The 115,343-nt window shown below is 51.5% G+C and carries 100 protein-coding genes and 2 tRNA genes (2 of these 102 cut by a window edge); 59 read left to right on the top strand and 43 right to left on the bottom strand.

Features of this window, described 5'->3' with window-relative positions:
• Positions 1-383: the 5' portion of a four helix bundle protein gene (locus Q0Y46_RS03555; protein WP_297944960.1), read on the bottom strand. It extends 4 nt beyond the left edge of the window; the window shows 383 of its 387 coding nt (coding positions 1-383); it begins with the start codon at positions 381-383; its stop codon lies off the left edge, out of view.
• A gap of 16 nt (positions 384-399) precedes the next feature.
• Positions 400-1,695: an aminotransferase class I/II-fold pyridoxal phosphate-dependent enzyme gene (locus Q0Y46_RS03550; protein WP_297944956.1), complete on the bottom strand. Its 1,296-nt coding sequence runs from the start codon at positions 1,693-1,695 to the stop codon at positions 400-402.
• 161 nt (positions 1,696-1,856) lie between these two features.
• Between Q0Y46_RS03550 and Q0Y46_RS03545 the strand changes: the two genes are divergently transcribed.
• Positions 1,857-5,519, top strand: coding sequence for an InlB B-repeat-containing protein (locus tag Q0Y46_RS03545; protein WP_297944953.1), 3,663 nt, complete (start codon positions 1,857-1,859; stop codon positions 5,517-5,519).
• An 86-nt stretch (positions 5,520-5,605) separates the two neighbouring features.
• A complete protein-coding gene (locus tag Q0Y46_RS03540) occupies positions 5,606-6,247 on the top strand; it encodes a fibrobacter succinogenes major paralogous domain-containing protein (RefSeq protein WP_295678930.1) in 642 nt (213 codons plus the stop codon).
• Between the two features lie 127 nt (positions 6,248-6,374).
• On the opposite strand, the gene Q0Y46_RS03535 is transcribed toward Q0Y46_RS03540, so the two are convergent.
• Complete coding sequence (locus tag Q0Y46_RS03535; protein WP_297944949.1) at positions 6,375-6,752, bottom strand: type II toxin-antitoxin system RelE/ParE family toxin; 378 nt, start codon at positions 6,750-6,752, stop codon at positions 6,375-6,377.
• Positions 6,753-6,807: 55 nt separating this feature from the next.
• Here Q0Y46_RS03535 and Q0Y46_RS03530 point away from each other — a divergent pair, with 55 nt between their 5' ends.
• The 4 genes from Q0Y46_RS03530 (at position 6,808) to Q0Y46_RS03515 (ending at position 9,512) form a co-directional block, all read left to right on the top strand.
• Positions 6,808-7,296, top strand: coding sequence for a hypothetical protein (locus Q0Y46_RS03530; protein WP_297944945.1), 489 nt, complete (start codon positions 6,808-6,810; stop codon positions 7,294-7,296).
• The gene (locus Q0Y46_RS03525; protein ID WP_297944942.1) at positions 7,271-7,711 is read left to right on the top strand and encodes an FISUMP domain-containing protein; all 441 of its coding nucleotides are present in this window, start codon (positions 7,271-7,273) and stop codon (positions 7,709-7,711) included. The genes Q0Y46_RS03530 and Q0Y46_RS03525 overlap by 26 nt, the downstream gene beginning before the upstream one ends.
• Before the next feature lie 357 nt (positions 7,712-8,068).
• Positions 8,069-8,353, top strand: a complete 285-nt coding sequence (locus Q0Y46_RS03520) for a hypothetical protein (protein ID WP_295678920.1) — start codon at positions 8,069-8,071, stop codon at positions 8,351-8,353.
• A 124-nt stretch (positions 8,354-8,477) separates the two neighbouring features.
• Positions 8,478-9,512 carry a branched-chain amino acid aminotransferase gene (locus Q0Y46_RS03515; RefSeq protein ID WP_297944939.1) on the top strand — a complete coding sequence of 345 codons (1,035 nt, stop codon included), beginning with the start codon at positions 8,478-8,480 and terminating at the stop codon, positions 9,510-9,512.
• Positions 9,513-9,667: 155 nt separating this feature from the next.
• On the opposite strand, the gene Q0Y46_RS03510 is transcribed toward Q0Y46_RS03515, so the two are convergent.
• Entirely contained in the window at positions 9,668-11,827 is a 2,160-nt protein-coding gene (locus Q0Y46_RS03510; protein ID WP_297944936.1) for an ATP-dependent RecD-like DNA helicase, read from the bottom strand.
• 315 nt (positions 11,828-12,142) lie between these two features.
• The gene (gene dusA / locus Q0Y46_RS03505; protein ID WP_297944933.1) at positions 12,143-13,171 is read right to left on the bottom strand and encodes a tRNA dihydrouridine(20/20a) synthase DusA; all 1,029 of its coding nucleotides are present in this window, start codon (positions 13,169-13,171) and stop codon (positions 12,143-12,145) included.
• Between the two features lie 159 nt (positions 13,172-13,330).
• On the opposite strand from dusA, the gene Q0Y46_RS03500 reads away from it, so the two are divergent.
• The 6 genes from Q0Y46_RS03500 to Q0Y46_RS03475 all read left to right on the top strand — a co-directional run bounded on the left by Q0Y46_RS03500 (position 13,331) and on the right by Q0Y46_RS03475 (position 19,300).
• On the top strand, positions 13,331-14,173 hold the full coding sequence (locus tag Q0Y46_RS03500; RefSeq protein WP_297944930.1) for a TIGR02147 family protein: 843 nt from the start codon (positions 13,331-13,333) through the stop codon (positions 14,171-14,173).
• Between the two features lie 11 nt (positions 14,174-14,184).
• Complete coding sequence (locus Q0Y46_RS03495) at positions 14,185-15,396, top strand: hypothetical protein (protein WP_297944927.1); 1,212 nt, start codon at positions 14,185-14,187, stop codon at positions 15,394-15,396.
• A 71-nt stretch (positions 15,397-15,467) separates the two neighbouring features.
• Positions 15,468-16,379, top strand: coding sequence for an aspartoacylase (locus tag Q0Y46_RS03490; RefSeq protein ID WP_297944924.1), 912 nt, complete (start codon positions 15,468-15,470; stop codon positions 16,377-16,379).
• 56 nt (positions 16,380-16,435) lie between these two features.
• Positions 16,436-17,095: a hypothetical protein gene (locus Q0Y46_RS03485; protein ID WP_297944921.1), complete on the top strand. Its 660-nt coding sequence runs from the start codon at positions 16,436-16,438 to the stop codon at positions 17,093-17,095.
• 67 nt (positions 17,096-17,162) lie between these two features.
• On the top strand, positions 17,163-18,395 hold the full coding sequence (locus Q0Y46_RS03480) for a hypothetical protein (RefSeq protein WP_295678901.1): 1,233 nt from the start codon (positions 17,163-17,165) through the stop codon (positions 18,393-18,395).
• 110 nt (positions 18,396-18,505) lie between these two features.
• Complete coding sequence (locus Q0Y46_RS03475) at positions 18,506-19,300, top strand: HAD hydrolase-like protein (protein WP_297944917.1); 795 nt, start codon at positions 18,506-18,508, stop codon at positions 19,298-19,300.
• Here the strand turns inward: Q0Y46_RS03475 and Q0Y46_RS03470 are convergent.
• Positions 19,275-19,772: a hypothetical protein gene (locus Q0Y46_RS03470; protein ID WP_297944914.1), complete on the bottom strand. Its 498-nt coding sequence runs from the start codon at positions 19,770-19,772 to the stop codon at positions 19,275-19,277. The genes Q0Y46_RS03475 and Q0Y46_RS03470 overlap by 26 nt on opposite strands.
• 62 nt (positions 19,773-19,834) lie before the next feature.
• Between Q0Y46_RS03470 and Q0Y46_RS03465 the strand changes: the two genes are divergently transcribed.
• A tRNA-Gly gene (locus Q0Y46_RS03465) sits at positions 19,835-19,907 on the top strand.
• A 51-nt stretch (positions 19,908-19,958) separates the two neighbouring features.
• Here the strand turns inward: Q0Y46_RS03465 and nudC are convergent.
• The 4 genes from nudC to Q0Y46_RS03445 all read right to left on the bottom strand — a co-directional run bounded on the left by nudC (position 19,959) and on the right by Q0Y46_RS03445 (position 25,424).
• Positions 19,959-20,804, bottom strand: a complete 846-nt coding sequence (nudC, locus tag Q0Y46_RS03460; RefSeq protein ID WP_297944909.1) for an NAD(+) diphosphatase — start codon at positions 20,802-20,804, stop codon at positions 19,959-19,961.
• A 27-nt stretch (positions 20,805-20,831) separates the two neighbouring features.
• The gene (gene speA / locus Q0Y46_RS03455; protein WP_297944905.1) at positions 20,832-22,730 is read right to left on the bottom strand and encodes a biosynthetic arginine decarboxylase; all 1,899 of its coding nucleotides are present in this window, start codon (positions 22,728-22,730) and stop codon (positions 20,832-20,834) included.
• Between the two features lie 149 nt (positions 22,731-22,879).
• Positions 22,880-24,154, bottom strand: coding sequence for a saccharopine dehydrogenase family protein (locus Q0Y46_RS03450; protein WP_295862096.1), 1,275 nt, complete (start codon positions 24,152-24,154; stop codon positions 22,880-22,882).
• A gap of 94 nt (positions 24,155-24,248) precedes the next feature.
• Positions 24,249-25,424: a DUF4419 domain-containing protein gene (locus tag Q0Y46_RS03445; protein WP_297944899.1), complete on the bottom strand. Its 1,176-nt coding sequence runs from the start codon at positions 25,422-25,424 to the stop codon at positions 24,249-24,251.
• 68 nt (positions 25,425-25,492) lie between these two features.
• Between Q0Y46_RS03445 and Q0Y46_RS03440 the strand changes: the two genes are divergently transcribed.
• A complete protein-coding gene (locus Q0Y46_RS03440) occupies positions 25,493-26,512 on the top strand; it encodes a GSCFA domain-containing protein (protein ID WP_297944896.1) in 1,020 nt (339 codons plus the stop codon).
• Positions 26,513-26,588: 76 nt separating this feature from the next.
• On the opposite strand, the gene rbr is transcribed toward Q0Y46_RS03440, so the two are convergent.
• Positions 26,589-27,128, bottom strand: a complete 540-nt coding sequence (rbr, locus tag Q0Y46_RS03435) for a rubrerythrin (protein WP_297944893.1) — start codon at positions 27,126-27,128, stop codon at positions 26,589-26,591.
• A gap of 234 nt (positions 27,129-27,362) precedes the next feature.
• Between rbr and Q0Y46_RS03430 the strand changes: the two genes are divergently transcribed.
• From Q0Y46_RS03430 to cysK, 3 genes are read left to right on the top strand one after another with little or no spacing between them, the layout of a single operon-like run.
• Positions 27,363-28,196 (top strand): TIGR02147 family protein, encoded by an 834-nt coding sequence (locus tag Q0Y46_RS03430; RefSeq protein ID WP_297944890.1) that lies wholly within the window; start codon positions 27,363-27,365, stop codon positions 28,194-28,196.
• Positions 28,189-29,586 carry a hypothetical protein gene (locus Q0Y46_RS03425; protein WP_297944887.1) on the top strand — a complete coding sequence of 466 codons (1,398 nt, stop codon included), beginning with the start codon at positions 28,189-28,191 and terminating at the stop codon, positions 29,584-29,586. The genes Q0Y46_RS03430 and Q0Y46_RS03425 overlap by 8 nt, the downstream gene beginning before the upstream one ends.
• Positions 29,587-29,644: 58 nt before the next feature.
• Positions 29,645-30,565, top strand: coding sequence for a cysteine synthase A (cysK, locus tag Q0Y46_RS03420; protein WP_297944884.1), 921 nt, complete (start codon positions 29,645-29,647; stop codon positions 30,563-30,565).
• 27 nt (positions 30,566-30,592) lie between these two features.
• On the opposite strand, the gene Q0Y46_RS03415 is transcribed toward cysK, so the two are convergent.
• Positions 30,593-31,618, bottom strand: a complete 1,026-nt coding sequence (locus Q0Y46_RS03415) for an Rpn family recombination-promoting nuclease/putative transposase (protein ID WP_297944881.1) — start codon at positions 31,616-31,618, stop codon at positions 30,593-30,595.
• Positions 31,619-32,015: 397 nt separating this feature from the next.
• Between Q0Y46_RS03415 and Q0Y46_RS03410 the strand changes: the two genes are divergently transcribed.
• Positions 32,016-33,701, top strand: coding sequence for a glutamine--tRNA ligase/YqeY domain fusion protein (locus Q0Y46_RS03410; RefSeq protein ID WP_297944878.1), 1,686 nt, complete (start codon positions 32,016-32,018; stop codon positions 33,699-33,701).
• Between the two features lie 224 nt (positions 33,702-33,925).
• On the opposite strand, the gene Q0Y46_RS03405 is transcribed toward Q0Y46_RS03410, so the two are convergent.
• The 3 genes from Q0Y46_RS03405 to Q0Y46_RS03395 form a co-directional block, all read right to left on the bottom strand.
• Positions 33,926-35,791, bottom strand: coding sequence for a CotH kinase family protein (locus Q0Y46_RS03405; protein WP_297944876.1), 1,866 nt, complete (start codon positions 35,789-35,791; stop codon positions 33,926-33,928).
• A gap of 198 nt (positions 35,792-35,989) precedes the next feature.
• Positions 35,990-37,807: a CotH kinase family protein gene (locus Q0Y46_RS03400; protein WP_295678864.1), complete on the bottom strand. Its 1,818-nt coding sequence runs from the start codon at positions 37,805-37,807 to the stop codon at positions 35,990-35,992.
• A 208-nt stretch (positions 37,808-38,015) separates the two neighbouring features.
• Positions 38,016-40,088 carry a CotH kinase family protein gene (locus tag Q0Y46_RS03395; RefSeq protein WP_297944871.1) on the bottom strand — a complete coding sequence of 691 codons (2,073 nt, stop codon included), beginning with the start codon at positions 40,086-40,088 and terminating at the stop codon, positions 38,016-38,018.
• Positions 40,089-40,280: 192 nt separating this feature from the next.
• Here Q0Y46_RS03395 and Q0Y46_RS03390 point away from each other — a divergent pair, with 192 nt between their 5' ends.
• Positions 40,281-41,441 carry a DUF3300 domain-containing protein gene (locus Q0Y46_RS03390; protein ID WP_297944870.1) on the top strand — a complete coding sequence of 387 codons (1,161 nt, stop codon included), beginning with the start codon at positions 40,281-40,283 and terminating at the stop codon, positions 41,439-41,441.
• A gap of 174 nt (positions 41,442-41,615) precedes the next feature.
• Here the strand turns inward: Q0Y46_RS03390 and Q0Y46_RS03385 are convergent, their stop codons facing one another.
• Positions 41,616-42,281 carry a hypothetical protein gene (locus tag Q0Y46_RS03385; RefSeq protein ID WP_297944867.1) on the bottom strand — a complete coding sequence of 222 codons (666 nt, stop codon included), beginning with the start codon at positions 42,279-42,281 and terminating at the stop codon, positions 41,616-41,618.
• Positions 42,282-42,292: 11 nt separating this feature from the next.
• Positions 42,293-43,003 carry a YgcG family protein gene (locus Q0Y46_RS03380; RefSeq protein WP_297944864.1) on the bottom strand — a complete coding sequence of 237 codons (711 nt, stop codon included), beginning with the start codon at positions 43,001-43,003 and terminating at the stop codon, positions 42,293-42,295.
• 265 nt (positions 43,004-43,268) lie between these two features.
• Here Q0Y46_RS03380 and Q0Y46_RS03375 point away from each other — a divergent pair, with 265 nt between their 5' ends.
• Positions 43,269-43,904 carry an alpha/beta hydrolase gene (locus Q0Y46_RS03375; protein ID WP_297944861.1) on the top strand — a complete coding sequence of 212 codons (636 nt, stop codon included), beginning with the start codon at positions 43,269-43,271 and terminating at the stop codon, positions 43,902-43,904.
• Here the strand turns inward: Q0Y46_RS03375 and lnt are convergent.
• Genes lnt through Q0Y46_RS03360 form a run of 3 tightly spaced genes read right to left on the bottom strand, consistent with a single transcriptional unit; the run spans position 43,890 to position 47,144 of the window.
• The gene (gene lnt, locus Q0Y46_RS03370) at positions 43,890-45,821 is read right to left on the bottom strand and encodes an apolipoprotein N-acyltransferase (protein ID WP_297944857.1); all 1,932 of its coding nucleotides are present in this window, start codon (positions 45,819-45,821) and stop codon (positions 43,890-43,892) included. The two genes, Q0Y46_RS03375 and lnt, sit on opposite strands and share 15 nt — an antisense overlap.
• A 17-nt stretch (positions 45,822-45,838) precedes the next feature.
• Positions 45,839-46,525: a 16S rRNA (cytidine(1402)-2'-O)-methyltransferase gene (rsmI, locus tag Q0Y46_RS03365; RefSeq protein ID WP_297944855.1), complete on the bottom strand. Its 687-nt coding sequence runs from the start codon at positions 46,523-46,525 to the stop codon at positions 45,839-45,841.
• 16 nt (positions 46,526-46,541) lie between these two features.
• Positions 46,542-47,144 (bottom strand): hypothetical protein, encoded by a 603-nt coding sequence (locus tag Q0Y46_RS03360; RefSeq protein ID WP_295678840.1) that lies wholly within the window; start codon positions 47,142-47,144, stop codon positions 46,542-46,544.
• A 67-nt stretch (positions 47,145-47,211) separates the two neighbouring features.
• Between Q0Y46_RS03360 and Q0Y46_RS03355 the strand changes: the two genes are divergently transcribed.
• Positions 47,212-47,934, top strand: coding sequence for a UDP-2,3-diacylglucosamine diphosphatase (locus Q0Y46_RS03355; RefSeq protein ID WP_297944851.1), 723 nt, complete (start codon positions 47,212-47,214; stop codon positions 47,932-47,934).
• Between the two features lie 4 nt (positions 47,935-47,938).
• Here Q0Y46_RS03355 and Q0Y46_RS03350 read toward each other — a convergent pair whose 3' ends face one another.
• The 3 genes from Q0Y46_RS03350 to Q0Y46_RS03340 form a co-directional block, all read right to left on the bottom strand.
• Positions 47,939-48,373 carry a hypothetical protein gene (locus Q0Y46_RS03350; RefSeq protein WP_295678834.1) on the bottom strand — a complete coding sequence of 145 codons (435 nt, stop codon included), beginning with the start codon at positions 48,371-48,373 and terminating at the stop codon, positions 47,939-47,941.
• An 8-nt stretch (positions 48,374-48,381) separates the two neighbouring features.
• Positions 48,382-49,101 (bottom strand): hypothetical protein, encoded by a 720-nt coding sequence (locus Q0Y46_RS03345; protein WP_295678830.1) that lies wholly within the window; start codon positions 49,099-49,101, stop codon positions 48,382-48,384.
• Positions 49,102-49,294: 193 nt separating this feature from the next.
• Positions 49,295-50,074 (bottom strand): alpha/beta hydrolase, encoded by a 780-nt coding sequence (locus Q0Y46_RS03340; protein WP_295678827.1) that lies wholly within the window; start codon positions 50,072-50,074, stop codon positions 49,295-49,297.
• A gap of 264 nt (positions 50,075-50,338) precedes the next feature.
• On the opposite strand from Q0Y46_RS03340, the gene Q0Y46_RS03335 reads away from it, so the two are divergent.
• The 11 genes from Q0Y46_RS03335 to Q0Y46_RS03285 all read left to right on the top strand — a co-directional run bounded on the left by Q0Y46_RS03335 (position 50,339) and on the right by Q0Y46_RS03285 (position 63,270).
• Positions 50,339-51,166 carry a TIGR02147 family protein gene (locus Q0Y46_RS03335; RefSeq protein ID WP_295678823.1) on the top strand — a complete coding sequence of 276 codons (828 nt, stop codon included), beginning with the start codon at positions 50,339-50,341 and terminating at the stop codon, positions 51,164-51,166.
• The gene (locus Q0Y46_RS03330; RefSeq protein WP_295678820.1) at positions 51,163-52,614 is read left to right on the top strand and encodes a carboxypeptidase regulatory-like domain-containing protein; all 1,452 of its coding nucleotides are present in this window, start codon (positions 51,163-51,165) and stop codon (positions 52,612-52,614) included. The genes Q0Y46_RS03335 and Q0Y46_RS03330 overlap by 4 nt, the downstream gene beginning before the upstream one ends.
• A 53-nt stretch (positions 52,615-52,667) precedes the next feature.
• A tRNA-Gln gene (locus Q0Y46_RS03325) sits at positions 52,668-52,738 on the top strand.
• Between the two features lie 218 nt (positions 52,739-52,956).
• On the top strand, positions 52,957-53,715 hold the full coding sequence (locus Q0Y46_RS03320) for an RsmB/NOP family class I SAM-dependent RNA methyltransferase (RefSeq protein ID WP_297944845.1): 759 nt from the start codon (positions 52,957-52,959) through the stop codon (positions 53,713-53,715).
• A gap of 33 nt (positions 53,716-53,748) precedes the next feature.
• Positions 53,749-55,164: a hypothetical protein gene (locus tag Q0Y46_RS03315; protein WP_297944842.1), complete on the top strand. Its 1,416-nt coding sequence runs from the start codon at positions 53,749-53,751 to the stop codon at positions 55,162-55,164.
• Positions 55,165-55,271: 107 nt separating this feature from the next.
• A complete protein-coding gene (locus Q0Y46_RS03310) occupies positions 55,272-56,006 on the top strand; it encodes a hypothetical protein (RefSeq protein WP_297944839.1) in 735 nt (244 codons plus the stop codon).
• A 12-nt stretch (positions 56,007-56,018) separates the two neighbouring features.
• Positions 56,019-57,851: a hypothetical protein gene (locus tag Q0Y46_RS03305; protein ID WP_297944837.1), complete on the top strand. Its 1,833-nt coding sequence runs from the start codon at positions 56,019-56,021 to the stop codon at positions 57,849-57,851.
• Positions 57,852-57,891: 40 nt separating this feature from the next.
• On the top strand, positions 57,892-60,630 hold the full coding sequence (locus Q0Y46_RS03300; protein ID WP_297944834.1) for a PCMD domain-containing protein: 2,739 nt from the start codon (positions 57,892-57,894) through the stop codon (positions 60,628-60,630).
• 126 nt (positions 60,631-60,756) lie between these two features.
• Positions 60,757-61,080, top strand: a complete 324-nt coding sequence (gene trxA / locus Q0Y46_RS03295; RefSeq protein ID WP_295678803.1) for a thioredoxin — start codon at positions 60,757-60,759, stop codon at positions 61,078-61,080.
• A gap of 15 nt (positions 61,081-61,095) precedes the next feature.
• The gene (hisF, locus tag Q0Y46_RS03290) at positions 61,096-61,887 is read left to right on the top strand and encodes an imidazole glycerol phosphate synthase subunit HisF (protein ID WP_295678800.1); all 792 of its coding nucleotides are present in this window, start codon (positions 61,096-61,098) and stop codon (positions 61,885-61,887) included.
• Positions 61,888-63,270, top strand: a complete 1,383-nt coding sequence (locus tag Q0Y46_RS03285) for a TldD/PmbA family protein (RefSeq protein ID WP_297944828.1) — start codon at positions 61,888-61,890, stop codon at positions 63,268-63,270.
• A 1,125-nt stretch (positions 63,271-64,395) separates the two neighbouring features.
• On the opposite strand, the gene Q0Y46_RS03280 is transcribed toward Q0Y46_RS03285, so the two are convergent.
• The 5 genes from Q0Y46_RS03280 to cas1 form a co-directional block, all read right to left on the bottom strand.
• Complete coding sequence (locus Q0Y46_RS03280) at positions 64,396-64,884, bottom strand: hypothetical protein (RefSeq protein WP_297944825.1); 489 nt, start codon at positions 64,882-64,884, stop codon at positions 64,396-64,398.
• 77 nt (positions 64,885-64,961) lie between these two features.
• On the bottom strand, positions 64,962-65,714 hold the full coding sequence (locus tag Q0Y46_RS03275; protein ID WP_297944822.1) for a hypothetical protein: 753 nt from the start codon (positions 65,712-65,714) through the stop codon (positions 64,962-64,964).
• 95 nt (positions 65,715-65,809) lie between these two features.
• A complete protein-coding gene (locus tag Q0Y46_RS03270; RefSeq protein WP_297944820.1) occupies positions 65,810-66,124 on the bottom strand; it encodes a hypothetical protein in 315 nt (104 codons plus the stop codon).
• Positions 66,125-66,411: 287 nt separating this feature from the next.
• Positions 66,412-66,666, bottom strand: coding sequence for a hypothetical protein (locus tag Q0Y46_RS03265; protein WP_295678794.1), 255 nt, complete (start codon positions 66,664-66,666; stop codon positions 66,412-66,414).
• Positions 66,667-66,710: 44 nt separating this feature from the next.
• Complete coding sequence (cas1, locus tag Q0Y46_RS03260) at positions 66,711-67,607, bottom strand: type II CRISPR-associated endonuclease Cas1 (protein ID WP_297944817.1); 897 nt, start codon at positions 67,605-67,607, stop codon at positions 66,711-66,713.
• A gap of 149 nt (positions 67,608-67,756) precedes the next feature.
• Here cas1 and Q0Y46_RS03255 point away from each other — a divergent pair, with 149 nt between their 5' ends.
• Positions 67,757-68,638, top strand: a complete 882-nt coding sequence (locus tag Q0Y46_RS03255; RefSeq protein WP_297944814.1) for a DUF4143 domain-containing protein — start codon at positions 67,757-67,759, stop codon at positions 68,636-68,638.
• Positions 68,639-68,673: 35 nt separating this feature from the next.
• Here Q0Y46_RS03255 and Q0Y46_RS03250 read toward each other — a convergent pair whose 3' ends face one another.
• Positions 68,674-69,003, bottom strand: coding sequence for a type II toxin-antitoxin system RelE/ParE family toxin (locus Q0Y46_RS03250; RefSeq protein WP_290960430.1), 330 nt, complete (start codon positions 69,001-69,003; stop codon positions 68,674-68,676).
• On the bottom strand, positions 68,993-69,268 hold the full coding sequence (locus Q0Y46_RS03245; protein ID WP_290960429.1) for a type II toxin-antitoxin system Phd/YefM family antitoxin: 276 nt from the start codon (positions 69,266-69,268) through the stop codon (positions 68,993-68,995). Before Q0Y46_RS03245 ends, Q0Y46_RS03250 begins: the two co-directional genes overlap by 11 nt.
• Before the next feature lie 307 nt (positions 69,269-69,575).
• Between Q0Y46_RS03245 and Q0Y46_RS03240 the strand changes: the two genes are divergently transcribed.
• Positions 69,576-72,128 (top strand): AAA family ATPase, encoded by a 2,553-nt coding sequence (locus tag Q0Y46_RS03240; RefSeq protein WP_297944810.1) that lies wholly within the window; start codon positions 69,576-69,578, stop codon positions 72,126-72,128.
• A gap of 60 nt (positions 72,129-72,188) precedes the next feature.
• Here Q0Y46_RS03240 and Q0Y46_RS03235 read toward each other — a convergent pair whose 3' ends face one another.
• Positions 72,189-72,887, bottom strand: a complete 699-nt coding sequence (locus Q0Y46_RS03235; protein ID WP_295685414.1) for a hypothetical protein — start codon at positions 72,885-72,887, stop codon at positions 72,189-72,191.
• A gap of 45 nt (positions 72,888-72,932) precedes the next feature.
• On the opposite strand from Q0Y46_RS03235, the gene hisC reads away from it, so the two are divergent.
• The gene (hisC, locus tag Q0Y46_RS03230) at positions 72,933-74,024 is read left to right on the top strand and encodes a histidinol-phosphate transaminase (RefSeq protein WP_297944806.1); all 1,092 of its coding nucleotides are present in this window, start codon (positions 72,933-72,935) and stop codon (positions 74,022-74,024) included.
• A gap of 1 nt (position 74,025) precedes the next feature.
• Positions 74,026-74,841, top strand: a complete 816-nt coding sequence (gene hisN, locus Q0Y46_RS03225) for a histidinol-phosphatase (RefSeq protein WP_295685409.1) — start codon at positions 74,026-74,028, stop codon at positions 74,839-74,841.
• Between the two features lie 19 nt (positions 74,842-74,860).
• On the opposite strand, the gene Q0Y46_RS03220 is transcribed toward hisN, so the two are convergent.
• Entirely contained in the window at positions 74,861-77,398 is a 2,538-nt protein-coding gene (locus Q0Y46_RS03220) for a DNA internalization-related competence protein ComEC/Rec2 (RefSeq protein ID WP_297944803.1), read from the bottom strand.
• An 88-nt stretch (positions 77,399-77,486) separates the two neighbouring features.
• Here Q0Y46_RS03220 and Q0Y46_RS03215 point away from each other — a divergent pair, with 88 nt between their 5' ends.
• The 4 genes from Q0Y46_RS03215 to Q0Y46_RS03200 are packed head-to-tail and all read left to right on the top strand — an operon-like array spanning position 77,487 to position 81,653.
• Complete coding sequence (locus tag Q0Y46_RS03215; RefSeq protein ID WP_297944800.1) at positions 77,487-78,737, top strand: M12 family metallo-peptidase; 1,251 nt, start codon at positions 77,487-77,489, stop codon at positions 78,735-78,737.
• 12 nt (positions 78,738-78,749) lie between these two features.
• Positions 78,750-79,286 carry a DUF4416 family protein gene (locus tag Q0Y46_RS03210; protein ID WP_295685148.1) on the top strand — a complete coding sequence of 179 codons (537 nt, stop codon included), beginning with the start codon at positions 78,750-78,752 and terminating at the stop codon, positions 79,284-79,286.
• Between the two features lie 25 nt (positions 79,287-79,311).
• On the top strand, positions 79,312-80,523 hold the full coding sequence (locus tag Q0Y46_RS03205) for a hypothetical protein (RefSeq protein WP_295685150.1): 1,212 nt from the start codon (positions 79,312-79,314) through the stop codon (positions 80,521-80,523).
• An 8-nt stretch (positions 80,524-80,531) separates the two neighbouring features.
• The gene (locus tag Q0Y46_RS03200; protein ID WP_297944796.1) at positions 80,532-81,653 is read left to right on the top strand and encodes a hypothetical protein; all 1,122 of its coding nucleotides are present in this window, start codon (positions 80,532-80,534) and stop codon (positions 81,651-81,653) included.
• Between the two features lie 195 nt (positions 81,654-81,848).
• Here Q0Y46_RS03200 and Q0Y46_RS03195 read toward each other — a convergent pair whose 3' ends face one another.
• Positions 81,849-82,742 (bottom strand): tyrosine-type recombinase/integrase, encoded by an 894-nt coding sequence (locus Q0Y46_RS03195; protein WP_297944793.1) that lies wholly within the window; start codon positions 82,740-82,742, stop codon positions 81,849-81,851.
• A 155-nt stretch (positions 82,743-82,897) separates the two neighbouring features.
• Between Q0Y46_RS03195 and Q0Y46_RS03190 the strand changes: the two genes are divergently transcribed.
• From Q0Y46_RS03190 to Q0Y46_RS03170, 5 genes are all read left to right on the top strand, one after another.
• Positions 82,898-84,085 carry a hypothetical protein gene (locus tag Q0Y46_RS03190; protein WP_295685158.1) on the top strand — a complete coding sequence of 396 codons (1,188 nt, stop codon included), beginning with the start codon at positions 82,898-82,900 and terminating at the stop codon, positions 84,083-84,085.
• 72 nt (positions 84,086-84,157) lie between these two features.
• Positions 84,158-84,820 (top strand): STAS domain-containing protein, encoded by a 663-nt coding sequence (locus Q0Y46_RS03185; RefSeq protein WP_295685160.1) that lies wholly within the window; start codon positions 84,158-84,160, stop codon positions 84,818-84,820.
• A 95-nt stretch (positions 84,821-84,915) separates the two neighbouring features.
• A complete protein-coding gene (locus tag Q0Y46_RS03180; protein WP_297944788.1) occupies positions 84,916-85,746 on the top strand; it encodes a M23 family metallopeptidase in 831 nt (276 codons plus the stop codon).
• Between the two features lie 12 nt (positions 85,747-85,758).
• Positions 85,759-86,859, top strand: coding sequence for a hypothetical protein (locus Q0Y46_RS03175; protein WP_297944786.1), 1,101 nt, complete (start codon positions 85,759-85,761; stop codon positions 86,857-86,859).
• Positions 86,856-87,566: an NUDIX domain-containing protein gene (locus tag Q0Y46_RS03170; RefSeq protein WP_297944783.1), complete on the top strand. Its 711-nt coding sequence runs from the start codon at positions 86,856-86,858 to the stop codon at positions 87,564-87,566. The genes Q0Y46_RS03175 and Q0Y46_RS03170 overlap by 4 nt, the downstream gene beginning before the upstream one ends.
• A gap of 30 nt (positions 87,567-87,596) precedes the next feature.
• Here Q0Y46_RS03170 and Q0Y46_RS03165 read toward each other — a convergent pair whose 3' ends face one another.
• A complete protein-coding gene (locus tag Q0Y46_RS03165) occupies positions 87,597-87,806 on the bottom strand; it encodes a hypothetical protein (RefSeq protein ID WP_290960413.1) in 210 nt (69 codons plus the stop codon).
• Between the two features lie 277 nt (positions 87,807-88,083).
• Here Q0Y46_RS03165 and rimP point away from each other — a divergent pair, with 277 nt between their 5' ends.
• From rimP to Q0Y46_RS03125, 8 genes are all read left to right on the top strand, one after another.
• Complete coding sequence (rimP, locus tag Q0Y46_RS03160; protein ID WP_295685169.1) at positions 88,084-88,533, top strand: ribosome maturation factor RimP; 450 nt, start codon at positions 88,084-88,086, stop codon at positions 88,531-88,533.
• A gap of 15 nt (positions 88,534-88,548) precedes the next feature.
• Entirely contained in the window at positions 88,549-89,835 is a 1,287-nt protein-coding gene (gene nusA / locus Q0Y46_RS03155) for a transcription termination factor NusA (protein ID WP_297944779.1), read from the top strand.
• A gap of 29 nt (positions 89,836-89,864) precedes the next feature.
• The gene (gene infB, locus Q0Y46_RS03150; RefSeq protein WP_295858627.1) at positions 89,865-92,948 is read left to right on the top strand and encodes a translation initiation factor IF-2; all 3,084 of its coding nucleotides are present in this window, start codon (positions 89,865-89,867) and stop codon (positions 92,946-92,948) included.
• Entirely contained in the window at positions 92,948-93,298 is a 351-nt protein-coding gene (rbfA, locus tag Q0Y46_RS03145) for a 30S ribosome-binding factor RbfA (protein ID WP_295681632.1), read from the top strand. Before infB ends, rbfA begins: the two co-directional genes overlap by 1 nt.
• Positions 93,299-94,249, top strand: coding sequence for a tRNA pseudouridine(55) synthase TruB (gene truB, locus Q0Y46_RS03140; protein ID WP_297944774.1), 951 nt, complete (start codon positions 93,299-93,301; stop codon positions 94,247-94,249).
• A 15-nt stretch (positions 94,250-94,264) separates the two neighbouring features.
• On the top strand, positions 94,265-95,221 hold the full coding sequence (ribF, locus tag Q0Y46_RS03135) for a riboflavin biosynthesis protein RibF (protein WP_290960407.1): 957 nt from the start codon (positions 94,265-94,267) through the stop codon (positions 95,219-95,221).
• Between the two features lie 14 nt (positions 95,222-95,235).
• The gene (locus Q0Y46_RS03130; RefSeq protein WP_297944771.1) at positions 95,236-96,657 is read left to right on the top strand and encodes a DUF6056 family protein; all 1,422 of its coding nucleotides are present in this window, start codon (positions 95,236-95,238) and stop codon (positions 96,655-96,657) included.
• Between the two features lie 147 nt (positions 96,658-96,804).
• Positions 96,805-97,746 (top strand): Rpn family recombination-promoting nuclease/putative transposase, encoded by a 942-nt coding sequence (locus Q0Y46_RS03125; RefSeq protein ID WP_297944767.1) that lies wholly within the window; start codon positions 96,805-96,807, stop codon positions 97,744-97,746.
• Between the two features lie 56 nt (positions 97,747-97,802).
• On the opposite strand, the gene cysE is transcribed toward Q0Y46_RS03125, so the two are convergent.
• Complete coding sequence (gene cysE, locus Q0Y46_RS03120; protein ID WP_290960404.1) at positions 97,803-98,588, bottom strand: serine O-acetyltransferase; 786 nt, start codon at positions 98,586-98,588, stop codon at positions 97,803-97,805.
• A gap of 172 nt (positions 98,589-98,760) precedes the next feature.
• On the opposite strand from cysE, the gene Q0Y46_RS03115 reads away from it, so the two are divergent.
• Entirely contained in the window at positions 98,761-99,150 is a 390-nt protein-coding gene (locus Q0Y46_RS03115; RefSeq protein WP_297944763.1) for an ORF6N domain-containing protein, read from the top strand.
• Complete coding sequence (locus Q0Y46_RS03110) at positions 99,119-99,550, top strand: hypothetical protein (protein ID WP_297944760.1); 432 nt, start codon at positions 99,119-99,121, stop codon at positions 99,548-99,550. The genes Q0Y46_RS03115 and Q0Y46_RS03110 overlap by 32 nt, the downstream gene beginning before the upstream one ends.
• A gap of 15 nt (positions 99,551-99,565) precedes the next feature.
• On the opposite strand, the gene Q0Y46_RS03105 is transcribed toward Q0Y46_RS03110, so the two are convergent.
• The 3 genes from Q0Y46_RS03105 to Q0Y46_RS03095 form a co-directional block, all read right to left on the bottom strand.
• On the bottom strand, positions 99,566-100,807 hold the full coding sequence (locus Q0Y46_RS03105; RefSeq protein ID WP_297944757.1) for a phosphotransferase: 1,242 nt from the start codon (positions 100,805-100,807) through the stop codon (positions 99,566-99,568).
• Between the two features lie 19 nt (positions 100,808-100,826).
• Positions 100,827-101,192: a hypothetical protein gene (locus Q0Y46_RS03100; protein WP_295681657.1), complete on the bottom strand. Its 366-nt coding sequence runs from the start codon at positions 101,190-101,192 to the stop codon at positions 100,827-100,829.
• 387 nt (positions 101,193-101,579) lie between these two features.
• A complete protein-coding gene (locus Q0Y46_RS03095) occupies positions 101,580-102,362 on the bottom strand; it encodes a nitrilase-related carbon-nitrogen hydrolase (protein ID WP_297944754.1) in 783 nt (260 codons plus the stop codon).
• A 55-nt stretch (positions 102,363-102,417) separates the two neighbouring features.
• On the opposite strand from Q0Y46_RS03095, the gene Q0Y46_RS03090 reads away from it, so the two are divergent.
• From Q0Y46_RS03090 to Q0Y46_RS03080, 3 genes are all read left to right on the top strand, one after another.
• Positions 102,418-104,772 carry a hypothetical protein gene (locus tag Q0Y46_RS03090; protein WP_297944751.1) on the top strand — a complete coding sequence of 785 codons (2,355 nt, stop codon included), beginning with the start codon at positions 102,418-102,420 and terminating at the stop codon, positions 104,770-104,772.
• Positions 104,773-104,812: 40 nt separating this feature from the next.
• On the top strand, positions 104,813-105,532 hold the full coding sequence (locus Q0Y46_RS03085; RefSeq protein ID WP_295681664.1) for a M15 family metallopeptidase: 720 nt from the start codon (positions 104,813-104,815) through the stop codon (positions 105,530-105,532).
• Between the two features lie 117 nt (positions 105,533-105,649).
• Complete coding sequence (locus tag Q0Y46_RS03080) at positions 105,650-106,393, top strand: fibrobacter succinogenes major paralogous domain-containing protein (RefSeq protein WP_297944748.1); 744 nt, start codon at positions 105,650-105,652, stop codon at positions 106,391-106,393.
• Positions 106,394-106,402: 9 nt separating this feature from the next.
• On the opposite strand, the gene Q0Y46_RS03075 is transcribed toward Q0Y46_RS03080, so the two are convergent.
• Both Q0Y46_RS03075 and Q0Y46_RS03070 read right to left on the bottom strand, forming a co-directional pair.
• On the bottom strand, positions 106,403-107,368 hold the full coding sequence (locus Q0Y46_RS03075) for an L-threonylcarbamoyladenylate synthase (protein WP_297944745.1): 966 nt from the start codon (positions 107,366-107,368) through the stop codon (positions 106,403-106,405).
• A 65-nt stretch (positions 107,369-107,433) separates the two neighbouring features.
• Complete coding sequence (locus Q0Y46_RS03070; RefSeq protein ID WP_297944741.1) at positions 107,434-110,331, bottom strand: DUF349 domain-containing protein; 2,898 nt, start codon at positions 110,329-110,331, stop codon at positions 107,434-107,436.
• 121 nt (positions 110,332-110,452) lie between these two features.
• Between Q0Y46_RS03070 and priA the strand changes: the two genes are divergently transcribed.
• Positions 110,453-112,519 carry a primosomal protein N' gene (priA, locus tag Q0Y46_RS03065; RefSeq protein WP_297944738.1) on the top strand — a complete coding sequence of 689 codons (2,067 nt, stop codon included), beginning with the start codon at positions 110,453-110,455 and terminating at the stop codon, positions 112,517-112,519.
• 6 nt (positions 112,520-112,525) lie between these two features.
• On the opposite strand, the gene gmk is transcribed toward priA, so the two are convergent.
• The 3 genes from gmk to Q0Y46_RS03050 form a co-directional block, all read right to left on the bottom strand.
• Positions 112,526-113,086 (bottom strand): guanylate kinase, encoded by a 561-nt coding sequence (gene gmk, locus Q0Y46_RS03060; protein ID WP_295681674.1) that lies wholly within the window; start codon positions 113,084-113,086, stop codon positions 112,526-112,528.
• A gap of 193 nt (positions 113,087-113,279) precedes the next feature.
• On the bottom strand, positions 113,280-114,191 hold the full coding sequence (locus tag Q0Y46_RS03055) for a glycosyltransferase family 2 protein (RefSeq protein ID WP_297944735.1): 912 nt from the start codon (positions 114,189-114,191) through the stop codon (positions 113,280-113,282).
• Positions 114,191-115,343, bottom strand: the end of a protein-coding gene (locus Q0Y46_RS03050; protein WP_295681679.1) for an NPCBM/NEW2 domain-containing protein. The gene runs 1,382 nt beyond the window's last position; 1,153 of the gene's 2,535 nt are visible here — the last part of the coding sequence; the start codon falls outside the window, past its right edge; it ends in the stop codon at positions 114,191-114,193. The genes Q0Y46_RS03055 and Q0Y46_RS03050 overlap by 1 nt, the downstream gene beginning before the upstream one ends.

The following is a 115,343-nucleotide window of genomic DNA, read 5'->3' as shown; positions in this document are numbered from 1 at the left end:
GATCTAGGGGTTTGGGTTTTTTGCTGTTTCTTGCTGTTTAATGTGTAAACCATTGAATTTAGCATTTTGCCAATTTCTTTACAATTTGACTGCAAAACAACATTCTTCTCCATGTCACCTAATTTCAATTGGTTGCATATATGTAATTGCGTCTCAAGTTCTGCTTTTGATCCGCGAGCGATTGATAAGAATCGGATGTATTCAGCTGTAGTCATACGTTCGTATCCTTCTGCAATATTTGAAGGAATCGATACTACAGCTCGACGCATTTGATCTGATAGCACATAGGACTCATTTTTGGGAAAAGCCTGAATATAGTCATACAATTGCATGACTAACTCTACGGATTTTTTCCAAACAATCAAGTCCTTGTAACTGTGCATTTCTAGATCCTAGCCTCTAGCCCCTCATCTCTAATATGCAATTATAAATATTTTCAAACAGTTTGCCGAGTTTGTCGGTCGGGACGGCGCTGAAAGCGACGCGGATGAGGCCCGAGAGCATGATGGTTCCCGTGCTGTAGTCCTTGATGAGCTTCTGGCGCAATTCTTCGGCATCCACGCCCTTCGGCTTGATGCACATGAAGTAGCCGCTGTTGCACGGCATGGGCTCGAACGCATCCTTGTATTCCGGGTGGGCGGCGAATTCCTGCTTGATGATGTCGAAGCGCTTCTTGAGCGTTTCGTACTTTTCCTGCTTCTGCTGCAGGTATTCTTCGCTCTGGAAAGCGGCGAGCAAAATCTTCTGGCTGATGCTCGGAGCGTTAGAGATGTTGCCGCGGACCGTACCGGCGGCCTTGTCTTCGAGGGCCTTGAGCTGGGCGGCGGTGGCGCCCTTGAAACCGAAGCTCATGAAACCGACGCGGAAGCCCCACACATAGTCTTCCTTGGTCGGGCCGTCGAGCTTGACGGCGAGTAGGTTCTCGTGGGCGTCGACAATCTTTGTGAAGATGGATTCCTTGGTCACGCCATCTTCGTAGACGAGTCCGAAGTAGGCGTCATCGAGCAGGGCCACGACTTTGTTGCCGGCGGCGGCGCATTCGGTGAGGATCTTCGCGATTTCGACGGCTTCCTTCTCGGTAGCGGTGTAGCCGGTCGGGTTGTTCGGGAAGTTCAGGAGCACGACCTTCTTGTCGCTCTTGGATTCGGCGAGAGCCTTCTTGAGGGCTTCGGTATCGAAACCGCCGTCCTTGAAGGTGTTGAACGTCTTGATCTTCGCACCGCAGCTGTTTTCGAACACGAGTTCGTAGTTGTCCCAGTAGAGGTCGGGGATGATGACTTCGTCACCGGCATCCAGGAAGAGGTAGCCCGCGCAGCTGATGGCGTGGGTGAGGGCCGCGGTCACGACCGGGTTGCTGAACTGCTTGCCTGCGAGGCTCGGGTTCTTGCGTACAATCTGTTCCTTCCAGGCCTTGCGGAGGTCGGGGTTGCCAAAACTCGGGGCGTACAGGAAGGCTTGCTTGGGCAGGTTCAGGCTCTTGAGCACGCAGTCGAGTACGAGCGGGCTCCCGTCGTCTTCGAGGGCGGTGCCGATGGTCGCGTTGATTTCGGAGCCCTTGGCTTCGGCGCCCTGGCCCAGGATGCCCTTGCGCGGGAAGAAAATGGCCTTGCCCCTTTCGGAAAGCATGCTGAGTACTTTGCAACCGTTGGCGGAGAGTTCCGCGTTGGCCTGTTCTGCGAGAGGATTGTAGTTCATCGTCGTATCCTGTTGAAAATTTTGGGTGCGTTTGGCGCCGTTTTCGGCGCGCAAAAATAGAAATTTTTTGATTCTTTTCCAATAATCCGATTTTGAAAAAAAAGCGTTTTATAAAGTTTTCATATTTATCTATTATTTTAGGGTATAGTTAGGAGTTTAAGATGCGTCAAAGGATGTGGATCGTTTTCTTTTTATTTCTTTTTGTTTCGCTGACGGATGCTGCGGTAACCATTACCCCTGTGGCTCCGTCTAAATTGGACAGCTGTTACCAGATCTCGTCTGCTGAGGAATTGTACGGCTTTGCCGCTATCGTGAATGGTAACATGCCCGGTATGGAGAAGGACACTACCGCCTGTGGCAAACTCACGAAAGACATCGTGGTGAACGAGAATGTTCTTGACGAGAACGGAAACCTCAACGTGGCTGATACGGCTAGTTTTGCCCAATGGACTCCGATTATGAAATTCAGGGGAAAATTTAACGGTAACAGTCATAAGATTTCGGGCCTTTATATTGATACCAAAGAGCCCCGTTATGTAGGCCTGTTCGGGTTGATTCGTCCTAGTATAGATGATGGAATAGTTGATATTCGTAATCTTGGAATTGAGGGTTCCTTTTTTCGTGCAGGCGATTATGTTGGTGCTTTTGTCGGTTTCATAGAAGGGGGCTCGGTTGTAAATATTGAGAATTGTTATAGCCATTCGCGAATAGAATCACATGGGTTTGCTGTAGGAGGCTTTGTTGGTTATTCCCTAGCGAATGTCCAGCTCAAAACGGTCCACAATTTAGGGCCTGTTATGGGAGCGCGATTTATTGGTGGCTTAGTCGGTTACCTTAATGGACGAAACCTAAAGATTATCAATGCTTATAACATGGGGGCGATAACCTCGGTGGCTGAGGATCCTGATGATTCCTATGATGTTGGGGGCCTTGTTGGCTATATAAATGCGGACGATGAGCTATTGGTTGAAAATTGCTTCAATATGGGACCAATTACTGCAGCCTACACTCTCGGAGGTATTGTTGGATCTCTTACTGGAGCGAATCTTCTGATGAAAACGGTCTTTAATGAGGGAACTATTAAGTCGTTTGATGACTATACGGATTTTACTTATGTAGGTGGACTGATTGGCCTTTCTGGGGGAATTTTAACATTCCAAAATAGTTATAACGTAGGTTCTGTTTCTGGATATAAAGGTGTAGGGGGCATTATAGGATTAAATTATTCAACCTATGTAGCCATGACAAATGTTTATAATGCGGGAACAGTGTTGATGGTAGATTCTGATGTATCTTATCTAGATCCGATTATGTGGAATCCGGATAAAAATGATGAAGTTCATTTTGAAAATACATTCTACTTGGATGCAAATTATGGGAGCGCCAAATTTGGAATTCCTGTGACAAGTGAACAATTGGAAGATGGTTCTATCGCCTATTTGATGCACTATTCTTTTTTCGATAGCGTAGATGCGACTGTTTGGGGGCAGAATGTCGGAAACGACATGTATCCGAATTTCAGTGGAGTTGTAACGGATGTGTCGTTGAGCTCTCTGGAAACCTTGGCCTTGCATACGTACGAAGGGGATACAACTGCCCTGCCTGAAAAGTATTTGCCCGGATTAGAATTTAAACTTCCTGAAGTGGACAAAGAGGAGGAAATTTTTGCGGGTTGGTACGATAATGCCGAATTCAGCGGGAACCCTGTAAGTGCTATTCCGAGTACGGCAGAAGGAACGCAGGAATTCTGGGCTAAATTTATTGGGAATAGACAAGTAACATTTGAAACAAATGGTGGAACAATTGATTCTGGGCTCATTGAAACCTATATGGAAGGCGATGTGGTGATTCTTCCGTATAAAGTCTCTCGGAGTGGATATATTTTTAATGGTTGGTTTAAAGACGAAAATTTCAGTGGCGATCGCTTGTTCAAAATAGGGCCTGACGATTTCGGCGACAAGGTTTTCTATGCCAAATGGTTCAAAAAGGAAACACCGACAAAAGATGAGAATGGTTGCTATGTTATCAAGAATGCGGAGGAACTGTATGGTTTTGCCGCTATCGTGAATGGTACAGATGGCTATAAAAGTGAAACGTTGGCTTGTGCGTCTTTAGCAAATAATATCGTGGTAAACGAGAATGTTTTGAATGCGGAAGGGCACTTGAACGAAGATGCGGTTCAGGGCTTTATTGAATGGGATCCGATTGTTGATTTTGCTGGGACGTTTGATGGAAACATGTATTCTATTTCGGGATTGTATATCCGTACCGATGAATGGGAAAATTCTCCTCTTTGGGGATTTGGATTGTTTAGCTCTATTTCTGGAGGCTCTCTAGAAAACCCTGTTGTCATTGCAAATCTAGGTGTTGTCGATTCGTATTTTGAGGCTCCGTATAATGTCGGTGCTTTGATTGGTTTTGTCAATACAGGCAAGAATAGTTTATACGACTCATACCTCGCCGTTATTAATTGTTATAGTACATCTTCTGTAACTGCTAAAAATTACGGCGGTGGCATCTTAGGTAAAGTCAGCAAATATAATATTGTTGTTGTTGAAAACAGCTACAATTCTGGGATTATTACCGGGAATGATTATTATGTCGGAGGAATATTGGGGCGTGCAGACAATGGAAGTGAAGTTTATATCGAGAACTGTTTTAACGTTGGCGGAGCTTATCGTTATGAGAGTGGTTTGGGATATCCGTTAGTAGGTGACGACAACGAGAAAGCTGAAGTGATAAACAGTTACTATCTGCAATCTGCAGATAATTATATAGAAAAAGGGATAATGGCGACATCTGAACAGTTTGCGAATGGTTCTGTTGCTCTTGCTTTGCATTATGGATCGAGTGGCTCCATTTGGGGGCAGGAAGTCGGTGTTGATCCTTTGCCGAATTATAGTGGAATTATCAAAAATTCTACAATCGCTCGGTACAATGTTTCTTTCTATACATACGTTGGAGATAGAACAAATTATTTCAGCAGTTATGTTGAGGGGCTTCCGAAAGCTCTTCCCGATTCAGTTGTTCGGGAGGGCTATACGTTTAGTGGATGGTATGCGGATAGCAATTATTCGGGCTCCCCGATTGATTCTATTCTCTCATCTGACGAGGGCGACTTGGAATTCTACGCCAAGTTAACTCCAATTTTGTACAAGGTTGTGGTTTCTGCGAGCCCAGCAACTTGGGGCGATGTCGTAAATACCAGTAAAAGAGATTTGTTCCAATATGGCGACACCGTGGAACTGATGGCGGTCCCCGCCCCAGGTTACGAATTTGACTGCTGGAAAGATGATATGAATAACACCGATCCGGTTCGTACCTATGTCGTTACGGAACCCAAGGCTTTTGTTGCGTATTTCAAATTGGGCACGTTGAGCAGCTCGTCAACATCTAGCAGCAGTTCTGCAAAGTCGAGTTCCAGTTCTGCAACGTCTAGTAGCAGTATTGCTGAATCTAGTTCTAGTGAGGAGATTGTTTCTACTTCTAGTTCTAGTTATGTGGCCGATATGCCCAAGAGTAAATCCAATTCTTCGGTTGCGCCATTCTTGCCCATCACGTTCGAAATTTCTTGTAGCGGGAAAAAATGTAGCGATGCTTTGCCTGTGGATGCGATGATCCGGCAATTCCAGGTCAAGGTTGTTGGCCGAGAAATTCAGGTGACGGAGGCTTATGTCGGCAGGCATTATGCACTATTTGATATGCAGGGACATCTACTCCGTTCAGGATATGTGCTTACACCGAACTTTACCATTCCGGTCAATCAGTCGGGTAGCTACCTTGTGCGGATCGGCAACTGGACCAAGCGCGTGACCGTGCGGTAAAAAATTTTGACCACCTTTGGAGTCCGCTTGACGCTAATTTAATGTATTTTTTTTAAGAAATGTATATTCAGTGAAGGAGATTTGCCATGGTTTATACGAAATTCTTGGCTTTAGCCGGTGTGGCTGCGATGCTTGCCGCTTGCGGCGGCGACAGCGATTCAAACGCAAAGGGAACTGAACCTGTCGAAGGTCTTCCAACAGCAATGTTCGAAGGGCCTCTTACCGACGCCCGTGATGGCCAAACCTATAAGACGGCCACCATTGGCTTGCAGACGTGGATGGCTCAAAACCTCAATTACGAAATGGCAAACTCATATTGCTACAACAATGAACCGGCCAATTGCCCAACTTATGGGCGCCTCTACACATGGGCTGCCGCGATGATGGCATGCCCTACGGGCTGGCACCTGCCGAGCGAGACGGAATGGCGAACCCTGTTCACGGTGGTGGGCGGTAGTACCGTTGCGGGCATTGTTCTCAAGTCGCAGAGTGGCTGGTCCAAAAACGGGAACGGCATGGATGCCTACGGGTTCTCGGCATTGCCTGCTGGGTATAGGGATTACCGTGGGGAATACATCAACGAGGGCTACGGCGCGCACTTCTGGAGTTCTGCTGGGAGCCTTAGCGGTGGCGCGTTCTACATGGTCATGTACAGCGATGTCGACAATGCGTACCTGTACGACATCAGTAAGAACACTGGGAACTCTGTCCGTTGCGTAAAGGACTAACACAGGATAAAACAACAGCAAAAAACCTCCGCAAGGGGGCTTTTTTGCTATACAGTTGCGAGATTACAACTTGCCGAGATAGCAAAGTTTTTGTCACACTTTCGACAATATTTGCGGGAAATCCCTTTTACTGTAGATTACATGAACAACAAAGATGCATTGTTCGTCCTCGTCCACAGTGTAAAATACAGAAAAATTTCGAACCGAAAAAACAGCGTACGCCCTCAGAAAACCATGGCTCCTCCATGTAGCGATGATATCTGTTAGGCATAATGGACAGGTCTTTCACCGCACGCTGCAACGAATCGATTACGTTGTCAGCTGTCGCTGCCGATTGCAATTCTGTTGAAATGTAAGAGTACACTTCGGCGAGATCGGATTCCGCAAGAGGGGCCATACGTTCCTGTTCATGCTGATAAAGCAGGAATTGGACGTACTTGGCTACATCTTCAAGGTAGGATTGCGGCAACAGCCGAAGTTCTTTTTCCAGAACATCGTAGGACATAATCTATCTCCACCAACAAATCAGTGGCAGTTTTGTCGAGCCGAACTCGGACGAGTTGTCGAGCAGTATCGAGGAAGAGTCCTCGTCGAGCGGGAAGTCGTCTTCTTCGGCGAAGTCGAGTAGTTCTGCAAAATCAAGTAGTGGCAAGGAGATTGCCACAAACTCTTCGAGTTCTCGCAATGACGAAGGAGGCAAGTCTAGTTCGTCTTCCAAGAAAACGTCTTCGAGTAGCGCAAAGTCCAGCAGTTCGCTTCGACAAAGCTCAGCGAACTTGTCATCATCGAGTGTTGCATCGAGCAGTAGTGTCAGTGAATCCTCCAGCAGCGAGTACGTGCCGTTTGACCATTCCAAGACGTTGGGTGGAGATTGGCGTGTTGGTGAGAATGCCTACAAGCAGTTTACTGATACGCGCAATGGCCGTAGCTACTATTATATCACTATAAAAGGTAAAGATACAACGGGAAATTTGGCTTCTGTGACTGTTATGGCTGAAAACCTGAACATCGGCGAAATGGTGCGTGGCAAAAAAAAATCAAAACGATGACAACAAGATTGAACGTTACTGCTATAACAACGATACGACTTATTGTGACGAATTTGGCGGTTTGTACCAATGGGCTGAGATGATGCAATTGCCAAGTCGTTGCAACACGGAAAGTTGTGCCGATCTTATTCAGGAAAATCATAAGGGGATTTGTCCCGAAGGTTGGAGATTGATGACCTATAATGATTTTTTTATTGCTTGGCATGCGGAAACAAATGAATATGGTATAGAGGGTGTTCGTTCGATGTATGGATTTAATGGCTATAATTCAAGCGGTTTGTCTCTTACTGACGCAGGATTGCGAACTAAAGAAGGTGAGTTTTCCAAATTAAATCAAACTATTTTTTCGCATACCCACAAGAACATGCAGCTGATTCTGTTGCTTATGTCTATTCGTCATATATATCAGGTATAACAGATCATGCTCCACGGTCTGATGATGGTGACCTGAAAATTGATGGCTATTCTGTCCGCTGTGTGATGGTCGAAAAACAATAAACCGAGTGGTCTATGATGTTAAGGCGATTTTTTAGAGGAGATGATACCCGCGGTTCAGGTAAGGAATGGTGATCCCAGCACAAGGCCGGGATAAAAGGCTACAGGGTGACTGTCGGGCCGGGGGTGTTAGGGGGTGTCCCCTTAGGAGCGAGGGGGAGATGTCTCCCAGCTCAAAAAAATATCCAGATGTCATCTTTTGACATTTGAAGTGATTTATATTGTTTGCGAAAACATTAACCCCGCCTTTTTTGCCTTGTAGGCGGATGGAGAATTTATGAAAGAGAATGAAGAGAAAAAGGAGGTGGTAAAAAATTTTGACCACCTCGAAAAGCTTAAATTCAGTCCAGTCAATCCAACAGCGTTTACGGAACGTGGTTTGTATATGCTTGCTACCATTTTGAAGGGAAAAACGGCAACGCAGACGACAATAAACATTATAGATACGTTTGTGAAAATTAGGGAATTGTCTAGGATGGTTGCGGACATTCCCAATACCGCAGACGATGTGGAAAGAAAATCCTTGCTGAAACGGAGTGGAGAGATTATATCGAATGTGTGAGATACCCATTTTTCTTTATTTTTTCACGACAAATCGTGCCAAAATCCCCGGCATAATTGTATTTTTCTGTGCGGTACCGAACGATACCTTTAAAAATGCACTAACTGCAAAAAAGGTGAATATTATGCAAGTTGATTTGAACAATGTCGATTGGAAGACGCTCCCCTTCGGTTATTATGACACCGATTACAATGTTCGCTGCTACTACCGCAATGGTCAGTGGGGCAAGATCGAACTTTCTTCTTCCAAGGACATCAGCATCCACATGGCCGCTACTTGCTTGCATTACGGCCAGGAAGGTTTCGAAGGCCTCAAGGCTTACACGGGCAAGGACGGCAAGGTCCGTATTTTCCGCGTTGACGAGAATGCGAAGCGCATGCAGAACACCGCGAACCGCGTGCTCATGGCTGTTCCGCCGGTCGAACTGTTCCGCGAGATGGTCCACACAGTGGTGAAGGCCAACGCCCGTTTTGTGCCGCCGTACGGTTACGGTGCAACGCTTTACATCCGCCCGCTCCTCATCGGTACGAGCCCGGAAGTCGGCGTGAAGCCCTCCGACGAATACCTGCTGTTGATGTTCGTGACTCCGGTGGGTCCGTACTTCAAGGACGGGTTCAAGCCGGTGGACATGATGATCAGCCGCAACTACGACCGCGCCGCTCCGCAGGGTACGGGTACGGTGAAGGTCGGCGGTAACTACGCTGCCAGCTTGCTTTCCCTCGCCGAGGCCAAGAAGCTTGGTTACTCCAGCACCATCTACCTGGATGCGAAGGAAAAGAAGTACATCGACGAATGCGGTCCGGCAAACTTCTTCGGCATCAAGGGCAAGACCTACGTGACCCCGAAGTCCGAATCCATTCTGCCGTCCATTACGAACAAGAGTTTGCAGCAGTTGGCTGAATACCTCGGCTACACTGTGGAACGCCGCCAAGTTCCGTTCGAAGAACTCGCTGAATTCTCCGAAACCGCCGAATGCGGTACCGCCGCCGTGATTACCCCGATCAAAAAGATTGTGGATCCGGTTGCCGGCAAGGAATTCACATACGGTGACGGCGTGAATCCGGGCCCGGTCTGCACGGAACTCTTCACGAAGTACACTGCCATCCAGTTCGGTGAAGCCGAAGACCCGTTCGGCTGGACTGAAGTGGTGGAACTGTAGTAGACAGTAGGAAGTAGACAGTAGACGGTAGGAAGTAGAATCTTACCGGAAACTGTCTTCAGAATTTGAAAATTTCCCGTGGAGAAATCTGCGGGATTTTTGTTTGTATTCGCTGATTCCCCGAGCCTCGCCCCTCGAGCCTGGAGCCTCGAGCCTCACCCCAGCCTTTCTTTGAGTCTTGTGTACCGCTTTGTGCTGCGGTTGTTGCGCACGGCCTGGTGGAATGCTCCTGGCGCCGACAGCACCCACACGTGCCCTTTGGCTCGCGTGATGGCGGTGTAGATGAGGTTCCGCTGTAGCATCATGTAGTGGCTGGAATCGAGAACCACGATGACGGCGGGGTATTCGCTGCCCTGGCTCTTGTGAATGGTGCAGGCGTAGGCGAGGGCGAGCTGGTCCATTTCGTCGCTCTCGTATTCCACAGTCTTGTCTTCAAAGAATACAGTTACCTTGTTCGTGTTCTTGCTGATCCGGTAAATGATTCCCGTGTCGCCGTTGAAGACGTTCTTGTCGTAGTTGTTGCGGACTTGCATCACGCGGTCGCCTTCACTCCAGCGGACTCCGGCGATTCTGTGGCGTTCCACTCCGGCCCTTGTCGGGGTCCTTTCCGGGTTGAGAATGTCTTGCAAAAAGGTGTTCAGTTCGAACGTGCCGAGCGGTCCCTTGCGCATCGGGGTGAGCAACTGCATTTCTGTTTTGAGGTCGACGTTGATTTTGCTGCGGACGCCGCTAATGAGCAGTTCCCGGACAATCTCTCTTGCCTGCTCTGGCGTTTCGAAGGGGATAAAGTGGAAGTTCGGCCCGTCGATAGGCGCTGGCGTGATGCCCTGGTTGATTTTGGCGGCCTTGTCGGCGATGTCGTTGCCGCCGGATTGCCTAAAGATGTGCTGCAAGCGGATGTTCGGGATTTGCGGGCATTGGAGCAAATCGTTGAGCACGTTGCCCGGGCCTACGCTCGGCAGCTGGTTCGCATCACCGATGAATACAATGCGGGTCCTCAGCGGTGTCGCTTCGAGAATGGCTGCGGCAAGCCACGTGTCGACCATGCTGAATTCATCGATGACGAGCAAATCGCATTCCAACTGGTTGCCAATATCTTTGTTGAACTTGCCGGTGATGGGGTCCACCTCGAGCAGACGGTGGATGGTGCAGGCGTCTTCGCCGCTGCATTCGCTCATGCGCTTGGCGGCGCGCCCCGTGGGGGCGGCAAGGCGTATCTTTTCGCCCATTTTTCGGGCGAGGTGCAAAATTCCCTTGAGAATTGTCGTCTTGCCTGTGCCCGGTCCGCCAGTGATGACGCTAATCTTGTACGAAATTGCCGTCGATATGGCCTGCCGCTGTATGGGGTCGAATGCGAACTTGTGCTCGCGTTCCCAGTCTATCAGCTTGTTTTCGAAACCGTCAATGGGCAACCGGTTCCCTTGCAGGCGCAGGAGGATGTTGTCCGCGATGTTCTGTTCGGCGCGGAAGATGGGCGGGTAGAAACAGTCGTCGTCAACGCGCTTGATGCGTTCCCTGCCGCAGAGTTCCTCGAACTTCTCCAGGATGGTGTTGTAGGCGTCTTCGTCTTCGTAGGTGAGGCGCAGGTTCTTGGCCGTGCGCTCCAGGAGTGCTCCCTTGGGGAGGAAAACGTGCCCGTCGCTTGTCGATTCCTGCAAGGTGTAAAGGATGGCCGCTTCGAGCCTGACGGGGCTATCCTTCGGGAAGCCTATCTTGGTCGCAATTTCGTCCGCCTTGACAAAGCCGATGCCGTAGACGTCCTCGCAGAGCATGTAGGGGTTGTCCTTGATGCGGCGGATGGTGTCTTGGCCGTACTTGGTCCAGAGCTTTTTGGCAATGCTCCCGGTGATGTCGTGCTGGTAGAGGAACAGGAGAGTCTCGCGGCTGTGGCGGTTCTCTTGCCAGCGGGCGAGGAACAGTTCGGCCTTCTTCGCAGTCAGTCCCTTGATTTTCGTCTTGCGGAATGTGTCCGGCTCGTTGTCGAGAATGTCGGCTGTCCTGTCCCCGAAAACGGCTACGATGCTGGCCGCTGTCTTGGGGCCGATTCCCGGGAAAAGTCCGCTAGAGAGGTAAGACTCGATGCTGCTGTCTTCGGGCGCGAGGATTTCGAACCCGGTGCATACGAACTGCGGCCCGAATTTCGGGTGCCGTCCCCAATCCCCCGTAAGTTTCAGCGATTCCCCCGTCGAAAGTTCTGGAAAATTCCCAGTGACTACCACGACCTTTTGGGTCTCGGCGTCCGTCAGTCGCATGACCGTAAAACCGTTCTGCGGATTGTGGAATGTGATTGTCTTTATGCTGCCGGTGAGGATCATTGTTTTGACCGGGGTCCGTGGATAGGCGTTGTCGACTATAAACAGAAAAAAACGGAGTGTTTTTCGCACTCCGCTTTTCAGGAAATTACAAGAAAATGCTAACGGATATTAGCGAAGTTTCTTTTTCTGGCGGTCACGACGACGGCGTTTTTTACGCTTGTGGGTCGCAATCTTCCTGCGCTTTCTTTTCTTTCCGCAAGGCATGTTGTATCTCCGTTAAAGGTTAAACTGAAAATTGTGCTCCCAAATAGAGAAAAATTTGGCCGTTTTGTCAAGGGGGAAAGACCCCCTAAAAAACCCTTTTTTGGCCCGTTTTTATTCTTTTACCTGGTCCATCGCCTGGCGGATCAGGGCGACGGCTTCTCCGCGGCCCCTTGCCTTGGGGGACTCGTTGCTGAGCATCTGGCGGAACCTGCGGGCACCGGGGAGTCCGGCGAACAGCCCGTAGAGGTGCTTTACGAGAATCGTGGCGGGGCATCCGTCGGCGGTCTGCTTTTCTACGTAGGGGAGGTAGGCTTCCAGGAGCGCTTTCCGGGTCGCGGGGCGTGCTTTCCCTGCGGCAATATCGGCGGGATTGTCGCTTTCGGGGCGGACATCGCCGAAAATGCGTTCGTCTGCGTCGTGCAGGAACCACGGGTTCTCGTACGCTTCGCGGCCGACCATCACTCCGTCCAGGTCCTTAAGTTGTTCCTCCACCTGGTCGAGCGTCTTGATGCCGCCGTTGATGCTGATGTTCAGGTCCGGCATCTCGGCCTTGAGGCGGTGGACGAAATCGTAGTGCAGCGGCGGGACCTCGCGGTTCTCCTTGGGGCTGAGACCTTGGAGCCACGCCTTGCGCGCATGGATGATGAACACCTTGCATCCCGCGTCGCGGATAGTTTGTATAAAATCAGTGAAGAATTCCCAGCTGTCGAACTCGTCGACCCCGATGCGGCACTTGATGGACACGGGAATGCCCACCGCATCTTGCATGGCCTTGAAACAGTCGGCGACGACATTCTTTTCTTTCATGAGGCATGCGCCGAAGTTTCCGTTCTGCACGCGGTCCGAAGGGCATCCGCAGTTCAGGTTCACTTCCTGGAATCCCGCGGCTTCTACGAGCTTGGATGCGCGCGCGAGATCTGTTGGGTTGCTGCCTCCGAGCTGCAACACTGCGGGCTGTTCGAGCGGTTCGTGCCCGAGGAACATGTCGGTATTTTCGCAATGCAAAAGCCCGCTTGCCACCACCATCTCGCTGTAGAGCAGAACGTTCCGCGAAAGTAGACGCAAAAAATAGCGCTCGTGACGGTCGGTGCAGTCGAGCATCGGCGCAATAGAAAGACGGCGGCAGTGGTCTAAATCCATGCGGGCAAATGTAGAAAAAATCATATTGTGCCAGCTAGGGTGTATAATGATTTTTTGAATTTTTGAAATTATACGTAAAATTATACAATTTGAATAGAAAAACGAAATTTTTGTATAAAAAATGATTCCATGTGGCTAGGCATGAAATATATTTAGGGTATGATGAAATCCGTAATTGAATATGAAGACTACCGTTTGTTTATGAACGACTATTACCGGTGGAAAAAGCAGACTTCCGCTTTTTCCTGGCGTGATTTTACTAAGAAGGGTGGTTTCACTTCGCCTAACCATATGAAGTTGGTGTGCGAAGGCAAGAGCGGCCTTTCTAAAACCGGGGTTGAACGTGCCGCCGACGCTATGGACCTTGTGGGGGCCGAACGCGAGTATTTTCGACAGTTGGTGAAGTTTGGTCAAGCCAAAAAGGATGTCGATAAAAAGGCTGCCTATACCGAAATGAAGGAAATCGCGTGTGCTCGCAAAGTCCGTGTTCTGGAAGGCGAATCGATGTCTTTCTACGAGTCATGGAAATTCCCGGTACTGCGCGAACTGGCTCCCATGATGCCGGGTGCAAAACCCCTCGATATTGCCAGGGCTTGCGGCAATGCTTTTTCGGCAGAAGAGGTTCGCAATGCGCTAGCCTTCTTGACCCGGGCGAAATTCCTTAAAAAGACGGCCGACAATGTGTATGAACAGGTGGACCGTTCGTTACAGATGTCTGTTGCGGCCATGCCGGTGCTTGTCCGCGAGATGCACAAGGAAATGGCCAGTTTCGCAAAAGATGCTGTTGAAAAGTATCCTGTAGATGAACGCAACTTTACGGGGGTCACTATGGGCATAGACGATGAAGACTATGCCGAGATCTTGAAAGAATTGGAAAACTGTCGCAAGAGAATCATTTCTATTGCGAGTGCCAAAAAAGGCGGCAATCGCGTATATCGCTTGAATATGCAACTATTCCCGCTTACAGACAAAGTTCAAAAACAAGAATCCTCATTAAAGTAAGGAGCGTAACCATGAATAAGAAAATCATTATTTTTGCCTCGACCTTTGCCGCACTGGTTGCTTGCTCCGAATCGGACAAGGCTGCGGGGGGTACTATAGATGACCAGAATGCCGCTTCGGAAAAGCAAGTGAGAGAATGGCTCAATTTTGGTACGGAATGGAATGAATCCTCGTATGCTAAATTTGAGGGCGGCAGATCGGCCGTATCGGACGATGGTAACGGAGTGCGAGTGGAATGCGTTGCCGATAGCGCGTTCCTTGCGATGACGATGCAAATTTATAATTCCAGTGAGGTTTCCACCATGAGCGGAAATAAGCTTGTGAATTCGTGCGATTCGGTATTTGCGGAATTCAAGGCCGAATGCGACAAGGTGCCTAATAGCGAGTTCTATACGCCAAGTAATGGCTGTAAGGATGATGCTTTTGAAGCCGCATGCCGCGTGAAGCATGTCGGGAGTGATTCTGCAAACAAGCTGGTGTCGGAGTATGTCCATATTGCCAGCGAACGTTGTAACGTGATGACGGGGAACGCTCAAAGTTCCTCAGGGATATACTGGATAACTATGTCGTCTCCTTCAACAGAGTTAAATGGTTCAAGTTCTTCAATTTTCATTGAAGAAGATTCTGTTATAACGCCTGTTCGCGATACCGCAATAACCGTCAATTACAACCGGACTCTAGAAAACTATGTTTTGCAGTTCGCGGAGAATACAGAACAACTCTCGTTTGACGAACATGTAATTGCTTATAATGGTTATTCTGGCTTTGGATGCTCGAATTATTCCAAAAACCTTATGAATAAAACGGATCATCCGACCAAAAATTCTCCTGTGTATCAAATGGATACAAGTGATATATGGATGTGTTTCCCGATGACTGCAAAGATAATGGACGAACACCCGAGAAGAGCGAATTGTCGTTACTTTGTGATTTCCGATTATGATGGAGGCCAACCCGTAGGGCATGTTTTGAGTCGCTTTGCGGACGATGCTATTGAATTTACGTCTGTGTTTCGGTCTGTGGCTCCGGGTGGGGCTTGTGGGGTAACTGGTATGATACTTTCTGTGGCCTTTTTGATTGAGGACTGCGAGAATGAGTTTAATCTGACGGCTCCAGAAACTATTGACAACTCATTCACGAGTGAATCATGGAAATGCGGAGAGGATAATCGCGATGTAGAGGCTTATGGCGAATGGTTTAGTGGAAAATTAATTGAAAATTAAAGACGACTTCAAAAAACAATTTTTAAAATTTAAAGGGGCGTCATCGCCTCTTTTTTGCTATAATATAAAACATGAGTCAAATACGTAAAATAGTCGTTGCTGGCGGGACGCACGGGAACGAGCGAACGGGTGTTCGCTTGGTCGAGAAGTGGATGGCGTGCCCCGAATGCTACAGCACGTGCTGCCCCGGCGCCGAAGTTTCGCTGGTGCTTGCGAACCCGGAGGCCATGCGGCTCAACCGGCGTTATCGCGACTTTGATTTGAACCGTTCTTTTTCGCAGATTAGTCTTGATATGAATGCGGAACCGCAGCAGTACGAGTTCCGGCGTGCGCATGAACTGAACCGCGTTTATGGCCCGAAGGGTGCGAATACCAAGACAGACTTGTTGCTCGACGTTCACAATACGGGCTCGAACATGGGACTGTGCCTGATTCTATCGGCTCGTGATCCGTTCACGATGAAGGCTTCGGCAGTGCTTACGCATGAATTTGACGATGCTCGCATTTACTACCAACCGGAGGAACGCTCTGCATCGCCTTATTTTGGTACCGTCGCGATGGCGGACGTGTGCGTGGAAATTGGCCCGCAGCAGCATGGCACTCTAGATGCCCGCCTGTTCGAACAGACAGAAAAGCTGGTAAAGCGTTACCTGGAACTTGCGGACGAATGGAACCGAGGAGAGCTCCAGAAGCGCTCTCCTATCCAGGTGGAAGTCTATACGCAGCTGCGCGATCTCGGCTACCCCAAGGCGTGGGCCGGAGCCCCCATCGAGGCGATGATTCACCCGGATTTGCTGGGCCGTGACTTTGGCGAACTCAAGAAGGGCGATAAGCTGTTCCGCACGTTTGACGGGAAGGATATCCTTTACGAAGGCGAGGCGGATGGTCGCGAGAGCGTGTGGCCTATCTTTATTAATGAACCCGCGTATTACGAGAAGGACATTGCGATGAGCCTGACCGTAAAGACCGTGGAAATGTGGTAGCGCTTTTGATGAAGTGGTTAGTGGTTGGTGGTTAGTAATAATTAGGAATAAAAATTATGGCTGAATTTGATATGAGTGGTGTGCCGGGGGAAGATCTTTCTGTCGTTCCGGGCGAAGAACGCCTGAAGAACTTTTTTGAGCTGATGCAACAGCGCAAAAACGAGCCCTGGACTTCTAGGTTGTTCGATATCCTTGATTCCTTCGAGGACTTTTTGACGATGCGTCCGGAGCCGCCCAGAGAATGGATTGAAACGTTCGAGAAAAGCGGCAAGCAGTTCGACTATTACCAGATTGTTTTGCCCGACGATTTTAGGGACCCCTACGAGGATGATTTGGGAAACATCCGTCGCCTGCGTAACGAGTTTGAACGCACCCCGAGTACGATGGCCCTGGAACACGAATTGGTTAGCAGGAATTACTTTATCTATGAAAATGGCCATGCCGAACCCATCGCCGCACCCTGCCCGATGCTCATGCTCGAAAGCCAGGATCGGGACGATGATCAGGAGGTTTTGGAGGGGGATATCACCTGGGACTGCTGCATCTCGATCTTCCCGGATGGGAGCTATATAGCCTATAATTTGGCCAATGACCAGGAGGAAGAGCTCGGTGAGGACTTCAAAATGGTCTTTGACAAGTATATTAAGACCCTTTCGAGGCTCCAATTGGTGATTCCTGTGGAAGGACGTGATTACGGAATCCTAAAAAGTGTATAGATTTAGAGTAGGGAGGTTAGTGAGGTAGGATAACATGGTTAGATCCGTGCGCATATTGTCTATTGCAATGTTGCTACTTGCAAACTGGGTTTGGGCGTTTGTTCAGGACCCTGTTCCACCGTCTAGCCAACAGAATTACTTTCTGGACGAAGACGAGGATGGCCGGATGGACCATCTCCAGATCCGATTCTTAGGAGTCATTACTAAAGAGTACATTAACGAAAAAATGGATAGCCTTGCTGTGAACTGGGTTGACACGCTTGGTCAGGCAATCCGCATCATTATTCCAAAAGAAAAATTTGTTTTGGATACTGTGAGTAACCGCGTCATTTTCATTGATCTCTCTGACAAACAGTATTTGTTCCAGCAAATGACAGGACTGACGTCTCCAGATTTTTTTGTGTATTTCTCGGGATCTTGTGACTTGTATCTTTCGGATGGAAGTTCCTATCGCGTCAATGTAAAAGATGGAATGGCTCCAACGATTAGAACGTGTCAACTCAAAACTCGCCGTGCTGGTGGCACCGATACGTTGAAGGTCTTGTTCTCCGAAAAGGTAAAGCCTGCACACAATTGTGACGTGTACATGGAGTTCTGGTCTTTTAAGGATTCTGTTGTGCGCGAGCTTGTTCCGACATCGATTGAGTGGAATGTTTTTAATAACGAGGCTTCGCTCATTTTTGATGGTAACGCGAGTTCCAGTGATCGAATGACTGTGAGGGATTCTGTTCGACTGCTGTATGCTTGCATGAAGGATTCTAGTAACAACGCAGTAACTAAGAAATCCAAGTTCCATGCTGTAGAAGGTTTCTTCCCGTTCGAACTGTTCAGGCAGAACCTTGTTAGAACTTATGATCAAGAAGAACTGTCTGATTCTGTATTCCAGTTGACTTTTGAAAACCTGGACACTAAGGTTCCTAACGATACGGTCTGGGGTGTTGCGGTGGATGTTCTTGGATCTGACTTTGAAGCTTCGGTCCGTGAAATTTTGAAAATGCGTTCTCAAGAAGAATTCAAAGCTTCGAAGGTGACGGTTTTGTTCAACGTGAGAATTTATACCAACCTTGGCTCATTTGTTGCTAATGCAAGGTACAAGGTAAAGGGTAACGACAAGCGGTTTGGAAAGTCGGCGAAGCGTCTGTTCTTACGTTGGAATACGGTGGATGCGCATCATCGTCGTGTTGGCAGTGGTGCTTACTTAGCAAACATTGCTGTAATAATCAAGTACGATGGCAAGACTGTCTACTACAGCGAAGACGAGGGCATTACGACCCAAGTATTCGGGGTCCTTCGTCGCTGATGGACTTGCTTGAAAAACAAATTTATTTACGCTATCAAAAACTGATTTGCGAAAAGAATAGACCCGACCTGGGTACGAGGTCGGGGATTTTTTATTCACAATCTATTACTTTGTCTGAAATTATTGGCGAGTACGATGCCTTTTGTTTTGATGGCTATGGAACCTTGTACAATCGTGGCGATTATGTTTACCCCGGTGCAAAGGAATGGTTCATGGAACTGCGCAGGGCAGGGAAAGAACTCCGGCTTGTGACGAATGCCGCCTCGGATGTGGATGCCGCTCTTGCAAAGAGCGCTGCGGATCGTGGGTTTGATTTTACGGCATCTGAAACTATTTCTTCGGGAAGTTTGCTTGCTGCGGCCGTTAAAGAAATTCGTGAGTCTGGTGAGTATTGTTTGCGGGAAGTGTTCTATATTGGCCGGGAAACGGGGAAGAATGTGCTTGGTGCCTGTGGCATAACGGCTGTGGAAAATCCTATTGAGCCAATCGTTGCTGTATCTTCATCGACGGCAACTCCAGAGATGTTCAAACATGCGGTGGATATTTTGTCGCACGAGCGTGCGCTTCTTTTAGTTCTGAATCCTGACGCCTGGGCTCCGAATATCGATGGCTCGCGTTCTCCGGTATCGGGAGCTCTTTGTGAACAACTTCGTTTGAACTCTGGAGCGGAATCTGTTTATCTAGGGAAACCGTTCCCGGAAATTTGGGAACGCGTGCGCAAAACGCTCCCAACGGGCTCACGGGTGCTGATGGTCGGTGATACGCTGGGTACGGATGTATTTGGTGCCCAAGTCGCCGGCTTCGACAGTGCGCTTGTCGTGGGACGGAACGTCCCTGAAGCGGACCTGGCCGCCGACGAAGCCGCCTTGCATATACGCCCTAATTTTTATCTGGTGCCTGGGTAGTGTCGGTGGGTGCCGCACTCGTGGGTTTGTCTGCAACGATTACGTACAGCGTATCGTGAATGATGACTGTGTCTTTGACGAAAATGGTGTCGTGTGCGCAGACTGTTGGCTTGGGGGCCGGTTGAGAAGAGGATGACGCGGGCGCTTCTTTGGCTATGCTTGATGAGGTTTCCGCTTCACCGGCATTGATTCTTTCTACAAGTTTGTTCCGTTGTTCGCGGAGCTCCTCGAGTTCCTTTTTCAAACGGGCCTTGTTTCCGGGCCTGCGTTCTCTGGAATACTTGCCTTCTGTTTTGGTTATCTTGGAATCCAGTTCCTTGAGCTGATCGTACAGTGGGCCTTCGCCTTCCAATGTCGGGGAGGGGTTGAAGAAGTCGACAAACTTTTGCCACATGGATTTTTCTTCGGCCGAGGTGGTGGCTGCTGTGGTAAGAACGATCAACGGAATGGATATGGCGAGTAACCTTTTCATGGGCGAAATGATAGAAAAATCCCTTTACAATACGATATGCTTTTATTACATTTGAAGTGCTCGCGGGAGTAGCTCAGTTGGTAGAGCGCGACCTTCCCAAGGTCGATGTCGAGGGTTCGAGACCCTTTTCCCGCTCTAAAAAAGCCTGGTTTAAAAACCAGGTTTTTTGTTTTATGGTGAAAGTGTTTACGCTTTGTGGCGGAAGTCTTCGATGAGGCAGCAACTGATGCTGACGTCGGTCTCGTATTCGGGAATGTCTTCGCGCTTAACCCACATGGCTTCGGAGAGTTCTTCCTTTTGCATGCGGATAGTATCGTCGCCATCGAGTTCGGCGGTAAAGCCTGCAATCAGTGAATCACTAAAAGCCCACGGCTGCGAACTGAAGTAACGAACATTCTTCACGCGAAGGCCTGCTTCTTCCATGACTTCGCGGTGTACCGCCTGTTCCAGACTTTCGCCAACTTCCACAAAACCCGAAATCAAGAAGAGTCTCGGGTTCGGGTTATCGATATTGTGCGCCATCAAAAGTTTGTCGCCATTATGGACGGCTACAATTACGACCGGAGAGATGCGCGGATAAACGATGTTTCCGCATTTGGGACAAATAATAGAACGTTCTTTGTCGCCACGGATGGTCACGTTCCCGCAACGGCCGCAGAACTTGTTGAGCGATTCCCAATGCGCAATGTGCGTCGCTGTTGCACCGCCCAAGCGTTCTACGGGGGCCATGGCACGGAAAGTGCGGTTGCCCATGTATTCGTAACCGCTAGGTGCTTCTGCTTCAAAAGTAGCCTTGCTATCGTCTAAGAAGAAGGCTGTATCGTCGATGCTGAAAAGGTAATGGCCTTCGAAATCAGCGAGAGCTTTATTTTCGAGCGCAAGGAGTTCGCCAACACGAGGAATCGCGTAACCGCCATCCACTTTTTTGAGGAGTGTCTTCGCCCCATTGTAACGGATAATGAAATCGGTGGCCTTCGGATCAGCGATTTTGAATTCGTTGTTGAAAACGTGCGGCGCTATTTCATGAATCATAGAATTTCCCTAACCACTAACCACCAATCACTCCAGATACGTATATCCGTACAGGCCGCTGCGGTAGATGTTCAGGAATTCCTTGCCTTCTTGCAAACTGATTTTCCCTTCCTTCACGGAGCGGGTCACCCAGTTTTCCATGTTGCGCACCAGGGCCTTGTCGCTGAAGCTCACGTAGTCGAGTACGTCTTCTACGGATTCGCCGTCGATGACCTTTTCGATTTCGTAGCCACCCTGTTCGTTGCAGACAATATGGACGGCGTTCGTGTCGCCGAAGAGGTTGTGCAGGTCGCCGAGGATTTCCTGGTAGGCACCCACGAGATAAACCGCGATGTAGTAAGGCTCGTTCTTTTTCAGCTTATGCAGCGGGAGCGTATGGCTCACGTCGCCACCACGGATGAATAGGGCAATCTTTCCGTCGGAGTCACAAGTGACATCCTGGATGGTGGTTTCTACCGTGGGTTCTTCGTCTAGCCGCTGGATAGGCATGACCGGGAAAATCTGGTCGATGGCCCAACTGTCGGGCAGGCTCTGGAAAAGGCTGAAGTTTCCGAAATACTTCTCGGCCAAGAGGCGGGGGAGTTCCGCCAGTTCGTAAGGCGGGTGGCGCAGTTCGCTTGCAATCTGGTTCACTTCGCGGGCAATGCTCCAGAAAAGGCGTTCGCTCATGGCGCGGGTGGGCAAATCGTAGTCGCCCACTTTGAATCCGCTCAGAACGTCGTCGTTCAGCTGCATGGCATCGTGCCAGCTTTCCAGCAGGTTCTTCGGGGAAAGCCCCTTGTAAATCCCGTAAAGGTCTTTCAGTGCATCGGGTGCGTCGTCACCGATTTCGTGTTCCTCGTCGTCGAAGAATGCCTGGCTTGCAGTTTCCAGAATGTTGAACACCAGAATGGAATGGTGCGCCGAAAGCGCACGGCCCGATTCTGCGATGATGTTCGGGTGCGAAAGCTTTGCCTCTTCGCAGGCTTCGTAGATGGCGTACACCACGTCGTTTGCGTATTCCTGGATGGAATAGTTCACGGAACTTGCGTTGGTGCTGCGGGTGCCGTCGTAATCAACTCCCAAGCCGCCACCCACGTCCACGAATTCCAGACTCATTCCCATCTTGCGAATTTGAATGTAGAACTGCGAAATTTCGCGGAGCCCGTTCTTGATATTGCGGATATGCGTAATCTGGCTACCCAGGTGGAAATGGATGAGCTTCATGCAGTCTTCCATTTTCTCTTCCTTGATGTAGTCCAGCGCTTCCAAAAGTTCAGAACTGTTCAGGCCGAACTTGCTGTGGTATCCGCCGGATTCTTCCCACTTGCCGCTGCCGGAGCTTGCAAGCTTGATGCGGATACCGATGTTCGGGCGCACACCGATGCGGCGGGAAAGTTCCACCACCAGGTGAAGCTCGTTCATCTTCTCGACGACGATGAAAATTTTCTTGCCCATCTTCTGTGCAAGGAGTGCGAGTTCGATGAAGTCTTCGTCCTTGTAGCCGTTACAGATGATCAGTGCATCGGGGTTGTCCATGTTGGCGAGGACGGCGTGCAGTTCCGGCTTGGAACCGGCTTCGAGCCCGATGTTGAATTTCTTGCCGTGGCGCACGACTTCTTCCAAGACGGCGCGCTGCTGGTTCACCTTGATGGGGAAGATGCTGTAGTAGCTCCCCTTGAAACCGTATTCCTTGCGGGCCTTGTTGAAGCACTCGTTGATTTTTTCGATGCGGCTATCCAGGATATCCGGGAAACGCAACAGCATCGGGGTAGAGACGTCGCGGAGTGAAAGTTCCTGTACCAAGTCGTACAGGTCAATGTCTGGGCCGCCTTCCTTGAGTGGATGAACTGTCGCGTGGCCCTTCTCGTTGATGTCGAAGAAGTTTACGCCCCAACCCTTGACGTTGTACAAGTCGCGGGAATCGTCAATGCGCCATTTTTTCATGTTAGAGTCTAGAGGTTAGAGGTTAGGATTTAGGGATTAGGATCTAGGGGTTAGAATCTAGGATCTAGGGATTGGAGAAAAATCAGACGCACGAAGTGCGTGATTCTTATTCACTAGCCTCTAGATTCTAGTCTCTAGCCCCTTTTACTCTAGTCAACGAGAACAGGGTTAAAGTTTTCCTTCCACGGGAGGCCGTACTTGGTGAGGGCTTCCATGAACGGATCCGGATCAAATTCTTCGACGGTGTGCACGCCCGGCTTGTTCCACTTGCCAGTAAGTACCATCATGGCGCCGCACATGGCCGGAACGCCGGTGGTGTAGGCGATAGCCTGGCTACCGAGTTCCTTGTAGCATTCCTGGTGGTCGCAGACGTTGTACAGGTAGTAGGTCTTCGGCTTGCCGTCCTTGGTACCCTTGAAGATACAACCGATGTTCGTCTTGCCCACGGTGCGGGGGCCGAGGCTTGCCGGGTCCGGAAGGAGAGCCTTCAAGAACTGGATAGGCACAATTTCCTGGCCCTGGAACTTGATGGGCTGCGTGCTGAGCATGCCCACGTCTTCGAGGCAGCGCATGTGGTCGAGGTAGCTCTGGCCGAATGTCATGAAGAAACGGATGCGCTTCACGCCCGGGATGTTCTGGGCGAGCGATTCGATTTCTTCGTGGTGCAGCAGGTACATGTCCTTCTTGCCCACTTCGTCAAACACGTATTCGCGCTTGATGCTCATGGCCGGGATTTCGACCCAGTGGCCCTTGCCATTTTCGTCGGTGTCCCAGTAGCTGCCCGGAGCGGAAACTTCGCGCAGGTTGATTTCGGGGTTGAAGTTCGTTGCAAACTTGTAACCGTGATCGCCGCCGTTGCAGTCGAGGATATCGATTTCTTCGATGGTGTCGAACTGGTGCTTGAGGGCGTAGGCGCAGTAGGCCTGGGAAACACCCGGGTCGAAGCCGGAACCGAGCAGTGCCGTGAGACCGGCCTTTTCAAACTTTTCTTTATATGCCCACTGCCAGCTGTAGTCGAAGTAGGCGCTGAAGCCCTGTTCCTTGCAGCGCTTGTCGTAGACCTTGCGCCACTCGGGGTCGTCGATGTTTTCGGGCTCGTAGTTCGCCGTGTCCATGTAGTTTACGCCGCATTCGAGGCAGGCGTCCATGATGGCGAGGTCCTGGTAGGGGAGCGCGATGTTCATCACCAGGTCGGGCTTGTATTCCTTGATGAGCTTTACAACGTTCTCTGCCTTGTCGGCGTCCACGGCGGCAGTCGTGATGACCGTCTTCGTGTTCGGGCGGAGTTCCTGTGCCAGCTTTTCGCAGTTTTCGCGATGACGGCTCGCAATGCAGATTTCGCTGAAGACTTCGCTGCAGGTGCAGCACTTCTTGATAGCAACTGTGGCGACGGCGCCACAACCGATAATCAAAGCTCTTGCCATTTTTTGTTTGTTCCTCATTTGTTGAGAGTTAATCCATCGGGATGGCGATCCCGGTAGAGTATGTTGATGTAACAAATGTAGTAAAAGGCGGGCGTCAGCGCGTCAAAATGTAGCCGCGGATGGTTTTCAGGTGCTTTGTTTTCGGGTCGATGGTCACTCCCCAGAATCCGGTGGAAAGCTGCAAGGGGATTTCTTTGCCTAGATATTTCCATTTGACAGGAATATCGTTCTTCCCGATGGTGAAATCCTTGTATTCAAGAGGCTTGTCCCAGTCGGTCCGATGCTTCAAAGGTTGCTTCGCTTCTGCTAGGTTTTTCTTTACCTTTTCTTTCATCTTGTCATCAAGCGATTCTATAAATTCTTTGGGCATTTGTTCCATCATCATCCGTTCTTGGCCTATCTTGTCGATGTAGGGGAAGAATTTTGTAATCCATCCGTTGATGTGCGGAACGGTTCCGCTTCCGTGTCCTGGCGGAATGTACTTGTAGATGCCTCTCCAGAATTCCATATTGAACTTTTTATCGAAAGTAAGAATAAATTCATTTAGGATGGGGTCGATTTGCTCCGCCCACCAAGTCATATCCAGAATGCTTGCCAGCTTGTCGAATGAATCTTTCAGTTTTTGCCAGTCTTGCTTGTTTCCCTTGATGAAAATTTGGGGGATCCCGCACAATGTCATTATGGTGTAGGTGTAGTATTCCGAACTGATGGACATGACCATCGTCTTTGTGACGAATTTGTCGATGGCGGTGGATGTGGAGAAGTCAACTTCAAACGCGGTTCTTGTGGCTTCGGGGAGTTTTTTGTAAAGTGTGTCGTATATTTGAGTGATGTCCTTCTTCCAAGCGCTTGGCGGTGATTGTGGAGTAAGGGAATTGTCTATAATGACGATGTTTGTGTCCGCCCCGTCCCGCACGAACTTGTCCTTGAGCGCGTCGCGGTTGTGCTTGACGTGCTGGCGGATTCCGTCCATCAGCATGAGCCAGATATCGTCGGGATAAATCTCGATGGAATGGTGGTTGGCAAAAGCGACCCCTAACATGCCGACGAACGGATGCGGAAGTTTTCGCTTGCCGCTTCCTTTTAATTCCTTGATAAACTCTTTGCCGGTGCGCTCGTCCAAGAGTACTTGCTTGTTGCCTAACCCAATGTCATGTGTCATGGTATATTGGGGTGTACTGTCCTTGACGTCCTTGTCCTTGACAATGGCGTCTGCGGCAGCTGTGCTAAAACCAATTGCGAAAACCAGCAAGAGAATAAATCTAATCATAGCTTAAATATACAATAGAAGCTGTTGCAAGAAGTCATTTCGACAGGGCTAGGAGCTATATTTACATCATGGAATTTTTCACGAAAACAGACATCTCTGTCCCGGATTGGCAAATTGACTACACCGGGAAAGTCGCCTTTATCGGCTCCTGCTTTGCCGACAATATTTCGAGGCGCTTTACGGAAAGGAAATTCCACGTGCTTTCGAATCCCTTCGGGACCATCTACAATCCGCTTTCAATTGCAGCCATGCTGAAGAACATCGCAGATGCAAAAACCTACGGGGAAGGGGATGTTTTCCAGGATGCCCGAGCTCCGTTATGGCATTGCTGGGGCGCGCACGGCTCGCTCTCGGCGCCGACCCGCGAAGGCTGCGTCGCGAACCTGAACGATGCTGCAGCCCGTGCAAGAACATTCCTGCAAAGCTCCGATGCTGTTTTTGTTACGCTGGGCACGGCGTTCGTCTATTTCTTGAAGCAGACAGGGGAGGTGGTCTCGAATTGCCACCGGCAGGATCCGGGCCTCTTTACTCGGGAACTTATTTCTGTGGAACGTGCGGTTGCTGCGCTGCGCGACATCGTCGATAGCCTGCATAAAATAAGACATGGGAAGGTCCATGTCGTGTTCACCGTGTCGCCGCTCAGGCATGCGGGGGACGGGATGCACAACAATACGCTTTCCAAGGCAACGTTGCAATTGGCCGTGAACCGGATCGTAGAGGAATTTGCGGCTGGACGTTCTGGCGATTCCTCCGGCGAAATCTCTGTTGAATACTTCCCGAGTTACGAAATCGTGATGGACGAACTGCGCGATTACCGCTTCTATGATGCCGATATGGTGCATTTGTCCGAGACGGCTGAGGAATACATTTTTGAACGCATGGTCGAAACTTATTGCGATGCGACCACGCGCGAGAACATCCGCAAGGTGGAAAAGTTCCTGAAAAGTGCTCGCCACCGTATAAGCGACGCTTCGACACCGGCGGCTGTTGAGTTCGCAAAGAAATGCCTTGCGCAGGTTGCGGAACTGGAATCGCAAATCCCCGGGCTTGACCTCGTCGAGGAACGCGAACGCTTCATGGCTCCTTAAAAAAATGCCCGGCCGGAGCCGGACATGTCAGTGTCAAAAAGACGTTCTTGCTAAATAGTAGCGCAAAACGACTTGTTTAGAAGTTTTCAGCAGTGACTTCGAAGAAGGACTGCGGATGGGCGCACACCGGGCATGCGGCCGGAGCCTTGGTGCCGACGACGATGTGGCCGCAGTTGCGGCATTCCCACACCTTGACTTCGCTCTTCTCGAACACGGCGGCGGTTTCCACGTTCTTGAGGAGGGCGCGGTAGCGTTCTTCGTGGCGCTTTTCGATTGCAGCGACCATGCGGAACTTGTTGGCGAGGGCCTTGAAGCCTTCTTCTTCGGCGGTCTTCGCGAAACCTTCGTACATGTCGGTCCATTCGTAGTTTTCACCTTCGGCAGCAGCCTTCAGGTTTTCGGCTGTGTCACCGATGCCTTCGAGTTCCTTGAACCACAGCTTGGCGTGTTCCTTCTCGTTATCGGCAGTCTTCAGGAAGAGTTCGGCAATCTGCTCGAAACCATCCTTCTTGGCGCGGCTAGCGAAGTAGGTGTACTTGTTGCGGGCCTGGGATTCGCCTGCGAATGCGGCCTGGAGATTCTTTTCGGTCTGGGTTCCGGCGTACTTGTTTGCCATAGTTTCCTCTTGGGGTTGCGGGTTCCGAGAAACCCTGTCTTGTGTCTTTGTTTTGTCAATATAGTTTTTTTGACAAAGTCGCGACAACAAAAATCGCCAAATGATACGTGTTGTATCATTTCAGAAAAATTTCTGCATATTTTAACTAATTTTTGTTGAAAATTGTTGAATTTTTTGAACTTTGTATCATTCCAACTATTGCACAAATCGTTTTTTCTAGGTAGATTTATAAACATGAAACCGATAACTGAATACAAAGACTACCGCAAGTACATGCAAGACTTCTACGACGAGCGCAAGCGTACGGGCGCGTTCTCGTGGAGGGAGTTTTCCAAGCTTGCCGGTTTTACTTCCCCGACGTATCTCAAGTTGGTATGCGAAGGGAAGAGCGGGTTGAGCAAGGTCAAGATGCTGCAGGTTTCCAAGGCAATGGGCCTTACTGGGTACGAAGAGGAATACTTTTCGCTGCTCGTAGTGCTTGCCAAGGCGACTAAGGATGCCGACAAAAAGGCGACTCTCCTCAAGATGGAGAAAATCGCCCTTGAGCACAAGGTGCGCGTTGTGGATAGCGAAACCTTCCAGTATTATGAATCGTGGAAGTATCCTGTCATTCGTGAACTTGCTCCGATGATGCCTGGCGCACAGCCTCGCAAGCTCGCTGACGAATGCAAAGAATACATCTCCGCCGAGGAAGTCCGCGACATTCTTGCCTTTTTGGTGAAAACGGGATTCTTGAAGAAGAACGGCGATAAAGTCTATACGCAAACCGAGAAGTCTGTCACCGGTTCGCCGGAAGCGTTGCCCATTGCCATCCGTGCCATGCACAAGGAGATGGGCAACATGGCAGTGCGTGCGGTCGACCGCTACAGTGCGAGCGAACGCTACTTCACGGGCATGACCATCGGCGTGAACGAGGCGAACTACTCGCGCATTGTCGCCGAAATCGATACCTGCGCTAAGAAAATTGCCGCTATCGCCAATGAAACAGAGAATTTAAACCAGGTCTACGGACTCAATTTCCAACTTTTCCCATTTACAAATAAGATTGAAGGAGGAAGCCATGCTTAACCTTAAACAGATCTCTTATATCGGTCTTGCCCTTTGTGCACTGACCGCTTGCTCCTTAGAAGATTCTTCCGTGGCCGGGACGACGACAGTCCCGAACGCAACCGCTGAAAACATAAGTTCTTCTAGTGAGGTGGCTGCGAGCTCTTCGGATGGTGCTTCTGTAAGTAGCTCCCAGGGCAATTCCGCTAACGTTGCTCAGGACATTGTTTTCTCGACGAAAGCGACCGCGAAAGAGCCCCTCTCCCGTGGCGAAATTGTTGTCTATGGCGAAGAAAATGGTGCTATAGCCGCTTGTACGGCTGATGGAAAATCCTATGAGGCAAAACTCAAGGTAAATAACGGCCTTGTTGAAAAATCCATAGAAATGAAAAACTTTGGAAGCTCTTGTGATAGCTTTCTCGCGGAATTTATTGCTTCGTGCCATTCCAATGTTTCTGTCAATAATGGAAAGAATAGCGAACAATCTTGTGATGAAAATGGCAACGTGAAGGCGTATTGCTTTGATGATGGATCAATTCCTGCGGATACGACCGTTGATTTCAATAAAGCCTTTAATAGTTTATCGAATTTCTCGGGCGAATTGTGCTATGCTATTACTACAGGCGCAAACTCAACGACTATGCTTTTTTCAACTCTGTCTTCGACGTCACGCGATTTCTCCAGTTCAAGCGTCTTTGTTGAAACGTCTCACGATCCTATTGACCCTAACGAGAAATGCATAGAAGAGACAGGGAAGAAGTGCGATGACAATAATCCCGTGGATACTCCCGTTGTTGATCCTCGCCAGGAGTTGCCCTCGTCGCCTGCAGTGGGTATCGATACAAGTGCAAATCGTTCTTTTATCATAAAGCCGGATGTTGAAACGTTGAATGTCTCTGATGATGAGCGTGCTGTATTGGATAGCCTTGCGATGGCATTCCCCTCAAAATCCGAGATAGACCAATTTGATGGACTGTGGGTCTATGAAGCGGCTCGATACTATGCGTTCGGCTCTTCTTCAGAAAAATATTATGTAGGTGCGGGTTCAACTCGTTGCGATGTCGATGTGTTCAGGGACAAATTCGGACTAGAACGTTCTGCAAACTGGTTGTCGGGGTATTATAATTTGCGTAATCTTTACAATACGATTCTTCAGTACTCTGATTCTGTAATTGTTTATTTAGTGGCAGGATCTATGGAGAGTGAAAGTGTGGAAACTTTGTTCAGAACGGAATGTGAATCGGTTGCGGGTTCGTTCTATAATTATCCTTCAAAGGGAATGGTGAATAATGTAGGGATGGCTTGTGCCGTCAAGAATTTCACGGGTGTCACGCTCGATGCTATTCTCGGCCAACAGGCAAGCCTGTGTGAAAATATGTATGTAACCTTAGTCCACCCCGTTCAGGATTAATCAAGTAAATCAAAAAAAATGCTAGATTGTTCTCCGTACAGTACGGAGAACTTTTTTTATGGCTATTTACAACAGCATTCTCGAAACCATCGGCAAAACGCCGCTCGTGCGCATCAACAAGATTAACGACAGCGAAGCCGAAGTCTTCGTGAAACTCGAAATGTTCAACCCGCTCGGCAGCGCGAAAGACCGTGTGGCGCTGAGCATGATTGAGGCTGCCGAACGCGATGGCAAACTCAAACCGGGGGCCCTCATCATTGAACCGACCAGCGGCAACACGGGCGTGGGCCTTGCCTACGTAGGGGCCGTGAAGGGCTACAAGGTGGTGCTCACGATGCCCGATTCCATGAGCATGGAACGCAGGCTGCTCTTGAAGGCGCTCGGGGCTGAGGTCGTGCTGACTGAAGGCGCGAAGGGCATGGCCGGCTGCATTGAGAAGGCAAACGAGATTGCTGCGCAGAACCCGGGAAGCTTTATCCCGCAGCAGTTCGAGAATCCGGCAAACCCGGAAGCGCACTACCTCACGACGGGTCCCGAAATTTGGCGCGATACCGACGGCAAGGTGGACGTGTTCATCGCGACGGCGGGGACCGGCGGTACCGTGTCGGGTACGGCCAAGTACCTCAAGGAGAAGAACCCGAACATTTATGTAATCGCCATCGAACCCGACGATTCTCCCATGATTAGCAAGGGCGTCGCGGGCCCGCACAAGATTCAGGGAATCGGCGCGAACTTCATCCCGAAAATCTACGACCCGAAGGTGGTCGACGAGGTGTACCTCACCAGCACCGAGAAGGCCGGGAGTGCGGCCCGCGCGGCTGCCGCCGAGGAGGGCATCTTTGTCGGGATTTCTTCCGGTGCCGCTTTGGAATGTGCCCTCACGGTGGCGAAGCGCCCCGAATTCAAGGGCAAGCGCATTGTAGCGGTGCTCCCCGATACGGGCGAGCGTTACCTGAGCACCTGGCTTTGGAACGAGTAGGCTTGCGCTGATTCGGGGGGGGGGAGGCTATTTGCTCAATGCGGCAAGTTTTGCCTTGAACTCGGATATCTGTTCGGGCGATAGGTTCATGCCCTGCAGTATGGAAATCGCATCATTGTGCCCCTTGGATTTGCCTTCGGTAAGTCCCTTGGCTCGGCCTTCGGCAAGTCCCTCGGCAAGTCCTTTGGCATGGCCTTCGGCCTGGGCTCCTGCCAGACTTCGAAGAACTCTACTGGCAATCACCGTTGATAATTCTTCCTTCGTCACCATGTCCTTTTCCTGCCTCGTTAAGAGTTCATCGTCTGCGTTGTCTACCCGGATGCGCTCCAGGGCTTCTTCCAAGATTTCGTTGCCGAAGTGGGGCAACTCCTTGCCGTCCCCAGCGTGGTTCAGCAGATACAGCCAAGCATCTACGGAATCGTTAACTTCGCTGATGGATTTCTTGAATTTGGGTAGACTTATCATAATATACTTATTTTTTGCGAAGATAGGTGCGGTACTGCCGTTTTTCAGTGAGTTGCGGCTATATAGCGCCCATTCATCTAGGTATTCATCTTCCCTGGAATCGGGCAGATCAAAATCGCAAATCCATATGGCCACCGTCTCCGGAAGCTCGTAGCGCTTGCTTTCACGCTCCACTTTGGAGAGTGCCAAGAATTCCTTGGAATGTTCCATTTCCTGTTTGCCTTTGATAATCAGGAATGCCTTGTATAGGATAGCCCTGTCGGTAAAGAAGTCGTGCTCCGCCTTCTGCATTTCCACATCAATGAATCGTCCTGATCCCGTAGTGGCGAAGATGTCTAAGATGACCTTCTTGCTCAATGCGGAACGCATCGTTATAGTCTTGTCAAAGGTGAAGGTGAGGTTCTTGATTTTGTCGTTACCCTCCAGTTGCAGAACTCCGTTCAGGAAGTCCTTGAGCGCATCCTCGCTGTCGAAGAGTTCCTTGAAGCCCGTGTCGAACCTAGGATCCAGATAGACTTGCCCTTGCAGTCGCTCGGGTATCGGTTTCTTGCGAATCGGTTTTTGTTTTCTTTGCTTCTTTCCTGTCATGAGATTAAGTCGGGTTCGCCCCGAAAAGCGGCAGGACGGAATGGTCCTGTAATATGTAAGACGATTTTCCGGCGAAAATGAGCCGAAAAAGTTTGTTTACGTGTGTTTTTTTACGAACGTGAAACAAAAGTTTGTATGAAACTGAAAACAGCTACGGCTATGAAGAATCCTGGTGCAAGCTTCTGGAGTTCTTCTGAAGGAAGTCCCTATGGTGTGTCCTATATGATATTAACAGTCAAAATCGATAGAGTGATCGTGAAAAACGCCTATCAGAACTGGGGTAATAGTGAGAACTACGGGCATTCGGTTTGTTGCCTCAATGATTAGCTGAGGTCTTCCCCTTTTAAGTGGGCGTTTTTCTATATTTTCCCTCGTAAAATTTTCAAAGGATACCACAATGGATATTCCCGAATCTTCGAATTTTGTGCAGGACATCATCGTCAACGATCTTAAGACGGGCAAACGCACCAAGGTGCATACCCGTTTCCCGCCGGAGCCGAACGGCTACATCCACATCGGACACGCGAAATCCATCTGCCTGAACTTCGGTACGGCAAACAAGTACAAGGATTTCGGCGGTATCACGAACCTCCGCTTCGACGATACGAACCCGACCAAGGAAGACGTGGAATACGTGGATTCCATCCGCGAAGACGTGAAGTGGCTCGGTTTTGAATGGAAGGGCGGTGAATACTTCGCGAGTGACTACTACGACCAGATTTATGCATTTGCCGAAAAGCTCATCGAGATGGGTAAGGCTTACGTGGAAGACCTGACCCGCGACGAGATGCAGGAATACCGCGGCAACGACGCCGGCAAGCCGAGCCGTCCGAGCCCCTACCGCGACCGCAGCGTCGAAGAGAACATGAAGCTCTTCCGCGAAATGCGCGACGGCAAGTACGCCGACGGCGAGAAGTGCCTCCGTGCGAAGGTAGACCTCTCTAGCCCGAACATGAACATGCGCGACCCGGTCATCTACCGCATCAAGCATTGCACACACCACCGCACTGGCGACAAGTGGTGCATCTACCCGATGTACGACTTTGCGCACCCGCTCAGCGACTGGATCGAAGGCATTACTCACTCCATCTGTACGCTGGAATTCGAAGCGCACCGCCCGCTGTACGACTGGTTCCTGATTGAGCTTGGTCTCGACAACCGTCCGCAGCAGATTGAATTTGCACGCCTGAACCTGACCTACACCATGATGAGCAAGCGCAAACTCCTCGAACTGGTGGAGACGAAGGCCGTGTTGGGCTGGAACGACCCGCGTATGCCGACGGTCTGCGGTTACCGCCGCCGTGGCTTCACGCCGAGTTCCATCCGCGAGTTCTGCGACCGTATCGGCGTTTCCAAGGCCGACTCCATGGTCGACGTGAACCTGCTCTACTTCTGCATCCGCGAAGAACTGAACAAGACGGCAAACCGCGTGATGGCCGTGATTGACCCGGTGAAGCTCGTGATTGACAACTGGGAAGACGGCAAGGTCGAGATGATCGAAGTCGAGAACAACCCGAACGACGAAACCGCCGGCAAGCGCCAGGTTCCGTTCGGCAAGGAACTCTACATCGAAGCCGACGACTTTATGGAAGAACCGCCGAAGAAGTACTTCCGCCTGAAGCCGGAAGGCGAAGTCCGCCTGAAGGGCGCCTACTTCGTGACCTGCAAGAGTGTCGAGAAGGACGCCAACGGCAAGGTGACGGTGATTCACTGCGAATACGACCCGCAGAGCAAGGGTGGCGAGACTCCCGACGGCCGCAAGGTCAAGGGCACCATCCACTGGGTTTCTGCCGCACACGCCGTGGACGCCGAAGTGCGTTTGATTAATAATTTGTTCACGCTCGAAGATCCGGCCGCGGTTCCCGAGGGCGAAGACTGGCACGACTACCTGAACCCGGAATCCATGGTCGTGAAGCAGGCCAAGGTGGAGCCGAGCCTCGCCGACGCCAAGCTCGAAGACCGCTTCCAGTTCATGCGCCAGGGCTACTTCTGCCTCGATAGCGAAGATTCCAAGCCGGGCCACCTTGTCTTTAACAGGACTGTCGATCTTAAGGATAGCTTCGCCAAGCAAGTCGCGAAGTAATTCGCCGATAAACTTCGCAATACTGCGTCACGCGAACTCTCGCTGTATGTCAATACAGCTTCGGTTCGTGTTCCTTGTCTTGCTCGTTTCTAGGCGAATTACTGTTTAGGTTCTAATTCGAATTACTATCAGGATTATTGTTTCAACGTTTGAAGTTTTCGCGATACTTTGTAAAAAAGGCGCCCTTGCGGACGCCTCTTTCTTTTATGAGAGGAGTGTAAACTTTATCGGCTGATCATCTTGCCGTTCAGTGTAGCGAGCCAGTGCTGATTGCGTGCTGCGCGCGGAATCTGGAACGACTGCGTTCCGGCGCGGATTTGCTTTTCGAAGAGAACGTTGCCGTTGAAGTCTACGAGCCTGAACATGCCACCTCTTTCGCTCTGGACGGTAATCCTGTTTTCGTTGAGAGTGTAGAAGTTCTGTTTTCTTATTTCCTGATGGCCTATGATGGCGTCTCTCCCAGGATTTGAGCTGCTTGAAGATGATGAAAACCTTGAATGGCTTGACGGACCCGGACTGCTACTGGATGAACTCGGAGTAGTCGGCTTGTCATCGTCGTCGTTGTCTTTGTCGTAATAGCCCCAATCGTCGATGATGAGCGCTTCGGTTGCCAAGGGGGAGGCGGGCTCGCTGAAACTCATCTGCTGGTCTATCCATGCGAATCTATCCTTGACATATTTGCGCAGATGCTCGATTTCGGCATCCCACGTGGGCTCGTTGTAGTAGTTCATCTTCATGCCCATGCAACCCATGCCGCCGCCACCCCAGCCCCACATGCCGCCGTTGTTTCCGCCATTATTGTTGCCGGATTCCATCGGGTCGGCGTCGCAGGTGCCGCTAGACTGGCCCAGGTTCGGCCAGCGTTCGAAATTGCGATTGGCCGCATTCTTGAGGACGGTCTTGAGTGAGTCTATGAAGTGGTCGATGTTCTTGGTGTGCCACACGCCACTGCGGAGCTCTGCCCAACGAGCCTTGTATTTTTGCTGGAAGGTGTTGTTGCTCCAGATGTTCTGGATCCACTTGGCGACAAACCATTCGTTCATGCCAAAAGCGAAGCCTCCGTCATTTGCACTCTGCGGAATACGCCAACCGTCGGCCTTTTCGCCCCCGACACGCTGGTAGGCGCCGAATGCCAAGTTGAAGTCCCACGGTGCACCGAGCTGGAGCTTGCCGCCCTTGCTGTCCTTGTCCTTGAACATGTAGAAACTGCAGATGTAGGCGTCGGTGTTGTTGGTGACATCTTCGTGGATGATGTAGTCCGTTGCTGCTTCAATATCCAGAATGTCGAGGCAACCGCTGCTTGTGATATCGCCTTGGTCGCATTTTTGCTCGATGGAGTTGAAGAAGTTTTGGATATACTGCTGCTGTTCCTTGGTGGTGTTTTCCTTTTTCGGAGAACGCATCACGACAGGGGAGCCGTCCTTGCTCTTGAAACCTTCCTTGTCTAACCCCTGCGTGGAGTTGTTTTCCACCTTGTCGACGCTCAGCACGTAACCGCCGGTCACGTCGTCGCCGCTGATATCTTCGTCCTTGAGTTTCGCGATATGCACTCGGGCTTTGGCACGCTTGATTTTTTCAAGCAACAGGTACACGCCCTTGTATTGCCCGTTCAGGTAGAGCTCAAAAAATTTGAAACGGGAACTGTAGCGACCCGTGCGCTGGTAGAGCCAGTAGGCGAGCGCATTGCGGATGAGCGTCTTGTCGACATACGGCCCGTGGAACACCCAGTCGGCGCTCTTGGGCATGCCTAAAACCTTGAGGCTCGTGTCGTGGCAGGCCGTGTCGGCGACGTTCGTGCAGGGGCGCGCCTTGAGTTCGATTCCGTAACCCTTTTTGGGGAAGTCCGCGGATGTCTGCCCGCGGATCTTGATGCCGATGTTGTATTTTTCGCCCTTGGAACTGTCGGCAATGCTGTTCGTGCCTTTGTCCAGGATGCTCATGGTGGCGGGTATCTTGTCGGCGCCTTTCTGGAGCGCTTGCCCGTTTTGTGTGTTCACGATAACCAGCGGCAAATCGTAGGACTGCGCGAATAACGGAATCGCCATAGCTAGGACGACGCCATGGAAGAAAATTTTTGATTTGCAGAACATATTATACTCCTTAACCTAACTCCATATAATAATCTATATAATTTAATAGGTGGAGTATGCATTTATTACAGATTATGCGCTATAAGCGTTGATTCTTTAACATCCGCAAATTCATTCAAAAAATGGTGAAATATCGCAAAAAAGAGGGACTTCCCGTTTTGGGGGAAGTCCTTCGGGTTTGCTCGAATCTAAGCTTGGCTATCTGTTCATCATCTTGCCGTTGAGAGTCGCTATCCAGTGCTTGTTCCTTGCCTTGGCAGGAATCTTCAAGGTCGTGAGGCCGGCCTTGATGCGGGTCTTGTACAGAACCGTGCCATTCAGGTCGAGAAGGGCGAAGGTTCCACCCAGAGTTGTCTGGACGTCAATATGGTCGCCATTCACGGCAAAGAAGTTCGTCGGGGAGAGCCTGCTGAAATCGTCCATGCGAAGATCCAACGGCTTTTCCTGAGAAGAGGTGTCTGTTGTTTCGGTAGTGTCCTTGTCGTGCTGCCAGTCGGGATTGTGGATTGAAGGATCGACTGGCTCGGTGACCACCGGATTTGCCGGTTCCGTAAATCCGAATTTCTGGTCCATCCACTGCATTCTTTCTTTCATCTTCTTGCGGAGATGTTCCACTTCGCCATCCCAGGTATTGGCGTTGTTGCCGCCCATGCCCATCTTCATGCCGGAACTTCCGCTGCCGTTACAGTATTTCATCGGCTCCGGGTCGGTATCGCCCTGGCCGCTGTTTTGTCCCAGGTTCGGCCAGCGCTTGAAGTTTCTGTCGGCGGCGTTTTTCAGGTATGTCTTCATGGAATCCAGATAGGCGTCCATGACTTTGGTGTGCCAAACGCCACTGCGGAGTTCTGCCCAACGTTTTTTCAGTTCGCTTTGGTAATCGCTTCTCTTCCACAGTCCAGAGAGCCAGTTCGGGGCTTTCAAGCTACCCATGCCGCCTCCGCCGAAGCCGAAACCACCCATGCCGCCTCCGCCGCCACCTTTGCTTTCAATTTGCCAGTTGTTGCCACCGCCATAGCCCATCATGCCGCCATTGCTCATGGCGAGGTTGAAGTCCCACGGCGGGCCAAGGGTCACTTTGCCTTCCTTGAATTCCTTGCCATCCTTGCCGCCCTTGTCCTTGGGCTTGTACAAGAAGAAACTGCACCAGTAGGAGTCTCCGTTGTTGGTGATTTCTTGATGCAAGACGTAGTCGACGGCAGAGGCGAGATCCACGTATTTATCGTATCCGTCACCGTTTTTGCCGTTTTTGAACAGCGCTTCGAGGTCGTTCAGATACTTCTTCAGGTATTCTTCCTGCTGTTTTTGAATATTCGCTTTCTTGGGATAGTGCAAAATGACGTTCAAACCATCGGAGGTGTTGAAACCTTCGGCTTCGATACCGCCCTGGTTATTGCTGCCGCCGCCACCGGTGTTGGTGCCGACTTTGTCGAATGCCCAAAGGTAACCGCCAGTAAGGCTGTCGCCGGCAATATCGGTTTCTTTTAGCTTGCTGATGTTCACGCGGTACTTGCCACGCTTGATTTTTTCAACCATCACATACACACCACGGTACACTCCGTTGATGTAGAGGTCGAAATGCTTGGTGCGCGGAGCGTAACGGCCTGCCTGCCTAAAGAGCCAGTAGGCGAGTGCGTTGCGCAACATGCTCTTGTCTACATAGGGGCCGTGCAGCACCCAGTCGTCGCTGGGCGGGAGCCCGAACATGCTCACGTCCGTGCCTTCGCCCTTATCGTCGCGAATCTCGATGCTGTAGCCAGGCTTGGGGAACATGGCAGAAGACTGACCACGGACCTTGATGCCGATATCGTAGAGTGTCCCCTTGGCGCTGTCAGCGACATTGTTTGTTGCTCCGTCCAGTACTTTCATGGTGGCGGGAATCTTTTCGATGACTTTGTTGTCAAGACATTTTTGCTTGGTGTCAATGAAAATCGCAGGTAGATCGATGGTCTGCGCGAACAACGGGATTACCATGGCAAAGATAAAGCCATAGAAAATAATTTTGGGTTTGCTAAACATATACTCTCCTTGGCCAAACACCATTAATAATCTATATGATTTGCCGGAAGACATTTATATTTGTCGATGAACACTTGCTTTTTGCGTTGTCAATGTTGACATTTTTGTTTTTTTTTGAAAAAAGCTGAAATTTCGCTTTTTTAGCCCAAAAAAAGAAGGACCGCCTACTTGGGCAGCCCTTCTTTGGCTATCTCAAAATACCGAAAGATTATTTGTTCATCATCTTGCCGTTGAGGGTGACAATCCAGTGCTTGTCCCTTGCCTTGGACGGAATCCTCAGGGTCGTGACGCCGGCCTTGATTTGGGTCTTGTACAGGACAGCTCCGTTCAGGTCGATAAGGGCAAGCGTACCCGAAATAGTTGTATGAATTTCAAGATGATTGTCATTCACTGCAAAGAAGTTCATCGGGGAGAGCCTGCTGAAATCGTCCATGCCCATATACGGGTTTGTTGAACCAACTCCATGATGGTGCGTACTTGTATCCCTGGGATTCGTCTTGCCCGGATTCGTTGTCTGACCCGGATTCGTTGTCTGACCCGGATTCGTTGTCTGACCCGGATTCGTTGTCTTGCCCGGATTCGTCGTTTGACCCGGGTTCGTTGTCTGGCCAGGATTCGTTTTGCCCGATTTCGTGTCAGAGGAGTCCTTGTCATGCTGCCAATCCGGTTCATGAATGTCGGCTACCAGAGGTTCCATCACGGTCGGATTTGCGGGTTGCGTAAAGCCGAGCTGCTGGTCCATCCAGGCCATTCTTTCTTTCATCTTCTTGCGGACATGTTCAAACTCGCCTTCCCAGGTATCAGCGTTGTAGCCGCCCATGGGCATGCCCATGCCGCCCATGCCGCCCATGCCGCCCATGCCGCCCCACATGCCGCCCATGCCGCCCATGCCGCCGCCTTGCTGGCCGCCTTGCTGGCCGCCGCCCTGGTTGCAGTATTTCATCGGTTCCGGGTCGGAATCATAGGTGCCACTGGCTTTACCCAAGTTCGGCCAGCGCTTGAAGTTCCTGTCTGCGCCGTTCTTCAGGTAAGTCTTCATGGAATCCAGGTACTTGTCCATGGTCTTGTCGTGCCAAACACCGCTACGGAGTTCAGCCCAGCGTTTTTTCAGTTCACTCTGATACTTTGAGTCGTTTTTCCACAATTGGTACAGCCAGTTAGGGCCGGAGAAGCCCATGCCCATCATGCCGCCGCCACCGCCGAACTTGCTGCTGTTTTCGATTTGCCAGCCGCTGGTGCCTGAACTTCCAAAGCCGCCGCCCATGCCCATGCCGCCCCACATGCCTCCGCCTTGTTGGCCACCGCCGTTTTCGGGTTGGGTTCCGTTACTCATGGCGAGGTTGAAGTCCCACGGAGGGCCGAGAGTCACTTTGCCGCCCTTGCTATCCTTGGGCTTGAACAGGAAGAAACTGCACCAGTAGGAGTCTGCGTTGTTGGTCAGTTCCTGATGCAAAACGTAGTCGATGGCGGATCCGAGGTCTACGTAATTTTCGTATCCGGCTCCGTTCTTGCCGTTCTTGAAGAGGCCTTCGAGGTCATTCAGGTACTTCTTCAGGTATTCTTCCTGCTGCTTCTGGATGTTGGCCTTCTTGGGATAGTGCAGAATGACGTTCAAGCCATCGGAAGTCTTGAAACCTTCCTGTTCGATACCGCCCTTGTTGTTGTTGCCTGCGCCACCGGTATTGGTTCCGGTCTTATCGAATGCCCAGACGTAGCCACCCGTAAGGCTGTCCCCGGCAATGTCGGTTTCTTTAAGCTTGCTTACGTTCACGCGGTACTTGCCGCGCTTGATTTTTTCGATAAGCACGTACACGCCGCGATACACGCCGTTGATGTAGAGGTCAAAGTGCTTGGTGCGGGGACTATAGCGACCAGCCTGCCTAAAGAACCAGTGGGCGAGCGAGTTTCTAATCATGCTCTTGTCCACATAGGGCCCGTGGAAAATCCAGTCGTCGGAAGGCGGGAGCCCGAGCATGCTCACGTCGATGGCTTCTCCCTTGTTGTCTCGGACTTCGATGGTGTAACCGGGCTTGGGGAATGTGGCGGAGGACTGTCCTCTCACCTTGATGCCAATGTCATAGAGGGTGCCTTTGGCACTGTCGGCCACGCTGTTTGTTTTTCCGTCCAACACCCTCATTGTGGCAGGGATTTTTTCGGTGACATTCATGTCCAGGCATTTTTGCTTGGTGTCAACAAAGATAATAGGGAGGTCATAGGTCTGAGAAAACCCTAACCCCACAACAAGGGCGACTGGCGCCACAACTCTAACCAACATATTCATACGTTGCCTCCAACATTTTACATAAATTTATATGTTCTGTCGGAAAACGCTTTGTTAATTCAAGTTTACGTGTTGTAAAATGTTGTTGTAATTTCTTTTTGGTTGGCTTTTTTTGCAAAAAAAGGCTTTTTTTGGAACCGAACGGTGGTCAGGGACATCTAATTGATGTATTTTATGGTGTAAGAGGTTTCCATGATTGAAAACACCCTGAAGTCGAGTTTTATTGCCCGGTGGATTCGGAAGGCGCTCCCCCTGTTTTTGCTGTTTTCGGGATTTGCCTTTGGCCAGGCCAATTATTCGCCTGCCGAATTGGATACGCTTGTCTCGACAATAGCCCTTTATCCGGACCCTCTGCTGGTCCATGTGCTTACGGCTTCAACTTATGGTGACCAGATTCCTGCGGCGAATGCTTTTGCCCAATCCCATAAAAATGAAAAGGGCGAGACTCTGGCCAAGTCTATTGAAAATGCCAATTTGACTTACGATCCGAGCGTTCAGGCCTTGATTCCGTTCCCTACGGTTCTTGATATGATGGCCAAATACCCCACGTGGACCGACCAGTTGGGGGATGCTGTCGCGGCCCAGAAGGATGGTGTCATGGATGCTGTTCAGCGCTTGCGTCACAAGGCTTACGAAAACGGCCACTTGAAGTCTAACGAACAGGTGACGGTCAGTGCCGATACGGTTATTGTCGTTCAACCGACCCGCACGGAATATGTCTACGTGCCGGTGTACAATCCCCGTGTTGTTTACTATGTCCGCTCCGATGGCTATACGACTTATGTCCGCTATAGTTCCGGTGTTTGGCTTGGTACATGGTATGGAGAATGGGGCTGGGGAACCTGCTGGTTCGACTGGGGCCCGCGTGTGATTTATGTGCGCAATTATCGGTGGTATCCGCACCGCCCGATTCCGCACCATCCGCACCGATTTAGGCCTGCTCCCAGACCGGGATATGGCCCACCGCCTCCGCGTTATACGGCTCCGGCCCCGCGTCATGCCCCTGCGCCGAAAATGTCTCCGGCACACCGGGAAGCCCCTCCGTCAAGAGCTCTGGCTCCTGCTCCAGCGCCGCGTTCTGCAGCGCCCGCTCCGGCAACACGTTCGTCGGCACCTGCTCCGGCTTTGTATAGGCCCGCTGCCGACAATCAGGCCGGTTACAGAACTGCACCTGCTCCGGCTCCGAGAGTCGCTCCAGCTCCCGCCCCTGCGCCAACTCCAAGGGCAACGCCTGCACCCGCGCCGAGACCCTCTCCGGCACCTGCTCCGCGTCAGTACGAACGAAGTTCAAGGGACGACCGTAGCTCCGACAACGGGCGCTTTGGTGGCCGTTCAAGTGGAAGACGGAGATAGTGGTTAGGGGCTAGGATCTAGAGGCTAGGATCTAGGGAGAAATATCACTGCTTCGCCGTCTTATATTGACGCACGAAGTGCGTGATTCTTTTCACTAGCCCCTAGTCTCTATTCTCTAGTCTCTCAAAGACTCATCGCTCACCGCTCATAGCTCATTGCTCGAGCCTCTCGCTTCTACACCCCCAGATTATTTGCCAGGGCTTCTATTGCATTCAGATATGCGTTCTGGCTTTCGATTCCGCCTGTGGATAGCGCGGCCCCGTTGGGGATATTTTGCAAGTACATGTAGACTTGGTCTGCCGTGGCGGGATATTCGCCCGTCTGCAAAAAGTACACGCCGTACAAGATGGGCAAGAGCTTTGTTTCCCACAGTTTTGCGGTCTTGCTGAAATTGAACTTGGGCGTCATCATCTGATGGCGCATCTGGATGAGGAATCCGCGAAGTTCCGCCTGGCATTCCTTTTGTAACTCGTTACGGGGGGCGGCGCCTTGGGCAATGGGGACAGCCCCGGCGATGACCACGTTCCTGTAGGCGATATGCAAAAACTCCAGCGGGAATTCGTGCCAAAGCGATATGATTTCGTCGGCGGTGAAGGTGTACCCGAACGAGATGTTGCTGCGGCTGGCGCGTTCTGCGAGGTCTTGTAAAGGCTTGAGATCTTCTGCTGAATTGGATCGGAGAATAAAGCTTATATTCCACGGGCTTTGTAGTGGGGAGTACTTTTCCATGAGGCAGTCGCCGTGCAGGAATGCGGATACCAGGTTGTTGCTGAGTGCCGCTTCGAGCAAAGTGGGCCATTCAGAAGATTTGAGTTCTTGAAGTGTCAGAATCTTTTGCATAGTGTACCGCCTTACCGGCTCTTGAATCCGCCGTTGAAATTTTCAAAGTTGCAGAATGTTCCGTTGAAACCTGCTTGCTTGGTCGAGGATATGCGCGTTTTTTTGGGACGAGCGTAGAAAAATGCTACGACGAGGCCTGCAAATACAATCCCTATGAAGATGTAGTTTTGCCATGGGAATGGTTCGTCGGCAAGGAGATTGTCGGGATTGACCGATAATGTTTGGCCGCTTGCTGCGAGGATTTCGCCGGATATTTCCCAGATGAAGTTGACGATGCCCCGGCCGTATTTTTCGACGCGGAAATCTGGCATCAACGCTTTCTGCTCAATTTTCTTGAAATCGATATTTGGATAGCTTGTACTGAATCCTTCGCTTGCGATGACGTGCTTGCTGCGTTCCTTCATGGACACGTAGACTAGGATTCCCTTGGTGTCGCTGCCTTCGAGCCTCCATTTGTTGGCGACTTCTTTGGCATAGGCGTAGGTCTCGTTTGTTCGAGAGTCGTTCATCAGGACAGCTGCAATTTTGACATCGGTCTTTAGGTAGACTTCGGTGACAAGGGCCCTGAGAAATTCAGCTTCTTGCGCACTCAGCAACCGGTCTTCGTCGTAGAGGACCCCGTTGGGAGCCGGAGACGGTACATTGGAAGCAGTTGCCATGGCTCCCAAGGCAATGCATGCAAGCAAGATTTTTGCTGCTGTCTTTTGTAACCGCCTTATCATAACAAACTCGTAGTAAAAAAGAAAACTCCAAATTTTTCCAAGTTGGAATAATGACCCAACGACCCGATTTCTTTGAAAATTTATAACTTTTTTTGAATAAATGTGCAAAAATAACGTTTTGGGGAGTATTTTTTTGTAATATAGGTTACAATAAATTTCATAACCGAGCAAGAATGAAAAGTTTTTTTCGATAGGTGTTGCGTTTTTGCGAATTATGCAGTATATCTTTTGGATAGACTGTTGAATTCATAAATGGATGGGTAGCATGAAAGAAGTATGGTTCTGGTTGCCCGATTGGGCTGTCGATATGGCTATATGGGAGGACGATCTGGTGAACGTCGCTCCGCAGGCCGACCATACCTTCGTCCCGTATGAATCAATGATTGCACAACTGGATGACGTCAGCCGCATTCCCGGAATCGATAAAGCGACGACCGTGGTGGGCTGGGGCCTGGGGGCGCTTGCCCTTATGAAGAGCTCTGCTTCTTTAAAAAAATCTGATTGGATTTTGCTTTCTCCCTTTGCCGACTTCTGTGACGATAGTGGGGAATGGACCCAGCAGAATTTGCGCTTTATGGCGAAGCAGTGCTTGACAAATCCGGAACCTTCTCTTAACACTTTTGCAGAAGTTTTTGAAAACGAGTTCGGCGATTGGCAAGACGATTGGATGGCTGCCGCCAAGAAGGTGAATAAGGAATTGCTGTCCAAGGGCTTGAACTACCTTGCCGAAACCCGTGTTACAGAACCGGTCGGGGAGGGGCGGAATATCCAGGTTGTCTATGGCCGCCAAGATACGTGTGTCTTGCCTGCGCAGACGCTCAAGCTCAAGAACCTGTTGCCCGGAGCTTCGTTCCGGGAACGCCCGAAGGCCGGGCATTGGCCGCCGTTACTGCTGCTGTAGCTTTTTCCTTTGCAGTATGCAACCGGCAGAACAGGTCACCAAATAAATTAAGAAGAACCACAGCAGGGCCGTTTCGACCGTGTCGCCGATACGTTCGTAAAGCGTGTGCCTTGTCTTTAGCTGCATCTTGCGCTGGACTACAGTGGTCTCGAACAAATTCGTGTTATGGCTGTAGTGGCCGTATTGGTCTATGAATGCGCTGATGCCGCTGTTGGCGATGCGCGCGACTGGCATGCCGGTCTCGATGGCGCGGTAGCGGACTAGGTTGAGGTGGTTCCCTGGGGCAGTGCTCCTGCCGAACCAACCATCGTTAGTGATGTTTACCATGAGCCGAGAGCCTTCGCGGGCGGCTTCGCGTACGAGGTCGCCGAATATGGCGTCGTAGCAGATGTATGGAGTCCAGTGGTAGAGGTCGTAGACGGGAGTTTCGGTGCCGGGGACGAAATCCCCTTCGCCAAAGTCGACATAGTTCAGGATGGGGAAGATGTCGTCGAAGGGAATCCTTTCGCTGAAGGGTACCAGGTGTTTTTTGATGTAGCGTTGCCACCCGTTGCCCCCTCCTGGAGAGAACATGAACGACGAATTGTAGATTTCGTACCGGCGGGGACCGTCTGAGTCCTTGATTCTCATGTGGTCCAGTGCTCCGGTCAAGACATAGGCATCTTTGTCGTTTGCCAGTTTTTGCAGACGTCTTATGACTAGCGGTTGACGGCGGAGGTGGTCTGGAATGGCTGTTTCTGCCATGAGGATGATGTCTGTGCTATCGGGGACGCTGTCGTAGGCCATCCCGAGCGTCTTGTCGACAATGGAATCGAATCGAGCCCGGCTCCACTTGGCTCCTTGTGCAATGCTCGGTTGGATAAGTGCGATATTCGGTGCCTTGTCGCCATCTTTAATATAGAATGGTTGTGCGTCGGCCCGCGAAAGAACGATAGACCCTTGGATGGCAAGGCCTGCCAAAATGAATGCGGGAATGAGGACCGGCCATTTTTTCTTGATGCCTTTGCGGCGGATTCCCTTTTCGACAATCATATTCGATGCGATGATCATCGTCGTGTATCCGAAAATGCCTATGAAGGAAAGCGCTTGCAGGAGTTCCAGCTGGTTGCCGAAGGCGTAACCGAGGTGGCTCCACGGGAAACTGAAGTCCCCGCGGGTGCGCGTCATTTCGAGGCCGGCGTAGAACAGCGGGAACAGAACGAGTAGCCACGGCTTTCCCTTGATTTTTATGGACCTCGCCAAGGTGTACACGAATGCAGCAAGGACGTTATGCACGCTGAAGAACGCAATGAGCAGCACGAGCCCGAAGAGGATGAGCCCGGAGGGCGCAGTCTCGACGTGCATGACGTTATATATCCAGTAGTAATTGATGGTGTTGAACAACATCCCCGACCAGAATGTCGCAAACATGATTGTGCCGCGCTTGTAGCGGTTGAGGACGATAAACCACGGGACGAGCAAGATGGGCGCTGCGGGCCCGAGCGGCAACGGCGGGAAGGCGAGCGCATAGAAACCCCATGCGATAAGGGAAAGTGCGAGTGCCTGCCGGGATTCCTTTTCTTTAATCTTGCGGTAGTTCCAACGAATGAACAGAATCATCCAGAACAGGAATGCCGGGAGGAACGTCACGGAAATCTGGATCAATCCGGCGTGGCTTGCGCTCAGGTAGTCCAAGGCCAAAAAGAGAAACGCTATGGCTGTGTAGGTGTAGAACGAGAGCCTGAAGTTCTTGCGTATGGGGCGCAGAATGAAGAATACGGCGGCGATGGCGACGGGCGCAAACTGGAGGTTCTGCGTGTACAGGCCCGGTTCGTCGGGGCGGGTGGTGAAGATTGCCGCTTCTGCAATTAGAACAGCGACTGCGTAAATCCAGTAAAGCTTTGGTATGGGCTTGAGCGCTTCTATGATTTTCGGCATGTTGCTAAGCTAGGGGTTCAGAGGCCTGATTTATCTTGGGGGTTGAATATCAGGACGAACTCGCCTTTGGGCGGGCGCGCCTTGAAGTGAGTAGTGATTTCTTCCGGAGTCCCGATGAGGTGTTCTTCGAATTTTTTTGTCAGTTCGCGCATCAGGGCTATCTTGATGTTGCCGTAGACTTGGCCGATTTCTTCTACGAACTTGTCGATGTTATGCGGGCTTGCGTAAAAGATTTGCGTGGCTTCTTCATCCTTGAGTTTTTCCAGGAGGTGTATGCGCTGGGCACTTTTTTTCGGAGAGAAGTACTGGAAGGTAAAGTGGTCTGTGGGCATGCCGCTAGAGACGAGGGCGGCGACCATGGCGCAGCAGCCGGGGATTGCCCTTACGTCGATGCCGTTGCGGACGCATTCGCGGACCAGGTTGAATGCGGGGTCGGCAATCCCCGGCGTGCCGGCATCGCTCACGAGAGCGATGTCGCCCTCGTTTTGCAGGTACTCCACGTATTTCGGAGTGACTTTTTCCTTGTTGAAGTCGTGGTAGGGTTCCATGGGAGTCGTGATCCCGTATGTGTCGAAGAGTATGCGCGAATGGCGCGTGTCTTCTGCCAGTACCAGGGGGACTTCTTTCAGGATGCGAACCGCTCGGTAGGTAATATCTTCCATGTTCCCGATTGGGGTCGCTACGATGTATAGGGTGTGCGGCATAGTTAAAAGATAGTAACTAATAGTCGCTTGCGCTATTGAGGTCGGTTTGCCGTTGCTCCTGGAATTCGAATGCCAGCCGCTCGATGAGTTTGCGGTGCATTTCCGTTGCGGCCTCGTTGACAAGATCGCTGCGCAGGATTCCGTACCAGAAGGCTTCGACGTGTTCGCTCTCGATGTATTCGATACTTTGGACAAGGGCCCCTTCGCAGTAGAATTTCGTGGAGAAAGTGAATGTCCAGTCTTCGTTTACGGGGAGCGCGGGCCAAAGGGGGATGAATGCTGCTCCAACATACCAAGCGCTGCCTTCGGCCTTGCTGGAGGGGGCTACCGATACGTGGATGTCTGCATTGCCGTAGCACTTGTCCGAAGGAAATGCCTGTTCGCTGATGGCCGACGAATACGCTTTTTTCAAATCTTCGGATAGGGGCTGAACATTTCCGTTGCGGTGTAAATTGATTTCCCTGTAGAACGGATGTTCTTGTCTTTCGCTGCTGATGGCGGTTCGGTCGGCTTGGGCCAGGTTTACAGAGCATGCGCTCAGGGCAAACATGCAAAACGCCATTGCCGTAATCGCAACGAGTTTTCTAGAAATGCCCTGTGTGGTCTCCGTTAAAATCATGCGTTAAAAGGTAGTATTTTATTTTGCCGAACGGACATCGCCCTTATATCTTGTTACATTGTGCTTGATGGATAAAGTTGCGTATTTCATTTCGGATGCTCACCTGGGTATTGATCCCCCGGGATGTTTGCCCGACAGAGAAAAAAAGCTTGTCGAACTGTTGCGCTCTTGGAAAGGGTGCGCGAGTCATGTTGTCATTGTGGGCGATTTGTTTGAATTCTGGTTCGAGTACCGCGACTATGTCTCTAAAAATCACTTGCCTTTAATCCGGGCGCTGGCAGACCTTGTGGAGTCTGGAGTGTCGGTCCATTTGTTCCGCGGCAACCATGACTTCGCACTAGGGGACTTCTTTGAAAAATCGGTAGGTGCGCATGTCCATGACAATGCCATCTTGGAAATCCAGGGAAAGCGGATATATGTCGCCCATGGCGATGGTGTAATCAAGTCGGATTGGAAGTACAGGCTCTATCGTAAAATTTTGGATTGTTCTTTGAATCGCTGGCTTTTTGGAATGTTTCACCCGGACTGGGGAATGGCTCTTGCCCGGTTTGTCGGCCGCAGCAGTCGCAAGGCGGGCGAAAACAAGGTCATTCCCCTTGACGAGTATTTGGAATGGGGGAACAGTGTCCTTCGCGAAAAAGCTTGCGACATCTGCGTTCATGGACATCACCATCTGGCCGGCGTCTGGAATGTGGAAAACGGGGTGGTCGCCTCTCCGGGAGAGTGGATAAAAAAATTCACCGTACTCCAGTTGGAGACCGGTGAACTTTTATTGAAGAATATTGACTAGTGGCTTAGTCTTGTGGATTCTCGTTAAAACGCTGCTCAGAAGCTTTCATCATCTTCTTGCTTTTGTTTTCGCCCCATATTGTGGCTACGAGATCCATGCTTGAGAACTCAGCCCACCAGTCTTCAACCCAGCACCAGTGATAGGTCTTCCCTTTTTCGTCGGTAACCGTCCAGTTCTTGTGTGCAGAGAAGGTGTAGGTTTTTGCGCCTTCCTGAATTTCGGAACTTTTTGATGTTTCGTCGTCAAAGCTGATAGTCCATGTCTTTCCCTCGGTCCTTTTGTATATGGCGATATTGAACGCCACGAGGATGACGAGAAAGATAATGGTCCACTTGTAATTTTTCTTTGTCAGCAACCAAATGATCGTAATGGTCAAGAGAATGCTGAGTGCAGCAAAATTATAGTGGGTCGGGTAAAAAACGCTGAGAACTTCAAACATTCTTTACCTTATTTTGCTTTAGCGGCGGCCTTCTGTTCGGCAACGAGGGAGGCAATGCTGAACGTGATTACCTTGCCGTTAATGTTACAGGTGGTACGGAAGCTCTTCTTGGGCAGGGCGATGCCGTGAGAAGAGAGCGTGCCCATGAAGGAGGCGTTGGCATGGCTCGCGATAGTACGAACGTTGATGAAGCCCTTGTCCTTGCTGAAGGTCAGCTTGAAGGTCTTCTTCGCAGTGTCGTATTCGGCAACCATGGTCTTGTTGACAGCCGTGTTCACGCCGGTCTTGTCGCCGCTGGTGCGCTTGTCGAAGATGATGGTTCCGCGGGAGTCGATGGAGAGCATCGGGAGACCGACGGAGTTACGGCAAGCGAGAACCTGCCACGGACCTTTTTTCTTGGAAGGCTTCTTGCCAGTGAAAATGAACTTACCGTTTTCCTGAGTCAGGTAGTAAGCTCCCGTCGCGATTTCTTCACCGATGGCATTCAGGGCGCCCTTGAAGTAGAGCAGGTAACCCTTATTGTTCGGAGTGAAACGGAAGGAAGTGGTTTTGAGTTTGGCCGTCGGGAAGATGGAAATGCGCTTGCCAACCGGATCCACTTCGATGTCGGCGTAGGCTTCTTTGTTGGGAGCCTTCTCCGCAATCTTGTCGAGCTTGATGGCCTTGGCTACATCTTCCGAGAAACGGATGAAACCACGGATGTCCATTTTTACAACAATGTTTTCCATTATACACCTCTTTGTTTGTTTGTTGTTTTGGCAATAAATTAATAATTTTTTTCGCTTGTTGCAACCATGGTAAGAAAAAAGCAATAAAATGGCTTTTTTTTGATATTCGTCACACTTATGTAAAAATGTCGTTACGTGTCACGAGAGCGGTCGATGCGCAGAAACCCTTATAAAATAAGGATTTACGGATGAATTAGTTCTTTTGTATGTTTTTTAAAATGATGTCTTTGAAGGTTTCTCCGAGCCTTTCTGTGGCTTTGGAATTTGGAATCTTTCCGAAAACGATGTGAGCGGCATCACGCTCGCTTTTGCGGTCAAAGAGAATGGATACTTGATTTTGCCTTTTGGACAGCTCTTTTTCAGGCATGCGAAGCGTTGAACGTACGAGAAATTTTGGATAGAGAAAACGATATTTTCTGGCAAGAGCGTCGGCGATGCTTTCTACGGGGTCGATAAGAATAAGTGATTGATTGTTGCCAAGTTGCTCTGCGGCAAGAATCGCGCCTGTTCCGCGCCCTGCAAGGAATTGCACGTGACCACCCGCCAGTTGTGAGGCGCATTCAGCGATGGCTTTTGCGTCGGGTTCGAATGTTTCTTGGGAGGGTGTTCCCTTGTTGTCGGCGCTTCCGCGATAGTTGAAAGCTATAAGTCTGAGTTCGTCTGTCGTTCCCATTTCGGCGAGGAACTGTGCCGCATCTTCGTCGGCACCAGGGTAGTAAAGAAGGGCCGGTGCTTCGTTGTTCCCGACAATCCAGCCATTGAGCGTTGTGCCGTCTTCTAGCGAGCATTCGGCGGCTTTCGCTGTTTCTTGTATGGCGGCTCTAGCCTCGTTGTGGCTTATGGCGCGCGGGTAGGCGTTCCTGCGTTCGGTGAGGGCGAGGTAGAATACCATGCTTACGTATAGGACTGCGATTATTCCTATGAATCGGAGAATGCGAGAAACGGTGCCGGAAAGAGCCTGCTTGAAATTCATGTACCAAATATAAAAAACTGTGAGTGTTCTCTTTAGTGAACGTTAAAAACAAAAGGACTTCCGCTTGGAGTTAAGCGGAAGTCCGAGGGATGGGATTGGGTGTTCTCTAAATATAGCTAAAAAATTTGAAAGTGAACACACTTTTTGTGAAAAAGTGTTCCCAAAGTGTTCTCTAGCACAATGTCTGAGCGGTTTCGCGAAAAATTTGATAATTTTTTTTTAAAAAGGGTGTTCCCAGAAACAAGAAAAAAATTTAGATTTATAATGATGAACGTCTACGCCTACTATAATTATAGGAAGTACCTTCAGGACTACTACGAATACCAGAAGTCTGTCCAGCGTTACTTCTCTTATCGGTCCTTCGCCAAGAAGGTCGGTTATAGTTCGTCCGGTTTTTATCTGGATTTGATTAAGGGGCGTAAGTCGCTTACTCCGACCATGGTTACCAAGTTCATTGCCGCATTGGGCTTGAACGAACGCGAAGGCCGTTACTTCCAGCTGATGGTGGATTTCACTCACGCCGAAACTCCAGCATCCAAGCAACAGATCTTTGATCAGATGTCGGCGCTTCTTCCGCGAGCCACGAAGACGTTGACTCGCAACCAGCAGGAGTATTATAGCAAGTGGTACTATGTCGCCGTGCGCGAGTCGCTTGCTGTTTTGGATATTAACGAGAAGAATATTCCTGAACTGGCTTTGTTCCTCAATCCCCGCATTTCGGTGCCGCAGGCAAAACAGGCTATCCGGTTGCTTCTGGACTTGGGACTGATTGAACTTGTGGACGGTTTTTACCGCTCTGTGAACAAAACTATATCCAGCGGAAGGGAAATTGCTCCGCTCTTTGTCCACCAGTTCCAAAAACAAATGATAGATTTGGGCAAGGAAGCCATCGACCACTACAGTGTGGAAAGGCGTAACGTGTCCTGCACGACGATGAGCGTGTCGGCCAAGGGGCTGGAGCGCATCATCAACAAGATTGACTTGTTCCGCAAGGAAATCCTGGACATCGTCCGCTCTGACGAAGGCGAATCCATGATTTGCGAACTGAACGTCCAATTTTTCCCGTTGAGCAAAGAAAAGGAGGCAAAATGAGAAGTTCGTTCTTGTTCCTGTCTGTTCTTGCTTCGGTCGTCTCCTTGACGGCTGTTGTGGGTTGCTCGACGCCCGATGATGACAACGGCGGTGTGCGTATCAGCGGTACTGCGACTGATACCGAGAATACGATTGCTTCTGCGGCACCTATTGTCGGCTCCGTGACCCGCACCGACGGCAAGGCTGCCGTCAACGTGACTGTGCGCATGGCTCGTGTGTCCAAGGAATCTGCCGGAATTGCCGTGCCTACTTATGTGGAACTCCAAACGGACAGCGCTGGAGCGTTCTCCGTTGTTGATTCTGTGCTGGCGGACTCCTTCCAGATTGCCATTATCGATACTGTTTCGAACGAGATTTATTTCCAGTCGAAGGTTGTCGTAAAAGATTCGACTCTTGAACCTATAAAGTTGACCAAGGCCTCCATTGTCAATAGCAAGCTGCTCTATCAGGAATTGTCCGAACCTGAGGTGGCTGTCGGGTCCCATTTCTTGGCGTTTGTGCCGGGCACGCTAATCAGTCGCAGTGTCTTTGCCGGTGACTCGTTCTCGATGCTTATTCCGTCGGGTAAGGTCAAGTTGGCCTTCTGCCCTGGCGATCCGCAGATTGTCGCGAAACTGTCTGAACGTGGCATCGCCGATTCCCTGATATTCCGTGATTGGACAATGGCCAAGGGAAGCGTGAAGGAAGGGGAGTCTATTGAAATCGGACCGTTCCTTTGGAGTGTCTCGCCGAACGTTCCTGTTGATACCCTGATAAGGGAACGCGAAAATAGCGGAAGGATTTCTGGAATGGTCAAATGCAAGAATGGAAAGCCCTGCCAGGGAGTGGAAGTCCAGCTTGTGACCGACCTGTATGGTTTCAATTTCACTGAAGGTGACCTCTTGGTGTTCAAGTCGGAAACGGTGACGGACGGCGATGGTCGTTGGTTCCTGCCGATTCCTCAGGACGTCCCTTATGACAGTTTCCGAGTCGAGTTCCGCTATCTGGTCGATAACCAGGTGAGCGAGGCTGGTGTTTCCAAGTACGTGAACGTGAAAGATATCAAGAGCAAGAAGGATACCCTGGATGTTGGAACCGTGACTTTGCATCGCCCGTCCAAAATGGTCGGCAGCGTCCGTGTTGTCCCGGATTCTGTGAATGAAGATTCCCCGAACGATTGTATGGGGGTGGTTAACAGCGTTGTTCTCGGCATTAAGGGCACGACCCATTTCGTCAGGGATGTCACCTGTAACCTGATGACGATGTCCAACAACCTGATAATGATGTCTGACCTGCCGTACGGTGAGCAGGACCTGATTCTCTACACCGGGGACCCGAAGGTTGTCTCGACGCTGCTGGATATGGGTACGCCGATTTCGCAATTTGTCTCCCAGGTCGATGTAAACCTGCCTGAAGGGGTGACTTTGAACCAGCAGGGCATGACTTATACCCCTCCAGTGATAAAATAAATGCATTTACCCCTTGCACAATCGGGAAAATTTTTCTAATGTTGTGCCCACACTGAGCTATGGTGTAACGGTAGCACAACAGATTCTGACTCTGTTTGTCTAGGTTCGAATCCTGGTAGCTCAACGAAAATTCCCTGCTTACCGGCAGGGTTTTTTGTTTTCAGGCACGAGGTGAGGGGCTAGAGAATACCTTTGACCACTTAGTGCTTTAGCACTTATGTGGGCTTGGCCCCTTTTGGGGGAGACTAGGGGCTAGTGAAAAGAATCACGCACTTCGTGCGTCAATATTCTCCCTAGCCCCTAGATCCTAAATCCTAACCTCTAAATCACTATATTTGCGCTATGGAATTTTTCGACTACTTCTCGCAGTTATACGGCGATCGCTGGCCTGCTTTGCTTGAGGCTTTGAAGGGCGAAGGCAATGCTGTCCGCTTGCAGTTCGGGGAGTCTCTGGAGCCTTATTTTTTGGACGAGGCTTCGGTCTTTGCAGCGAAATCTCTTGCTGTGGAACCCGGTATGGATGTGCTCGACATGTGTGCCGCTCCGGGTGGCAAGTCGCTTGTGATTGCCTCAATGTTGCAGGGGGAAGGTTCTTTACAAAGTAACGACAGGTCTCCGGACCGTCGGTTGCGTTTGACGCATGTTCTGGAGAATTCTTTGCCGGCTTCTTGGCTAGGGATTGTCAAAGTGACCGGCTATGACGGCGTAAAGTTTGGGCTTCACAAAAAAGAATCGTACGACAGGATTCTCCTGGATGCGCCGTGTTCTTCGGACCGGCATGTCCTGAATTCGCCGGCTCACCTAGAAGTGTGGTCGGCAAAGCGCGTGAAGCGCCTTTCTGTGGAGCAGGGCGCTCTGCTGGCCTCCGCAGTCGATGCTTTGCGGCCGGGCGGTGTCCTTGTTTACGGCACGTGTGCGCTTTCTCCGCTCGAAAACGACAAGGTCGTAGAGAAAATTCTGAAAAAGAGACCTGCTATGCGAGTTGAGCCCATCGAGGAGATTCCACCGGGAGCGGATAGAACGGAATTTGGAGTCCATGTGCTCCCGGACACATCTGAAGGCCGTGGGCCTATATATTGCGCGAAATTGACGAAATTTTAGCTTTTTACCTCTGTTTTATATATATTTCTTTACATGACGAAACGTATCCTATTTATCCTTGCTGTGTTTGCTGTTGTGGCTTGGTGCCGCGAGGTCCCCGTTCGCTATTGGGTTGTGGGGGAATCTGCGGAACAGGAAGCGATTTACGTGAAAACCCAGCATGATACCGTATATCTCCGTGCCCCGAATGCCGAAGAACTGAAACTCATCAGTTCGCTTGATGATGCGGAGAACAACGCCCTCCAGAATACCAATGGACAGGAAGTGGAAGAAGACGATGACGATGATGATGCCTTGCCGGCTAAAGATTCCACGAGTGTCATCATGACAGACGAAGTCAAGAAGTCCATGGCAAACGGTGATGAACCGCAACCGGCTGCGGTGGTCGACGATGGTTCTGGAGACGATTTGGAAACGGCTCTTGAAAAAGAAGATGTTCGCCTGAAGCACGAAGAAATTGCCAAGATTGAAGAGGAAATCCGCCAGCGCGATATTCGCGACAGTATCGAGGCGGCGAACAAGAATCCGTTCATCAAGTTTTTCCGTCTAGACCTGAAGAGGCTCTATGATATGGAAAACAAGACGATGATCGACCTCACCCTTTCGAATTACGTAGTTCCTGAACCGGTCGTGGATGAAGAACCGGAAATGGAACTTTATCCGCCCGGAAAGGCAAATCTTTTGGTCCTTTCGAATCCGGAAGCTTGTTCGCTGTTTGTTAACGGCATTCCGCTCAAGCAGGTGGCGCCCGATACCATCAAGAATATCAAGCCGGGCAAGTACACAATCTCGGTGATGAAAGTTTTGAAAGATGTGGAATGGTGGGGAACTACCATTGTGAAAATCAATGCGGACAGCTTGAATACAGTTACGATTCCTGTGCAGCGCCCGTCTACGCGTATAACGCTCAATACGGACCCTGAAGCGGTGGAAGTTTTCATCAACAAGGTCCCGACAGAAAACATCATGCCGCAGTACATGACCGATGTGGTCATTGAGGATGTAAAGCCCCAGGCCAGTGTCGATATCTACTTGCGCAAGGTGGGTTATCGCGATACGATGGTGACAACCGAAATCAAGGCGTTCATGCCGAATTTCATCAATGTCGAGATGCAGCCGGTCTTGGATGACCTCCCGTTCATTGAAGAACAGAAGGCTTTCAATGCGGAACGTAGCCAGCGCCGTACGGGGCGTTACATGCTCCTAGGGTCTATTGCCCCGTTCTTGGCGGGAGGTATTCTTTGGTACTTCGCCGAGCGAGATTGGAGCGATGCTGCCGATAAGAAAAAAGCGTACAACCTCTCGGCTTTTGAGAGCGAGGATACGAAAAAGATGGTCAAGGACAACCACGATTTGAATCATAAGGGCGATATCAAGGGGATTGTCGCCGCAAGTCTTGGTGCTGTCGGTCTTGGATTGTTCACGGTCGGTTTTATCTGGTCATTCTAGTTTTTTTCGATGTCTTCTAGAGCATTTTTCTTAAATGCTTAACCCCTGTTTGCTGTCTTATGACTTCAAAGATTTTTTTGTTTGTTCTTCTTCTTTGCGTTTCCGTCTTGGCACAAGCTGGGAAGGATTCGTCTGCATTGTCTGCATCCGCTGATTCTTCGCGAAAGGGAGGCCTCTTGGGTTCCCTCTATCCGGTCAGTAAAGATGAAGCTATTTCGAAGGGGCATCTCCAAGGTGGTGCGACGCTTTCGCTTATTCAAGCGGAGACGGATGACGATGCGCTTGACGTGATTATTGGAGAAATTTACGAGGCGGAAGGTTATTCCTTTACGGTAGAGGCTTTTGGTGGCTACTTTATAAAGGACGCCTTGGCTTTGGGCCTCCGTGCCGGTTATTCTCGGACTTGGTACGACATCGATTTCTCCCTCATGGAAGATTTGGTCGATTTGTCGCAGCATAGAAAGTATGTGAGCAACGGGTTCTTTGTGCAGCCGTTCCTCAAGAATTACCTTAAGGTGCTTGATTCCAAGATTCTCTATTTTTTCAACGAGACCTCCCTTATGGTGGAATATTCCTACGGACTTTCGCAGGCAGACGATGGCGAGGACATATCCCGGACGAGGAATCGCATGTGGACATTCAAGTTCGGTTTGAATCCTGGCCTTTGCATTATGGTGTTGGACAAGTTGGCCTTTGAAACATCGGTTGGCTTGTTGGGCTTGAGTTCCTCTATTGTTGAGGTGGAAGAAAATGACAAGAAACATAGCGAACTTGTCTATAATGTCGTGAATTTTACCATCAATTTGCTTGCCTTGGATTTCTCCTTGGTTTATTTCTTCTAGGGAGGTGTGCACATGTTTGTGAGAAATGGTTTATTACTTCCCTGTGTGGCGCTGGCTTTTGCCTTGCTGACTTCGTGTGGCGATTCCGACGAAGTCGTTCATCCTGTTTCGCGACCGGTTGAATTGTTGGAACTTGATTGTATGAAAGAGGGCGGCGTTGATTCGTTGACGCGTACGATCGAGTGCAACTATCCTAAGAATGCCGAAAGTACGGTCAAGGTGAAGAAGTTTGAATTTTCGGGAAACTATTCGGCCTATGTCGTTGTGGGGGATGACCTGGAAGATCCTGAACTGGATTGGGCTATGCCGGTGGAAACGGGCGCAAAAATTCCCGTTCCCGATACTGGTGCGCTCGCCCTTGCGATTTTGGATGGGAAGGACCGCGTTGTCGATGTATGGAAAGTCGTCTTTGTCGCTGAGAAGAGTTCGTCTTCAAAGAAGTCCAGCAGTTCTTCTACAAAGTCGAAGAGCTCGTCGTCCTCGAAAAAGTCCAGCAGTTCTTCTGTAAAATCAGAGAGTTCATCGTCGGAGAAGCCTAGCAGTTCTTCTGCAAAGTCGGAGAGTTCGTCTTCGGAGAAGCCTAGCAGTTCATCTGCAAAATCAGAGAGCTCGTCGTCCACGAAGAAATCCAGTAGTTCTTCTACAAAGTCGGGGAGTTCATCTTCGGATAAGTCCAGTAGCTCGTCTGCAAAGCCGGGGAGTTCGTCTTCGGAGAAGCCTGGCAGTTCTTCTGCAAATCCGGAGAGTTCATCGTCGGTGCCGCCGGCCAGTTCGTCATCTGTGAAACCGGAAAGCTCATCTTCGGAAGAATCGAGCAGTTCGTCGGTTATTGAGGTCCCAACGAACGATCCGTTGACCCCCATTGTTCCTCCGTCATCCTCGGATTCCGATCAAGTCGTTCTCCTGAGTGATTTTGCCGTGGATAAGCAAAATAGCTCCGTTCATGTGGAAGGAAACAAGGTTTATGTGGAAGTTCCTTACGGATCGAATTTGAAGGCGTTGAGGGTTTTGCCGATGGATACGGTTGCCAATTTGGAACGCCCTGTGAAAATGAAATTTGTTGACGATTTAGGTGTGCTCAACGAGTACACGGTGGTTGCCGGAATGCAGCTCCCGGGGACGACGTTCGATGCTCGCGACTATAGCGGATTCTGGGCGACAACAAGTGACGCTATGGAGAATACAGTGACAGAGGCTGCGATTAAGATTAAGTCGGAGGCGAACCTTGAATTTGGGTCATCGCAGATGACGATTTCGACAAAAGAAGTTTCCGGATCTTGGATTGGTATAGAAGGTTCCTGGAAAATGGCCGGTGGTTTTTATTTTGCCGGAACGTATGATGGTACTTCGGCCATTGATATTTACCAACAAGGTTATTCTAGCGGAACGCCAAGTACTGGAGCTTCTGATATATCGAAGGACATGACCTTTGGAAAATCGTTCAGTGCGCGCCCCACAGGCTTTGACGTAACCTATTCTTATTCGCATGTGAAAAACAGCAATTCGACTTACCCGCAAAAGAGTTTGATTTATGTGATGCTCGTGAGTCGCGATAACAAGGTGGTCGCATCGGGCGTTGTGACGGACAATTCCAGCATCGGTATGCACAAAGTCCATGTAGACTTGGCCTATGGTAGTGATTCGGGGCTCTTGTCTTCGAATTATCCGGTTGCATCGGGACTTTCGGTGGGGACGGGTAACGAGAATGTTGCCACTATCCATGTGATGTTTGCGTCTTCGGCGTATGCGTTTGTTGTTGCTGGGGGAACTCTCGGGAACGATAACAAGTATCGTGGTGGCGAGAATTCCAAACTTGTCGTTGATGATTTTAAACTGGTTTACTAGCGGCAGGTGAATTATGAAACGATTGCTTTTTTTGTTTTTTATGATTCTTGCCTTATCCGCCTGTACGGAGGATTACGATGCTTTTGGTGCGTCGGATTACAGGACTTTGGATGAATTGGTCTTTGAAAATCAGGAAGACGATGCTCGGATATTCTCTGACGAACACAAGATTCAGGTGACCCTTGTTGCCCCTTCGGATTCTTTTGTCTGGGATTCGGTGACGATAGAGAAAATCGGGGTGAGCCATTTTGCGTCGCTCCATCTTGTGGAAAGCAAGGTGCGGAGTTTTCCGTCCGATTCTGCAAAACTGGACTCCATAGCGAAAAAGGTCGCCTATTCGAAGGAGAAATTAAGCAAGGGGAGTAAAATCCGTCTGCCGTCTTCGAAAACGGTTTATGTAATCGTGGTTTCGGAAAGCGGCAAGACTGCAATCTGGCAGATTGTTTTTGAATTGCAAGGTGGCGATGTGGAATCGTCCCAGGAATCGGAGGATTCGGGCGATGATCCAGAAGATTCAGGTGATGCAAAATCTACGTCTTCAAGTTCGTCCAAAAAAGGGAATTCTAGTTCTTCTGGAAAGTCGGATGGGGCATCGTCGGGTAAGGATTCAAAAGAGGAATCATCTAGCAGTGAAGTGACTTTGGATTCCAATGTGTCGTTCAGCATAAAGTTTGCAGACCAATTGGAGGCCCGCGAAGCGGGAGATACTATCCATGTAATCTTTGCGCACGGAATGGACCTCGCGAAAGTCAAGGTGGATACTTCGGAATCATTTGTTTTTCGCAAGTCCAGTTTGGATAGCAGCCCGACAAAAGTAAAAGATTGGAGCAAGGTTCAGAAGTTCGTGGTGACTTCGGAAAGCGGGGCGTCAAAAACCTGGTATGTGGACGTATCGACTCTCCCGAGTAGCGAGAAGGCTTTTGAAATAATTTTCAAGGATGAGTTGAAGTCAAATAGAAATGGCGATACGATTGTGGTGCGACTGAAGAATGGTTCGGATGTGGGAAAGGCGTCCGTGGATTCGTGGAGCGTATCGGAAGGAGCGTCCATTTCGCTGATGCCGGATTCCGTAAAGAGCTGGTCCAAACCGCAGAAGCTTGAAATTGTCGCAGAAGATGGTTCCAAGGTAACGTGGTATGTAACTGTGGTCGAAGCGGAAGCGGACGAAGTCGTTTCTGACGAAAAGGAACTTGTGTCCGTGACGGCGAAGGACGAGGTCAAGGCGGCGACAATCGATGAGTCCAAGAAGACGGTCGTTGTGCACATGAAAAAGCCAGAAGACCTTGCCGAGGTGGAACTTTCCATTAAGGTGTCGCCGTCGGCATACATCAATCTTGAATCGAAGGTGGACTTGCGCCAGCCTCAGAAATTGGTTATTACTGCCGAAGACAAGTCAACTGCCGAATGGACCGTGAGCGGGGATTATGTGAAACTGAGCGATGCCGAAATATTGGCATTCACGCTGGATAATGCGGCTAACGGTTTTTCTGCCGAAGTGAACCTTGATGCTGAGAAAAAGACGATTTCATTTGCGGTGCCTTCCAAGTACGAGTCCAAACTTTCCAAGGTCTATTTTGATGCCGAGTATTCCGAAGCGGCACGTAAAGGAACTCCTGCCGAGGATTATTTGGACTTGAGTGATGGCGGTGCCGAAATTGTTGTTGTCGCCGAAGATGGAACCGAAGCCACTTGGAATGTGTCGGTCACTGTGGTGGAGACGGTCTCTGTTCCGCCAAGACTGCTTTCGATGAAGATTGCCGGGAGTACGGCGGTCATCGACAGTGCCGATGAAGGGGGTTCCCGTGTTTTCCATGTCCACTACGACAATTTGACTTACCTTGCGGACTTGAAAAATCTCGTGGTCAGCGACATTGAACTAACTGATGGCGCTACGGTGTCGGGCATTTCTGAAGGGAATGCTTTCGACTTGAGTCGGGGATTGAGTGTTTCTGTGTCGAATGGCGAGGAGACTGCCGAGTATGTCGTGCAGGCGGGGTATCAGTATCCGGGAAGCGATTTCAACCATTGGGTAAAGGATGCGTTTGGCAAGACGAACGATATTGAAGGCTGGGATAACGGCAACAACGATGCCGTTACTTCGGCCAAGACGCTTACCGTGAACGAAAATGAACAAGTTATCAAGATGGAGTCGATATATGCTTCTGTTTTGGGTGTCGGTCGCTTTGCTAGCGGAAACATGTTTATTGGCTATTTCAATCCCAAGGGTGTTGGTACGCTCAAGTTGACCAGCTACGATGACGGCAACGAACTCATCGATCTTGGTCGTCCGTTCACTGGTCGCCCCAGATTCGTGGAATTCGACGTGAAGTACCAAGGCAAGGGAGATTCTTGCGATTTGTATATAATCCTTGAACATCGTAGTCGTACAAGCAACGAGGGCAAAAATCAGTACCGCACCTCTAGCGACGTGAATACCCTGATTGCCTCGGCTTGGTATCGCGCGACGATTGTCACCAGCGAGGATGACCCGGATGTCGTTTCTATTACGGATGCCTCGCGCGCGGGCTACAAGACAGTTCGTCTGGCATTGAAGTACGGAGTGCCCTTGGCTGGATCGCCGATTTACAATTCCAGTGTCTTTAACAAAAAACTCAAGAATACTAATGGTATCGATAACCACATGGTGCAGACGGAATCTCCGGATGATTTTGATGTGACGCACATTCGCATCGTGATGGCTTCTAGCGCTTTGGGCAACTTGTACGAGGGATCGGTCGGTGCGACTCTCTGGGCCGACGAGCTACGTCTTATTTACTGATGCGCTATGCTGTTTGCATGGCAGGAATCGTCTAGATTGTGGATAATTTCAGGCTTATTTCCTGATTTCGCTTTTTTTGCAGGATAGTTTTTTCTAGTTTTAGAAAAAAATTCGTGGAGGATTTTTATGGCAGCAATCGCTTTGACTGCAGAGAATTTTGACCAGGTTATTGGCTCCGGCCAGCTCGTTTTTGTGGATTTCTGGGCCACTTGGTGTCGCCCGTGCATGATGATGGGTCCGGTTGTCGAAGAACTGGCCCAGGAATACGACGGTCGCGTCATTATTGCCAAGATGAATGTGGACGATCCGGGCGTGGGCGATATTTGCGGACGTTTCGGCATCACCAACATCCCGAACATGAAGCTCTTCAAGAACGGGGTCGAAGTCGACAACGTTGTGGGTGCTGTGCCTAAGGCGACCGTGAAGGGCGTCATTGACAGGAACTTGTAGTTTTTAACCATTTTTATGCTAACCAAACGTCTCATAGTCTGTCTCGATGTCCGGAACCGCAAGGTCACGAAGGGCGTAAAGTTCAAAGGAAATATTGATATCGGTGACCCGGTGGAAATGGGCGCTCAGTACAGTGCCGACGGCGTTGACGAATTGGTCTTTTACGACATTACCGCAAGTGCGGAAAATCGTCCGTGCGACATGGAGATGATTCGCCAGATAGCGAAGCGCGTCTTTATCCCGTTTGCTGTGGGTGGCGGAATCCGCAACCTTGACGACATGCACGAGGCCTTGTTGGCCGGTGCCGAGAAGGTGAGCGTGAACAGCCTTGCCGTGCTCCATCCCGAAATTATTGCCGATGGCGCGAAAGCCTTTGGGCGGCAGTGCGTGGTGCTGGGCATGGACGCGAAGTTTGTCGGAGTTTCCGAGAAGATTCCCAGTGGCTACGAAGTCTTTATCCGTGGTGGCCGCCAGGCGATGGGTATTGATGCCGTGGAGTGGGCCAAGAAGGCCGAAGACTTGGGAGTAGGCGAGATTTGCCTGAATTCCATCGACACGGATGGCGTGAAGAACGGTTACGAACTCACCATTACCGACAGGATTGCGAAGGCGGTGCAGGTGCCCGTGATTGCAAGCGGTGGTGCAGGAACGCCTGCCCACATTGTCGACTTGTTCCGCAAGACCTCTGCCGATGCGGCACTGGTCGCCTCGATGGTGCATTTCGGAGACTATACGGTGCCCGGTATCAAGGGAGAAATGCTTGCGGCAGGAATCCCTGTGCGCAAGAAGATGAACGGCGAGGTCTAGGTGAATCAGGATGTTGCCGTAAAGATTTTTGAAGCGGGCCGCAGTGCTGGAGCTGACTTTGTCGAGATTTTCGAAGAAGAAACTCGCAGTTCTTGCCTGGGTTTAAAGGACCGGCATATCGAGACGGCGACTGCGGGGACCGAATATGGAATTGGTGTCCGCCTGCTTTATGGCACCGAAGTGCTTTACGGATTTACCAGCGACGATAGCGAAGAGGCTCTCGTGAAGTTGGTCCGGACGCTTGCGTTCGGTCGAATTTCCGGGGCTGCTCCGAAGTCTTTTGAATTTGCTCCCGAAAAACGGGTATGCGATTTTAACGATGCTGCTTACAAGGATCCTCGCCTGTTGGGGCAGTCCATTAAGCAAGATTTTTTATTCCGCGCCGATAACGCCGCTCGTGCCCTTTCCCCGAAGATTGTGCAGGTGGGGGCCAGTGTCGTGGATAGCTGCACGGCTATTACCCTCATGAACAGCGAGGGGCTGCACCTTGAAATGACCCGTGGTCGGTTGCGTGTAAATGTAAACGTGACGGCGACCGACGGCACCGAGCGATTGACGTCGCATGAGGCTCCTGGAGCCTTGGGTGGCTATGAACTGCTGGGCAATTATTCCCCCGAAGAACTGGCGTCTATTACGGGGGAGCGCGTGTTGCGCATGCTCGATGCGGGCTATATTGCCGGCGGCCAGATGCCTGTGGTGATGGGCAACGGCTTTGGTGGCGTGATTTTCCACGAGGCCTGTGGGCACCCGCTCGAGACGGAATCGGTCCGCCGCAATGCGAGCCCCTTCTGCGGCAAACTCGGCGAAGCTATTGGCCAGCCCTGCCTTACCGCGATTGACGACGGGACGATGGACGGCGTGTGGGGGAGCCTCAAGTACGACGACGAGGGAACGCCCACGCAACGCACTGTCCTTATTGAAAACGGAATTTTGAAAAACTACATGAGCGACCGCGTGGGTGCAGCCGAGGTGGGAGTGCCCCTTACGGGGTCTGCCCGTCGTGAAAGCTACAAATATGCCCCGGTGAGCCGTATGCGCAACACCTTTATTGCGCCGGGCAAGGATACGCTCGATTCCATGATTGCAAGTGTCGATAACGGCCTTTATGCGGCCCGCATGGCGGGTGGCTCGGTGAACCCGGCTACGGGCGAATTCAACTTCGCTGTCGATGAAGGTTATGTTATCCGTAACGGCAAGATTTGTGAACCGGTTCGTGGCGCAACCCTTATTGGCAAAGGCCACGAAATTATGCCGCGCATCAGTATGGTCGGGTCTGATTTTGAACAGGCCGCAGGTGTTTGCGGAGCTTCTTCGGGCCATGTGCCTGTAACCGTCGGGCAGCCGAGCATCAAGGTTGATCAGATTCTCGTCGGTGGGCGATAGAGCGGATTGCCAGGAAAATTCATTCAAAAATAACTGTATAAATTAAAACAACGGCGCCCCTTGCGAAACGCCGTTGTTTGGTGTATGGGATGTTTGGTTTTGTTGCTAACTTTTATCGTTTGCTCTCATAATGTAGATTAGTATAGTCCAAATAGGTATAATTGGGGGTAGTTTCCGGTGTAAAGGTTTACAACGGAAAGGTCGTGTTTACAAGAAAAATCTTCATAATTGCGTAATTTGGGCGATTTTCGCCATTTTTTCTTGTAATTAGATACTTTAAAAATGGTTCCGTCAAGAATACGTCCGACTCCTGCTAGGACGATAAGACCGAGAGCTCCGTGATCTGTTTAGTTTTCTCTCTGCTCGTAAAGAGACGCTATAAGACAGAAGAGGCAGGATTTTGCACCCTGCCGTTAATTTTTGGGGTGGAAAAACTAGCCTTCTGTTTCGTAGGCCATGAGCGGTTTTAAGATTCTGTTCCAGATAAATCCCCAAAGGAAGCCCAGGCACCAAAGTAGCGGGACTACCAAAAAGCATAAACAGGCAATTATAATCAGGAGTGTCATTTTTCATCTCCGCGTTACACTTCTAATATAGATTCTTTTGGGTCGGGGGGCTTTGTTTTTACCTTTTTTCTTCTGGAGTATGGCGGTGAACTCTTCGATGGTGGACGCCTGGACGTACCCTTGCCGTAGGGATTCGGTTTTCCCTCCGCTCATAAAGAGCCCCTATAAGATACAGAGAGCTCTTTCATATCCCGCAGTAATCATCCCACTTCACTTCCGGCAGCACCCGCAACAGCCCCAGCTATTTTTTTCTTTTCAAACAATACACAATAATTAGTGAAAAAACAAAGGATGTTACAAACGAGACAAAACAACCAAGTACAAAATTACCTTCTGACAAAGGGATTCTCGGCAACGCCCCCAATCTATTCTGCGTTAAATACATATCAATTATAGTCAAAATAATTGCGCAAACCAAACTTTGAAGAAAAAATTTCATAAACTACCACTCTTCATCAAATGGTTTGACGATATTAGTATTGTCTGCCGGAGCAACACCTTCAAGAGGAGAGCGTTTTTCAGTTTTCCCTCTGCTCGTAAAGAGCCTCTATAAGACTCATCATTTATCTCCACCACTTTTTTTTTCTATAACAGACATTGTTTTCAAATTTACTAGATATTCTCCGCCTCCGCCCCCACGAATCATTCCTTTCCCTCTTTTTTTTGAGGAATTATCGAATACACCGCTTTCTTTCATGTAATATTCATTTTCATTTGGTCCAATACAAATATAAAGAACCTCCGAATTTAATTTATAAATATAAACAGATTCTAAAAAAGGATCCTTATCTAAAACACCCGGAACATTAGAAACAATCATATTTACAGCACGAAGTTCTCTTCCTGATAAAGTATAACCTTTGGCGCTGTCCATTGCAAAATAGCTTTCGTGGGCCAATTGATAAAGACTTTTATTCGTTCTTTTTTTTGAAATTTTATCAAAATAATCCAAATTAGGATGATTTTGGTAAACTGATCTTTCTTCAGATTCCAACAACTGAGCAGATGAAATGCCAACAAGAAATAAAAAAGCAAGAGTAATCTTCATTATTTCATCCTCATTCTAAAAGTTCTAGTTTTCCCTCTGCTCGTAAAGAGCCTCTATAAGACATATAGTTTTTTTCATCAGTAGCTGAGGCACTTGTCCAACTGTTTCTTGTCAGCAAGGTTTTCCCAGCGGCATTCTTCAAAGTTGCTGTGAAATATAGAATAGAACTGCTCGTACAGGTAAATGTACTCGTCGATGATTTTATTCTTTTTCATTTCGTTATCAATACAGCCCGGCGGGACCATTCGGATAATTTTTCTCTCACTTTTTTCTTGAGAAAGGATATAGAAGTGATCGTCGCATTGCTCCCCTCTTTTTGAATAAAGATTTTCAAGACTTAATTCCCATAAAGAAAGTCTATTTTCATCAAAAAACTTCTTTATAAGAATTGCCACACTATCTGAAATCTGTTTTATTCCATAACATCTGTCATAAATATTCCTTTTATTTTTCCATATGGCATTTTCTAAGCACTCGCGGCATTTTCCCATACTTGGTCCATCCTCACACTGATATCGAGGTATATAAATCATCTTCATTTTTTTTGATTTCACAGGAATATACGCAGAATAACCCCCATCACCCAAAATTTCCGTTTGAGAGACTCTCCATTTTCCCATCTCCAAATAAAAACCATCCTGATTAACATCTAGCAGAGTTTCTCCAAAAAAATTTGTCATTTGTTCTTTAAAATATTTTAGATCATTATAATATTCAGCTTTCTTTAATTTCGTCTTAACATTCTCTCCTGTTGCGAAGACGATTTTTTCCTTGGCGAAAGAACTTATCGTAACAATAATCAAAAAAAATATTAATTTCCTGACAATCATTTTGCCCCTCCTAGTTCGAGAACAAGTATCCAATCATATCCAAGAATAAATGGTCGATGCTGTTATTTGCATAATTGTAGCTGGAATACGTAGCTTTACCTCTGCTCGTAAAGAGCCTCTATAAGACCACTGTCTTTATCGAATTTGGTAACAAATGACAAGTGCAGAGAGCTTGATCCTGGGGAAGAACCAAGAAGGGTGCCGCGCCCGTTTTTTATAGTCCATTTTTTTGAGCCGCCAATAATTGCCCCCGGTGAACTGTAGCGACCGCCGACCTCGAAGTTTTCCTCAATGGATGTTCTAAGATCAACGGCGATGGTTTTCATAGCCTTGGATAAGTCTTTAGACTTGTCTTCGATGCCTTTTAGCAGGATTATGCACTTTTTGTCATCAATTTTGGCGTCAAGCATTGCTTTTCTCCAAGAAATGAGGTATATTGATAAGAGAATCTATGTGAGTAAGTGGAAACCGAGGCGGGCCACTTGGGACGTTCGTAGGCCGTATGATGGAGATTGCCGACCATCCACATAGATTCTTTTTTTATTTCAATTTAATACTTCGTTCATCAGCGTCCCGTTCAGCGACTCTACCAGCTGTTTTGAGGTTTTCCCTCTGCTCGTAAAGAGCCTCTATAAGACCTACTATCTGAATATACCTTATTTTATGCGGGTTCGCAAGCGATTGAACGCTGAAAAAATCAGAAAAATTGGATGAAATCCTGGGATTTGGGCCATTTTTTCGGAGCCCTGGTGCTGCCGAAGTGGCTGTAGATTTCCAGGAACTCCCTGTCCGTGACGCTCAGCAGGCAGAGCGTGGAGCGGGGTTCGATTAAATTGGCGATTCGTCGGCGGTGTGTCCTGCCGTTGTCCGCAGTGGTGCAGTAGCGGACGTACATTCCCCGTTGCACCTTGTTGAATCCCTCTTTTTCTAGTTCCTTGACGAACCTGGCCATGTTTTGGCGGCCGCTCTTGCAGTGTCTTGGAAAATCAAAAATCGCTACGACCCACATGCTACCCTCGGGTAGGCGATGTTCTTTGTTTCGCCCATGAAAAATTTCGCGACGGAGGCTGTGGTGTAGGTGAGACATGTTCCCAGCTGCACCATCTGTTCCCCGAAGGGAATGTTGGTGTAGAACAGTTCCAGAAAGGATGCCTTGACTTCCTTGTCCAACTTTCTCTTTTTGGCTACGTGTAATTTGTATGCAATCTGATCGATGAAGGGGCGGTAGGGTTCCATGATGTCGTCTGCCAGCGGGAATGCGTCGTAATAGTTCCTGTGGAAAATGCCGAGGGAGGGCAGTAACCCGCTCGCCATCAGGGCGCGAGCGGTTGCGGCCCGCAGGAGCGTGTAACCGTAATTCAAAAAATCGTTGGGGTGTTCGCCGAACCTGTCGCGTATGAACTCCTTGCCGAAGAGTTCTCTCCAGTAGCATTGCGCGGCAAGCCCTTCGCGGTTACTTGAGTCCCCGCTAAGGACTCCGGTGGCGTATTTCAGGAGCTTGTCGTGTTTTTTTCCAAGGGACTTGAGGTGAAGAGCCTGGTTCTTGATTTTTGCCTCCACGACATTTTTCCACATTTGTTTTTTCAGTGGCTGGGATGCATCCAGTTGCAGGCGGAAGTATTTTTCTTGCAGGGTGTTTGCGTCCAGATTCATGAGCATGGATGACGGCATGTGCTTTTCGTTGCAGAATACGACGGCGACATTCTGTTCTGCCAATTTGCCTATGAGGGGCGTGGTGAGCGATGCTGAATGGTTGTCGATGAGGATGATGGCGATATCTTCGATTGCCCTGAGCGTGACGTTGTCGGGATTGTCCTTGTATGCGATTTTGAGCATGGAATTTTGTACCGAAAGCTGGACCGGATTTTCAAATATGAGAGTCTGTTTGGGCATGTTTCTCCTTCTGTTTCTGTGTGTATTTGAAATATGCTAAAATTTAAGTCTCGAACGAGAAATTTCTAAAAAATGTTGAAAATGCGCGTATTCTTGGCGTTTTTTTGCAAAATTAGACCGGACGAATTGCCAAAATCCGCATGCGCCCTATGTCGCTATACGAATCGGGAGCATCTAGCGGAGCCGTTTCCCTACAAGACATCTGCAACGGCGAAATAGAATCTGTCATGACGGGCGACGTTCAATTAAAAGATTTGATAGAACTCGTTGTTCGCGGAGGGTGGCCCGGCAATCTCGGACTTACTACAGAACAATCCATGGCTATTCCTAAAGCCTATCTTGAAGCCTTTGTCGACGACGATATGGACCGCCTCGACGGAATCAAACGGAACAAGAGCAAGATGAAGCTGTTGCTCAAATCACTCGCCCGAAACGAATCGACCACGGCGACCAATAAAATCCTGAAAAACGACATCAAGGAAATTGATGACGACGATATCGACACGGATACGATCGCGAGCTATCTTGATGTCTTGAAAAGACTCTTTCTTGTTGAGAACCAGCTCCCATTCAGCACAAAAATACGCTCAAAGCTTAGGGTTAAACAGGCCGAAAAAAGGCACCTGGCCGACCCTTCGCTTGCTGCATCGCTATTGGGCGCGACTCCAGATAAGCTTTTGCACGACTTGAACACTTTGGGCTTTCTGTTCGAATCGCTTTGTGAACGGGATCTGGATATCTATGCAAAATCCTTTGGCGGAAAATTGTACCATTACCAAGATTATGCCAACAGGGAAATTGATTCAGTCGTCGAGATGCCCGACGGCAGCTGGAGCGCTTTTGAAATAAAACTCGGAGCGAATCAAATTGATGAAGCCGCACGAAACTTATTGGAAATACAAAAAAATATTTCCAACGACCCGGATGGCATTCCTCCATCTAATCTTTGCGTTATTTGCGGAATGAGCAGCGCTGCCTACAAACGCCCCGATGGAGTCATCGTCGTGCCGATTACGGCATTGAAAAATTAGTAAAAAGGTTGTTTTTCTCGGCTCGTAAAGAGCCCCTAGCGCATCAGCCTGTTCCAGAGCGCATCTTCGAGATCGCGTCTGGAATCTACGACGGCTACGACGAAAACCTGATTGAGGAGTTTCTTGTAGAAGACTCGCCAGGGCGAAATGGATAATTCACGGTAACCCCCTATTTGCAGGGCTTCAAGTTCGGCAGGAACTTTACCCAGGTCCGGGAACGACTCTAGCGTTTTACATTCACGTTTGATTCTTGCCAAGACTTCTCGGGCGTTTTTGGGGCTGTCTTTTGCGATGAACGTGACGATGGATTTTAGGTCGAATGCGGCCGATTTCGACCAGATGACCTGAAATTTTTTACTTGGCATTCAATTCGCGCTCCAGGGAATCAAAAAGGTCTTTTTGCGAAATGACTTCGCCTTTGGCGATTTCCGTTTCGCTCTGCGCGAACAACTTGAAGAGCTTGAGCCCGTCTTGCATGGTCTGGAATGTATCGACATCCAAGATGACTCCGCGGGCCTCCCCGTTCTGTGTGACCACGTAAGGCGTGTGTGACTCGCATACGTGATCCAAAACTTGGGCGGCATTTGCCTTGATGTACGAAATCGGCTTGATGTTCTTTATCGGGTTCATGATGAGCCTTTTTGTTTTAAAATCGGACTGAATTTGATACTAAATATAGTCTTTTGGTGTTAGATAGGCAACAGGGGCGGGCGTTTGTTTTGGATTTTTTTCCTCAGCTCATAAAGCCCCTATAAGACCTGCTTTTGGATTTGTGCGGAATTAAACACCCGTGCGTCTTATTTTGAAAAAATGATGCTGAAAAATGCGACATTTTTTGCTTTTTTAGCCGTTTTTGGACGTTTTTTTGTCGAACGAGGCCCTTGGCACGGCTTTTGCACTATAAATCGCGGTTAAAAATGCAAAAATCGAGGTTTATATGTCCGATTTCAACAACGATGCAGAAAAAGTCTTGGCGAAGGCGCAGAGCTTGCGTGACCGTTGCTCGCATTCCTACCTGGGTGCGGCACATTTGGCCGTGGGGCTAGTTGAAGGCCCGGATGCCACCCTGAAAAAACTTTATAAGTCCAAAGGCGCGAAGACGAACGAGCTCCGCGGCAAGCTGGAACCGTTCGTGCAGAAGATTCCGCGTATGGAAGGCGTGAACCCCGACGTGGAACCGGACAATGACTTGAACCGTATCTTGCGTGCCTCCGTGCAGGCGGCACGTCAGGTGAACCGCATGGTGACCCCGGGCGACATGCTCGTGGCCCTCATGAAGTTCTCGGGCGACCGTGGCCTTGCGAAGGTGTTCGAAGATGCGCTGGGCTCCGTGGAAGTCGTGGAAACCTGGCTTTCGGACCCGTTTGCGGGTGCTGCCAACGCCGAAGAACAATCTCCCTTGAAACTCTATGGCCGTGAACTCGTGGAAATGGCCGCCGACGGAAAGCTTTCGCCGGTGATTGGCCGTGAAGAGGAAATCCGCCGTGTCATCTTGATCCTTAGCCGAAAGACGAAAAACAACCCGTGCCTGGTCGGTGAACCGGGCGTGGGCAAGACCGCTATTGTCGAAGGGCTCGCCGAGCGAATCTATCGCGGCGATGTGCCTGACGCTTTGAAGGGCAAGAAGTTGTTCGCGCTGGATTTGTCCGCCTTGATGGCGGGCGCCAAGTACCGTGGAGATTTCGAGGAACGTTTGAAAGCCGTGCTGGACGCTCTTGAAGAAGACGGCAACACGCTATTGTTTATCGATGAAATCCACACCATCGTGGGTGCGGGCAAGACCGAGGGCTCCATGGACTTGGGCAACATGCTCAAGCCGAAACTGGCCCGTGGTGAACTGCACTGCATCGGTGCGACGACCACGCAGGAATACCGTAAGTACATCGAGAAGGATTCCGCATTGGAACGCCGTTTCCAGCCTGTGCAGGTCGACGAACCCAGCGAAGAGGAATCTATTTCCATTCTGCGTGGCATCAAGGACGGCTTTGACGCCCACCATGGCGTGCGTCTGCATGACAACGCGCTGGTGGCTGCGGTGAAACTTTCGAACCGCTACATCAGCGACCGTTTCTTGCCGGACAAGGCCATCGACTTGATTGACGAGGCGGCAAGCCTTGTGAAGACGCAGATGGATACCGTGCCCGAAGCCTTGGATACCTTGCAGCGTAAGGAACTCCAGATGAAAATCGAGGAGCAGGCCTTGGCGAAGGAAACTGACGACAACAGCGTGAAGCGCTTGAAAGAACTCCGTGAGGAGTTGGCTTTGACGGATGCCGCCGTGAAGGCTATGCAGGACCGTTGGCAGGAGAGGCGCGCGAAAAACGCCGAGTTGCAGGGCCTCAAGAAATCCTTGCAGCAGGCGAAGGACGAGATGGAGCAGGCCGAAGCCCGCTACGACTTGAACCGCGCCGCCGAACTCAAGTACAACAAGATCGTGAACCTGGAAAAGGAAATTGCCGCGAAGACGGAAGAAATCAAGAAGTCTGCAGGCGACGGTGACCTGAGCGAAGAGGTGACCGAAGAGACGATTGCCCTCGTGGTGAGCCGTTGGACTGGAATTCCGGTGACGAAACTTTGCGAAGGCGAAAAGGCCAAGTTGTTGCACTTGGACGAACGCCTGCATGCCCGCGTGATTGGCCAGGACGAGGCCGTGGAAGCGGTTTCCGAAGCCATCCTGCGTAACCGTAGCGGCCTCAGCCGCGAGAATGCGCCCATTGGTAGCTTCTTGTTCCTGGGCCCCACGGGTGTGGGCAAGACGGAATTGGCCCGTGCGCTTTCGACCGAACTGTTCGACAGCGAAGCGGCACTTGTGCGTATCGACATGAGCGAATACATGGAAAAGCATAGCGTGAGCCGCTTGATCGGTGCGCCTCCGGGATACGTGGGCTACGAAGAAGGCGGCCAACTGACCGAAGCCGTGCGTACGCATCCGTACTGCGTGATTCTTCTCGACGAAATCGAGAAGGCCCACCCCGATGTGTTCAATACGCTGTTGCAGGTGCTTGACGACGGTCGTTTGACCGATGGCAAGGGCCGTACCGTGAACTTCAAGAACACCTTGATTTTGATGACGTCGAACCTGGGCGCTGCTCATTTCCAGAACCGCGCGGGTGATGCAAAGCCCGTGACGCTCAAGGAAATCGAGCCGGAACTCCGCGGATTCTTCCGTCCGGAATTCTTGAACCGCTTGGACGAAGTGCTGGTGTTCCAGAGCTTAACGAAGCCGCAGATCAAGGACATCGTGAAGCTGAAATTCAAGGGACTCGCCGAACGCGCCGCTCGTCAGGATTTGCAGCTCACGCTGACCGACAAGGCTCTCGACGCCATTGCCGATGGGGCCTACCAGCCGGAATTCGGCGCACGCCCGATCCAGCGTTACCTGGAAAGGAATGTGGAACGCCCGCTGAGCCATGCAATCCTTGCTGGCGAAGTGAGTGCCGCAAAGCCCGTAACCATCGACTACGATGGCGAGAAATTTGTGGTTGAGTAGTAGGAAGTAGACAGTAGGAAGTAGACAGTGACTTCCTACTTCCTACTTCTAACTTCCTACTTATAAAGCTGTCATCACGTACAGGCCAATTCCCTTGCGGTTGTTGTTCTTTTCTTGCATCACGCCGATGTCGAAGTCTAGGCGGACTCGTGTGCTTCCGAATGCGAATTCGAATTTAGGCAAGATGTCGATCATGAAGTCGTCGCGAAGGTGCCCGGCACTTCCCGATGTATTGACTTCGACCATGCAACGCAAGAAACGCCCGAAAATGAGGGTCGGCGTCATTCCCAATGCAAACTTTACGTAGCCTCCGTCGCCTGTGACTCCATCGAGGAAACCGGCGCGGGCTTCGTAATAGTTCAGAAAATTCTTGGAGATAACTTGATCTGAACCGAGCGTGAGGACGATTGCGCTACCGTTGTTCCTGTTTAGACCAAAGTAGCCATCGACTTCGATGAAGTTGGTTGTGTTGAATCGGAAACGCCCACCGACGTCAAGGGATGCCTGCATGTGGCCCATTTTGTCGTAGGTCTGGACGTTGATTTTGGAACCGAAGTCAAAATTTTTTGTAAGGCCGCTTGTGAGGTTGATGGGGAAAAGTATATTGGGGTCATAGTCAGAACGCATTCCGAGACCAAGGCCCAGTTTGGGGGACGGCCTACTGTCGGGCCCGAATGTATAGCGCATATCCCAGATGTTGTCGAGGGCAAATACATTTGTGGCCAGAATGACGAGTAGGGCTGTCAGGACTTTTCTCATACGGTTAAAAGTTAGCTAAATTTTATCGCGTAAATAGAGGTAAACATGATTGAACCGCGTCCAGAACTGTCTAAGCTTTCCGATTACGTTCCCGGAAAATCCATCGAGGAAATCCGTGAACAGTATGGTCTCAAGAAGATTGTAAAGTTGGCTTCCAACGAAAATCCGCTTGGAGCCTCCCCGAAGGCGGTCGAGGCGTTCCACAAGATTGCGGACTGCCTGCACCTGTATCCGCGCGGCGATGCTCCGACGCTTATCCGCGCTATTGCCCAGAAATATGGCGTGAAGACGGAACAGATTGTCGTCGGTAACGGCTCCGACGAGATTATTGACATGGTCGGCAAAGCCTTTATCCGCCAGGGCGACAACTGTGTGGGCATTACGCCGACTTTTTCCGTGTACAAGTTTACGACGCTTTCGAACGGCGCTGAATTTATTGGCGTGGGCGAGGGCGATGCGAAGACTTCGCTTGACGACTTGGCGAAGGCCATCGACAGCAAAACCCGCGTAGCCTTCATCTGCAATCCGAACAACCCGACGGGCACGTACTACACCGAATCCGAAATTCGCGAATTCCTGAAGAAGGTTCCGCAGAATGTGCTGGTGTTCCTGGACGAGGCCTACTCGGAGTTCGCAACCGCTGCGGATTATCCGAACATGTTCTCGGCTTTGGATGAACACCCGAACCTTTTCATCAACAGGACGTTCAGCAAGATTTATGGACTTGCCGGTCTGCGTATCGGTTATGCCATCGCGAGTACGGATGTGGTGCGCCACCTCTGGAAGGTCAAGCCCCCGTTTGACGTGAACCAGGCGGCACAGGTGGCGGCCATCGCTGCCTTGGACGATGCGGCCCACGTGGAAGCGACCCGCAAGATGAATGCCGAGGGAATTGAAGTCCTTACCCGCGAATTTACGGCACTCGGTTTCAAGGTGCTTCCGACACAGGCGAATTTCATCTGCGTCAAGATTGGCGAACGCGCCCGTGAACTCGTCTCGTTCCTGGAAAGGAAAGGCATGATTGTCCGCGGCCTCACAAGCTTCGGTATGCCGGAATACATCCGTGTCACTATCGGCAAGCCCGAGGAAAACGAGTTCCTCGTGATGCTTGTCAAGAAATGGAAAGCGGAGGCCTAAGATGTCCGCGACGGCAGAAAATCTGGAGCTCTTGAAAATCGCTCTCAAGACGGCGGAAATGGCTCAGGAAAACATCCTGAAGTATTTCCAGACAGGAGTGGGTGTCGAGTGGAAAAAAGACAATACTCCGGTGACGATTGCCGACAAGAGTACGGAAGAACTGGCCCGTGAATTCTGGGCCAAGGAGACTCCGGGCTTTGGCGTGATTGGCGAGGAGTTCGGAATCGAGAGCCCCGATGCGGAATACCAGTGGGTCATTGACCCGATTGACGGCACGAAGGCTTTCGTGCATGGCGTTCCCCTGTTCGGCACGCTGATTGCACTCTACAAGAAGAACGTTCCCGTGTGTTCCCTTATCCGCATTCCGGCGATGAATACGGCCGTGTGGGCGGTGAACGGTGGCGGCGCCTTTTTGGATGGCCGCCCGGTGAACTGCTCGAAGGTTGAAAAAATCGAAGATGCGCTCGTGCTTTCGGGTACGGTGAACACGATGGAAGACAAGGGCTTTGGCGAAGGTTTTGCGAAGCTCCGTCGCAGCGCTCGCCTGCATCGCGGTTGGGGCGACTGCTACGGCTATTACCTCGTGGCCGCAGGCCGCGCCGAAATCATGGTGGATCCTGTCGTTTCGCTTTGGGACATCGCTCCGTATCCGCTGCTGTTCGCAGAAGCCGGTGGCAAGTTCAGCACCATCGACGGCAAGACGGAACTCTTCGATGTAAACGGCAAGCCGACGGCACCGATTTACGAAGGCTTTACGAGTGTCGCAACGAACGGGCTATTGCACGAAGTCACGTTGAACGCTCTTTCCGAAAAGTAATCTTTCAAAAAATGTGGACCTACTCCAGCATGGTCTGGATAATGGTGGTGTCTTCGGAGAACGTAATCGATATGCTTCCCCGTTCTGCTGTATTGATGTAGGGAATGTTCAACGAATCGAGCCGCTGTACGACTTCTTTGCTCGGATGCCGGAACCGGTTGTTTTTCCCGCTAGGGATGATGGCGTACGTGGGATTGACTGCGTTCAGGAACGGTACGCTGCTGGATGTTTTGGAACCGTGGTGCCCGAGCTTTAACACGTCGCTTTTCAGATAAGCGTCTGTTTTCATGATTTCTTTTTCGCCTTTGATGGTGAGGTCTCCGGTGAGGACTGCGGAATGCCCGAGCCCTTTGAGTCGAAGCGTGATACTCCCTTCGTTGGCTTCGACGCAGATGTCGTTTCGCGGGTGGATGGTCTGCATTTCAAAGTAGGTTTCTTTCCACAGGATGCCACGATGGATTTTTCGGATGGGAATGTTCCTTTTCCGTGCTTCTTGGATGACTTGTTGCCATTCGGGTTTACGTTCTTTGATGGCGCAGTCGCTTGCCCAAAGCTCTTTGACGGGGAATGTTTTCAGGATGGATTTGGCGCCGCCGAAATGGTCTTTGTCGGGGTGTGTTATGATGAGGGCGTCGAGTTCCCGCACGCCGATGTGATGCAGAAATGGAACGATGATGTCTTTGCCGGAATCTTGCCTGCTGTTGTCGCCGGCATCCACGAGGAAGTGCCTGCCCGATGGAGCCTCGACGAGATGGCTGTCGCCTTGTCCGACATCAATGGTCGTCAGTTTCCACGTCGGGTGTGTTACCTTGGCGTAGCTGTTGTAGCAGAATATCCCGGCGAAAAGGACTAGGCACGAGACGCAATAGATGCGGGCAATTCGGTTGCGCCGGATTGCGGGAATGAAGGTCAGCGCGAAGCCGATGAGCAAAAGGATGGCCGGGCTGAACGGCCCGATGGTGACGGAGGCGATGGAGGAATCTGAGATGAGCCGCGTAAGGAGGCTTGCCAGGCGCAAGAAGAAACTGGCGGCGTAGCAGAAATGTTCGCGCATAAAGTCGATAGGTGAAATCAGGGCGAAAAGGCCGGCTTGCATGCCCCACGAAATTCCGGGAACGACCACGATGTTCCCGAGCCAAGCCATCGGGGAGAGTGTCTTGAAATGGTGGACGAGGAACGGGGCGGTGGCGAGGGTGGCACACAAGGTGACGTAAGTGGGGTCGATGGCGAATGCTCGGAGGGTGTTCCAGAGTTTGTTCTTTTTCAGGGATTCCGGGAAGTTGGCGAACGGGTTGAGCGGGCTTCCGATAAGGATGCCCGCGGTGGCCGCGACGGAAAGTTGGAAGCCGGGATTCCAGAGGATGCCCGGCTCGGGGAGCAGGATGAGGATGAGGGCGACCCCGAGGCTGTTCATCGTGTTGGCGGGTCGCTGGAAGAGTGCGCCGATTTGTGGCACGGAGAACATGAGGACGGCGCGGCGTACGGCGGGGGAACCGCCCGTGACGGGAATGTAGAGGAACAGCAAGGCGACGGCGATAATCCGTACGGCGCGCAGGGGGAGCCCGGTCGCCTTGAGGAAAATCATGAGGATGCCTGCGAGAAGGACGACGTGGAAACCGCTGATGGCGAGCACGTGGACGAGTCCGGACCGCTGGAAATCGCTGCGGAGGGCTTCGGGAATGCCGCTCCGGTCGCCGGCGAGAAGGCCTAGCAGGAGTCCGGTCTCGGCAGGGTCGAGGTAGTCGGCAAAACGTGATTCAATCCACTTGCGGAAGTTGGCGAATGTCCGCTCGGGAATCCAACTGCTGCCGACAATCTTGTAGTCGTTGAACCGCCCGTAGGCGGCGAATCCCTGGCTCTTGAGCCAGCCGCGGGTGTCGAACGCGCCCGGCACCCGCGGGGGCGACACCGGGTACCACGATGCGCTGTAGCAGAGGGTGTCGCCCGGATTCGCCGCCCTCGCCGTGGTTGCTTTCGTTGCCCAACGTGGTACGACGATAGGTTCGCTTGTCACGGAATACAAATCCAAAGGTTGACCCGCACTGGCTGTGTCTGCAAATACCATGGGTTCCTGCATTTCGCTCGGAGTTTTTTTCACTTTCGGCTTGCTTTGCATCTTACGCTCTGCAATCCTTAAGCGGTAGGTTTCATTGCCTACACTCGTCTTGATGATGTAGGCGTTCCCCTTGGCCCTGCGGATGACCGATTCCACTCGACCGCATCCGTCTTTGGGAGGTGCTTGCTGGCTGTGTTCGTATGTTGAACGATTTCCCGACATGAGGAGGAATGACCATGAACCTCCGTTCGCAAAATCGTAGCTTACGATGCCAGCGGCAAGGCTCAGGAATACGACCCATTGCCTCGATCGCGGGAAAAAGTGGTTCGCTATCGCGAGCGTAAGCATCAGTGCCGGAGCGAATGTTGGAACATCGAAACTGGCGTATGTCCCCATGAGAACGAGCGCGCAAGTGAGTGCGGGCTTGCCTACTATGGGCGATAGCAGGTCTTGGAACGTTTTTTTGGCGGACAAATGAGTTTCTTTGAATGGATTGGACATTTTATTTTGCCTTTTTTTGTACATTGGAGTAAACCTTCTTCTTATAAGACGTTTAATGAAGCATTTTTGTCTTGAAAAATTTTTTTTGTTGTTCTTTTTTGCGGTATGCCTTGCGGCATGTAATTCGGTAGAACCTCCTGAAACGGACGAGGGCTTTATACCGGATGGCGAATTGCAGTTTGCCCTTATTCCCAATGACAATGTCCCTGGGGATTCGGTAGATGCGAATTTGGCACATGGGGTGAGAATATTCGTGCATCCGAATGCACATTATGAGCTTTCGTTCGACATAGACGGTTATGCCTCGGCGAATCCCCAATTGCGGTTATTCCGTGTTTACTGGAACGAACGACTCAAAACCTATGCGGCTTCTTGGGTCCGTTCGATAAAGCCATCTGTGGAAAATGGACGTTACGTGTACAAATTTGTATGCGAAGAAAGCGATCGTTCGATTTGGATTACCAGTTTAAATGACGGGAAAGGCTTCTACGAAGGGGCGACTAGGAATGTCCGGCTCAAGGCGTATGGTGATTATTCCGATCATTTCTCGGCCAATCTTATTGTTGCAGGGAAAATCAAGGATCTTGATGTCAGTTATGATAGCCTTGCCAAAATGCTCCAGGCCGGGTTCAAAAAATTCTATACAAGTGTGAAACTGGATACCGTCTATGTGCGTTTTGCTCATGAGCATCCAGTCATTGGGAAAAAGTACCCGAAAACGGAACCGTGGATTGCGGGGCGTTCTTCTGAAGACCAAATGATGACAGAATTGGGCGGTTGGCCCGAAGAGGATGTCTTTTCTGCGCTGGATATCGTTTTGGTCCATCGGTTCAAACAGGAAGGCCTGCTCGGTTTGTCGGACATGTTTGGCTCAAATATGGGCGGCGGTAGTGGGAGTACTGTTGTTGTAGCGAATCATAACCGGCAGGACGGCGAAGACATGGTTGTCAATGCCGAACGCATTGTGTATACCGCATTGCATGAGACCGGGCATTTCTTTGGACTCCGGCATACGACGGCGACTCATTCGGACCAAACTGCGAATGGGGATTATTCCGTTTATGATGATGGTTTTACGGACACGCCTTATTGTTTCCAGAAGGGTAGCCGTAAGGTTGTGTTTGCGAAGGATGGGATGGTATCGGATTATAGGGATCCTTTCCGTCGGTTGGCTCCTCGCTACGATTTCACTCCAACTTATCAGTCTTTATCTGATATTTCTCGCTGTCCCGATGCGTCTAATTTCATGTTCCCCATGGAATCCGAGACTGAACTTGTGGGGTTCAGTGAGCAACAGCTCAGTGTTATTCGAACAAATCTTATGATTATGCCTCACTAGGCAGGCGATTTTATGAAAGCATCACAGTTTTCGGAACAGGTTCAGTTAATTGCCTTTGTTTTGCAAAAGGGTGAAGACTGGAACCCCTCTGTTATCGAGGCGCTTGAAAAAACGTGGGGGCCAATCCGCCACCGGGGTAAACTTTTTGCCTTTGACAAGACCGGCTATTATGAACCCGAGATGGGGACAGACCTCTATCGCGGCGTGGTATCGTTCGAAAAGACGATCCCTGCCGAAACGATTGCTCTGGAGAAGGAGCGCAGCAATGCGCTGGAACTTTCCTTGGCCGAAAGCCTGACGGCGCGTAATGTGAATATCGACATCGGTTACATGGACTTGGACAAGGTCGTTTTGCCCAGCTACAAAAGGGGCCCCTATAAACTCTATGCGGGTAGGGGTGTTTGGCTGGACATGCTCCTGAATTATTCCAAGGGCTCTTTCCACCCGACAAAATGGGCTTTTGAGGATTTTGTGAGGAACCCGTACCAGCACGACCTGCAATTGATTCGCGAAAAGTTTAAAAAAGCAGGCCTGGTCGTCAATGCCTAGGGCCAACAATGCTATATTGGAAACGATGAAAACGTTTTTCTTGAAATTATTGCCGTTGCTTGTGTTCGCGGCTTGCTACGATCCGGAACCTTATGTGGCTTCTGTAGAAGACAAAGGTCCCTCGACTTCGGAATCGGAAATAGGGAAGGTGTTTCCTATAAATGGAGGCGTCTCGTTCCAGATCTGTAATCCATCGGTTTCGCAGGATACGGCTCGTTTCCCGGCCTCGATGTTGTGGCTTAACTTCAGCAAGATTGGCGTGAAGGCTCCGGATTCGGTGTACAATGTGGTCTCGTCCAAAGATCGCAAGGTGAGCCAGCACGACCGTTTGACAATTTCCGATACGTCGGAAACCGTTCTTTGGTATTTGATGAGAGATACGGCCAATGGGGACTGCCAGTTCCAGGACCCGGAGTGGAGTACGCATCCTAATTTTATCGCATCGCTCCGTGCATACGATGTTAATGGAAGCAAGGCCTGTTCTCCGGACAATCTTGACTACGGCATCATTGCTGTGCGCATTTCGGACAAGAAGCGTTTCGTGTTTTACGATAAAAAAGAAAGCGAGTTCGGTGATCCGCATATTTGGGTAGACCCCTCCGTAGTAGAACCGGATACGTCTGCATCCGATACGACAATCCGTGGATTTTTCGGGACAGACCGTGTACGCCTTGTCTTTGTGAGGACGAAAGAAGAGAACATGCAGGTTCGCGAACTTGTGTTCCGCGATTTTGCAAATGGCGGCAAGGAAGTCAAGCTGAAATTGCCGAAGGGTTACAATGGCAAATCCCTTGAGAACCCGCTTATTTCGCCCGATGGAAAATTTGTCACCTATAATCTGGTCGATGCTTCTCAAACGAATTGGGACGCTTACATTCAGGAACTTTCCAAGAATTCCGAGCCCATGAAGATTGAAAAGCTGGATGGCATGATTAGCGCTCCGGCCCAGCCGCATTGGTTCCAGTATGACGGGCGCCTTTTTGTGGTTTGGGCGGAAACCGATGGGTTTATACGTAACGATAAGGATTATACGGTCAGTTCCATTCAGGATGGGTCTGCGGGTCGTACGGCGATGCGCGAAGTTCGGCTTTCGCCGGGTGCCGCTTCGGATCTTGCCATGGAATGGATTGGCGATGTCCGTGAACTTGCTCCGCTTCCCATGATAGGGGGCAGGTCGCCAGATAGTAAGTTCCTTGCGACAGGAACGAGTCATGGATTTATGATTGAACTCCCGTGAGGCATGCCATGAAACAGAGAAAAATTGGATACGGTTTGATGGTTGCCTTTGCTTTGGCGGGCGCATTTGTTGTTGGTTTTGAATCCCCTGTCGATGTCTCGACGCCGTGGGAATCCATTGGCGGCTGTGGTGCTGGCGGTTCCGGTGGCGGTTCTGGTGACGGCATCAAGTGGATTGGGCAGGGCGTTTCGGGTGGATATCTCGAAACGGAAGTGTTCACGAAGTATAGCGTAGGTCAGAATTTTTCGTCGCTTACACTTTCTCCCCATTTTTCCATCAAGCCCACGTGGTCGACTAAACTGGGCGTGACGGTCCCTTGGATGTCACACAGGGGAGAAGTGCAGTTCCGTAGTAACCAGGCTCCGATGGATCGTAGCACAGGTGGCCTGGGTGATCTGTCGTTTGATTTTTCGAAGACGATTGGTAGCGGTGGTGCGGCTTCGCTGTCGGCATCTCTTTCTATCCCGACTGGGCAGTACGACATCAAGCGCGGTACCGATGGTGCCGAGATGATTCTGCCTTCGAGTTTCCAGAAGGGTTCGGGCCTCTATTCGCTTACGCTTGGCTGGGATTACAGCCGCGATACGGATAAGGGTATCTGGCTCTATGGGTTGACTTATACGCATCCCTTCGCGATGCACCTGATATCGGGCGAGAACGAATTCAACGATACTTACTGGAAGGATTACGACCATTCCGACGACCGCTTCGAGTACCGTTTCAAGCCTTATGGCGAAAACGATCTCGGTGCCTTTACTCCGCCATCTGTGGGAGCATCGATTGCTTACGGGTATCGCGGTCGCTTGGGCATTGTGCAATCGTTTGGCGTGACGTTCTCCGCACCTCTCGGTGTGGCTTGGATTTCGTCGGAGAAGGTGGGCGTGTACGATCCGCGTCCTGACCCCGATCACAAGGCCTGGTCCGGTGCGTTCGTTTATGGCATAGAATTCTCGGATGCTTCGTTCCCGGTGTTCCTTGCACTTTCGCTCCCCATCCACGACAAGGCGAATGCGGCAGACCCGATGGATGAATACGACGACTCCCCGATGAAGGAATGGAACGCTCCCGATTGGGACGACTTCCTGCAGCAGTGGACCATCGCCGTCGGCATCAAGGGGTGCTTCTTCTAGGCTCGAGGTGAGAGGCTAGAAACTAGAGGCTAGTGAATAAGAATCACGCACTTCGTGCGTCAATATAAGACGGCGAAGCCGTGATATTTCTCCCTATCCTCTAGATCCTAGATCCTAACCCCTAATCACTTCCTACTTACCTCATACCTCAAAGGCACGAAGTGCCGACCTCAAAGCGCAGCGACCTCACTCCCCTCACGCTCTTGGGTGCGTCTTCTTGAATGCGGCGCGGAGCCGTTCTGCGTTCACGTGCGTATAGACTTGCGTGGTCGAGATGTTCGAGTGCCCGAGCATTTCCTTGACGCTCATGATTTCGGCGCCGTTCTCGAGCAGGTGCGTGGCAAAACTGTGGCGCAGCACGTGCGGGCTCGCTTTGCCCTCCCAGCCGATCTCGCGGAGCAGGTGCTGGATGTCGTTACGGAGCGTGCGTAGCCCGAAGGGCTTGCCGTCGTCGCTCAAAAAAACGTAGCCCGTCGCTGTAGGCAGGTGCCCTGCCTGGACTTGCATTTGTTTGTAATTTGCGATGCGGTCGATGAAACTTTCGGTAAGCGGTACGATGCGTTCCTTGTTGCCCTTGCCGAGTACGCGTACGAGCTTTGCGTTTGTGTCGATGCGGTCCCACGTGAGCATCTGGCATTCCGAGATGCGCAGGCCAGAGCCGTAGATGAGTTCAAGCAGGATGCGGGCTCGCACTTGTTGGAGTGACGGGTTCTCTATTTCCGGGAACTTTTCGGGCGCAAGATCTTTTTGCCCGAGGACGGCGACTAGCCGCTTTGGACGCTTGGGCATAGGAACGTTTTCTGCCGGATTTGTTTCTAGAATTTTTGAACGCACTAGGTACTTGCCGAAACTTTTGAGTGCGGCGAGGTGCTCGCAGATGCTTGCGGGTGCGAGTTTCTGCTTCATCTTGAGGTCCCAGACGAAAGCCTTGATGTTTGTTTCGTTTAACGCTCCGATGGGGGAGTCCTCGTCTAGCCGTTCCAAAAACTTGTCGAGCGATTTTCTGTATGTTGAAACTGTACGCGGCGAGAAATTTCGCCGCGCAGAAAGGTAAGTCAGGAAATCTGTGATGCGGTTTCGAAGCGTCATGGAAAATTGCTCTGGGCTGCTGGGAAAAAATAATCTATTTTAGCACTCAGAAAATGATGATTGACGGTATTTTGAAGAAGTGTTGCGCATCGAGTCTCTTTCTGGGGCGTCCGTTGGTAGCGGTCGCCCTTGTGTGCACGGCTCCCCTTTGTGCAATGGATAGAGTTACCGGAGCCAATGCGACTTTGGATATCGAACCGGGAGCGCGCTCTGCTGCACTGGGTTCGGCGACGATGGCCATTGATGGCGATTACCTTGGACTTATGTCTAATCCGTACCAATTGTCGGGTGTTCGCTATACCTGGGCTTCTTTCTCGCATACCGCCTATTACGAAGACACCAAGTACGACTACGCTTCTGTCGTGACTCCGCTTTCTGAGGGGCAGGCTTTGGGCATTTCGTTCTCCCGCTTTGGTGCCGACGACATTCCATGGGTCAAGGAAGGTGAACCTCTACCCGAAGGTTCCAATTACAAAACGCTTTCCATTGCGGACTGGGTGCTCGGTATATCGTGGGGCCGGAACATTACCGAGAGGCTGTCGGTGGGCGCTGCGTTCAACCTTCTGTACCGCGACATGGACCAGACGGGCTGGGGCTTCCGCGGCGATGCCGGCTTGCGTTATCGCACTATTGACCAGCTATACTTGGCGGCATTCCTCAAGGGCTGGACGTCTTCGGCCGTCAAGTGGGAATCCGGAACAACGGAATACTCGGCTCCGGAATTCTATGTTGCTGCCAGCTACTTTTTGGATATTCCTTACTTGTATGGCGCCTTGGGCCTGTACTGGCAGGGAGCGGGTTTATTGCATGCCGAGGCTCGCGATTTGGAACTCGAAACGGACGAGGACCGCGGCGAACCTGTTTGGAAAGACCCGCTGGACTGGCTCTCGGGTGGCCGTGGCGGTTTAGAGTTCCTGTTTGACTTTGGTCTTTCGGTCCGCTTGGGTCTGGCCAGTTTCACCACTCTCGGGAGCGTGACTGCCGGTGCGGGCCTTGTCGTGGCTAAATTCTTCAAGATTGACTATGCTTTCGAGTCCCACCCGGAACTTTCTGCGGTACACAGGGTGAGTGTGAGCGTGAGCCCCTATTTGTTCGGCCATAACGACGAGAGTGCCCGGCCGCGACTGTCGCCGGCGGAAGCCGCCCGCAGGCCGCTCCAGGAAAATGACAGTGACGACGAAGCCCCGATTGAGGAACCTGCTGCCCAGGATGAAGGAAAGACCCCGCCGCCGCAGGAATCTCCCGCCAAATCCGGTGAGGGTGCAGATGCTGCCAAAATGGATGAATCGCCGGAGGAAGCTCAGCCTCTCGCCCCGTCTGGAGGAACCTATTGGGAAGAATAATGGGGATGAATAATTGCCTTTTTTGGTGATTTTTCTCGCTTTCTTAATTTTTTTTTATAAATTTGGTCGTATATGGACCAGTTGAAGAACTATCGTGAAGTTGGAATTTTTGATTTGTTGTCGGCGCCGCTGAACCCCATCGGCGCTTTTGACGCCGAACAATTCAAGAAAGATGTTCGCGCTTTGCTGGACGAGCGCTCCGAAGACAAGTTCGTCGCCGTCGACCTGGCTGGCCTAGATTTCTTGTATAGCGACGCCTATAATGCGTTGCTCCTTTTCCAGACGGAACTGTCCGCCCGTGGTGGCATGATGGCCATGCTCACGAACAACGCCACGATTATTGATGGGCTCAAGAAGGCTGGCCTCGACAAGAAGCTGAAGGTGTTCTCCTTCGAAGCGGAGATGATGGCCTTCTCGCTGCATAACCAGGCTCCGCAGGAACCGTCGATGATTACCATTGATCCTGAACCGGTCGCAGAACAGCCTCAGGTGGCTTCGCAGAATACCTATTCTGGTGCTGCGGCCCCGGCTCCGAACACCTCGCTGGAACGTCGCACGGGTTCGCATCGCAAGTTTACCAAGAGCTTCAATGCTATTTCCAAGGACGAAGAAAAACTTGCCAAGAAGGGGATGAACATGCCCTTCGATGAGGAAAAGTCCCCGGCACGTACGGTGCTGACGATTATCCTGCTTGTCGTCCTGATTGGCGGCCTGTTGGCCTATTTGCTCGTCTGACCTAGAAAATGGCTGTCGAGTTTTCGGAATACCGGGGAAAGAGAAAACGTCCGTTCAATAAGCGCCGGTTTCCACTTTTGAGAATATTGCTCCTTGTGATTCTAGTGTCCGTTGGTTTTGCCTTCGGCCTGTTCCGCAAGATTGTCGATGCTCTTCCTTTGAAAATGAACAAGTCGGCCGAGGTCGTGGAAACATGGGAGACTCGTTGCGATAGTTCGGGCGGTGTATTTGCTGAACTCAAGAAGGGCTATCATGAATGCGTTTGGAATATTGGCGATACGGCAACCAAGTTCCCTACACCCATGCTGCGTTATGTTGCCTCGATGAGGAATACGGGGGCTTCCCGGATTCGTTGGGTCTCTGGTAGCGAGGATTTCTTGGATGGCGTGTTGGTGCGATTGGAAGGCGATTCCATGGTACACAATTACCTGCAGGTGGTCAAGAACGATTCCGTGCGCTACTGGATAGACGAGGCCACGGGCTGCCTTTTCCCGGGCCTGTGCCCGCGTCGCCCGCTCGGTTGGGCAGCTGTTCCTATATCGGTCAATTTCGATTTTGAAGGCCAGGATTCGCTTCTCACGAAGGATGTCTTTTGCGGTGAAGGCGAGGCTCCTGTATATCCGGTCCTTTCGGGGGTTGTGCTCGACGTGGGGAAGGATTCCTTTGGTTACTTTGTTGAAATTGACCATGGTGACAACGTGACGACGAGGACTTCTGGGCTCGGTTTCTGGTCAACGCCGCTGTCGGTGGGTGATTCCGTTTATGCCGATGTCCCTGTGGGGCGCCTGATGCCGCAGGACAGTGCCATGTTTTTCTTGACGGTTCGCCGGAACGGATTGTTTATGCGATGGAACGATTTCTACGGATATACGCATCCTGTGGATTCCTCCTCAATTGCTATATTCAAGAAACGAATCGGTTTTTGAGTTGAGGTCTTCATGCGCTTTGGTCTGCGCCATATTTTTGTTCTGCTAGCACTGCTTTTGGCGTGTACCGCCTTGGTGGCGTGTACGCAGAGCGAAGATGGACCTCTGGACGTTTCCCGTGAAAGTATTGAGCTTTCGCGTACGGGTTACTACTTGCGCCCGACGCTGGATTCCGGCAAGTCTATCCACTTGGCCCAGGATACGCTCTACTTGTACTTGGACAGTATGTGGACTTATTCGAATTGTGCGCTCAAGAGAATTTCTTTCGATAAGCGCAAAGAGGATTCTACATACTACATTAAACCGATTCTTCATCTGCACCAGACTGTTGAGGATTGCCCGTCTCCCTACTATCGGCCGAGTTACATGCTCAAGTTGGTTTTGAGTGAAGAAGAACTTGAGGGAATTTCTCGCATTGTCGCGGCCAATACGTATGATTCCGTGTTCGATACGATTGCCGTTCGCCGGGGAAACATGTCGCTGGATACCTTTGAAATATACGTCGACAGTTTGTTCGCATCTAACGATAGCTTGCCCCTGCGCACAAAGGGCTCGCCTTCGTTGCTGAAGGTGCTCGATTCCATCACTCCGCTGGAGTTTTATTGGCGCCCCATGAAGTCGAAATGCAAGATGAAGATTACCGATTGCGATTCGCTGGTCACCGATACGCTGTTCCCGACCGAGTGGGTTCTCGGAGACACGCTGCTGGTGCCTGTCCGCCAGGCCTGCGCGGATTCCGATGATGTTTATTGTATGTCGTCGCATTGGGAAAACGATTCTTCTGCGTTGGGCTCCGTGCGTATTCATCGGGATACGGCGTGGCATACGAGTATGTTTTTGGTGGAATCGGTGCCTGCTTGTGCTACGTACGACCGATATGCGTACAAGACGCTCTCTGTAGGGTACACGGGGTCATTCATTCGCGAACTGTTTTCTCCTGATTCCTCCGATATGGCCTGTGGCCCCCTTTCGCGTGATAGCTGGATCGCTTTACGGCTTTTGAGTAAAGGGGCGGTTATGCTTGATTCCGAAACGGATTCGCTCGGAACTGCCGAGAAATTGTACAAGGCGTGGAAAAAGGCGAAGGTCGCTCCAAGCAAGGCTAAGAAATGATTGAATATACGTTTGCGGCGGAAATCGCCGAGGCCGACAAGCCTGTCATCTTGAACAGCCGGATTTTCAAGGAATGGCTGCAACGTTCCCAGGAAAAGTTTGTCGTGTCGAAAATCCATTTTGCATCGGTCGATTTTTTGAGCAAGGTCCACGAACCGTTGTTTATAAAGTTGCGTGCGACGGCGACGCTCCCCGACGGCAAGCCTGTGCATGGCATTGCCCTTGTGCGCGGGAACGCGGTGGGCGTGCTTGTGGTATTGAAGTGCGAAGGCAAGAAGTACCTGTTGCTGGTGCGGCAGCCCCGGTTCGCTATTTCGGAACAGGCATCCCTCGAAATTCCAGCCGGCATTCTCGACTGGACGGGCGATTACCGCAAGGTGGCGCTCTCGGAACTGGAAGAAGAAGCGCAGATTGTCGCCGAGGATTCCGAACTGATTGATTTGACCCGTTTTTGGTGGGGCGATTCCACGGATGGTTTCGCGGCGAGTTGCGGGCTCCTGGACGAGCGCATTCGTTTGTTTGCGATTGAACGCGAGGTGACTCCGGAACAGCTCAAGGCGATGGACGGCAAGGACCAGACGTACATGGATGAAAACGAATGGATCCGCACGGAAGTCCTCCCTTACGAGGAGGCCGCTCGCCAGTTTGTCGACGGGAAAAATTTGATTGCCCTGTTCCTTTACGAACGGTGGCAGAGACAGCAATGAGGCTCGAGGTTCGAGGCCCGAGGCCCGAGACTAAAAAATCGTGTTGTTGATGGTCAGGCCGACGAAGAATACGATAAGGTAGCCGTACCAGAGTCCGGTCAAGACGTAGTTCAGCCCGCGCTTGTACGCTTTCGGTTCGTTCTTGTTCTTTTCGCGAATACGAATAACGTTCTTTTTCAGGAAGAACAGGCTGATGCCGAGTCCGATAAGAGTTGCGATAATCAATAGTACGTATGCCATAGCGGCGTAGAAGATAACTTTTTTTTGCGCGATTTGCCTGTTTATGTTCCAGAAAAGGCTGAAATGCTCTTCGGACGGCTCTAGACCCCCTCTAAATGGCTCTAAACGGCTTTAAAGAGGGGTTTTCACGGGTGCGGGGGGTTGAACAAGTCCCTTAAAATTTCTCTATTTGTACGCGGTTTTTTGACTGTCCGTGGAGGACGCCCCGCTTTGGACCTTGATCCAGGGCAAGACATCCTCCGTCATGCGGACGGTAATTTTAATATACGAGGTTTATTTGGTAAGCCAAGAAAAGTTGAATGCTCTTATCGACGAGGCCTGCGAGGCCCAGCATGTGACGTTGGTGGAAGCCGACATGTTCCGGGCGGGCAAGCGCAAGACGCTGCGCCTGTATATCGACAAGCCCGAGGGCGTGAGCATTGACGATTGTTCTGCTGTGAGCCGCTATCTTTCCGATGCGCTCGACCAGAATCCGGATTTGATCGAGGGAGCCTACACGCTTGAGGTTTCTTCGCCGGGATTGGACCGCCCCTTGAAGTCGGTCGCAGATTTTCTCCGTAACAAGGGTCGCTTTATTCGCGTGACCCGGAGCACCGGGAAGCCCCTGACGGGCAAACTGGTGGACGCGGACGAGCAGAGCCTGAAGCTCTCGCTCAAGGGCAACGCGGGTGAAATAGACGTGCCGCTTGCCGAGGTGCTCGTCGCGAAAGTGGATGTACAAATATAATAGGAAGGTCATTTTATGAAGAACGAACCGAAAGTCAATTTACTCGAAGTCTTGAAGGGCGTGGTCGATGCGAAGAACATGGATGATACCGTCGTCATCGGCGCCTTGAAGCAGGCCTTGATCCAGGCTGCCAGGAAGTACCTCCATATCGAGAAGAAGATTGAAGTGGACATCGACACCGAGTCGAACGAAGTCCACGTGATGCTCCGCGTCGAAGTCGTGGATGACTTCCCGGATTACGATCCGAACATGACCGCCGAAGAAGTCGAGGCTATGGACGAAGGCTACATGCTCGTCCCGGAAGCCCAGGAATTCAACGAAGCCGCCCAGGCGGGCGACTTGCTGGAAATCGAAATCCCGGTGACGGCTTTCGGTCGCCAGGCTATCCAGACTGCCAAGCAGCTTTTGACCCAGCACATCCGCGATGCAGAACGCCAGAAGATCATGGACACCTACCGTGGCCGTATTGGCACGATGGTGAGCGGCGAAGTGCTGCGTCTCGAAGGCCGCAACGTTATCGTTTCTCTCGGCAAGCAGACCGAAGCCGTGCTGCCGCCGCGTGAACAGATCAGCCGTGAACGTCTCGCCCAGGGTGCTTCCATCAAGGCGGTCATCGCCCGCGTCGAAGAATCCAGCAAGAACGGCGCACAGGTTGTTCTTTCCCGCGCAAGTGGAGACTTCCTCAAGGAACTCTTCCGCCAGGAAGTTCCGGAAATTTACGAAGGCACTGTCGAAATCAAGGGTGTCGCCCGTGAACCGGGCCTCCGCGCAAAGATTGCTGTCTACTCCCGCGACGAGCATGTGGACCCGGTCGGTGCCTGCGTCGGCATGAAGGGCGCCCGCGTGCAGACGATTGTCCGCGAACTCGGCAACGAACGTATCGATATCGTTCACTGGAATCCGGATATCGACGTGTTCATCCAGCGTTCTCTTGCTCCGGCTAACATCGTGAAGATGAGCGAAGTCCCGGGCACGCGCCGCGTGGTGGTCGTTATCAACGACGAAAACCTCGCTCAGGCTATCGGTAAGAATGGCCAGAACGTGAAGCTCGCTTCCCAGCTTGTGGAACGCGACCTTGACGTGTTCGGCGAGAAGGAATGGTCCGAGAAGGACGAAGAGGCCAAGGCCTTGGTCATGACGCCGCGCCCCAACGAGGTGAACCGCTATGCCCAGATGAAGGCTGATAATTTGTTTGCAAAGGGTGAAGCCGCTGCCGAACCCGAAGAGGTCCCGGCCGCCGAAGCTGTTGAAAGCCCGGCTGTGGAATCCGCTGAAAACGAACAGGCCAATACAGAAGAATAAGACGAAAAGGAATTGGAACAGGCTAATACATGAGCGAAGATCAGATTAAACCAAAGGACTGGGCTGAATCGCACGGCGTCAAAGTAGACGTCGTGATGAAGTTGCTCCGCGATGCCGGCGTAGCTGTGCGTACACACATGTCGAAGGTGGACGTCGCTGAATACGCAAAGATCGAGGAGGCCGCTGCTGCCGAAAAGCAGAAGCAGGATGCCCGAAACAAGAACCTGAAGAAACCTGCATCTTCCGAAACTGCGGAAGCGTCTCCTGTCGCTCCGAAGAAGAAGGATTCTTCTACGGTTACGACCAAGACGAAACTCGGCCTTACGGCGATTGTGAAGAAGGCGCCCGCGAAGAAGGCTACTGCGGCAAAACCTGCTGCCGCCCCTGCAGCCCCTGCTGCCAAACCGGCTGCGGCTCCCGCTGCCCCGGCAGCACCCGCTCCTGCAGCAAAGCCTGCTGAAGCTCCGGCTGTGAAGCCCGCCGCTCCGGCGCCGGCTCCTGCAGCTCCGGCAGCACCCGCTCCTGCAGCAAAGCCTGCCGAAACTCCGGCTGTGAAGCCTGCAGCTCCGGCACCCGCCCCCGCGGCGGCCCCGGCCGCTCCCGCAGCGAAGCCTGCGGCAGCACCCGCTCCGAAGCCCCAGGCGGCTCCTGCCCCCGTGGCTCCGGCTCCTGCCGCTCCCGCGGCAAAGCCCGCCGCTCCGGCCGCTGCTCCCACGATGATGACCTCGAATACCGAGCTCAAGCAGCCTCCGATGAAGGCTCAAGTGTTCAAACCCGATGCGGCGATTCTCGCCCGTATCGAAAAGTCTCGCCAGCAGGCGCAGGCCTCCCGCGGAGGCCACCGTCCGAACGGTCCTCGCGGCAACGGCAACGCCCAGGGCTACACGGGCACGTTTGGCCGTCTCCAGAATTCCGGCGACAACAACCGTGGAGACCACGGCAATCGCCGCCCGAACCAGGGTGGCCAAGGCGGAAACCGCCCCTACGGCGGCAACAACCGCAATAGCGGCTTCTCCAGCGGCTCCATGCAGGAAGCCTTCAATGCCTCTTCTGCCGGTAACATGGGCTCGTCCATGCAGAACGGCAAGGGTGGCGGCAAGGGTCAGAACGGTCGCCATGGCAACGACAAGAACCGTCGTGGCAACAACAAGGACCGCATGGAACAGCAGAGGGAGCAGCAGCAAGAAGCTGTACGCCAGAACGTCTCTCGCGTGATGGCCGACCTCTCCAAGAAGCCTGTCAAGAAAGTTTATCACAAGGATCACTCCGACAATAATACGGGCGAAGAAAAGAAGATTCTCAAGACTTCTGACTTCATCACCGTCGGCGAACTCGCTGGCCTCATGGACCAGATGCCGGCCCGCGTGATTGCGAAGTGCATGGAAATGGGCATGATGGTGACCATCAACGCCCGCCTCGATTTCGAAACCATCCAGCTCTTGGCCGACGAGTTTGGCTACGAAGCGCAGATGATGGAAGAATACGAAGAAGAAGTCCTCGGTGTCGAAGAGGAGTCCAAGGAAAATCTCAAGCCGCGTCATCCCGTGGTTACCGTCATGGGCCACGTTGACCACGGTAAGACTTCTCTCCTCGACTGGATCCGCAAGACTCACGTGGTGTCCGGCGAATCCGGCGGTATTACGCAGCACATTGGTGCTTACGAAGTCACGACCAGCCAGGGCAAGGTGACCTTCCTCGATACTCCGGGTCACGAGGCGTTCAGCGCCATGCGTGCTCGCGGTTCCCAGGTGACCGACGTTATCGTGCTCGTGGTCGCGGCCGACTCCATGGTGATGCCGCAGACTGTTGAATGTATTGAACTCGCCAAGCGCGAAAAGGTTCCCATGGTGGTCGCCATCACGAAAATCGACCTTCCGACGGCGAACCCGGACAAGATCCGTACGCAGCTTGCCGAACGCGGCGTGGAAGTGGAACAGTGGGGCGGTTCGACCAGCTGTATCGAAGTTTCCGCCCGTACTGGCCAGGGCATGGACGACTTGCTCGAAACGCTTGCCCTCGAAGCCGAAGTTTTGGAACTCAAGGCCAATCCGGATGCGCATGCGCGCGGTGCCGTGGTGGAATCCAAGCTCGACGTGGGCAAGGGATCCATGGCGACTATCCTCGTGCAGAACGGTACGCTCCATGTGGGTGACCCGTTTGTTTGCGGTATCTATGCCGGCCGTGTGCGTGCCATGTTCAACGAACGTGGCGAGCAGATGAAGGTCGTGCCTCCGTCTTCTCCCTGCCAGGTGCTGGGCTTTGACGGTACTCCGCAGGCCGGTGACGACCTCATTGTGGTGGACGACGAAAAGACGGCCCGCGAAATCGCGAGCAAGCGCCGCATGGCCGCCCGCGAACGCGATCTCCGTGCCCGTAACACCATCACGCTCGAAAACAAATTTAACGAGAAGAAGGACGGCAAGCTCTCCGAACTCAACCTTATCGTCAAAGCCGACGTGGGTGGTTCTGCCGAAGCTTTGGCCGCGTCCCTCGAAAAGCTTACCAACAGGGAAGTCCGCGTGAACATCATCCGCAAGGGTGTCGGTACCATTACAGAATCCGATATCTTGTTCGCAACGACCGCCCAGGCAATCATTATTTCGTTCCACCTGATGCCGTCGCTCTCCGTGCGCGAAATGGCTCAGAAGGAAGGCATCGAAATCCGCAACTACCGCGTGATTTACGACTGTATCGAAGACATCAAGAACGCCGTTGAAGGCCTCCTCAAGCCGACGCTCCGCGAAGAACTCGTGGGCGAAGCCGAAATCCGCCAGGTGTTCAAGGTGCCGAAGGTCGGCCTTATCGCCGGCTGTATGGTTACAGACGGCGAAGTGGACCGCACGAGCCTCGTGCGTGTCTACCGCAACGGCGTGGAACTCGGTTCTACCGCGGTGCAGTCTTTGAAGCGCATGAAGGACGACGTCAAGTCTGTCGCTCGTGGCTTCGAGTGCGGTATCGGCCTCAAGGGTTACGACGATATCAAGGAAGGCGACAGCCTCATCTTCTTCAAGGAAATCAAGGTGGCCCGTACTCTCGAAGACGTGGCTCGCGAAGAAGCCGAAGAGAAGAAGAAGGCCGAAGCCGCTGCCGCTGCTGCAAAGGGTGCTGAATAATGAGCCGTCGTACCGACAGGTTGGGCGAACTTTTTCGCGAGGAAATCTCCAAGCTCTTGCAGAAGGGCTTGAAGGACCCTCGCGTGGGTTTTGCCACCATCAGCCGCGTGGACATCACCGAAGACCTGAGCTATGCGAAGGTCCTCGTCTCCGTGATGGGTAGCGACAAGGAAAAGCGCGACACGCTCATCGGCCTCAAGAATTCGGCCGGGTTCATCCGCCAGTTCTTGGGCAAGGGCATCAAGATCCGCAAGATTCCTGAACTCTCCTTTGTGCTGGACGAGAACCTCGAGCATGCGATGCGCATCGAAAGCATCCTCGCCGAACTGAAGAATAAAGGGGAACTCTAGTTGGCCCCTAAATCGACCATTCCCGGTTTTGTCCTGCTGGATAAAGAAGCCGGGGAAACATCTTTCAAGGCCCTTTTCCCGTTGAAAAGGGTCTTTTGTACTAAGCGCGTCGGCCATGCGGGAACGCTCGACTTGCGGGCGTCCGGTTTGATAATCGCCGCAACCGACCGTGCGACAAGGCTTCTGCCCTTTGTCGAAGCGAAGGAAAAGTGCTACAGTTTCCGCCTGCATTTGGGCTACGAGACCGATACGCTCGAATGGGACGGCGAGGTCGTGGAACAAGATGCTAATTGTCATTGCGAGCGTAGCGAAGCAATCTCCAATGGCATTGTAAACAGTTCTGTCCTTGAAACGGTCCTTCCGCAGTTCACGGGCGATATCGAGCAAATCCCGCCCAAGTATTGCGCCGTCAAGATTAACGGTGTGCGCGCAAGCGACCTCATGGAACGTGGCCGCAATGTGGAACTCAAGCCCCGCAAAATCCATATCTCTTCGCTCAAGGTCATCGGCTGTGTCGAAGAAGCTGACCCGACCTGCACAGGGAAATGCTTTGCCGCGTTTGACCTCGTGTGCGAATGTTCCAAGGGCACCTATATCCGAGCCCTGGGTCGCGACATTGCCCGCGCTCTGGGAACGTTCGGTTGCGTTTCCCGGATACGCCGCCTGCGCATAGGGAAGGTGACGCTGGAACGTGCCGTGAAGGGTGCCGACCTGACCGCTAGCGACTTGGTGCCGGTCGACCAGGTGCTGGATTTCCCGGTCGTGCGCATGAATGACAAGGAACTTGCCTCTATCCGTAACGGAAATTGGATCCCGTGGAAGGTTCCTGTAGAGAATGTGGGCCCCGAAGGCCGTGTGTTTGCTGCCAACAGCGCGGGCGAAGTGCTAAGTTTGTGTAAGTATGAGCCGGGCCGGATCATGGCGGATGTGTATCTGGCGAGTGACGGCTAGTTTTTGGTTATTTGAATGAGTGCGGAAGACGAAAAGAATTTGAAGGATAACGTCGAGCGCCCTGCGGTCCGCCGCGCGGTGACGATGGGAAATTTTGACGGTTGCCACATGGGCCACCAGGCGCTTTTCCGTACGCTCAAGGCGGTTGCCGAAGTGAACGGGCTCGTCCCGACGGTCATCACTTTCGAACCGCATTCCAATTACGTGCTCTATGGTCCCGGCGATCCGCTGCTGCTTACGACGACCGAAGAAAAGCGCGAATTTATCGAAAGCCTCGGCCTTGAGTTTTTGGTGTTGCCTTTCACCTCCGAGGTCGCGAAACTCCCGTTCGACGTTTTTGTGCGCCGTGAACTCATCGAAAAGCGCGGCGTGTGTTCCATGTTCTTCGGGCACGACCACTGCTTTGGCGCTGGCGGCAAGGGCAACTACGAGACCATCACGCAGGCATTCCCCGAACTTTCGACAGCGATGCTTTCCATTGTGCTGCACAAGGGCGAGCGCGTGAGTTCTTCGGCGGTGCGCAATGCGCTTTTGAACGGCGATGTCGCCCGCGCTCAGACGTATCTCGGCCGTCCTTACCGTCTGTCGGGCACTGTGGTTGTCGGCAAGCGTTTGGGCCACACCATCGGCTTCCCGACGGCGAACCTCCAGGTGGAACCGTACAAGTTCTTGCCCAAGGGCGGCGTGTATGTCGCGTCGGCGCGTCTCGGCGGCGGCCAGGGTGAAGAACGCATCTTCCGCGCGGTGGTGAATATCGGTACGCAGCCCTCGGCTCCGGGCAACCATCATCTTGCCATCGAGGCGTACCTGCTCGACTTTGACGAGGATATCTACGGCCAGCACCTTGCGCTGGACTTGCTCGCTTACTTGCGCCCGGAACAGAAGTTTGCAAGCCTCGAGGATCTTGTGCGGCAAATCGGCATGGACGCCGATACCGCGAAAAACTATAACGGGAACCATTGGGCTGAATAACCCGGGAGGGAACCGTGCAGCGAATCGTCGATTTCGTGAACGAAAAGAAATGGGTTCCCTGCGCAGTCCTCGCATTTTTCGTAGTCTGCTTCTTTGGCGTATTCTGCCTTATCCATTACTCTGACGGTGACGACGCCATCTTTGACGAGATGGTATCCACGCGCAGCTTTTTCGATTACCTCAAGTTCCGTTACGAGACATGGACCGGACGCATGGGCGGCGAATCGATGGTGTACGTCGTATTCCGTTGCTGCGGCATCTGGTTTTGGCGCATCGCGAATGCCTTGATGGTCGCGGCCCTGCCTCTTTGCTTGTTGAACCTTTGCTCCATCAGCGCCTCCAGAAGGTTAGTTTGTCCGTGCCGCTCTGTTTGCGATGAGCAAAACGCTTTTTCCAACTGGGAATTTGTGCGCTTGTTCGTCCTCGCGCTTGCGGGTTATTTGCTGATGGATGTCATGACGTTTGGCCATGCGGCAGTGTGGGTGAACGGCTCCATCTTTTACACGTGGAGTATCGTTTGCGGACTTCTGGCGGTGACCCCTGCCGTCAAGTGCGCCTATGCCGGCGGTTACCGCAGGTGGGAACTCGCGTATGCTATCCCGCTCGGTATTGTCGCCGCAATGTCCATCGAGCAGATTGGTGCCGCTCTCATCGCTTTTATCCTGATTTCCCTTGTGACCGTATGGTTGCGTAAGCGCCGCATCGATACGGGGCTCGTGGCGCAGGCCGCGATTGTGCTGATCGCCTTTGCCGTCCTTTTTGTGGCTCCGGGTAATGCCTTGCGCGCGGAGGCGGAATATGCGGACTGGCTCCCTCCAGAATTCAGGAACCTGGGCGCGGGCGGCCATCTGTTCCTTACGTTCCAGTGGCTCATCTCCTCGTTCGCAAATGAAGGGCGCTTGTTCTTCCTCGGTATTTGGGCGCTCGGCGTGATGCTCCTGCTGCGCCGTGGCGACAGGGATTTCCGCTGGATTGTTCCCGCCGTTCTCTTTGGCGTGGCAGCGCTGTTGCCGTTTGCAAAGGTGAACATCTTCTCGGATGTCGGCCTGTACGGTATTGACCCTGCCGTGCCGTTAACAAAGTTGCCTTCGTGGGCGGCCATGACCGCCATGAACAAGGTTGCGCTTTTCTGGTGGACCGTCGCGATTACCTTCACGGTGCCCTTCTTGTGGAAAGTCTGCAAGTCGCTTTTGCCGCTATTTGTTTTTGCGGGAGCCATCGCCTGCGAATTCGTGATGCATTTCTCGCCGACGATGTACGCTTCGGGTGAACGCGTCTATTACATGACAAGCATCCTTTTGCTCTTCATTGTCATCCGGATGTACATGGCGCTCGATTCCGAAAAGTGGAAAAACGCCTTTGTCGCCTCTGCCGTCGTCGCAGGACTGCTGAACGCCGCCCTCCAAGCGACTGTAATACTGTCGAAGATGCAGTAATTGGCGTTGCTAATTATATAGACGTTCTAAACGGAATTTTTGTCCACCTATTTTTGCAAAATTATTTTGTCTTGACTTGCGCTTTCTGCCGGTTTATATTGTCCGTGTTTGAAACATTGAACGACAATATCGACAGGGGAATGTACAATGGCCAAGCGCAAGCTGCTTAAGGACTGTATCGTGAAACCGGGCGAAAAGAGCCCGTTTGCAAATTTGCTGGTGGATTTGGCCTTCAAGAAGGCCTTCGACCCGGATAAACCTTCAAGCCGTGAAAACCTTGTGAACCTGCTGAACGATCTGTTGGAACCGCAGCTCAAGCGGCCCATCAAGAACGTGTGGACTCGCAACGTGGCGAAAAATTTGAGCGGGAGCAGGGAATCCCGCACGGCGATTTTTGACTTGCACTGCGAAGATGATATGGGCAACCTCATCGAAATAGAGGTGCAGATCCGCAAGTTGAGAAATTTTCGTAAGCGCCTCGCTTTCTATGCGAGCGAATTGGTGGCAAACCAGGCGGAGCCCGGCCAAGAGTGGAAATTTGACGTGAAGCCGACCTACGTCATCGCGTTTGCACAGCATAACGTATTCGACGATGAGCGGATTGTTCATCGTGCAACAACTACAGATTTGGAAACGGGCGAGCAGTTTGTTGACACCTACAATTATACGGTTGTCGAACTTCCGAAAGTTCCGTTCTTCATCGATAAGAAATCCGACGATTTGAGCAAATGGCTCTTCTTCTTCCGTTTCCTGAGCAGACTCAAGGAACTTCCCGCTGAATTTTCCGAACACAAGTTCGAACGCTTGACAGAGAGTTCAAAAGTATCTAATTTCAGTAAGGAAGAATTTGAGGCATACCAGAAAATGTACCACAAGGAATGGGACCATAACGCCATGGTCGACGGCGTCTTTGAGGAATTCGCGAAAGAAATTGACGCGAAGGTCGAGGAACGTGTGTCTGAGCGCATTTCCAAGGAAATCAGCGAACGTGAACGAGAAATGGCGAAGGCTATGCGTGAGCAGGGCGTGGCGGATTCCATTATCGCGAAGGTATCCGGCCTCTCCATAGAAGAAATCGCCAGGCTGTAATTTCTAATTTGTACAAAATAAAAAACAACCGGAAAGAAGCTTTTCCGGTGTTTTGCTTATGCGTCGCGCGTGAAGTCCTGCTGCATGTTGAAGCTGGGCATTTCGTCGTGCGGGTGGCCGACTTCCACGGCGGGCACTCCGGCGAATGTCGTGTGCGCCGGTACGTCGCAGAGCACGACGGCTCCCGCGCCAATCTTTGCGCCATCGCCGATGTGGATGTTTCCCAAAAGCTGGGCGTGCGCGCCGAGCATGACGCCGTTGCCGATTTTCGGGTGACGGTCGCCGACTTCGTTGCCGGTACCGCCGAGCGTAACCCCGTGCAAAAAGCTGACGTTGTTCCCGACGACGGCGGTCTCGCCGATGACGATGTTTGTCGCATGGTCAATCAGGAGCCCGTGACCGATCTTTGCCGCGGGGTGGAAATCCATGCCGAACTTGCGGCTGATGATGTTCTGGAGCATCTTGGCCGGGAAACGCCTGTCTTCGAGCCAGAGCGCATGCGCGACTCGGTAGGCCTGGAGGCCTTGGAAACCCTTGAACAGCAGGAGCGGTTCGAGGTAGCTGGTGCACGCGGGGTCGCGGAGGACGGTCGCGTTCAAATCTTTGCAGGCGGAAACGAGGAGCTCGGGGTACTTGACGTACATCGAGTTGAAAATGGATTCCAGTTCCGCACGGTCGACGACTTCGCCGGCCAATTGGCAGGCGAGGGTAACGGAAAGCATGTCCGCAAAGTCCTTGCGGTTTAGAACCTGTTCTTCGAGCATGCTTCTGGAGAAGGGCTCTTTCTTGACCAGTTCCTGGGCCTCTTCGCGGAGGCGTGTTTCCATTTCGTCGATTTTCATAGCGCGTACAAATATAGAAAAAAATTGTATATTGTCCTACGAAAGGCGCCGGTAGCGGGTTTCCGTCTACATGCCGTGATCGACAAATAGCCGACCGTTTGTTATATGCCCAGCTTGTGTTGGGAATTGATATATAGCAACGGCCGGCTTTTTTTTGTTTTTGGGAGGAAAAATGAAGGAAAAATCAGAAAATAGGGACCTTGTGGCGAAAAATTCGCTTATGGAGTCGGGGGTTGAAAAGATGATTCAGGTTATTCGTGGCAAGCAGGTGTTGCTTGACCGCGACTTGGCTTCACTTTATGGGGTGGAGACGAAGGCTCTGAACCAAGCGGTAAAACGCAATATTGAACGGTTTCCGGAAGAGTTTTGTTTCAAATTATCTTCAGACGAATTCAGTGCATGGAGGTCACAATTTGTTACCTCCACGGCAGATAAAAAAGGACTTCGTTACGCTCCAACAGCTTTCACCGAACAAGGTGTAGCTATGCTTTCTGCTGTATTGCGTAGTGAAAAGGCGATAAAGGTCAGCATTGATATCATTCTACAACAACCAGGAGTTTGACGCATACGTTTTTGTGTGTGGGCTGATTCGCCAAGCAAAGAAGAGAATCGTCCTTGTTGATAGATTCGTGACGGAAAAAACGTTGAGCATGATGCTCAAACGCGAAAAAGGTGTCTCCGTGACTATTTATACCTACGACAAGAGCAAGGTTCTCGAGATGGATTTGGCGACTTACAACGAGCAGTATCCCGACAGCCCGATGCGGGTTTTGCCGAGCTACGGAATGCACGACCGCTTTTTGTTCATTGACGATACGGCCTATCATTTTGGTGCATCTCTCAAAGATTTAGGCAAAAATACCTTCTTCTTTACGCAGGAGGAGTTTACGCTGGAAGAAGTCTTGAAGGAATCGCGCAAGATTCAAGACGCGAAAATAAACCAAGAGGGTAAAGCCTTTTAGGCTGTTTTCCTTGGCTTAGTGTGCGAGGAGTGCTTTCGCTGGGATGTGGAACCAGTCGGGCCTGAATTCCAGTTCGTAACAGGCTTCGTAGACGGCCTTGGCGAGGATGTGGGGCCTTGCGGCGGCCTTCAGGTTTTCCAAGTCGATCGAGCGCGTGCGTGCGTATTCTTCCAAGAATGCTTCTTCTGCGGCGGCGCAGTCGCGGCCACCGGTGGCTGCGGCGTAGCGGAAGCTGCGGAGCATTCCGGCGATGTCGACGGCGGGGGAGCGTAACCTGCGTCGGTAGGCGAGGGTGCGGGAGGGTTCCCCCTCGAAGTCGAGAATCTTGAATTCGGAGTCGTCATCGCCGGGGGTGGTGCCGGGGACGCTTTCGCGGATAAGGACTTGGCCCAGGTGGTAGTCCCCGTGGATGCGCTGCGGGGCGAGGTTTCCGGTTTCGAGGCCCCGCGCTTCGGCTCCCATGCGGGCGAAAGCCTCGTGCAGGGAACTCATCGATTCCAGCAACTGTTTGGCCAGAGGGTCGTGGCTCGCCTGGAGGAGTTTTTCCAGCTTGTCGAAGGGCGGGGGCTCGTTTCCGACATCGGTGCCGGGGAGCGTTTTCAGTGCGGCGTGCATGCGGGCGGTCGCCTTGCCGAGTGCTGCGGCTTCGCTGGCGTCCATCCTTTTGCAGAACTGCTCCCAAGCGTCGTTTGCGTTGGGGACGAGCTGCTCCAGGATGCCGAGCGCGTATGTTTCCCCGGAATTCGCCTTGTAGAGGCATTCCCCGTAGAGTCGCGGGGAGGTGCATGTTCCGGAGCGGTCCAGGTGGCGTAGAATTTCGGCTTCGGGATGGGTTCCCGCTTGCAACCGCCGGTACAGTTTGAATATGCTGTGGCCCGGGACGAGGAACGACGAGTTGCTTTGTTCTCCCGGGAAAGGTTTCGCACCGAGCAAGTCCCCTTGCCCTGCACATTCTTCGACTTGGCCGTTTTCACGGGTGCGGGCGCTGAGGAAGACGAACGTTCCGCGTTCCCCGGCGAATTCCCGGCTGCCGGAGTTCCCGGCGAAACCCGCCTCGAGGATGGCCCCCATGCGGGCCTCGTCGGCGACAATGGTGTACTTGTCTTGTTCCCCGTCTGCAAACGAGACGTTAAATAGTGCAATTTCTGCATCGCCGATTTTGGTGGAGTCCGCCATGCGGATACCCGAAATATCCCGGTTCCTGCCCATGAACCAGCGCTTGTTGCGGATTGCCTCGATGTCGATTGTGCCCTGCATTGTTCTGTGAGTCTTGGGCCTAGTGGTGCCCTGGGGCGGGGAGCGGGAGGAAGTAGCCCTGGCTGCGGAGTGTGGCGAGTACCTTCAGCCGGTTGGGGACGCTCTCGTTCGGGAATCCGTCGATGACGAACTGGGGAATGCGCTTCTGGGGCCGGAAGGCTATCGGAATGTCGCTGTAGTCGCCCAATTGCCATGCGACTAGGAGCTTGTCGAGGAAATCCCCCCAGGGGAAGTTGTCGGCGGGCTTGAGCGTGAACTGGGCCGGCTTTTTCGCGTCCCGTCCCGTGAGCAGGAGCGACCCGTCGCGAAAGCAAAGAGAAAGCGCAGCCAACCGTTCCTCATTGGAGGTGGCGGGCTGCGCCGGAATTTTAACGATAACGTCCAATTTTACGAACCCGAATTAAGCGGCTAAGAGGTCGCGCTGGATCTGGGCGTACTGGTACATGGATATGGAAGTTATCTTGATTATCAGGTCACGAGCGAGACCAGCTTTGATCAACGCCCTGACGTAGCTGAGCTTGTCTATATCTGGAGAAGTCATTGTTTAACCTCGCTGTTTAGTTTTTGGTTCCCTTGTTTAGGGAATGCCTCCGCATTAATAATTATAAGATATTTTTAAGCAAAAAGCGAGGGGTTTTGGTGAAAAAATGTGCAGTATTTTGCATTCCAAATTATGTAAGTTTATCTTAATCTTTTGATGGTTAACAACTTAACGAAATGAATAAAATTGTTTACAAAGCAAAAAAAGTGAAGGCTCGTGACTAAAATCATCTTAAACCGCAATTCCTGCGTCTTTTAGGACGGGGAAAAGTGCCCTGCAAGCCTTGACTCTTTCCAGGTCGATTTCTGCTTCGAGGACTGTTTCTGTATCATTTGCCGCAGCAACAACGTTCCCTTCGGGGTCTAAGATTACGGAATGGCCTGCGTAAGGGTTGCCTCCGGCATCGCGACCGCAGGCGTTTACCGCAGCCACGTAGCACTGGTTCTCGATGGCGCGGGCCCGGAGGAGCGCTTCGAAGTGCGCCGTCCGGCTCTTGGGCCATGCGGCTTGTATCGTGAAAAGGTCTGTGCCCTGGCGTACCGCTTCGCGGTAGGTTTCGGGGAAGCGGAGGTCGTAGCAGATGGTGGGGGCGATTCTCCATCCGTTGATTTTAAATAAAGTAACAGATTCTCCCGCACGGAACGATTCCTGCTCGTGGAAAAACGGGTGAATTTTATCGTATCCGGCGAATTCGGACTGCTGGGCAGGAACGTAGACACTGGAGTGGTTGGTGATGGCATTGCCTTTCTTTGCAATGCCCGCCCCGAAAATTGTGCAGCCGGTCTTGTTGGCGAGGTCGGAAAGGACCGATGCGGTTTCTCCGTTGCCGTTTTCGAAATTTTCAGCCTCGCAGGCGGGGTCCTTGGGCAGGTAGCCTGTGGCGAACATCTCGGGGAACAGGATAATGCCGCCGCTTTTCACGTCTGCGCTTTCGACGAGGGATACGGCGTGAGCCAAGTTGTGGGCCTTTTCGCCCGGAATGGACTCCATTTGGACAAGATAAACGTTCTGCATTGCCAAAATTTAATAACGTTGTGCCCGGAAACTCATTTTTTCTATTTTATACTCTATGAAATTTCGCTCCGTTTTTTGGATTCTCGCTTTTTTTGCAGTTAGTGTGTTTGCAGCGACCCCGACGACCATTATTGGTGTCGTTCTTGAATCTGAATCTGATTTGCCCATCAAGGGTGTGAAAATCACTTACCGCAGTGGTAAGACTGTTGGTGAAACGAATTCCGACGGACGCTTTGAATATGAAGTTGATTCCAAGAACGCGTCTCTTGTGTTTAGCAAGGATGGCTACGACAGCGTGTATGTGGAACTTCAGGATTTTGCCGACCTGCTGGACATGGTTGTCTCGCTTGTCCCCAATGTGCGCGATCTAGGGTCGAGTACGGTGGTGGGCGGTGGCGAACCCATAAAGTGGGAACCTGAACGTACGGTGAAGGTCGAATCGCTAGAAGATGCAGCCGGTATGCGTTTCGATATTACGGAGCATTTGAGCCAGATGCCCGGGATCTCGGGACAGAAGGATTTTTCGAGCGCCTTGTATTATGAAGGTTCCCGTGCGGGGGATGTGGCCTACCATCTGGGGCAACTCCGCATTCCGAATATGCGCCACCTGGATGTCGGCTTCCCAGGTAATATTTCTGTAGTCAATCCGCATGTCTTGAGTGGCATAGAGGTCCATGACCATTATGGTTCGGGGCCGTTAGGGCAGGGCCTTGCAACTTCGATTCAGTACATTCCGGAGCAACCCAAGGGAGAATGGGGGCTCAAGGGGACCATGGGACTGACCGTTCAGGAAGTCGTTTTGGATATGCCCTGGTTCTTCTGGGATTCCTTCCGGATTTCGCTGCGTCGCCTGGACGACGAGGTTCTCAAGAACCTTGGCGAAAAGTTCTATACCGAATTCCGCAAGCGCGATGCGGACAGTGAATCTGACGACGGCAGTGTGAAATCCTCTGATCCGTTTGATATGTCGGCTTTCGATGTGTATGCGCAGTTGAGTGGCTCTGATTCAATGGGCGACACTTGGGCGTTGCGCACACTCTACAGTTCTGACGAGTATGCGATTATGCAGGATACCACCACCCACATGGACAAGGTGAATTCTGTGAATATTATCGCAGGTGAGCAGCAGTACCTGGTGCTTGGTGCCGAATATAATTCCAGGTTCGGAACAAGTGTCCATGCGGGTTATGTGCGGGAATACTTGAGCGATACGCTCCGCGATACGACCGGGTTCCGCGACCTTTTGGATAACAAGGAACAGACTTCGTTCATCGACGGTTACGAGCAAATCCATTCCACAATCAGTGGTGGCTTGAGCAAGAATTTCAAGGGCAGTATCCTGGGTGCTGGTCTGAGCGGTGCGGTGCTGTACGAACAGCAGATTATCGAACGCAACTATCCTGAGTTTGGTGGTACGACTTCGCAGGATTATCAGACGGGCGTCCTTTCGGGAACGAGCCGTTTTAACTGGAGTGGCGATTACAACCGTTACATCCTTTCTGCAGGTGCTGTGGCCGACGCGCTCGACCACAATGCGCAGCCGACGGCTTCTTTGGATGCCGACGTGAATCTCTCGCATGCCGATTCCGCTTACTGGCATGTGTTCGGCAATACCGCCTACCGCAGCGACTGGAAACCCTATTTTGACAACGGAGACCTGACGGGGCGCCTCGAAACGGGAACCTCTGCGAAATTGGGCTTTGGTTATCGCTCTAAGTATTTTGAAGGACAAGTCGCAGGGTTTGGGCGCTATTATCCGGACCCGATACTCCCGATGCCGAAGGCCTATGCCCACTACAGGGACGTGACTCCTGTGGATTACGCTTGGTCGTTGGGTGGTGGAGTGAAAATAGAATGGAAAACGTCTCATCACTTCTCCTTCTCGACGAACGTGAACTCCGTCTATGGTGAATACGAACTGGAGGGTGGAAACTCGATTCCTTGGGAAGCGAACGCCCGCCTCGACATGCTTTCGCACTTCCGTTACTACCCGCGCAAGGACTCCATAATCTCGGTAATCCTTACGCATCATGCATTGTATCACCGTCCGTTGTATTACTACGCTATTACGCCGTCTGCATCCATCGACGAGAAAAACGGAACGCGTTGCCTTCGTGACTTGAACGAATTTACGAACTTGTACCGCACGGATATCCGCGTTAACTTGGACATTATGACGAGTAAGTATTTCTTCAAGAATGCCCGGTTCTACTTGGAAGTGGACAACGTCTTTGCGAAACTGGATGTGGAAGCCCTGGAATTCCTCGGAGGGCAGAATCCACGTGAGCGCTCGTGGGTGACGCGGGATAGGAACGAGGAATACTCGGATGGATTTGATCTTGTCCCGTTCATGGCTAAGGGGATGGGACTGTGGTTCCAGTTCGGTGTTGAAGTGCAGTTGGGAATTTAGTGGCTAGAATTTAGAGACTAGAGGCTGAGAGCCTTGTGGTATGAGAATCGTTCTGTTGCTCTTCTGCTTGTGTATGGTTGCGTGGGCACACGAGACGGATAGTTTGTTTGTCCCCAAGAAACCTGCGAAGCCGGTGCGTTTCTGCAAGGCTGCCAAGCAGTGGATTGCTTATGCAAAGGCCGATTCCAACCTAGTCGAGATTACGTACATGAAAGGGCTCCGCATGGATTTGCGCTATGCGACGTTCGACAACGTTACCGGGCACGACCTCTATTGCGGCATCCGTCGTGCGTTTGTGCATAAGGATGCATTGCCTAAGCTGAAACGGGCCATTGCGCTATTGCGAAAGGAGATGCCGGGGGCTACGCTGGTGGTGTTCGATGCGGCGCGTCCGCTGTATGCGCAGAGTGCGCTCAAACGTGCCGTGGCGGGAACGCCCTACTCGAACTACGTGTCGTCGGGAAAGACGGGTGGGCTGCACAATTACGGGCTCGCTCTCGATATCGGTGTTGCCGACAGCACGGGTGCGATGCTTGATATGGGCACGGATTTCGATTCTTTTGAACGGTGTGCTGGCGAAGTGGGCGAGGTCGAAGCTCTCCAGAGCGGTCGCCTGACGCAGCAGCAGGTCGACAACCGGAACCTGTTCCGCAAGATTATGAAGCGCGCGGGCTGGGTGCCTCTCAGCAGCGAATGGTGGCATTTCAACGCGTACACAAGGACGTACACGAAGGAAAATTACCCCTTGTTCCCGATGTAAAAAAATGAATGTTCAAATGGTATCTTGGTCAATATTTGTAGAACTTAAGATATATTATGGACATGAAATTTCTGCCTTGAAATATTTGGCAAAATTGGTTTAAAAACAGGAGTAAAAATGAGAACATGTAAATATGCTATGATGCTGTCGTTAGCTGCAATACTTGTTCTATCCGCCTGCGGCGACGAATCTGATTCTTCGTCTAGCAATGGCGATTCTAGGGCAACTAAAGCGATAGGAACCATGACCGATTCCCGCGATGGCCAGACCTACAAGACCGTGAAGATCGGTACGCAGACGTGGATGGCGGAAAATCTCAACTTCAAAACGGACGGAAGTTTCTGTTACAACAATGAGGAAAGCAACTGTGCCAAGTATGGACGGCTTTATACTTGGGCTGAGGCAGTGGGCTTAGTTAACTTATATGACAAAGACAGTGGTGTATATTGCGGCTTCGACAGTGCTTGTACTTCGCCCAATAGTGTATACGGAGTTTGTCCACTGGGATGGCACCTGCCGACTCAAGCGGAGTGGGACACTTTGTTTCTTGCAGTCGGGAATGTAAGGATTGCGGGCATGGTTCTCAAGTCTTCGCTTGGTTGGAATGAAAATGGCAACGGCGCGGATGCTTTCGGGTTCTCGGCACTCCCTGCTGGCAGCTGGCTCAATGATGGGTTTGGTAACGGGGGGTACTTCGCGAGCTTTTGGAGCTCTACAGGGGACGACCGTTCCGCATGCGGCATGTACTTGTTCTACGACCGCGATGGTGCAGATTTGGACTACTACAATAAGGATAATAGGTTCTCAGTCCGCTGTCTCAAGGACGATGTTGAAAAAGAGCCTATCACCGATATGAAATAATTCGTATGATTACGGCAGTGCCTTGACGCTTGCGCGTTTCAGCCTGTCGTTTAGCGCCATGCCGATACCTGCATTCGGAATCGGGTCCACGAGAATCAAGCCGTATTCGGGTTTGTCCAAATCGTGCATGAAGGCGTACAGGTTGGCTGTCGCCTCGGCCATGTCGCCTGATTCAGACAAGTTAACTGTTGCCGGGATGGGGCCGTTTTGCTTGCCGAATGCGATGCGCACGGTGTTTGCGGGGAGCTTGTAGCCGGCAGGGAGTTCGCCGAAGTACAGCGGGACTTGCGGGCGGTAGTGCGTATCGCATTGGCCCGGCGCCGCCATGGGCTGCCCTGGTTTGCTTGTGGAATCCTTCACGTCTACGCTGCCGAGTACTTTTGCAAACATCTCCGGCGTAATGGCGCCGGGCCGGAGCACCGCGGGCTTTTCGCCTGCAAGCGAGATGATGGAACTTTCGACACCCACCGTACAGGGACCGCCGTCAACGATGCCCGCGATGCGGTCGGCAAGCTGTGCTGCCACGTGCTCGGCGGTTGTCGGGCTCACGTGTTTGAACAGGTTCGCGCTCGGTGCGGCAAGCGGTAATCCCGATTCCTTGATGATGGCCTGCGCGACAGGGTGGCTCGGGAAGCGCACGGCGACGGAAGGCAAGCCGCTGGTACACAGATCCGGGATGCAATCCTTCTTGGGCAGGATAATCGTCATGGGGCCGGGCCAGTAGGCTTCGGCGAGTTTGTATGCGGCTTCGGGTATGTCTTTGGCAATGTCGCTCAGTTGCGCGATGTCTGCAATATGCACGATGAGCGGGTCGAATGTCGGGCGTTCCTTGGCAGCAAAAATTTTGGCGAGGGCCTTGGGCTCAAACGCATTGCCGGCAAGCCCGTACACGGTCTCTGTCGGGATGGCGACGACTTCGCCCGTTTTGAGCAGGCGGGCGGCTTCGCTGACACTTGTCCATGGAGGGAATTTCATTATGGCACAAAAATAAAAAAGGATGGCGTCGCTGCCATCCCTTAAATTGTGTTTGCACCCTGTGCTTATGCTTCGGGGGCCACTGCCGGGGCTTCGATCTGGTCTTTGCGACCGAAGGCGAACACCTGGTCGCAGGCGGTATTGAAGCGCTTCCAAATCTTGTCGGACTGGTCGCGGGGTACCGCGCCGACTTCTTTCCACAGGTGGCGCAGGTGCTTTACCTTGTTCATGGATACACCCACAGTCTGTTCGTTCAAGTCGGTGAGCAGGTCTTCGGCCTGTTCGCAGAGCAACACCTTCTTTTGCAGGTTGTTCTGGCGGGCCTGTTCCTGAATGTCAAGCTGGTCGCGACGGCGTGTGAAGAAGTCGTCGCAGGCTTCGCGGAATGTCTTGTGGATGAGCAAGTCGTCGACACCGCAACTGCCCAGGTTGCGCCATTCCTTCTGGAGCTCGCGCACGGCTTCGGCGAGCTGGTTGCTGCCAGCGCTTTCGGCAAACTGGCGGACCTTTTCGATCATGTCTTGCTTCTTGGCCTTCACTTCGTCGAGCTGCCTGTGGAGATCTTCATCCTTTTCGGCACAGCGGCCGAGGAACTGGTTAATCGTCTCGTTGAAGCGGTCACTGATGCTTTCGACAGATTCCTTGGGAACCATGCCGATGTTCTTCCATTCGGCTTCGATCGACTTGACTGTCTCGATGAGTTCCGGCGTTATGTTGTTCATGTCAAGAGCTTCGAGCTTGTCGCACAAAGCCTGCTTTGCTTCGAGATTCTTCTGCTTGGATGCGTCCATTTCTTCGAAGTGGGCGCGTTTCTTTTCGAAGAAGGCGTCGCATGCAGTGCGGAAGCGTGTCCAGATTTCATCGGACTTGCTCTTGGGCACAGGGCCAATTGCCTTCCAGGCTTCCTGGAGGTGTTTTAATTTGTTCGAAGTTGCGTTCCAGTCGCTGGATTCCTTGATCGCTTCGGCTTCTTCGCAGAGTTTCACCTTCTTTTCGTAGTTCGCTTCGCGGGCCTGGTCTTCTTGCTTCAGGTTTTCCTTGTGCTGGGTGTAGAACGCATTGGTTACGGCCTTGAAACGGTCGAACAATGCGGCCATCGATTCCTTGGGAACCATGCCGATGGATTTCCATTTTTCCTGGATTTCCTGCATGGCCTTGAACTTGTCCTTCCAGAATATTTCGTTGTTGGCAACGAGCTCTTCGGCCTTCTTGCAGAGTTCTTCCTTGGCTTCCAAATTTTTCTGGCGTTCGGCCTGCTGTTCTTCGATGAACGGAGCGCAGTTCTCTTTGATCTTGTCGCAGAGCCCCTGGAACTTTTCGCGGTATTCGTTGAGCTTGGCCGGAGAGATGGGGCCAATTTCACGCCATTTGTTGCTCAAGTCGCGGAGCTTGGAAAGGACTGCCTGGCTCGGTGTTTCGTTGCTCAGCGTTTCCATCTCGGTGAGAATTTCGTCGCGGTCTTTTTCGTTGTGCCAAGATTCCCACTGCTGCATTTCCTGGAAACGTGCAGTAGCGCTCTTGTATTCTTGCCACAGATCGTGGTACTTGAACTTCTGTTCGCCGACGATGGACTTCCATTCCTGGAACGTCTCGCGGAGCTTCTTGTTGATTTCCTTGAAGTTCTCGTTCTCGTTGATTGCCTTGACTCTTTCGATGAGAGCCGTGAGCTTCACTTTGTTTTCGGCAATCACCTTTTCGGCGTTCTCGTTGAACGTGGTAATCTTTTCGCTGAGCTTGTTGCGCAGGGCGTTGTAGCTCTGGAGGACGGGGTCGGCGCCTTCGAGGAGCGGGAGCTTTTCCCATTCGCGCACGATGGCGTGGAGATACTTGGATGTATTCTCGCTCGTGTCCGTATCGGCAAGAGCTTGGAGGCGTTCCAGCAGTTCTGGACGGGACGCTTCCTTGTTCTCGGTCTCTTCGTTATTCAGCTGACTTTCGAGTACGGCACGCTTCAAATCCTGTGCCTTGAAGAATGCCTGGTTGAAGCGCTTGACGCTTGCGGCATCCATGACGGACTTTTCGGCGTTCCATTCTTCGATGATGGCATCGATGCGTTCGCCCTTTTCCTTGGCATCGTTTTCGTTGAGCAAGGATTCCAGTTCTTCAAGAGTTTCAGTGAGGTGCTGCTTCTTGGCCTGCAGTTCTTGTTCGGCCTTGAGTGCAGCAATCTTTGCTTCGTTTGCTTCGTTGCAGAACTTGATGAAACTTTCGTGAATCTTGTCGAGTGTTGCTTGGGCTGGACCCATACCCAAGGTCTGAGCTTCTTCCATCAGGGCTTCGAATTGCGGACGGATCGCCAGAGGATCCTTCTGGGCGGCAAAGTGGTGAGCCTGCTGGATAAGGGCTTCGCGCTTGCTGAACAGGAGCGCTGCGGCCTTCTGACCACCGTCCTTGGCTTCCTTGGCCGCGCGGAGCTTTTCGGCGGCCATCTTGCGGATGGTGGTGTGCTTGGAGTTCTTGGAAATATCCTGGAGGGCGTTCTCGGACTCAATGCGCTCGAACGCGGCTTTGGCTACGCTTTCCTTGGGGTCGCGGTTTGCGGCATAGGTGAGGAGCGATTGCTTGGAGCACTTCTTGACCAGTTCGAGTCGAAGTTCGGAAGACTTCATGGACTTGAGCAGTTCTTCGGCGTAGCGAGTGTCTTTCAATTCATCGAGATGCGCAATAATATCGGGAGTTGCGGCTTCGCGGAATTCTTTCAGCTTCTTGGTGATTTCTTCGTAGTAACGCGTTTCAGCAAGACGGCGGACCATCGCTTCGGTATCGTTTTTCGAAATGTTCAGCAGCGTAGAGACAATGGTCAGTTTTTTGATGGCTGCCAATCTTACGTCCTTGTCTTCATCGCGCAATGCGATGTTTTCGAGGATGTCCTGATGCTGTGAATTCAACTCGTCAATCGCCTCGATGCGCTTTTCAGGGTTGGAATTCTGCCATTTCGGTTTAAATGCGTCCAATAAGCTCATAGTAAACTCCAGGGAAGGTTCAGGCCCTTTGCGAACCTGTGAAACATAATCTAATTAAAACAATATTAAAAAATTTTAAAAAACTTTTATTTTGTAGGGTTTGATGCTATTTTTTAGCCCAATGTCGAAACGGATCCCCAAAACACAAGCGCCCGAAGCGGTTAGGATGAAGATGAAAGCGTCTTCCCTGGCCGAGTTCTGCGAGGTGTACATCCCGCAGGCCCCGTCCGTGTTCACTTACGGCGTCCCCGAAGGGGTCTCGTTGGAGCGCGGGAGCGTTGTCTGGGTCCAGCTGGCCAACCGCAAAAAACCGGTGCTTGCTCTCGTGTCGAAGGTGACTGCCGAACGCCCGAAGTTCGATGTGCGTTGCGCTTTCCCCCATGCTTCTGGGTACGTTTTCAGTGAACGGTACATGGAAATGCTGGAGTGGACTTCCCGCTACTATATGAGTACGCCGATGAAGGCCCTGGACGTTTTTTGGCCAGCCGAGTTCGAAAAGTATCTAGATGCACTTGCTGCCGGTGTTGGAAATTCTACCGATGATTTGCCCGGCAATGCCGTGGCGAAAGATTCCGTTCCCGTGCGGCCAGATGCGCCTCCTCTGACCGATGAACAGCGCATAGCCTTGGAATCCCTTGTTGCAGACCTTTCGGGAAATGGTTTTCGCGGGACGCTATTGCATGGTGTGACCGGTTCGGGGAAGACACGTGTGTATCAAGAACTGGCATGGGAAGCTTTGTCCCGTGGGTTGAAGGTCTTGATTCTTGTTCCAGAAATCGGGCTTACTCCGCAAACGTCAAAACGGTTCGAGGATTTTTTGCAGGTGCCTGTACAGGTGCTGCATTCCGCGCTTTCTGCTCCGAAAAAGCGAGCGGCTTATGTTTCGGTGTTGTGTGGCGAGGCGCGAGTCGTACTCGGGACGCGCAGTGCAATTCTTGCACCATTTGATTTTGATGTCGTCATCTTGGACGAAGAACACGATTCTTCCTTCAAACAACAGGACCCGGCCCCGCGTTACCATACCCGGGAACTCGCATTCCATGTAGCGCACAAGTACGGAGCCTTGGTCGTTCTCGGGAGTGCCACGCCGAGCCTCGAGACTTACCGCAATGCGGTTTTAAACAACATAAAGCTGTTGAGGCTCAAAAAACGCGCAACGGCGGCATCGCTCCCCGATGTGCGTATCATAAACATGGCCAAGGTGTGTCAGCAAAAGGGCCTCATGTTGTCGCCGGACCTCCGCGACGCCTTGGTGGAGTGCGTTGCTGGCGGGGAACAGTCCATTGTGTTGATGAACCGTCGCGGTTACTCGAAAATTCGCGTATGCAGCGAATGTGGCGAAACTCTCTATTGCAAACATTGCCATGTTCCGCTAGTTTATCATAAACAGTATGGCTCGCTGATGTGCCATTACTGTGGCTTGCTTTATCCGGTGAACACTCCGTGCCATTCTTGTGGTGCGGGAACGTTTGAGTTCGTTGGTGGCGCTATCGAAAAACTGGAAGAAGAAATTGCCGAGTGGGTGCCCGGTGCGAAAATTGTGCGCATGGATCGCGATACGACACAGAACGTGGGTTCTGTTGAAAAGATTTTAGATGCGTTCCGCAATCGTGAGTACAACATTTTGCTCGGGACGCAGATGGTCGCGAAGGGCCACGATTTCCCGGGCGTGAGGCTGGTGGGTATCGTGGGTGCCGATAGTGGCCTTGGCTTGCCGGATTTCCGCAATACAGAAAGGCTGTTCCAACTGTTGAGCCAGACAGCAGGTCGTGCCGGCCGCGCACAGGGGGGAGGCAAGGTTCTGGTGCAGACGCTCAATCCCGACGAACCAGTGATGCGCTTTGCTCTGCAACACGATTTTGGTGGTTTTGCAGAATGGGAAATGCGCAACCGTGGCGAGGCGTGCTATCCGCCGTTCTGCAAATTGGTGGAAGTTTCGTTCGGCTGCAAGGATGAATCGCTTTTGCGCGAAGCCGTTGGCCGTGTGGAAAAAATGTGCCGTGCGGAAAAGTCGATGACGGTGATGGGCCCGGTGGATGCCTTTGTCCCGGTGGTGCAGAATGTTCGCTGGGCCAAGCTGTATTTGAAAACGAACGAGCTTACGCCCGTCCGTCGAATTCTTTGGCCTGTCGTGAACGCTGCGAAACCGTGGTTCCCTGGCGTAGAGATCAAGGTCGAAATCGAATAGGTTAACCTACTTCTGCTTCAATATGGCACGGAGTTCATCGGCGGCCCTTTCAAGGTCGTCGTTGATAATCGTGTATTCGTACTTGCCCTTGGTCTTTGCGAATTCCATTTCTTTCTTGGCGTTTTCGAGACGCAGCCGGATGACTTCTTCGGAGTCGGTGCCGCGCCCGCGCAGACGGCGTTCCAGTTCCTCCTCGCTCGGCGGGAGAATCAGAATGCCAGTCGCATCGGGGTAAACCTTGTCAAAGTTCACCTTGCCGAAAACGTCGAGATCGAACAGCACTCGCTTGCCTTGGCGGAGCATGTCTTCAACAAAGAACTTGGGCGTACCGTAGTAGTTGCCGTGGACCTCGTTCCATTCGATAAGGCCGTCTTCTTTAATTAGCTTCTCGAATTCTTCCTTTGTCTTGAAGAAGTAGTGGACTCCGTCCACCTCGCCTTCGCGCGGCTTGCGCGTGGTTGCCGAAATGGAATACACGATGTCGGGGAATTCCCCGATGACCTTGTCCTTAAGGGTTGTCTTGCCCGCGCCGCTTGCGGCGCTCATGACGAATAGTTTGTTTTTCATATGTTAGGCTCCAGGTTCGAGCTATGAGCAATGAGCAGTGAGTTTTTGAGAGACTAGAGAATAGAGACTAGAGAATAGAGGCTAGTGAAAAGAATCACGCACTTCGTGCGTTAGTAACAGACGGCGAAGCCGTGATATTTCTCCCTAGATCCTAGATCCTAACCCCTAATCACTTCCTACTGTCTACTACCTACTACTTCTTATCCTCAATATATAACGGTCTCTGCTTGACTTCGTCGTAGATGCGGCCGATGTATTCGCCGAGGATGCCGATGGAAATCAGCTGGATGCCGCCGAAGAACACGATGGCGGTCATGAGCGATGCCCAGCCGGGGACGGTTGTCGCGGGGTTGAGGAATTTCTCGAGGATAGACCAGACGAGAAGGCCGAACCCGACAATGACCGCGGTGAAGCCGAGATAGAAACTGATTTTGAGCGGAGCAGAACTGAAACCGGTGATGCCGTCGAAGGCGAGGCGCAACATCTTCTTGAGCGGGTACTTGGAAGTGCCTGCGGTGCGTTCGGCGCGGTCGTACTTGACGCCAATCTTCTTGAAGCCGACCCAGCAGACGAGCCCACGCAAGAAACGGCTGCGTTCCGGCAGGTTCTTGAGCTGGTCTACTACGCAGCGGTCCATGAGGCGGAAGTCACCGGTGTCAGGCGGAATGTCGATGCTCGTGAGTTTGCCGATAAGGCGGTAGAAGCAGTACGCAGTGAAGCGCTTGAAGATGGTTTCACCCTTGCGCTTGTTTCGCTGTGCGTACACGACCTGATAACCTTCGCGCCACTTTTCGAGCATCTCGTGAATGAGGCTTGGCGGGTCTTGCAAGTCGCCGTCGATGATGACGACTGCATCGCCCGTGGCGTGGTCGAGGCCCGCACTGAAGGCGGCTTGGTGGCCGAAGTTGCGGCTGAAGTTGATAATCTTGTTGTTCGGGTTGCCCGGAAGCAAGCTTTCGACGATTTCGCGGGTTTTGTCCTTCGAACCGTCGTTCACGAATATGAGTTCGTGTTCGACGTTCTTGAGTTCTTCTTCAAGGACTTCGTATGTCTTTGCGACGATTTCTTCTTCGTTGAATACGGGGATAATTACGGATAAGAGCATTATTTTACTTCCGGGTTGATGAGGTCCACGTGGGCGCAGTCTATGCTGCCGTTGGCGATGGACTTGATTGTGAGTTTTTGAATATCCTTGATTTCGGTCGTGAGGGCTCCGAGGAAACCGGCCTTGAAGAATTCTGTTTCGGCGAGAACTTTGTCGTCTCCGAGCACTTGGATCTTTACGCCGTTGCTGCAGAGCGATTCGTCGTCGAGGCCGTACTGCATGGAGAACGTGTTGAATTTGCCTTCAAGGTTGAATACGGTTTCGGAGGCGGCATGGGTACCGTAACCGAACTTGAATTTCCTGCCATTGACCGTTAGCTTGTTGCCGTCAATGGACTCGTTTGTGTGCAACGTGCCCCAGGCTTGCTTGTGACTTTCGAACTTGACACCGTTCAGGGCGAGAGCTCCGTCTTTCGCGTTGAAGTAGTAGTCTTCGATAATCCCGATGATTTTGTCGTTTTGGTCCTTGACCGTGTAGACAATTTTGTTATAGCCGGTCAAGACGGTGTCCTTGGGTATGCTGACTCGCAGAGCGCCTTCTTCGTAGTGGCCTTCCACAAGGGCTCGGTCGTTCATGTCTACCTTATATGTCCACTGGCGGGCTTCTGTACGGGAGTCCTTCAGGTTGATGCCGAGGACAAGTGCGGTGTCTGCCATTTCGGGAACGCCGACCGTGATGATGTTGGACGGGTCGTAAGACTTGCGGCCCAGGAACTTGGCGATTTGTACCCAGTAGTTGTTTGTGACGAGGATGTTCTTGACGCCTTCCAGTTCCATTTCTTTTTCGAACACGTCGCAGGTCGTCGCGATGCGGTGCTCGACAGCCTTCTTGTGGTAAGTCTGGCTGTCCCAGCAGTCAAGGCCACGGATGTAGTAGACTTCGTCGTACTTCTGCATCAAGTCCTTGAGCGCATTGGCGTTCATCTTGCGTGCTTGGTCGTAGTGGATGGACGAAATTCCGTAACCCACGAAATGCCACGGGCGCCCGTAGATGAACAGTCTGTTCTTTGCAGGCATTTCCTTGAGCCAGGCGAGAATCTCGTGTTCCTCGATGGTCAGGTGGTTCCTGTTGTACATGATGTTCTTGTTGAAGTCCGGCTTGTAGTGGGCTGTCCACCCGGAGAGTACCGCAGCGACGACAATGGCCGCAAGT

Source organism: uncultured Fibrobacter sp., assembly GCF_947305105.1.
In the GTDB taxonomy this organism is placed as follows: domain Bacteria; phylum Fibrobacterota; class Fibrobacteria; order Fibrobacterales; family Fibrobacteraceae; genus Fibrobacter.
The sequence above is the reverse complement of the archived record's forward strand: the minus strand, read 5'-3'. Positions and strand labels throughout refer to the sequence as shown.

Bases quoted from the DNA above. Each gene is read 5' to 3' on its own strand.
- Q0Y46_RS03550 (WP_297944956.1), bottom strand. From the start codon at position 1,695: ATGAACTACAATCCTCTCGCAGAACAGGCCAACGCGGAACTCTCCGCC.
- Q0Y46_RS03545 (WP_297944953.1), top strand. From the start codon at position 1,857: ATGCGTCAAAGGATGTGGATCGTTTTCTTTTTATTTCTTTTTGTTTCG.
- Q0Y46_RS03540 (WP_295678930.1), top strand. From the start codon at position 5,606: ATGGTTTATACGAAATTCTTGGCTTTAGCCGGTGTGGCTGCGATGCTT.
- Q0Y46_RS03535 (WP_297944949.1), bottom strand. From the start codon at position 6,752: ATGTCCTACGATGTTCTGGAAAAAGAACTTCGGCTGTTGCCGCAATCC.
- Q0Y46_RS03520 (WP_295678920.1), top strand. From the start codon at position 8,069: ATGAAAGAGAATGAAGAGAAAAAGGAGGTGGTAAAAAATTTTGACCAC.
- Q0Y46_RS03515 (WP_297944939.1), top strand. From the start codon at position 8,478: ATGCAAGTTGATTTGAACAATGTCGATTGGAAGACGCTCCCCTTCGGT.
- Q0Y46_RS03510 (WP_297944936.1), bottom strand. From the start codon at position 11,827: ATGATCCTCACCGGCAGCATAAAGACAATCACATTCCACAATCCGCAG.
- dusA (WP_297944933.1), bottom strand. From the start codon at position 13,171: ATGGATTTAGACCACTGCCGCCGTCTTTCTATTGCGCCGATGCTCGAC.
- Q0Y46_RS03500 (WP_297944930.1), top strand. From the start codon at position 13,331: ATGATGAAATCCGTAATTGAATATGAAGACTACCGTTTGTTTATGAAC.
- Q0Y46_RS03495 (WP_297944927.1), top strand. From the start codon at position 14,185: ATGAATAAGAAAATCATTATTTTTGCCTCGACCTTTGCCGCACTGGTT.
- Q0Y46_RS03490 (WP_297944924.1), top strand. From the start codon at position 15,468: ATGAGTCAAATACGTAAAATAGTCGTTGCTGGCGGGACGCACGGGAAC.
- Q0Y46_RS03485 (WP_297944921.1), top strand. From the start codon at position 16,436: ATGGCTGAATTTGATATGAGTGGTGTGCCGGGGGAAGATCTTTCTGTC.
- Q0Y46_RS03480 (WP_295678901.1), top strand. From the start codon at position 17,163: ATGTTGCTACTTGCAAACTGGGTTTGGGCGTTTGTTCAGGACCCTGTT.
- Q0Y46_RS03470 (WP_297944914.1), bottom strand. From the start codon at position 19,772: ATGAAAAGGTTACTCGCCATATCCATTCCGTTGATCGTTCTTACCACA.
- nudC (WP_297944909.1), bottom strand. From the start codon at position 20,804: ATGATTCATGAAATAGCGCCGCACGTTTTCAACAACGAATTCAAAATC.
- speA (WP_297944905.1), bottom strand. From the start codon at position 22,730: ATGAAAAAATGGCGCATTGACGATTCCCGCGACTTGTACAACGTCAAG.
- Q0Y46_RS03450 (WP_295862096.1), bottom strand. From the start codon at position 24,154: ATGGCAAGAGCTTTGATTATCGGTTGTGGCGCCGTCGCCACAGTTGCT.
- Q0Y46_RS03445 (WP_297944899.1), bottom strand. From the start codon at position 25,424: ATGATTAGATTTATTCTCTTGCTGGTTTTCGCAATTGGTTTTAGCACA.
- Q0Y46_RS03440 (WP_297944896.1), top strand. From the start codon at position 25,493: ATGGAATTTTTCACGAAAACAGACATCTCTGTCCCGGATTGGCAAATT.
- rbr (WP_297944893.1), bottom strand. From the start codon at position 27,128: ATGGCAAACAAGTACGCCGGAACCCAGACCGAAAAGAATCTCCAGGCC.
- Q0Y46_RS03430 (WP_297944890.1), top strand. From the start codon at position 27,363: ATGAAACCGATAACTGAATACAAAGACTACCGCAAGTACATGCAAGAC.
- Q0Y46_RS03425 (WP_297944887.1), top strand. From the start codon at position 28,189: ATGCTTAACCTTAAACAGATCTCTTATATCGGTCTTGCCCTTTGTGCA.
- cysK (WP_297944884.1), top strand. From the start codon at position 29,645: ATGGCTATTTACAACAGCATTCTCGAAACCATCGGCAAAACGCCGCTC.
- Q0Y46_RS03415 (WP_297944881.1), bottom strand. From the start codon at position 31,618: ATGACAGGAAAGAAGCAAAGAAAACAAAAACCGATTCGCAAGAAACCG.
- Q0Y46_RS03410 (WP_297944878.1), top strand. From the start codon at position 32,016: ATGGATATTCCCGAATCTTCGAATTTTGTGCAGGACATCATCGTCAAC.
- Q0Y46_RS03405 (WP_297944876.1), bottom strand. From the start codon at position 35,791: ATGTTCTGCAAATCAAAAATTTTCTTCCATGGCGTCGTCCTAGCTATG.
- Q0Y46_RS03400 (WP_295678864.1), bottom strand. From the start codon at position 37,807: ATGTTTAGCAAACCCAAAATTATTTTCTATGGCTTTATCTTTGCCATG.
- Q0Y46_RS03395 (WP_297944871.1), bottom strand. From the start codon at position 40,088: ATGAATATGTTGGTTAGAGTTGTGGCGCCAGTCGCCCTTGTTGTGGGG.
- Q0Y46_RS03390 (WP_297944870.1), top strand. From the start codon at position 40,281: ATGATTGAAAACACCCTGAAGTCGAGTTTTATTGCCCGGTGGATTCGG.
- Q0Y46_RS03385 (WP_297944867.1), bottom strand. From the start codon at position 42,281: ATGCAAAAGATTCTGACACTTCAAGAACTCAAATCTTCTGAATGGCCC.
- Q0Y46_RS03380 (WP_297944864.1), bottom strand. From the start codon at position 43,003: ATGATAAGGCGGTTACAAAAGACAGCAGCAAAAATCTTGCTTGCATGC.
- Q0Y46_RS03375 (WP_297944861.1), top strand. From the start codon at position 43,269: ATGAAAGAAGTATGGTTCTGGTTGCCCGATTGGGCTGTCGATATGGCT.
- lnt (WP_297944857.1), bottom strand. From the start codon at position 45,821: ATGCCGAAAATCATAGAAGCGCTCAAGCCCATACCAAAGCTTTACTGG.
- rsmI (WP_297944855.1), bottom strand. From the start codon at position 46,525: ATGCCGCACACCCTATACATCGTAGCGACCCCAATCGGGAACATGGAA.
- Q0Y46_RS03360 (WP_295678840.1), bottom strand. From the start codon at position 47,144: ATGATTTTAACGGAGACCACACAGGGCATTTCTAGAAAACTCGTTGCG.
- Q0Y46_RS03355 (WP_297944851.1), top strand. From the start codon at position 47,212: ATGGATAAAGTTGCGTATTTCATTTCGGATGCTCACCTGGGTATTGAT.
- Q0Y46_RS03350 (WP_295678834.1), bottom strand. From the start codon at position 48,373: ATGTTTGAAGTTCTCAGCGTTTTTTACCCGACCCACTATAATTTTGCT.
- Q0Y46_RS03345 (WP_295678830.1), bottom strand. From the start codon at position 49,101: ATGGAAAACATTGTTGTAAAAATGGACATCCGTGGTTTCATCCGTTTC.
- Q0Y46_RS03340 (WP_295678827.1), bottom strand. From the start codon at position 50,074: ATGAATTTCAAGCAGGCTCTTTCCGGCACCGTTTCTCGCATTCTCCGA.
- Q0Y46_RS03335 (WP_295678823.1), top strand. From the start codon at position 50,339: ATGATGAACGTCTACGCCTACTATAATTATAGGAAGTACCTTCAGGAC.
- Q0Y46_RS03330 (WP_295678820.1), top strand. From the start codon at position 51,163: ATGAGAAGTTCGTTCTTGTTCCTGTCTGTTCTTGCTTCGGTCGTCTCC.
- Q0Y46_RS03320 (WP_297944845.1), top strand. From the start codon at position 52,957: ATGGAATTTTTCGACTACTTCTCGCAGTTATACGGCGATCGCTGGCCT.
- Q0Y46_RS03315 (WP_297944842.1), top strand. From the start codon at position 53,749: ATGACGAAACGTATCCTATTTATCCTTGCTGTGTTTGCTGTTGTGGCT.
- Q0Y46_RS03305 (WP_297944837.1), top strand. From the start codon at position 56,019: ATGTTTGTGAGAAATGGTTTATTACTTCCCTGTGTGGCGCTGGCTTTT.
- Q0Y46_RS03300 (WP_297944834.1), top strand. From the start codon at position 57,892: ATGATTCTTGCCTTATCCGCCTGTACGGAGGATTACGATGCTTTTGGT.
- trxA (WP_295678803.1), top strand. From the start codon at position 60,757: ATGGCAGCAATCGCTTTGACTGCAGAGAATTTTGACCAGGTTATTGGC.
- hisF (WP_295678800.1), top strand. From the start codon at position 61,096: ATGCTAACCAAACGTCTCATAGTCTGTCTCGATGTCCGGAACCGCAAG.
- Q0Y46_RS03280 (WP_297944825.1), bottom strand. From the start codon at position 64,884: ATGAAGATTACTCTTGCTTTTTTATTTCTTGTTGGCATTTCATCTGCT.
- Q0Y46_RS03275 (WP_297944822.1), bottom strand. From the start codon at position 65,714: ATGATTGTCAGGAAATTAATATTTTTTTTGATTATTGTTACGATAAGT.
- Q0Y46_RS03270 (WP_297944820.1), bottom strand. From the start codon at position 66,124: ATGCTTGACGCCAAAATTGATGACAAAAAGTGCATAATCCTGCTAAAA.
- Q0Y46_RS03265 (WP_295678794.1), bottom strand. From the start codon at position 66,666: ATGGCCAGGTTCGTCAAGGAACTAGAAAAAGAGGGATTCAACAAGGTG.
- cas1 (WP_297944817.1), bottom strand. From the start codon at position 67,607: ATGCCCAAACAGACTCTCATATTTGAAAATCCGGTCCAGCTTTCGGTA.
- Q0Y46_RS03255 (WP_297944814.1), top strand. From the start codon at position 67,757: ATGTCGCTATACGAATCGGGAGCATCTAGCGGAGCCGTTTCCCTACAA.
- Q0Y46_RS03250 (WP_290960430.1), bottom strand. From the start codon at position 69,003: ATGCCAAGTAAAAAATTTCAGGTCATCTGGTCGAAATCGGCCGCATTC.
- Q0Y46_RS03245 (WP_290960429.1), bottom strand. From the start codon at position 69,268: ATGAACCCGATAAAGAACATCAAGCCGATTTCGTACATCAAGGCAAAT.
- Q0Y46_RS03240 (WP_297944810.1), top strand. From the start codon at position 69,576: ATGTCCGATTTCAACAACGATGCAGAAAAAGTCTTGGCGAAGGCGCAG.
- Q0Y46_RS03235 (WP_295685414.1), bottom strand. From the start codon at position 72,887: ATGAGAAAAGTCCTGACAGCCCTACTCGTCATTCTGGCCACAAATGTA.
- hisC (WP_297944806.1), top strand. From the start codon at position 72,933: ATGATTGAACCGCGTCCAGAACTGTCTAAGCTTTCCGATTACGTTCCC.
- hisN (WP_295685409.1), top strand. From the start codon at position 74,026: ATGTCCGCGACGGCAGAAAATCTGGAGCTCTTGAAAATCGCTCTCAAG.
- Q0Y46_RS03220 (WP_297944803.1), bottom strand. From the start codon at position 77,398: ATGTCCAATCCATTCAAAGAAACTCATTTGTCCGCCAAAAAAACGTTC.
- Q0Y46_RS03210 (WP_295685148.1), top strand. From the start codon at position 78,750: ATGAAAGCATCACAGTTTTCGGAACAGGTTCAGTTAATTGCCTTTGTT.
- Q0Y46_RS03205 (WP_295685150.1), top strand. From the start codon at position 79,312: ATGAAAACGTTTTTCTTGAAATTATTGCCGTTGCTTGTGTTCGCGGCT.
- Q0Y46_RS03200 (WP_297944796.1), top strand. From the start codon at position 80,532: ATGAAACAGAGAAAAATTGGATACGGTTTGATGGTTGCCTTTGCTTTG.
- Q0Y46_RS03195 (WP_297944793.1), bottom strand. From the start codon at position 82,742: ATGACGCTTCGAAACCGCATCACAGATTTCCTGACTTACCTTTCTGCG.
- Q0Y46_RS03190 (WP_295685158.1), top strand. From the start codon at position 82,898: ATGGATAGAGTTACCGGAGCCAATGCGACTTTGGATATCGAACCGGGA.
- Q0Y46_RS03185 (WP_295685160.1), top strand. From the start codon at position 84,158: ATGGACCAGTTGAAGAACTATCGTGAAGTTGGAATTTTTGATTTGTTG.
- Q0Y46_RS03175 (WP_297944786.1), top strand. From the start codon at position 85,759: ATGCGCTTTGGTCTGCGCCATATTTTTGTTCTGCTAGCACTGCTTTTG.
- Q0Y46_RS03170 (WP_297944783.1), top strand. From the start codon at position 86,856: ATGATTGAATATACGTTTGCGGCGGAAATCGCCGAGGCCGACAAGCCT.
- Q0Y46_RS03165 (WP_290960413.1), bottom strand. From the start codon at position 87,806: ATGGCATACGTACTATTGATTATCGCAACTCTTATCGGACTCGGCATC.
- nusA (WP_297944779.1), top strand. From the start codon at position 88,549: ATGAAGAACGAACCGAAAGTCAATTTACTCGAAGTCTTGAAGGGCGTG.
- infB (WP_295858627.1), top strand. From the start codon at position 89,865: ATGAGCGAAGATCAGATTAAACCAAAGGACTGGGCTGAATCGCACGGC.
- rbfA (WP_295681632.1), top strand. From the start codon at position 92,948: ATGAGCCGTCGTACCGACAGGTTGGGCGAACTTTTTCGCGAGGAAATC.
- ribF (WP_290960407.1), top strand. From the start codon at position 94,265: ATGAGTGCGGAAGACGAAAAGAATTTGAAGGATAACGTCGAGCGCCCT.
- Q0Y46_RS03125 (WP_297944767.1), top strand. From the start codon at position 96,805: ATGGCCAAGCGCAAGCTGCTTAAGGACTGTATCGTGAAACCGGGCGAA.
- cysE (WP_290960404.1), bottom strand. From the start codon at position 98,588: ATGAAAATCGACGAAATGGAAACACGCCTCCGCGAAGAGGCCCAGGAA.
- Q0Y46_RS03115 (WP_297944763.1), top strand. From the start codon at position 98,761: ATGAAGGAAAAATCAGAAAATAGGGACCTTGTGGCGAAAAATTCGCTT.
- Q0Y46_RS03105 (WP_297944757.1), bottom strand. From the start codon at position 100,807: ATGCAGGGCACAATCGACATCGAGGCAATCCGCAACAAGCGCTGGTTC.
- Q0Y46_RS03095 (WP_297944754.1), bottom strand. From the start codon at position 102,362: ATGCAGAACGTTTATCTTGTCCAAATGGAGTCCATTCCGGGCGAAAAG.
- Q0Y46_RS03090 (WP_297944751.1), top strand. From the start codon at position 102,418: ATGAAATTTCGCTCCGTTTTTTGGATTCTCGCTTTTTTTGCAGTTAGT.
- Q0Y46_RS03085 (WP_295681664.1), top strand. From the start codon at position 104,813: ATGAGAATCGTTCTGTTGCTCTTCTGCTTGTGTATGGTTGCGTGGGCA.
- Q0Y46_RS03080 (WP_297944748.1), top strand. From the start codon at position 105,650: ATGAGAACATGTAAATATGCTATGATGCTGTCGTTAGCTGCAATACTT.
- Q0Y46_RS03075 (WP_297944745.1), bottom strand. From the start codon at position 107,368: ATGAAATTCCCTCCATGGACAAGTGTCAGCGAAGCCGCCCGCCTGCTC.
- Q0Y46_RS03070 (WP_297944741.1), bottom strand. From the start codon at position 110,331: ATGAGCTTATTGGACGCATTTAAACCGAAATGGCAGAATTCCAACCCT.
- priA (WP_297944738.1), top strand. From the start codon at position 110,453: ATGTCGAAACGGATCCCCAAAACACAAGCGCCCGAAGCGGTTAGGATG.
- gmk (WP_295681674.1), bottom strand. From the start codon at position 113,086: ATGAAAAACAAACTATTCGTCATGAGCGCCGCAAGCGGCGCGGGCAAG.
- Q0Y46_RS03055 (WP_297944735.1), bottom strand. From the start codon at position 114,191: ATGCTCTTATCCGTAATTATCCCCGTATTCAACGAAGAAGAAATCGTC.